At 70.8% G+C, this 113474-nt stretch carries 106 protein-coding genes (1 of these 106 running past the window's edge); 51 read left to right on the top strand and 55 right to left on the bottom strand.

The annotated features are described in order from the left end of the window. The 6 genes from ODJ79_RS17595 to ODJ79_RS17570 form a co-directional block, all read right to left on the bottom strand. Positions 1-3271: the 5' portion of a discoidin domain-containing protein gene (locus ODJ79_RS17595; protein WP_263024555.1), read on the bottom strand. Its footprint begins 281 nt before the window's first position; the window shows 3271 of its 3552 coding nt (coding positions 1-3271); it begins with the start codon at positions 3269-3271; the stop codon falls past the left edge of the window. 95 nt (positions 3272-3366) lie between these two features. Next, positions 3367-4953, bottom strand: coding sequence for a glycoside hydrolase family 13 protein (locus ODJ79_RS17590; RefSeq protein ID WP_263024554.1), 1587 nt, complete (start codon positions 4951-4953; stop codon positions 3367-3369). Between the two features lie 94 nt (positions 4954-5047). Beyond that, entirely contained in the window at positions 5048-5935 is an 888-nt protein-coding gene (locus ODJ79_RS17585) for a carbohydrate ABC transporter permease (protein WP_263024553.1), read from the bottom strand. A gap of 3 nt (positions 5936-5938) precedes the next feature. Continuing rightward, positions 5939-6880: a carbohydrate ABC transporter permease gene (locus ODJ79_RS17580; RefSeq protein WP_411267330.1), complete on the bottom strand. Its 942-nt coding sequence runs from the start codon at positions 6878-6880 to the stop codon at positions 5939-5941. A gap of 67 nt (positions 6881-6947) precedes the next feature. Next, entirely contained in the window at positions 6948-8330 is a 1383-nt protein-coding gene (locus ODJ79_RS17575) for an ABC transporter substrate-binding protein (RefSeq protein WP_263024551.1), read from the bottom strand. 183 nt (positions 8331-8513) lie between these two features. After that, positions 8514-9500, bottom strand: a complete 987-nt coding sequence (locus ODJ79_RS17570) for a LacI family DNA-binding transcriptional regulator (protein WP_263024550.1) — start codon at positions 9498-9500, stop codon at positions 8514-8516. Positions 9501-9735: 235 nt separating this feature from the next. On the opposite strand from ODJ79_RS17570, the gene ODJ79_RS17565 reads away from it, so the two are divergent. From ODJ79_RS17565 to ODJ79_RS17545, 5 genes are all read left to right on the top strand, one after another. Further along, positions 9736-10152 (top strand): YchJ family protein, encoded by a 417-nt coding sequence (locus tag ODJ79_RS17565; protein WP_263024549.1) that lies wholly within the window; start codon positions 9736-9738, stop codon positions 10150-10152. A 40-nt stretch (positions 10153-10192) separates the two neighbouring features. Beyond that, complete coding sequence (kynA, locus tag ODJ79_RS17560; protein ID WP_263024548.1) at positions 10193-11047, top strand: tryptophan 2,3-dioxygenase; 855 nt, start codon at positions 10193-10195, stop codon at positions 11045-11047. After that, positions 11044-12267 carry a kynureninase gene (gene kynU, locus ODJ79_RS17555; RefSeq protein WP_263024547.1) on the top strand — a complete coding sequence of 408 codons (1224 nt, stop codon included), beginning with the start codon at positions 11044-11046 and terminating at the stop codon, positions 12265-12267. The genes kynA and kynU overlap by 4 nt, the downstream gene beginning before the upstream one ends. Then, on the top strand, positions 12264-13316 hold the full coding sequence (locus ODJ79_RS17550; RefSeq protein WP_263024546.1) for an amidohydrolase family protein: 1053 nt from the start codon (positions 12264-12266) through the stop codon (positions 13314-13316). Before kynU ends, ODJ79_RS17550 begins: the two co-directional genes overlap by 4 nt. A gap of 97 nt (positions 13317-13413) precedes the next feature. Continuing rightward, positions 13414-15729, top strand: coding sequence for an ATP-binding protein (locus tag ODJ79_RS17545; RefSeq protein ID WP_263024545.1), 2316 nt, complete (start codon positions 13414-13416; stop codon positions 15727-15729). A gap of 2 nt (positions 15730-15731) precedes the next feature. On the opposite strand, the gene ODJ79_RS17540 is transcribed toward ODJ79_RS17545, so the two are convergent. From ODJ79_RS17540 to ODJ79_RS17515, 6 genes are all read right to left on the bottom strand, one after another. After that, complete coding sequence (locus tag ODJ79_RS17540; protein ID WP_263024544.1) at positions 15732-16067, bottom strand: STAS domain-containing protein; 336 nt, start codon at positions 16065-16067, stop codon at positions 15732-15734. An 84-nt stretch (positions 16068-16151) separates the two neighbouring features. Continuing rightward, positions 16152-17222 (bottom strand): NAD-dependent epimerase/dehydratase family protein, encoded by a 1071-nt coding sequence (locus ODJ79_RS17535; protein ID WP_263024543.1) that lies wholly within the window; start codon positions 17220-17222, stop codon positions 16152-16154. An 87-nt stretch (positions 17223-17309) separates the two neighbouring features. Beyond that, the gene (locus ODJ79_RS17530) at positions 17310-17810 is read right to left on the bottom strand and encodes a mycothiol transferase (RefSeq protein WP_263024542.1); all 501 of its coding nucleotides are present in this window, start codon (positions 17808-17810) and stop codon (positions 17310-17312) included. 81 nt (positions 17811-17891) lie between these two features. Further along, positions 17892-18635, bottom strand: a complete 744-nt coding sequence (locus tag ODJ79_RS17525; RefSeq protein ID WP_263024541.1) for a hypothetical protein — start codon at positions 18633-18635, stop codon at positions 17892-17894. Positions 18636-18649: 14 nt separating this feature from the next. Then, positions 18650-20014 carry an MFS transporter gene (locus tag ODJ79_RS17520; RefSeq protein ID WP_263024540.1) on the bottom strand — a complete coding sequence of 455 codons (1365 nt, stop codon included), beginning with the start codon at positions 20012-20014 and terminating at the stop codon, positions 18650-18652. Between the two features lie 112 nt (positions 20015-20126). Further along, positions 20127-20729, bottom strand: coding sequence for a hypothetical protein (locus ODJ79_RS17515; protein ID WP_263024539.1), 603 nt, complete (start codon positions 20727-20729; stop codon positions 20127-20129). Between the two features lie 71 nt (positions 20730-20800). Between ODJ79_RS17515 and ODJ79_RS17510 the strand changes: the two genes are divergently transcribed. Further along, positions 20801-21655 carry a class I SAM-dependent methyltransferase gene (locus ODJ79_RS17510; protein WP_263024538.1) on the top strand — a complete coding sequence of 285 codons (855 nt, stop codon included), beginning with the start codon at positions 20801-20803 and terminating at the stop codon, positions 21653-21655. 9 nt (positions 21656-21664) lie between these two features. Here ODJ79_RS17510 and ODJ79_RS17505 read toward each other — a convergent pair whose 3' ends face one another. Next, on the bottom strand, positions 21665-22426 hold the full coding sequence (locus ODJ79_RS17505; RefSeq protein WP_263024537.1) for a methyltransferase domain-containing protein: 762 nt from the start codon (positions 22424-22426) through the stop codon (positions 21665-21667). A gap of 53 nt (positions 22427-22479) precedes the next feature. On the opposite strand from ODJ79_RS17505, the gene ODJ79_RS17500 reads away from it, so the two are divergent. The 3 genes from ODJ79_RS17500 to ODJ79_RS17490 are packed head-to-tail and all read left to right on the top strand — an operon-like array spanning position 22480 to position 24621. Continuing rightward, complete coding sequence (locus tag ODJ79_RS17500; protein WP_263024536.1) at positions 22480-22896, top strand: MerR family transcriptional regulator; 417 nt, start codon at positions 22480-22482, stop codon at positions 22894-22896. Positions 22897-22933: 37 nt separating this feature from the next. Further along, positions 22934-23779: an alpha/beta hydrolase fold domain-containing protein gene (locus tag ODJ79_RS17495; RefSeq protein ID WP_263024535.1), complete on the top strand. Its 846-nt coding sequence runs from the start codon at positions 22934-22936 to the stop codon at positions 23777-23779. Then, positions 23752-24621 carry an RNA polymerase subunit sigma-70 gene (locus tag ODJ79_RS17490; protein ID WP_263024534.1) on the top strand — a complete coding sequence of 290 codons (870 nt, stop codon included), beginning with the start codon at positions 23752-23754 and terminating at the stop codon, positions 24619-24621. The genes ODJ79_RS17495 and ODJ79_RS17490 overlap by 28 nt, the downstream gene beginning before the upstream one ends. Before the next feature lie 66 nt (positions 24622-24687). Here the strand turns inward: ODJ79_RS17490 and ODJ79_RS17485 are convergent, their stop codons facing one another. Next, complete coding sequence (locus ODJ79_RS17485; RefSeq protein WP_263024533.1) at positions 24688-25389, bottom strand: SDR family oxidoreductase; 702 nt, start codon at positions 25387-25389, stop codon at positions 24688-24690. Positions 25390-25449: 60 nt separating this feature from the next. On the opposite strand from ODJ79_RS17485, the gene ODJ79_RS17480 reads away from it, so the two are divergent. Then, complete coding sequence (locus ODJ79_RS17480; RefSeq protein WP_263024532.1) at positions 25450-26019, top strand: TetR/AcrR family transcriptional regulator; 570 nt, start codon at positions 25450-25452, stop codon at positions 26017-26019. Here the strand turns inward: ODJ79_RS17480 and ODJ79_RS17475 are convergent, their stop codons facing one another. From ODJ79_RS17475 to ODJ79_RS17460, 4 genes are all read right to left on the bottom strand, one after another. Further along, positions 26020-26742, bottom strand: coding sequence for a CPBP family intramembrane glutamic endopeptidase (locus tag ODJ79_RS17475; protein WP_263024531.1), 723 nt, complete (start codon positions 26740-26742; stop codon positions 26020-26022). It abuts the gene before it with no gap. A gap of 63 nt (positions 26743-26805) precedes the next feature. Continuing rightward, positions 26806-28269 (bottom strand): ATP-binding protein, encoded by a 1464-nt coding sequence (locus tag ODJ79_RS17470; RefSeq protein WP_263024530.1) that lies wholly within the window; start codon positions 28267-28269, stop codon positions 26806-26808. Continuing rightward, a complete protein-coding gene (locus ODJ79_RS17465; protein WP_263024529.1) occupies positions 28269-29927 on the bottom strand; it encodes an FAD-dependent oxidoreductase in 1659 nt (552 codons plus the stop codon). Before ODJ79_RS17465 ends, ODJ79_RS17470 begins: the two co-directional genes overlap by 1 nt. A 3-nt stretch (positions 29928-29930) precedes the next feature. Then, positions 29931-31088, bottom strand: a complete 1158-nt coding sequence (locus ODJ79_RS17460) for an NAD(+)/NADH kinase (RefSeq protein ID WP_263024528.1) — start codon at positions 31086-31088, stop codon at positions 29931-29933. Positions 31089-31303: 215 nt separating this feature from the next. On the opposite strand from ODJ79_RS17460, the gene ODJ79_RS17455 reads away from it, so the two are divergent. The 3 genes from ODJ79_RS17455 (at position 31304) to ODJ79_RS17445 (ending at position 34906) form a co-directional block, all read left to right on the top strand. After that, complete coding sequence (locus ODJ79_RS17455) at positions 31304-32797, top strand: ricin-type beta-trefoil lectin domain protein (protein ID WP_263024527.1); 1494 nt, start codon at positions 31304-31306, stop codon at positions 32795-32797. Positions 32798-32913: 116 nt separating this feature from the next. Next, positions 32914-34515, top strand: coding sequence for a beta-1,3-glucanase family protein (locus tag ODJ79_RS17450; RefSeq protein ID WP_263024526.1), 1602 nt, complete (start codon positions 32914-32916; stop codon positions 34513-34515). A gap of 109 nt (positions 34516-34624) precedes the next feature. Beyond that, entirely contained in the window at positions 34625-34906 is a 282-nt protein-coding gene (locus ODJ79_RS17445; protein WP_263024525.1) for a hypothetical protein, read from the top strand. 67 nt (positions 34907-34973) lie between these two features. Here the strand turns inward: ODJ79_RS17445 and ODJ79_RS17440 are convergent, their stop codons facing one another. Then, positions 34974-35543 (bottom strand): TetR/AcrR family transcriptional regulator, encoded by a 570-nt coding sequence (locus ODJ79_RS17440; RefSeq protein WP_263024524.1) that lies wholly within the window; start codon positions 35541-35543, stop codon positions 34974-34976. 56 nt (positions 35544-35599) lie between these two features. On the opposite strand from ODJ79_RS17440, the gene ODJ79_RS17435 reads away from it, so the two are divergent. From ODJ79_RS17435 to ODJ79_RS17425, 3 genes are all read left to right on the top strand, one after another. After that, entirely contained in the window at positions 35600-36976 is a 1377-nt protein-coding gene (locus tag ODJ79_RS17435; protein ID WP_263024523.1) for an MFS transporter, read from the top strand. A 66-nt stretch (positions 36977-37042) separates the two neighbouring features. Further along, positions 37043-38182, top strand: coding sequence for a hypothetical protein (locus tag ODJ79_RS17430; RefSeq protein ID WP_263024522.1), 1140 nt, complete (start codon positions 37043-37045; stop codon positions 38180-38182). A 19-nt stretch (positions 38183-38201) separates the two neighbouring features. Then, positions 38202-39131, top strand: a complete 930-nt coding sequence (locus tag ODJ79_RS17425) for a phosphotransferase family protein (protein WP_263024521.1) — start codon at positions 38202-38204, stop codon at positions 39129-39131. Positions 39132-39159: 28 nt separating this feature from the next. On the opposite strand, the gene ODJ79_RS17420 is transcribed toward ODJ79_RS17425, so the two are convergent. From ODJ79_RS17420 to ODJ79_RS17410, 3 genes are all read right to left on the bottom strand, one after another. Then, positions 39160-39783, bottom strand: coding sequence for a vitamin K epoxide reductase family protein (locus tag ODJ79_RS17420; RefSeq protein WP_263024520.1), 624 nt, complete (start codon positions 39781-39783; stop codon positions 39160-39162). Continuing rightward, complete coding sequence (locus ODJ79_RS17415) at positions 39783-40541, bottom strand: DsbA family protein (protein ID WP_263024519.1); 759 nt, start codon at positions 40539-40541, stop codon at positions 39783-39785. Before ODJ79_RS17415 ends, ODJ79_RS17420 begins: the two co-directional genes overlap by 1 nt. Positions 40542-40635: 94 nt before the next feature. Beyond that, positions 40636-41607: a methyltransferase domain-containing protein gene (locus ODJ79_RS17410; RefSeq protein WP_263024518.1), complete on the bottom strand. Its 972-nt coding sequence runs from the start codon at positions 41605-41607 to the stop codon at positions 40636-40638. A 101-nt stretch (positions 41608-41708) separates the two neighbouring features. On the opposite strand from ODJ79_RS17410, the gene ODJ79_RS17405 reads away from it, so the two are divergent. From ODJ79_RS17405 to ODJ79_RS17385, 5 genes are all read left to right on the top strand, one after another. Then, on the top strand, positions 41709-42107 hold the full coding sequence (locus ODJ79_RS17405; protein WP_263024517.1) for a molybdopterin-binding protein: 399 nt from the start codon (positions 41709-41711) through the stop codon (positions 42105-42107). Further along, positions 42104-42901: a molybdate ABC transporter substrate-binding protein gene (gene modA / locus ODJ79_RS17400; RefSeq protein ID WP_263024516.1), complete on the top strand. Its 798-nt coding sequence runs from the start codon at positions 42104-42106 to the stop codon at positions 42899-42901. Before ODJ79_RS17405 ends, modA begins: the two co-directional genes overlap by 4 nt. Then, on the top strand, positions 42898-43686 hold the full coding sequence (locus tag ODJ79_RS17395; protein ID WP_263024634.1) for an ABC transporter permease: 789 nt from the start codon (positions 42898-42900) through the stop codon (positions 43684-43686). Before modA ends, ODJ79_RS17395 begins: the two co-directional genes overlap by 4 nt. Before the next feature lie 84 nt (positions 43687-43770). Beyond that, complete coding sequence (locus ODJ79_RS17390; protein WP_263024515.1) at positions 43771-44805, top strand: ABC transporter ATP-binding protein; 1035 nt, start codon at positions 43771-43773, stop codon at positions 44803-44805. 17 nt (positions 44806-44822) lie between these two features. Continuing rightward, complete coding sequence (locus ODJ79_RS17385) at positions 44823-45419, top strand: DUF1684 domain-containing protein (protein ID WP_263024514.1); 597 nt, start codon at positions 44823-44825, stop codon at positions 45417-45419. Here ODJ79_RS17385 and ODJ79_RS17380 read toward each other — a convergent pair. Then, positions 45406-46083: a TetR/AcrR family transcriptional regulator gene (locus tag ODJ79_RS17380; RefSeq protein WP_263024513.1), complete on the bottom strand. Its 678-nt coding sequence runs from the start codon at positions 46081-46083 to the stop codon at positions 45406-45408. The two genes, ODJ79_RS17385 and ODJ79_RS17380, sit on opposite strands and share 14 nt — an antisense overlap. A 74-nt stretch (positions 46084-46157) precedes the next feature. Here ODJ79_RS17380 and ODJ79_RS17375 point away from each other — a divergent pair, with 74 nt between their 5' ends. Continuing rightward, positions 46158-46601, top strand: coding sequence for a nitroreductase/quinone reductase family protein (locus tag ODJ79_RS17375; protein ID WP_263024512.1), 444 nt, complete (start codon positions 46158-46160; stop codon positions 46599-46601). 274 nt (positions 46602-46875) lie between these two features. Here ODJ79_RS17375 and ODJ79_RS17370 read toward each other — a convergent pair whose 3' ends face one another. The 5 genes from ODJ79_RS17370 to ODJ79_RS17350 form a co-directional block, all read right to left on the bottom strand. Continuing rightward, positions 46876-47700: an adenosylcobinamide amidohydrolase gene (locus ODJ79_RS17370; protein ID WP_263024511.1), complete on the bottom strand. Its 825-nt coding sequence runs from the start codon at positions 47698-47700 to the stop codon at positions 46876-46878. A 9-nt stretch (positions 47701-47709) separates the two neighbouring features. Then, positions 47710-48999 carry an MFS transporter gene (locus tag ODJ79_RS17365; protein ID WP_263024510.1) on the bottom strand — a complete coding sequence of 430 codons (1290 nt, stop codon included), beginning with the start codon at positions 48997-48999 and terminating at the stop codon, positions 47710-47712. A 90-nt stretch (positions 49000-49089) separates the two neighbouring features. Continuing rightward, positions 49090-49725 (bottom strand): GNAT family N-acetyltransferase, encoded by a 636-nt coding sequence (locus tag ODJ79_RS17360; RefSeq protein ID WP_263024509.1) that lies wholly within the window; start codon positions 49723-49725, stop codon positions 49090-49092. Positions 49726-50747: 1022 nt separating this feature from the next. Continuing rightward, a complete protein-coding gene (locus ODJ79_RS17355) occupies positions 50748-52406 on the bottom strand; it encodes a sulfatase-like hydrolase/transferase (protein ID WP_263024508.1) in 1659 nt (552 codons plus the stop codon). A 137-nt stretch (positions 52407-52543) separates the two neighbouring features. Continuing rightward, complete coding sequence (locus ODJ79_RS17350; protein ID WP_263024507.1) at positions 52544-54784, bottom strand: putative bifunctional diguanylate cyclase/phosphodiesterase; 2241 nt, start codon at positions 54782-54784, stop codon at positions 52544-52546. A gap of 115 nt (positions 54785-54899) precedes the next feature. On the opposite strand from ODJ79_RS17350, the gene ODJ79_RS17345 reads away from it, so the two are divergent. The 3 genes from ODJ79_RS17345 to ODJ79_RS17335 are packed head-to-tail and all read left to right on the top strand — an operon-like array spanning position 54900 to position 59223. Further along, the gene (locus tag ODJ79_RS17345; protein WP_263024506.1) at positions 54900-55517 is read left to right on the top strand and encodes a TetR/AcrR family transcriptional regulator; all 618 of its coding nucleotides are present in this window, start codon (positions 54900-54902) and stop codon (positions 55515-55517) included. Further along, positions 55517-57253, top strand: coding sequence for an ABC transporter ATP-binding protein (locus ODJ79_RS17340; RefSeq protein ID WP_263024505.1), 1737 nt, complete (start codon positions 55517-55519; stop codon positions 57251-57253). The genes ODJ79_RS17345 and ODJ79_RS17340 overlap by 1 nt, the downstream gene beginning before the upstream one ends. Beyond that, complete coding sequence (locus ODJ79_RS17335) at positions 57253-59223, top strand: ABC transporter ATP-binding protein (RefSeq protein WP_263024504.1); 1971 nt, start codon at positions 57253-57255, stop codon at positions 59221-59223. The genes ODJ79_RS17340 and ODJ79_RS17335 overlap by 1 nt, the downstream gene beginning before the upstream one ends. A 63-nt stretch (positions 59224-59286) precedes the next feature. Here ODJ79_RS17335 and ODJ79_RS17330 read toward each other — a convergent pair whose 3' ends face one another. The 3 genes from ODJ79_RS17330 to ODJ79_RS17320 form a co-directional block, all read right to left on the bottom strand. After that, complete coding sequence (locus tag ODJ79_RS17330) at positions 59287-60810, bottom strand: protein kinase domain-containing protein (protein ID WP_263024503.1); 1524 nt, start codon at positions 60808-60810, stop codon at positions 59287-59289. Positions 60811-61133: 323 nt separating this feature from the next. After that, positions 61134-63899, bottom strand: coding sequence for a Calx-beta domain-containing protein (locus tag ODJ79_RS17325; RefSeq protein ID WP_263024502.1), 2766 nt, complete (start codon positions 63897-63899; stop codon positions 61134-61136). 360 nt (positions 63900-64259) lie between these two features. Next, entirely contained in the window at positions 64260-65474 is a 1215-nt protein-coding gene (locus tag ODJ79_RS17320) for a hypothetical protein (RefSeq protein ID WP_263024501.1), read from the bottom strand. Positions 65475-65677: 203 nt separating this feature from the next. Between ODJ79_RS17320 and ODJ79_RS17315 the strand changes: the two genes are divergently transcribed. Both ODJ79_RS17315 and ODJ79_RS17310 read left to right on the top strand, forming a co-directional pair. Next, entirely contained in the window at positions 65678-66526 is an 849-nt protein-coding gene (locus ODJ79_RS17315; protein WP_263024500.1) for an alpha/beta hydrolase, read from the top strand. 153 nt (positions 66527-66679) lie between these two features. Beyond that, positions 66680-67342 (top strand): hypothetical protein, encoded by a 663-nt coding sequence (locus ODJ79_RS17310; protein ID WP_263024499.1) that lies wholly within the window; start codon positions 66680-66682, stop codon positions 67340-67342. 12 nt (positions 67343-67354) lie between these two features. On the opposite strand, the gene ODJ79_RS17305 is transcribed toward ODJ79_RS17310, so the two are convergent. The 6 genes from ODJ79_RS17305 to ODJ79_RS17280 all read right to left on the bottom strand — a co-directional run bounded on the left by ODJ79_RS17305 (position 67355) and on the right by ODJ79_RS17280 (position 72525). Beyond that, complete coding sequence (locus ODJ79_RS17305; RefSeq protein ID WP_263024498.1) at positions 67355-67972, bottom strand: response regulator; 618 nt, start codon at positions 67970-67972, stop codon at positions 67355-67357. Next, the gene (locus tag ODJ79_RS17300) at positions 67969-69102 is read right to left on the bottom strand and encodes a sensor histidine kinase (RefSeq protein WP_263024497.1); all 1134 of its coding nucleotides are present in this window, start codon (positions 69100-69102) and stop codon (positions 67969-67971) included. The genes ODJ79_RS17305 and ODJ79_RS17300 overlap by 4 nt, the downstream gene beginning before the upstream one ends. Continuing rightward, positions 69099-69914 (bottom strand): ABC transporter permease, encoded by an 816-nt coding sequence (locus ODJ79_RS17295; protein ID WP_263024496.1) that lies wholly within the window; start codon positions 69912-69914, stop codon positions 69099-69101. The genes ODJ79_RS17300 and ODJ79_RS17295 overlap by 4 nt, the downstream gene beginning before the upstream one ends. Then, a complete protein-coding gene (locus tag ODJ79_RS17290) occupies positions 69911-70747 on the bottom strand; it encodes an ABC transporter ATP-binding protein (protein ID WP_263024495.1) in 837 nt (278 codons plus the stop codon). The genes ODJ79_RS17295 and ODJ79_RS17290 overlap by 4 nt, the downstream gene beginning before the upstream one ends. A 126-nt stretch (positions 70748-70873) precedes the next feature. After that, a complete protein-coding gene (locus tag ODJ79_RS17285) occupies positions 70874-71620 on the bottom strand; it encodes an ABC transporter permease (RefSeq protein ID WP_263024494.1) in 747 nt (248 codons plus the stop codon). Further along, on the bottom strand, positions 71617-72525 hold the full coding sequence (locus ODJ79_RS17280; protein WP_263024493.1) for an ABC transporter ATP-binding protein: 909 nt from the start codon (positions 72523-72525) through the stop codon (positions 71617-71619). The genes ODJ79_RS17285 and ODJ79_RS17280 overlap by 4 nt, the downstream gene beginning before the upstream one ends. A 107-nt stretch (positions 72526-72632) precedes the next feature. On the opposite strand from ODJ79_RS17280, the gene rnhA reads away from it, so the two are divergent. Continuing rightward, positions 72633-73088: a ribonuclease HI gene (gene rnhA / locus ODJ79_RS17275; protein ID WP_263024492.1), complete on the top strand. Its 456-nt coding sequence runs from the start codon at positions 72633-72635 to the stop codon at positions 73086-73088. Here rnhA and ODJ79_RS17270 read toward each other — a convergent pair. Beyond that, on the bottom strand, positions 73068-73478 hold the full coding sequence (locus tag ODJ79_RS17270) for a MarR family winged helix-turn-helix transcriptional regulator (protein ID WP_263024491.1): 411 nt from the start codon (positions 73476-73478) through the stop codon (positions 73068-73070). The two genes, rnhA and ODJ79_RS17270, sit on opposite strands and share 21 nt — an antisense overlap. A 53-nt stretch (positions 73479-73531) precedes the next feature. On the opposite strand from ODJ79_RS17270, the gene ODJ79_RS17265 reads away from it, so the two are divergent. The 3 genes from ODJ79_RS17265 (at position 73532) to ODJ79_RS17255 (ending at position 76428) form a co-directional block, all read left to right on the top strand. After that, the gene (locus ODJ79_RS17265; protein ID WP_263024490.1) at positions 73532-74149 is read left to right on the top strand and encodes a TIGR03086 family metal-binding protein; all 618 of its coding nucleotides are present in this window, start codon (positions 73532-73534) and stop codon (positions 74147-74149) included. Beyond that, entirely contained in the window at positions 74146-74958 is an 813-nt protein-coding gene (locus ODJ79_RS17260) for an LLM class flavin-dependent oxidoreductase (RefSeq protein WP_263024489.1), read from the top strand. The genes ODJ79_RS17265 and ODJ79_RS17260 overlap by 4 nt, the downstream gene beginning before the upstream one ends. Before the next feature lie 462 nt (positions 74959-75420). Next, complete coding sequence (locus ODJ79_RS17255; RefSeq protein ID WP_263024488.1) at positions 75421-76428, top strand: epoxide hydrolase family protein; 1008 nt, start codon at positions 75421-75423, stop codon at positions 76426-76428. Here ODJ79_RS17255 and ODJ79_RS17250 read toward each other — a convergent pair. From ODJ79_RS17250 to sigJ, 3 genes are all read right to left on the bottom strand, one after another. Beyond that, on the bottom strand, positions 76412-78352 hold the full coding sequence (locus ODJ79_RS17250) for a hypothetical protein (RefSeq protein WP_263024487.1): 1941 nt from the start codon (positions 78350-78352) through the stop codon (positions 76412-76414). The genes ODJ79_RS17255 and ODJ79_RS17250 overlap by 17 nt on opposite strands. A gap of 158 nt (positions 78353-78510) precedes the next feature. Further along, complete coding sequence (locus ODJ79_RS17245; protein WP_263024486.1) at positions 78511-78774, bottom strand: hypothetical protein; 264 nt, start codon at positions 78772-78774, stop codon at positions 78511-78513. Between the two features lie 84 nt (positions 78775-78858). Continuing rightward, positions 78859-79728 (bottom strand): RNA polymerase sigma factor SigJ, encoded by an 870-nt coding sequence (gene sigJ, locus ODJ79_RS17240; RefSeq protein ID WP_263024485.1) that lies wholly within the window; start codon positions 79726-79728, stop codon positions 78859-78861. A 93-nt stretch (positions 79729-79821) separates the two neighbouring features. Between sigJ and ODJ79_RS17235 the strand changes: the two genes are divergently transcribed. Continuing rightward, entirely contained in the window at positions 79822-80199 is a 378-nt protein-coding gene (locus ODJ79_RS17235) for a DoxX family protein (RefSeq protein WP_263024484.1), read from the top strand. A 116-nt stretch (positions 80200-80315) separates the two neighbouring features. Here the strand turns inward: ODJ79_RS17235 and ODJ79_RS17230 are convergent, their stop codons facing one another. Together ODJ79_RS17230 and ODJ79_RS17225 are read right to left on the bottom strand one after the other, a co-directional pair. Continuing rightward, positions 80316-80663, bottom strand: a complete 348-nt coding sequence (locus tag ODJ79_RS17230; RefSeq protein WP_263024483.1) for an MmcQ/YjbR family DNA-binding protein — start codon at positions 80661-80663, stop codon at positions 80316-80318. Positions 80664-80708: 45 nt separating this feature from the next. Beyond that, positions 80709-81914, bottom strand: a complete 1206-nt coding sequence (locus ODJ79_RS17225; RefSeq protein ID WP_263024482.1) for a hypothetical protein — start codon at positions 81912-81914, stop codon at positions 80709-80711. A 169-nt stretch (positions 81915-82083) separates the two neighbouring features. On the opposite strand from ODJ79_RS17225, the gene ODJ79_RS17220 reads away from it, so the two are divergent. From ODJ79_RS17220 to ODJ79_RS17200, 5 genes are all read left to right on the top strand, one after another. Next, a complete protein-coding gene (locus tag ODJ79_RS17220; protein WP_263024481.1) occupies positions 82084-83124 on the top strand; it encodes a LacI family DNA-binding transcriptional regulator in 1041 nt (346 codons plus the stop codon). Positions 83125-83241: 117 nt separating this feature from the next. Further along, positions 83242-84510 (top strand): ABC transporter substrate-binding protein, encoded by a 1269-nt coding sequence (locus ODJ79_RS17215; RefSeq protein WP_263024480.1) that lies wholly within the window; start codon positions 83242-83244, stop codon positions 84508-84510. A 90-nt stretch (positions 84511-84600) separates the two neighbouring features. Further along, on the top strand, positions 84601-85494 hold the full coding sequence (locus ODJ79_RS17210) for a carbohydrate ABC transporter permease (RefSeq protein ID WP_411267329.1): 894 nt from the start codon (positions 84601-84603) through the stop codon (positions 85492-85494). Between the two features lie 125 nt (positions 85495-85619). Next, positions 85620-86375: a carbohydrate ABC transporter permease gene (locus ODJ79_RS17205; protein WP_411267337.1), complete on the top strand. Its 756-nt coding sequence runs from the start codon at positions 85620-85622 to the stop codon at positions 86373-86375. A 98-nt stretch (positions 86376-86473) separates the two neighbouring features. After that, positions 86474-86812: a hypothetical protein gene (locus ODJ79_RS17200; RefSeq protein WP_263024478.1), complete on the top strand. Its 339-nt coding sequence runs from the start codon at positions 86474-86476 to the stop codon at positions 86810-86812. A 50-nt stretch (positions 86813-86862) separates the two neighbouring features. On the opposite strand, the gene ODJ79_RS17195 is transcribed toward ODJ79_RS17200, so the two are convergent. Both ODJ79_RS17195 and ODJ79_RS17190 read right to left on the bottom strand, forming a co-directional pair. Further along, positions 86863-87798: a phosphotransferase gene (locus tag ODJ79_RS17195; RefSeq protein WP_263024477.1), complete on the bottom strand. Its 936-nt coding sequence runs from the start codon at positions 87796-87798 to the stop codon at positions 86863-86865. A gap of 65 nt (positions 87799-87863) precedes the next feature. Next, a complete protein-coding gene (locus ODJ79_RS17190; RefSeq protein ID WP_263024476.1) occupies positions 87864-88427 on the bottom strand; it encodes an AAA family ATPase in 564 nt (187 codons plus the stop codon). Positions 88428-88478: 51 nt separating this feature from the next. Here ODJ79_RS17190 and ligD point away from each other — a divergent pair, with 51 nt between their 5' ends. Further along, complete coding sequence (ligD, locus tag ODJ79_RS17185; RefSeq protein ID WP_263024475.1) at positions 88479-89468, top strand: non-homologous end-joining DNA ligase; 990 nt, start codon at positions 88479-88481, stop codon at positions 89466-89468. On the opposite strand, the gene ODJ79_RS17180 is transcribed toward ligD, so the two are convergent. Next, positions 89424-89951, bottom strand: a complete 528-nt coding sequence (locus ODJ79_RS17180) for a hypothetical protein (protein WP_263024474.1) — start codon at positions 89949-89951, stop codon at positions 89424-89426. The two genes, ligD and ODJ79_RS17180, sit on opposite strands and share 45 nt — an antisense overlap. Positions 89952-90072: 121 nt before the next feature. On the opposite strand from ODJ79_RS17180, the gene ODJ79_RS17175 reads away from it, so the two are divergent. Together ODJ79_RS17175 and ODJ79_RS17170 are read left to right on the top strand one after the other, a co-directional pair. After that, positions 90073-91164 carry a sensor histidine kinase gene (locus tag ODJ79_RS17175; RefSeq protein ID WP_263024473.1) on the top strand — a complete coding sequence of 364 codons (1092 nt, stop codon included), beginning with the start codon at positions 90073-90075 and terminating at the stop codon, positions 91162-91164. A gap of 38 nt (positions 91165-91202) precedes the next feature. Further along, positions 91203-91859, top strand: a complete 657-nt coding sequence (locus ODJ79_RS17170) for a response regulator transcription factor (RefSeq protein ID WP_263024472.1) — start codon at positions 91203-91205, stop codon at positions 91857-91859. On the opposite strand, the gene ODJ79_RS17165 is transcribed toward ODJ79_RS17170, so the two are convergent. Beyond that, positions 91849-92646, bottom strand: coding sequence for a PhzF family phenazine biosynthesis protein (locus tag ODJ79_RS17165; protein ID WP_263024471.1), 798 nt, complete (start codon positions 92644-92646; stop codon positions 91849-91851). The two genes, ODJ79_RS17170 and ODJ79_RS17165, sit on opposite strands and share 11 nt — an antisense overlap. 22 nt (positions 92647-92668) lie before the next feature. Here ODJ79_RS17165 and ODJ79_RS17160 point away from each other — a divergent pair, with 22 nt between their 5' ends. From ODJ79_RS17160 to ODJ79_RS17150, 3 genes are all read left to right on the top strand, one after another. Beyond that, positions 92669-93214 (top strand): AAA family ATPase, encoded by a 546-nt coding sequence (locus ODJ79_RS17160; protein ID WP_263024470.1) that lies wholly within the window; start codon positions 92669-92671, stop codon positions 93212-93214. Positions 93215-93324: 110 nt separating this feature from the next. Beyond that, positions 93325-95052: a DUF389 domain-containing protein gene (locus ODJ79_RS17155; protein WP_263024469.1), complete on the top strand. Its 1728-nt coding sequence runs from the start codon at positions 93325-93327 to the stop codon at positions 95050-95052. Then, entirely contained in the window at positions 95049-95399 is a 351-nt protein-coding gene (locus ODJ79_RS17150; protein ID WP_263024468.1) for a hypothetical protein, read from the top strand. Before ODJ79_RS17155 ends, ODJ79_RS17150 begins: the two co-directional genes overlap by 4 nt. Here ODJ79_RS17150 and ODJ79_RS17145 read toward each other — a convergent pair. Continuing rightward, positions 95396-96232: a hypothetical protein gene (locus tag ODJ79_RS17145; protein ID WP_263024467.1), complete on the bottom strand. Its 837-nt coding sequence runs from the start codon at positions 96230-96232 to the stop codon at positions 95396-95398. The genes ODJ79_RS17150 and ODJ79_RS17145 overlap by 4 nt on opposite strands. 87 nt (positions 96233-96319) lie before the next feature. Continuing rightward, positions 96320-96694 carry a VOC family protein gene (locus tag ODJ79_RS17140; protein WP_263024466.1) on the bottom strand — a complete coding sequence of 125 codons (375 nt, stop codon included), beginning with the start codon at positions 96692-96694 and terminating at the stop codon, positions 96320-96322. Positions 96695-96927: 233 nt separating this feature from the next. On the opposite strand from ODJ79_RS17140, the gene ODJ79_RS17135 reads away from it, so the two are divergent. Further along, entirely contained in the window at positions 96928-98169 is a 1242-nt protein-coding gene (locus ODJ79_RS17135; protein WP_263024465.1) for a vanadium-dependent haloperoxidase, read from the top strand. Here the strand turns inward: ODJ79_RS17135 and ODJ79_RS17130 are convergent. Continuing rightward, positions 98145-98315, bottom strand: a complete 171-nt coding sequence (locus ODJ79_RS17130) for a hypothetical protein (RefSeq protein WP_263024464.1) — start codon at positions 98313-98315, stop codon at positions 98145-98147. The genes ODJ79_RS17135 and ODJ79_RS17130 overlap by 25 nt on opposite strands. 26 nt (positions 98316-98341) lie before the next feature. Between ODJ79_RS17130 and ODJ79_RS17125 the strand changes: the two genes are divergently transcribed. The 4 genes from ODJ79_RS17125 to ODJ79_RS17110 all read left to right on the top strand — a co-directional run bounded on the left by ODJ79_RS17125 (position 98342) and on the right by ODJ79_RS17110 (position 103606). Continuing rightward, positions 98342-99061: a class I SAM-dependent methyltransferase gene (locus ODJ79_RS17125; RefSeq protein ID WP_263024463.1), complete on the top strand. Its 720-nt coding sequence runs from the start codon at positions 98342-98344 to the stop codon at positions 99059-99061. A 60-nt stretch (positions 99062-99121) separates the two neighbouring features. Continuing rightward, a complete protein-coding gene (locus ODJ79_RS17120) occupies positions 99122-99541 on the top strand; it encodes a PPOX class F420-dependent oxidoreductase (protein ID WP_263024462.1) in 420 nt (139 codons plus the stop codon). 127 nt (positions 99542-99668) lie between these two features. Then, positions 99669-102425, top strand: a complete 2757-nt coding sequence (locus ODJ79_RS17115; protein WP_263024461.1) for a putative bifunctional diguanylate cyclase/phosphodiesterase — start codon at positions 99669-99671, stop codon at positions 102423-102425. Beyond that, the gene (locus tag ODJ79_RS17110; protein WP_263024460.1) at positions 102422-103606 is read left to right on the top strand and encodes a type III PLP-dependent enzyme; all 1185 of its coding nucleotides are present in this window, start codon (positions 102422-102424) and stop codon (positions 103604-103606) included. Before ODJ79_RS17115 ends, ODJ79_RS17110 begins: the two co-directional genes overlap by 4 nt. Positions 103607-103851: 245 nt before the next feature. Here ODJ79_RS17110 and ODJ79_RS17105 read toward each other — a convergent pair whose 3' ends face one another. Then, the gene (locus tag ODJ79_RS17105) at positions 103852-104484 is read right to left on the bottom strand and encodes a DUF2461 domain-containing protein (RefSeq protein WP_263024459.1); all 633 of its coding nucleotides are present in this window, start codon (positions 104482-104484) and stop codon (positions 103852-103854) included. A gap of 60 nt (positions 104485-104544) precedes the next feature. After that, complete coding sequence (locus ODJ79_RS17100) at positions 104545-106047, bottom strand: S8 family serine peptidase (RefSeq protein WP_263024458.1); 1503 nt, start codon at positions 106045-106047, stop codon at positions 104545-104547. A gap of 138 nt (positions 106048-106185) precedes the next feature. Between ODJ79_RS17100 and ODJ79_RS17095 the strand changes: the two genes are divergently transcribed. Together ODJ79_RS17095 and ODJ79_RS17090 are read left to right on the top strand one after the other, a co-directional pair. After that, entirely contained in the window at positions 106186-107712 is a 1527-nt protein-coding gene (locus ODJ79_RS17095) for a sensor domain-containing diguanylate cyclase (RefSeq protein ID WP_263024457.1), read from the top strand. Positions 107713-107747: 35 nt separating this feature from the next. Continuing rightward, positions 107748-108122, top strand: coding sequence for a CU044_2847 family protein (locus ODJ79_RS17090; RefSeq protein WP_263024456.1), 375 nt, complete (start codon positions 107748-107750; stop codon positions 108120-108122). Here ODJ79_RS17090 and ODJ79_RS17085 read toward each other — a convergent pair. Beyond that, a complete protein-coding gene (locus ODJ79_RS17085; RefSeq protein WP_263024455.1) occupies positions 108100-109146 on the bottom strand; it encodes a LacI family DNA-binding transcriptional regulator in 1047 nt (348 codons plus the stop codon). The genes ODJ79_RS17090 and ODJ79_RS17085 overlap by 23 nt on opposite strands. Before the next feature lie 92 nt (positions 109147-109238). Next, the gene (locus tag ODJ79_RS17080; protein WP_263024454.1) at positions 109239-111005 is read right to left on the bottom strand and encodes a discoidin domain-containing protein; all 1767 of its coding nucleotides are present in this window, start codon (positions 111003-111005) and stop codon (positions 109239-109241) included. A gap of 316 nt (positions 111006-111321) precedes the next feature. Here ODJ79_RS17080 and ODJ79_RS17075 point away from each other — a divergent pair, with 316 nt between their 5' ends. Then, positions 111322-112281 (top strand): hypothetical protein, encoded by a 960-nt coding sequence (locus tag ODJ79_RS17075; RefSeq protein ID WP_263024453.1) that lies wholly within the window; start codon positions 111322-111324, stop codon positions 112279-112281. Here the strand turns inward: ODJ79_RS17075 and dinB are convergent. Further along, complete coding sequence (dinB, locus tag ODJ79_RS17070; protein WP_263024452.1) at positions 112278-113462, bottom strand: DNA polymerase IV; 1185 nt, start codon at positions 113460-113462, stop codon at positions 112278-112280. The genes ODJ79_RS17075 and dinB overlap by 4 nt on opposite strands. Between the last annotated feature and the right edge of the window lie 12 nt (positions 113463-113474).

Raw genomic sequence — 113474 nt, 5'->3', positions numbered from 1 at the left:
TGATGTCCACATTGCTCACCCGGATGCCCTGGAACACCTTCGACGCGCTGAAGCACCAGATCGCCGGGAAGGTCTGCGCGCCCCAGAAGTGGCCGCCGGCCCGGACGATCGAGATGTTGTCGAAGACGGTCGGCGGCGAGGCGCCGAAGCCGTTCATCGGGTAGCCGAAGTCCAGCGAGCTGATGGTGATGCCCGAGTAGACCAGGGTGTCCGCGATGTAGATGTTCTTGAACGTGTTGGCGTACCCGCCGTAGACCGCGACACCGGCCGCCCGCCACGTCAGGATCGAGGTGAGGTTGGAGTAGGTGTTGTTGATCTCGTCGGAGCCGCCCGCGTCGATCGCCGAGAACAGCGCGAAGCTGTCGTCGCCGGTCGCCCGGGCCTCGTTGTTGTCGACCAGGTTGCCGGTGCTGCCGTTGGTCATGTTGATGCCGTCGGCGAACGTGTCCCGGATGCGCGAGTTCTTGATCACCATGTTGTCGGTGTTCGCGCCCCAGTACAGGCAGACCACGTGCTCGGCCCAGATGTTGTCGATGGTGATGCCGCTGACGTTGGCGAGGTCGAAGACCTTGCCGGGGCCGTCGATCCGGATGTTGTAGTTGCCGAAGTACGCGAAGTTCGCGAACGTCGACCCGTTGGCGGTGCCGTCGGCCCGGAACCCGGCGTCGGTGTTGCTCTGGCTGTCGGGCGTGAAGAACCGGGTGTACCAGGGGCCCGCGCCGATGACCTGGATGGCCCGGCCGTACACCTGCAGCTTGCTGGAGACCTGGTAGTCGCCGGCCGGCAGGTAGACGCCCGCCTTGCTGGTGTCCTGCCGGGCGGCGTCCAGCGCGTTCTGCACCGACTGCTGGTCGAAGCCGGTCGGCACGACGTACTTGGACGTGTCCGGGTTGGCGATCGGGGCAACCTGCTCGAGGTTGATGAAGTCGATCGCGATGGTGCCGGAGTTGGCCACGTCCTTCTGCAGCTTGATCGTGCTGCCGGCCGGGAACGAGCCGCTCAGCAGGATGTTCGCCTCGTCGTAGATGTGCCGCGGGTTGCTGCCGGAGTTCTGCGGCGCCGTCTCGTCGCCGTAGAGCCACGCGTACTTCGAGGTGAGCGGGAGCGTCTTGTTGAGCGTGCCGTTCACGTACACGTTGATCGAGCTGGTCGTGCCGTCCGGGATGGAGAACCGGGCGACGATCGTGTTGGTGGGGTTCCGGGTCGTCCACTGCACCGACGCGCCGGTCTGGTTGAGCGTGACGGCCTTGCGCCCGGACGCCTCGCCGGCCAGGTCGCCGATGGTCCGGTTGGGGCCGACGATTGCCGCGCCGCCGCCGAGCGTGCCGTCCTCGGCCTCGTAGGCGTCGAAGGGCATGTTGGCGCCCCGACCGACAAAGAATGATTTGTCCGAAGTGTTGTTCGCCTGCTTCACGGACAGCTCGTTGGCGTCAACCGCGATAACGGTGTGAACCGTATATTTCCCATTTACGGCGGTCCACGTGCCCAGCGAGAGCGCGGGCGAGGAGGCGCCGGCCGCCAAAACTCCTGTATACGAGCCGGTCAGCGTCTTGATCACGGTCGAACCGGACAAAACGGTCAAGGTGACGCCGTGTGCACCGGACGCCGAGGCCGCCGAGCCCTGGTTCTTGATGGTGACCGTGAAGGTGACCGTGTTGCCGGCCGACGGGTTGCCCGGCGACCAGGCGACCGACGAGGCCACCAGGTCCGACGACGACACCGGCGTGACGACGAGGTTGGCCGAGGACGTGAACGAGTTGTTCGCCTCGTTCAGCTCGATCACCGTGTTCGACTCGTCCACCTGCGCGGAGAGCGCATAGGTGCCGGCGTCGCGAGCGCCGATGTTGGCCGAGACGGTGGTCGACGCGCCCGCGGCGAGCGCGCCTACCGCGGCGGTGCCGACCTTGGTCGTACCCAGGTAGAAGTTGACGTCCGAGGCGGCCGAGGCCGCCGTGCCGCCGTTCTTGACGGTGGCCGACAGCGTCACCGCGTCGGTCTCGACCGGCGCGGCCGGCGACGAGGACAGCCCGGTGATCGTCAGGTCCGGGTTCGGCGCGGCGACGCCGATCACCTGCAACTCCGCCACCTGGCCGCTGGGCGCGCCGGTGTTCGCGGTGAAGGAGAGTCGGAGGTCCGCGGCGGTTCCGCTCACCGGGATGGTCACCGTGTTGCCCGAGGCCGGGTTGAAGGTGTACGCCGCCGAGCCGACCAGCGTGGTGAACGTCGACGAGCTCTGCTCCCGGCCGAGGACCGAGAACGTCTGCTGCCGGGTCGCCCAGGCGCTGTCCGGGTTCAGCTTGACCACGACCTGCTGGACGGTGGCGTTGGCGCCCAGCTTCACGGTCAGGTTCGCCGGGTACGCACTGCCCTCCCAGTAGGTGGCCACGTTGTCGTCGTTGGCGTTGGTCGCCACGAACGTGTAGACGGTCGAGGACGCCTCGATCGGCTTGTTGAGCGCGAGGTTGCTTCCGGTGACCGGCGTGCCGGTCCGGGTGACCGTGTTGCTGGCCGCCGACACGTTGCCGGCCGCATCCTTCGCCTTCACGTAGTAGGCGACGGTCGCCGAGTCCGGCTGGCTGTCGGTGTAGGTGAGCACGCCCGCGCCGACGCTGGTGCGCAGCACACCGTTGGCGTACACGTCGTACCCGGTGACACCGACGTTGTCGGTCGAGGCCGACCAGGTCAGCTTGATCTGGCCACTGGCCGGCTGGGTGTAGGCGAGGTTCCCGGGCGCGCTGGGCGCCTGGGTGTCGCCGGTGGCCGGCCCGTACACCTCGAGCTCGGAGAGCTGCCCGGCCGGCCAGCCGGTGTTCGCGGTGAAGGTCAGCCGGACGAACCGGGTGGTCGCCGTGGTCAGGTCCACGGTGACCGCGTTGCTCGAGGCCGGGTTGAACGTGTAGCCGGCGCTGGCCTTGAGCGTGCTGAACGTCGAGCCGTCGCTGGACCCGGAGACAGTCAGCGTCTCGGTGCGGGTGGCCCACGAGGTGGACGGCGGCAGCTTGAGGACGAGCTGGTTGACCGAGACGGCCGAGCCGAGGTCGACCTGCAGCCACTGCGGGAACGCGTTGTTCTGGCTTTCCCAGTAGGTGTTGGCGTTGCCGTCACCGGCGTTGCCGGCCGGGTAGACGTCGGTGTAGCTGCTGGCGCTGAAGGTCTTGCCGGCGGCCAGGTTGGTGCCGGCGGCGGAGGCGGCGGTCGGTGCGGAGAGGATCGCGGCCACGACCCCTACGGCCGCGGCAGCGGCCAGGAATCGTCTTCTGAATCGAGGCATGGCGGGAGCGGTGCCTTTCTTCCGTGAAAAGCCCCCGGGGATGTAGCTCCTCCTGCTCTGAAGGCGCCGGCGGTGGATCCGGCGCCCGTTCAAGGTCAGCTCAGGCGCAGCCAGACGGCGGTGTCCGGGGGGAGGCGGTCACCGTCGAGAGGGCCACTGGCGAGCAGGGAGGTCTCGTGGTCCGGCAGGGGGATCGAGGCGCCGGACATGTTGACGACGCAGGCGAAATTCGCGCCGCGGCAGTACGCGAGCACTTGCGGGTGCAGGTCGAGCCAGGCCATCTCAGCCCGGTGCAGGCCGGGCTCTTCCCGGCGCAGCGCGATCGCCGACCGGTACAGCGACAGCATCGAGTTGGGGTCGCCGGTCTGCGCCTCGACGGTCAGCCCCTTCCACTCCGGCGGCTGCGGCAGCCACGGCGAGGCGGTGCTGAAGCCGAACGGCGGCTCGTCGCCGCTCCACGGCAGCGGCACCCGGCAGCCGTCCCGGCTGTGCCCACGCCGCGCCCACATCGGATCTTGAAAGGACGAGGGCGGGATGTTCTCGTTCTCCCAGAGGCCGAGCTCGTCGCCCTGGTAGAGGTAGGTGGCGCCGGGCAGCGACAACGACAGCAGCGCGGCGGCCCGGGCGCGGCGGGTGCCGAGCTCGAGGTCGACCGGGGTGCCGTCCAGGTTGTTGTCGAAGCTGAAGGTGGTGTCCTCGCGGCCGTACCGGGTGACGTGCCGGGTGACGTCGTGGTTGGAGAGCACCCAGGTGGCCGGCGCACCGACCGCGGCGTGCGCGTCGAGGGTGCGGTCGATGGAGGCACGCATCAGCGCCGGGTCCCAGGCGCAGCCGAGGAGGTCGAAGTTGAACGCCGCGTGCAGCTCGTCCGGGCGCAGGTAGTTGGCGAACCGCTCGACGTCGGGCATCCAGACCTCGCCGATCAGGGCGCGATCACCGTCGTACGAGTCGGCCACCCGGCGCCAGGCCCGGTACACGTCGTGCACCTCGTCCAGGTCGTGGAACGGATGCGGTGCCCCGTCCCGTACCTCGGGCAGGTCTTTGTCCTTGAAGAGCAGCGCCGCGGAGTCGATCCGGATGCCGTCGACCCCGCGGTCGAACCAGAACCGCAGGATGCTCTCGAACTCGGCGCGCACGTCCGGGTGGTCCCAGTTGAGGTCGGGCTGCTCGGGCGTGAACAGATGCAGATACCAAAGGCCATCGGGGGTACGGGTCCAGGTCGTGCCGCCGAACTCCCCTCGCCAGTCCGTCGGCATCTCGTCGCCGTTCGCGCCCCGCCCCGGCCGGAACCAGAAGTAGTCGCGTTCCTTCGCCGAGGGTGCGGCCAGCGCCGCCTTGAACCACGGGTGCTCGCTGGAGATATGGTTCGGAACGATGTCGACGATCATGCGGATACCGACCGCGTGCGCCTCCTCGACCAGCGCCTCGGCCCCGGCGAGGGTGCCGAAGACCGGGTCGATGTCGCGGAAGTCGGCCACGTCGTAGCCGGCGTCGGCCATCGGCGACGGGTACCACGGGCTCATCCAGATCGCGTCGATGCCGAGGTCGCGCAGGTGCCCCAGGTGCGCGCGGATGCCGTCGATGTCCCCGATGCCGTCGCCGTTCGCGTCGGCGAAGCTTCTCGGGTACACCTGGTAGATCACCGCGCTCCTCCACCACGGACCACCGTCTGTTGTGGACACAAGCACCTGCTTTCTGCATGGTCAGCTAGGCCCGGGTGACCCGGACCGAAGATTTCTGCGGATATTTCGGGGGTTTAACGACCGAGGCAGCGGCCTAGCCTTTGACGCTGCCCGCCGTCAGACCCGACATGATGTTTCGCTGGAAGATCAGGAAGATGACCACGGTCGGGATCGCCGCGATGACCGAGGCCGCGACCACCACGTTCATCGGGGTGCCGCCGGAGAAGGCGTAGATGCCGACGCTCAGAGTGCGGGTCTCGGGCGAGGGCATCACCAGCTTCGGCCAGAGGAAGTCTTTCCACACGTAGGTGACCGCGAAGATCGAGACCACGCCGAGGATCGGGCGCGACATCGGCAGGATGATCGACCAGAGGGTGCGCAGCGGCGACGCCCCGTCCACCATGGCGGCCGCGATCAGATCCTCCGGGATCGAGTCGAAGAACCGCTTGAGCAGGAAGATGTTGAACGCGTTGGCGACCAGCGGCAGCCAGATCGCCCACGGCGAGTCGAGCAGACTGGCGTGCACGAACGGCAGGTCGATCGCGGTCACGTACTGCGGCACGATGACGACCATCGCCGGGATCATCAGGGTGGCCAGCATCAGCGCGAGGACCACGTTGCCGAAGATCGGGCGCAGCTTGGAGAGCGCGTACGCCGCGGCGGTGTCGAAGACCAGCTGGAAGAAGACCGCCCCGACCGCGTAGTAGAAGGTGTTGAACATCAGCTTCGCGAGGTTGAGGTTGCTCCACGCGTCGGCGTAGTTCTTCGTCTCGGGGTGCTGCGGGAACAGCGAGGGCGGGGTCTGCGCAATTTCCTGGCCCGACTTCAGCGCGCCGGTGACCATCCAGTACAGCGGGCCGATGAAGACCAGCGTGAAGATCAGCACGGTGAGCCCGAGCAGCGTCCAGTAGACGAACTTGCCCTTGCCGCGCTGGAGCTGTGCTTGGGAGATGAGCGTGCGGGTGCCGGAGTCAGAGGCCATCGGTCAGTCCTGCTTCGTGGTCAGCCGCACGTAGACGGCGGAGAAGGCGGCGAGAACCAGGAGCATGATCACGCCGAGCGCGGCGGCGCCGTTCAGGTCGTTCTGGAAGAAGCCGTGCTGATAGATGAGGTACGCCACCGACGTCGCCGAGTCCTGCGTGCCGGCGCCGTTGGCCAGGATCAGCGGCTCGATGAAGACCTGCATGGTGGCGACGATCTGGAGCATCGCCAGCAGCGCCAGGATCAGCCGGGTCTGCGGGATCGTCACGTTCCAGATGCGGCGCAGCAGGCCCGCGCCGTCCAGCTCGGCCGCCTCGTACAGCTCGCCGGGGATGTTCTGCAGGGCGGCCAGGTAGATCAGCACCGCGGCGCCCATGTTCATCCAGGTCGAGGCGATCACCATGGCCGGCATCGTCATCGACGGCGACTGCATCCACTGCGAGCTCGGCAGGTGGAAGAAGTGCAGAACCGCGTTGAACAGGCCGGCGTCGCTCGGGTCGTACGCGTAGTACTTGAACAGGAACAGCGCCGAGGCCGGCGGCAGCATCACCGGCAGGTAGACCAGGATGCGCAGGTAGCCCTTGAAGTGCCGGAACTCGTTGAGCAGGATCGCCACCACGAACGGGACGGCGTAGCCGAGGATGAGCGCGAGGACCGTGAAGTAGAAGGTGTTCTTCCAGGCGGTCCAGAAGCTCGGGTCCTGCACGATGCGCACGAAGTTGTCGAAGCCTACCCAGGTGGTCACGCCCCGCTTGGTGTGCTGGAAGCTCATCACGATGCCGCGGATCATCGGGAACCACTGGAACAGGGCGAAGCAGAAGATCGCCCCGATCAGGAACGCGTACCCGGTGAGGTTGTCCCGCAGCTTGCGCCCGCGGCGCGTGCGGGCCGTCCCGGTTCGCGCGTAGACCCGTGGCCGGCGGCTCGTCTCCGGGGCGCTGGTCATCGTTGCCAACGAAAACTCCTGCGATCGAGAAGGAGTGCGGGGGCTTGCCGGCCCCCGCACTCGTTGGTCACTTGTCGGCGGTCAGGAGCTGGTTCGTCTTGGTCTCGGCGGTCTTGAGCAGCTCGTCGATGTTCGCGTTCGGGTTGGTCAGCACGCCGGACATCGCGCTGTCGAGCACCGCGTAGATGGCCTGGGCGTTGACCGGCTCACCCTTGATCGCCACCGGGCTCGCCTCGAAGAGGCCGAAGTTCTCGCTCGGCACGTTCTGGTTCGCCTTGCGCAGGTCGGCCTCCTGCTTCTGGGCGTCGCTGCCGTTGGTGAACAGCAGCGGCTGGGGCAGGCCGACCGGCTGGTTCTGCGGCTTGGCCCGGGCGTAGTCGAACTGGCCCTTGCCCGGGGTCAGCTTCTCGAAGGCGATCCACTTGAGGCCGGCCTTGACCTGGTCGGGGGTGAGGTCCTTGCGGAAGAAGTAGCCCTCGCCGCCGCCGAGCGTGCCCTTGGCCGCGCCGTCCTGGCCGGGCATCGGGGCCATCGCCCAGTCCTGGTACTTGCCCTGGAACTGCTGGACGATCGCGGTGGTGGCGTCCGGCGCGCCGATGAACATGCCGACCTTGCCGGCCGCGGCGTTGGTCAGCAGGTCGGCCCACTGCAGCAGCTGCCGCGAGCCCATGCTGTTGTCGCCGTACCGCATGTCCTTGAGGTTCTGCAGGACCTGCTTGCCCTGGGCGTTGTTGAAGTCGGCCTTCTTGTTGTCGGCGCTCAGGATCTGGCCGCCCTGCGAGTAGAGCTCGGCGGTGAAGTGCCAGCCGCCGGTGTTACCCGCGCTGTAGTCGGCGTAGCCGGCCACCCCGCCGCCCAGCGCGGCGATCTTCTTGGCCGCGGCGCGCACGTCGGCCCAGGTCTTCGGCGGGTTGCTGACGTCCAGCCCGGCCTTCTGGAAGAGGGTCTTGTTGTAGAGCAGACCCATCGAGTAGTTCTTCGTCGGGATGGCGTAGATCTTGCCGTTGTCGGTGAAGACCGCCTTGAGCGCCGGGTCGACGCTGTCCCAGGTCGCGATGTTGTCCTTGGTCGCGTACTGGGTGATGTCCATCGCCTGGCCGGAGTCCAGCACCTGCTGGAGGTCGGTCATGTAGCCGTAGAAGACGTCGGTCATCGTGCCGCCGGTGAGCCGGGCGGTGAAGTCCGGCGGGTTGTTGCACTGCTGGCCGACGCTGACGCTCTTGATGGTGACGGTCGGGTTCTGCTTCTCGAACTCCGCGACGTCGGCGTTCCAGTTCGCCAGCAGGTCCTTCTGGGAGCCGTCCGGCTGGCAGTCGACGGTGATGACCGTCTTGCCGCCGGCGTCCTTCCCCGAGTCGTCACTGCCCTTCGTGGAACACGCCGCGATGCTGAGGCCCAAGCCGGCCGCGACGGCGAGCGCCGCAACCCGTCGGTACTGCGGTACGGACATCTATTCATCCCTTCGGGAAGAAGTTCGTCGTCATGTTTCGTGGAGGTGACGATACAAAGACAAACGATGTCCCGCAAGAAGCCGACTGGATGAAGAAAAAACTCGACGCGACCGCGGAAACCCGGAAACGGCGAAGGGCGGGCCATCGGCCCGCCCTTCGTTAGGAATATTGCCTGGTCAGCCTTAGGGAGCCGGTGCCGTCGACCCGCGCACGACCAGCTCCGGTTCGAACAGCAACTCGTCGGGGGCGACGCCGCTGCCCTCGATCTGGTTGACCAGCAGGTCGACCGCCGCCTGGCCCATCATCTCGATCGGCTGACGCACCGTGGTCAGCGGCGGATCGGTGCAGGTCATCAGCGCGGAGTCGTCGAAACCGACGACCGACACGTCGCGCGGCACCTCCAGCCCGAGCCGGCGGGCGGCCCGGATCGAGCCGAGCGCGAGCACGTCGGAAGCGCAGATCATGCCGGTCACGCCCCGCTCGATCAGGCGGGCCGCGGCCAGCCGGGCGCTCTCCATCGAGAAGTTCGTGCGCTCGACGAACCAGTCGCCGGCCGCGATCTTCTCCAGCCCGGCGAGCTTGCGGCGGGACGGCACGTGGTCCTCCGGGCCCATCACCATGCCGACCCGCTGGTGGCCGAGGGACTTGAGATGGCCGTACGCCTGCTCCACGGCGACCGCGTCATCGGTCGAGATGTGCGGGAAGCCCAGGTCGTCGACGCCGGCGTTGACCATGACGACCGGCATCCGGCGGTCGGTCAGCGCCCGGTAGTGGCTGTGCTCGGCGTCGGCCAGCGCATATGACCCGCCGGCGAAGACCACACCGGACACCTGATGGTCGAGCAGCATCTCGATGTAGTCGCGCTCGGGGACGCCGCCGATCGTGCGGGCGGCCAGCAGCGGGGTGAAGCCACGCTGGGCGAGCGAGGCGGTCACCACCTCGGCGAGCGCCGGGAAGATCGGGTTCTGCAGCTCGGGCAGGACGAGGCCGACCAGCCGGCCGCGCTCGCCGCGCAGCTTGGTGGGTCGCTCGTACCCCAGGACATCGAGCGCGGTGAGCACGGACGCGCGGGTGGCCTCGGAGACGCCGCTGCGCCCGTTGAGCACTCGGCTGACCGTGGCCTCGCTGACGCCCGCCTTCTTGGCCACCTCGGCCAGACGTTTGGTCACGGCGGAATCCTACGTCAGTTTGTTGCAAAAACCGAACCCAACCTTGCAGCCGGATCGGATCCGGGTGGCTGCGCTTGCAGCCGCCGTCCCCGCGCTCGGCTCGGCCTTTCCCCAACGTTGCACGCCGTATCCGGCCACCGGCGGTAGATCCACGCTGAAGCGATTAAGTCGTCGCGCTGCGCGACGACAGCACTTACGCCACGGTTACATAACGTCCGGTGGGAGAATCGACCGCATGGCTCGACGAACCAAGACCGTGACGGCCTGCCCGTGCGGCCGCGGCCTGGCCTACGCCGAATGCTGCGGCCCCGCGCACGAGGGCCACGCGCCGGCCAGCGCCGAGGCGCTGATGCGCTCGCGGTACTCCGCGTTCGCCCTGGACGACGACGCGTACGTGCTGGCCTCCTGGCACCCGGACACCCGGCCGGAGGCGATCGTGCCCGATGAGCACCTGCGCTGGGTCGGGCTGGAGATCATCGACTCGACCGGCGGCGGCCTGTTCGACGCGGAGGGCGTCGTCGAGTTCCGGGCGCACTACCGCGACCACGGCAAGCCCGGCGACATGGTCGAGCGCAGCCGTTTCGTCCGCCATGACGGTCAGTGGGTGTACTGGGGTCCGATCCTTACCGACGGCTCCCTCGCCAATGTCTGATCAGGTGTGCCAATTTTCCGCGGATGACTAGCCTGCAAGGGTGGCTAGCGAACAACGACACCTCGAGGACGGCATCGTCCGGGACTTCAAGGTCAACCTCTCGTACGGGAAGTATCTGCACCTGAACGAGATCCTCAACGCGCAGCACCCGGTCAGCATGCCCGAGCACCACGACGAGCTGCTGTTCATCCTCCAGCACCAGACCTCCGAGCTGTGGCTGAAGCTGGTGTTGCACGAGCTGCGCGCGGTGCAGCGGCAGCTGGCCGCCGACGAGCTGCGGCCGGCGCTCAAGGGGCTCGCCCGGGTCAAACACATCCAGCGCACGCTCACCGAGCAGTGGTCGGTGCTGGCCACGCTGACCCCGAGCGAGTACGCCGAGTTCCGCAGCTTCCTCGGCACGTCCTCGGGCTTCCAGTCGTACCAGTACCGCGCGGTCGAGTTCACGCTCGGCAACAAGGATCGCCGGATGCTGTCGATCTTCAACGACGACCCGGCCGCGCAGGCGATGCTGACCGAGGCGCTCGAGGCGCCCAGCGTCTACGACCAGTTCCTGCGCTACCTCGCGCGGCACGGCTACGAGGTGCCGGCCGAGCTGCTGCAGCGGGACGTGACAATGCCGTACTCGTTCAACGAGGACCTGGTCCCGGTGTTTGTAGAGATCTATAACGACCCGGAGAAGCACTGGGCCGCGTACGAGACCTGCGAGGAACTGGTCGACCTGGAGGAGAACTTCCAGCTCTGGCGGTTCCGGCACCTCAAGACCGTGGAACGGACGATCGGCTTCAAACGCGGCACCGGCGGCTCCAGCGGCGTCGCCTTCCTCAAGGCCGCCCTCGACCTGACCTTCTTCCCCGAGCTGTACGCCGTCCGCACGGAGATCGGAGTACCCCGGTGACCGACGACCTGATCGCCCGCGCCGCCGACCTCGACGCGGCCGACCCGCTCGCCGGGTGCCGCGACCAGTTCCTCGCGCCGGCCGACTTCGACGTGGTCTCGTACCTCGACGGCAACTCGCTGGGCCGGCCGCTCAGGGCGACCGCGGAGCTGATGGAGCGCTTCATCCGGGAGCAGTGGGCCGGTCGGCTCATCCGCGGCTGGACCGACGAGTGGATGGAGTGGCCGCTGCGGCTCGGCGACCGGCTCGGCCGGGTGGCGCTGGGCGCGGCGGCCGGGCAGACGGTGATCGCCGACTCCACGACGGTGCTGATCTACAAGCTGGCGCGGGCGGCGGTCGCGGCCCGGCCCGGGCGCTCCCGCGTGGTGCTCGACACCGACAACTTCCCCACCGATCGGTACGTGTTGGAGGGGATCGCGGCCGAGCGCGGGCTGGAACTCGTCTGGATTTCCACCGATCCCGCTACCGGTGTCCACCCGGCGCAGGTCGCGGAGGTCGTGGACGACCGGACGGCGCTCGTGCTGTTCAGCCATGTCGCCTATCGATCAGGCTGGCTGGCCGACGTCCCGGAGATCACCAGGATTGCGCACTCGGCCGGCGCTCTGGCCATGTGGGACTTGTGCCATTCCGCGGGATCGGTCCCGATTTATCTGGACGAATGGGATGTCGATCTCGCGGTGGGCTGCACGTACAAGTATCTGAACGGCGGACCGGGGGCGCCGGCCTTCGCGTACGCGAAGAAGGATCTTTTGCCGGTTCTGCGGCAGCCGATCCAGGGCTGGATGGGGCACCGGGCGTCCTTCGAGATGGGGCCGGGGTACGAGCCGGCCGAGGGCAGCCGGGCGCTGCTGAGCGGGACGCCGCCGATCCTCGCGATGGTGCCGCTGCACGCCAACCTCGACATGCTGGAGGCGGCCGGGATCGAGGCGGTGCGGGTGAAGTCGCTGCTGCTCACCGGGTACGCGCTGGACGTCGCCGACGAGCTGCTCGCGCCGTACGACGTCGAGGTGGTCAGCCCGCGCGACCCGCAGCGGCGGGGCGGGCACGTGACGCTGCGCAAGCCCGGGTTCGAGGAGCTGCTCGCGCCGCTCTGGGACGGCGGGGTGATCCCGGACTACCGGCGGCCGGACGGGCTGCGGATCGGGCCGGCCCCGCTGAGCACCAGCTTCGGGGAGGTGTATCGGGGGCTGTCGGTGCTGCGGTCGCTGCTCGAGAGGTGACCTCGTACGCGGCCGACTCGGTGTGGCGGGTCCCCTCGTCCGACCTTTCCGGTAAATCGGTTGTGCGGCTCCCGGGCACCCTGCTGCCCGGACTGATCGACGCCCACGTCCACTCCGGTCTCGTCGATCTCGCCACGGTCCGCGCCGGCGGCATCGCCGAGGTCTGGGATCTCGGCAGCGTCCCCGCCACCGTGGCGGCGCTGGCCTCCGCCCCGGCCGACCGGAAACTGCCCACGATCAGATATGCCGGACCGTTTCTGATCGCCCCCGGCGGCTACCCGAGCGACCGCTCCTGGGCCGCACCCGGCAGCTGGCGCGCCGTCGCCTCGCCGGCCGAGGGCGCCGAGGCCGTCCTGGCCGCGCACGCGATCGGCGCCACCCTCATCAAGATCACGGCGCACGCCGGTGGCCCGCAACTGGGCCCGCCGACGATGACCGCGATCGCCGACGCCGCCCACCGGCTCGGCCTCGACGTGGTCGTGCACGCCGAGGGCCCGGGCACCGTCCGGGCCGCCTACGAGGCGGGCGCCGACCTGCTCGCGCACACGCCGTGGACCGAGCCGCTCGACCCCGGGCTGGCCCGCGCCTGCGCCGCGCGGATGCGCTGGATCAGCACGCTCGACATCCACGGCTGGGGCCGGGACACCCCGGAGCGGGCCACGGCCATCGCCAACCTGCGGCTCTTCCTGCAGCACGGCGGGCGCGTCCGGTACGGCACCGACCTGGGCAACGGGCCGCTGATCCCGGGCGTGAACCCGCGCGAGATCCGTGCCCTGCAGGAGGCCGGCCTCTCCCCCGCCGACATCCTCACCGCGATGACCGCCGACGCCCCCGCCGCGATGACCGCCGAAAACCCTGCCGCCGTGACCGCCGACGCCCCGGCCGCGCCCACCGACGACGCCCCGGCCACGCCGATCGGCTACGTCCCGGCTGGGGCGGCCGGCCCGAGCCTGACCTGGGTTCCGGGCGGCCTCGACCTCGATCCGGCGCGATTCGCCGATTCGCTGGCCACGGCCCGGGTGCTGGACGACTCGGTCCGGCCCCGGTAGTCGTTCGTCGTACCACGGTCGGGTGGACTTCCGCCGACCGCCCGACAGCCCGCATATGCTGCCGAAATCGTGCAACAAGGCATCGAGCGAGGCTGATGTGACGGAGTCTGCGAGACCGGGCAACCTACCCGCGGAGCTGTCCAGCTTCGTGGACCGGGTCGGCGAGCGGCAGGAGCTCAAACGGCTGCTGACCGCGGCCCGGCTGGTCACGGTCACCGGGGTCGGCGGGGTGGGCAAGACGCGGACGGTGCTGCGGGTCGCGGCCGAGGTGCGGCGGGCGTTCGCCGACGGCGCGTGGCTGGTCGACCTGTCCGCGCTCGGGCAGGCCGACCTGGTGCCCGAGGCGGTCGCCGGCGCGCTCGGGCTGCGCGACCAGTCGACCCGGTCGCTGGTCAAGATCCTCGCCGAGTTCCTCGAGGCCCGCCGGCTGCTGCTGGTGCTGGACAACTGCGAGCACCTGGCCCAGCCGTGCGCGCAACTGGTCGACGCGCTGCTGCGCTCGGCGCCCGGGCTGCGGGTGCTGGCGACCAGTCGGCAGCCGCTTGCGGTGCAGGGCGAGCACCTCTTTCCCCTGCTGCCGCTCCCGATCTCCCCGGACGGATCGCGCGCGTCCGGCGACCGGGACGCCGCGGTGGTGCTCTTCGCCGAGCGCGCGCGGGCCGCCTCGCCGACCTTCCGGCTGACCGAACACAACCAGGACGCGGTGGCCCGGCTCTGCCGCGACCTGGACGGCATCCCGCTCGCCATCGAGCTGGCCGCGGTACGCACCCGGGCGCTGCCCGTGCAGCAGATCGCCGCGCTGCTGGAGGGCCGGCTCGCCGACCGGTTCGCGCTGCTCGGCGGTGGCGGCGCGGTGGCCGGCCGGCACGAGTCGCTGCGCACCGCGATCGACTGGAGTCACGGCCTGTGCACCCGGGAGGAGAGCCTGCTGTGGGCCCGGGTCTCGGTGTTCGCCGGCGACTTCGACCTCACCGCGGCGCAGGAGGTGTGCGCCGACGATCGGCTCGCCGACGAGGGCGTGCTGCACCTGGTGACCAGCCTGGTCGACAAGTCGATCCTGCTCGCCGAGGAACAGCCGTCCGGGATCCGGTTCCGGCTGCTCGAAACCATCCGCGAGTACGGACTGGGCCTGCTGCGCGCGACCGGCGACGAGCGGCTGCTGCGGCGCCGCCATCGCGACTACTACCTGGGGATGGCCCGCCGCTTCGACGACCAGTGGTGCGGGCCCGAGCAGGTCGTCTGGTACCAGCGGCTCAGCCGGGAGCACGCCAACCTGCGCGCCGCGCTGGAGTTCAGCCTGTCCGACCCGGCCGAGCACGAGGCCGGGCTGAACCTGGTCGCGGCGCTGCTGTTCTTCTGGGTGGCCTGCGGGCATCCGCGCGAGGGCCGGCACTACCTGGATCGGGTGCTGGCGCTGAAGCACCCGTCCGGCCCGACGCTGGCCAAGGCGTGGTGGGTCTGCGGATGGATCTGCGCGATGCAGGGCGACATGACGGCCTCGGAGCGCCGGCTGGCCGAGAGCCGGCAGCACGCGGACACACCCGCCCTGGCCTGGATCTCATACGTATCCGGCATGATCGCCCTGCTCCAGGGCAACCCGATCCGGGCGTTGGTGCTGTCCGAGGAGTCCGAGCGCCTGCATCGGGCGAGCGGCGATTCCGGCATCGGCCTGCTCGTGGCGCTCACCGCGCAGTGCTGGGCGTTGGCCTTCGCCGGCGAGTTCGACCGGGAGTTCGCCGCCATCGAGCAGACCTGGGCGCTCAGCGACGACCATCAGGAACGCTGGATGCGCTCCTATGCCGACTACATGCGCGCCCTCGCCGAGATGGGCCGCGGCAACCCCGGTGTGGCGGTCAGCTACTGCCGGGACGCGCTGCGCTTCAAGCGTCAGCTCGGCGACAGCACCGGCTGTGCGATGGCGGTCGACGTGCTGGCCACCGCTGCGGCCGCGCTCGGGGAGGCCGAGCGGGCGGCCGGCCTGCTCGGCATCGCACACCGCGCCTGGGAGACGGTCGGCCTGCCGCAGCTCGGCTCGCCCGACCTGGTCGCGGCCCGAGCGGCGGTGGAGAAGCAGGCCCGGGACAAGGCCGGCGACCGCGCTTTCGACGCCGCGTACGCCGCCGGGCTCGACCTCGACCTCGGGGCGGGTATCGAGTACGCCCTCGGTGAGCCCGACCGGACGGGGCCGCCGGAAGTGACGCAGCGGGCCGGGAACTGGGCGCCGCTGACCCGACGTGAGCGCGAGGTCGCCGCGCTCGTCGCCGAGGGCCTCACCAACCAGCAGATCGCCGGCCGGCTGCTGATCGGCCGGCGCACCGCGAACACCCACATCGAACACATTCTCACCAAGCTCGACTTCACGTCCCGCGCCCAGATTGCCGCGTGGGTCGCGGCCCAGCAGCGCGAGACGTGAAGTCAACTGCCCGGCTCGGCAAGCAGGCGGCGTTCAGGGGACAGCGCGAACACATCCTGGAAGCCGAGCACGGCGACAATCCGGCGGGTCTGCAGCGGCGCGTTGCTGACCGTGAGCGCGCAGTCCGCGGCGGCCGCATCGAAGTGCAGGTCGTAGAGGGTACGGACGCCGGTCACGTCGATGAAGTCCAGCCGATGCAGGTCGAGCTGGAGGGTGGCCGGGTGCGCGCCGAGCAGCATCGCGCGCACCCGGCCGGCCAGCACACCGGCGTTGTTGACGTCCAGCTCACCCGAGACGGCGAGCCCGGTCGGGGTCTCCTCCACCCGCAGGAATGTCATGCCCCCGATCCTTGTCGACCGGCGGCCGGTCCGAATCGGTCACCTGACCGATACGGGAGCGAAATTCACGCCGCCGGCCCCCGGTCAGGCCTTCCAGACGTCCTGGTTCGCCTCGTACATCTCGCGCAGGATGGCCGGGACGTCGTAGGTGAGCTTCCACTGCGGGTAGTGCGCCTGGAAGCGGGACAGGCCGCTGATCCACCACTGGTGGTCGCCGATCCGGTTGTCCTCGACGTAGTCGGTCCGCGCCTCGAGGCCGGTGATCTCGGAGGCCAGCTGGAAGGCCTCGAGCACCGAGCAGTTCGAGTACCGGCCGCCACCCATGTTGTAGACCTCCGCGACCCGGGGAGCACGGTAGAACGCCTCGAAGGCGGACACCAGGTCACTGGAGTGGATCGCGTCGCGGACCTGCTTCCCCTTGTAGCCGTAGATGTGGTATTGCCGTTGCTCCATCACGCAGCGCATCACGTACGCCAGGAAGCCGTGCAGCTCGGCGGCCGAGTGGCCGGGGCCGGTGAGGGTGCCGCCGCGGAACACGGCGGTCGGCATGTCGAAGTAGCGGCCGTACTCCTGGACCATCACGTCGGCGGCCACCTTGCTGGCGCCGAAGACCGAGTGCAGGCACTGGTCGATCGACATCGTCTCGTCGATGCCGCCGTACCACTGGTGGTCCTCGGGGAGCTCCCAGCGGGTCTCCTGCTCGATCAGCGGCAGCGAGTTGGGCAGATCGCCGTAGACCTTGTTGGTCGAGGTGAAGATGAACGGCGCCGTCGGGCAGTGCCGGCGAACCGCCTCGAGCATGTTGAGGGTGCCGGTGGCGTTGACGTCGAAGTCGGTGAACGGCTCGCGGGCGGCCCAGTCGTGCGAGGGCTGGGCGGCGCAGTGGATGACCAGGCCGACCTCCTTGCCCAGAGCGGCGAAGAGGTTGAGCAGCCCGTCGCGGTCGCGGATGTCGACGTCGTGGTGGGTGTACCGCTCGCCGACCTCCTTCCGCAGCCGGTCGAGGTTCCACTTGGTGGAGCCGTCCTTGCCGAAGAAGTAGCCGCGCATGTCGTTGTCGACGCCGACGACGTCCATGCCGAGACCGGCGAAGTGCCGGACCGACTCGGAGCCGATCAGGCCGGCCGAACCGGTGACGACGACCACACTGCTCATCAAAGACCTCCGCGAAATCTGCATCGGAACGGGCCCGAGGCTACCCGGTGTCCGCACGCTGGGTGACGGCCGGGCACGTGTTCGGCGTCAGAGGAGTCCGCGGACGTACGCGGCCTGGCCCACGTGCTGGGCGTCGTCGTCGGCGACGCTGACCAGCCGGACACCGAGGGTGACCGGCGGATCCCAGGCGGTGTCGACGACCCGGTCGAGGTCGTCGTCGGTGAGGCCGGCCAGGTAGGCCATCGTGCGGTCGTGCACGGCGCGGAAGTAGTCCTCCAGCGCCTGCGCGTTTTCCGGCGCGACCATGGCGACCTGGCTCGCCGTGTGCCCGTACCCGGTGTCGGCCGGGTCGTTCTTCAGGCCGAAGCGGGCGGCCCAGTCGCCGCTGCCGTAGAGCTGGTCCTCGCCCATCGCGTCGGCGAGGTGGTCGTCCTGCACCCGGGTGAGGTGCCAGATCAGCCAGCCGATCGAGTTCGCGCCGGGCGCGGGGGCCCAGCGCAGCTGCTCGGGGGTGAGCCCGTGCACGGCGCTGTGCACGAGGCCGGGAAGTCGCCCGAAGGCGTCGGTCAGGATGTCCTTGGCGTCCATGTGCTGCTCCGTCCCGTTGGCTCCGGGTACCGAGTATTCCCCCGCGCTCTCGGCCGCGTCGGGCTTCCCGCCGGACCGGCCCTACGGTTGCGCGCTGCCGATGGGCGCCGGGGTGCCGCCGCCGGTACCGGCTTCGCCTTCGTTGGTACCGCCCGTGGCGCCACCGGTGCTGCCCGGATCGCCGGTGCTGCCGGGGTCGCCGGTGCCGCCGGTGGCCGGCGCCGGTGACGAGCCGCCGGTCGGCGCGTCGGTGGGCTGCCCGGTCGGGGCCTGCGTGGTCGGGGACTGTGTCGCGGCCGGCCCGGTGGTCGGCGACTCGCTCGGCGTACCACGGGGTGATTTTTCGGTTTTTCCGCTCTTGTCGCCGAAAAGCGATGAAACCGTCGACCGGTCGCCGTTGCCGCCCCGGGTCGCGTCGGCGATCGACCGGCCGGCGAACAGCTCGGCGGCGGTCAGCGTGCCGACGGCGATCACGAACACCGCCCCGGCCACCACGGCGACCCGCTTCCAGCGGACCTTCCGCGGCGAGGCGTCCATCGCCGGCAACGCCATCGTCGTGGCGGCGGCCGCCACCGGAGGCGTGCCGATCGCGGCCGGCGCCGCCGTGAACGTCCCCTGCAGTTTCCTCCTGCCCTTGTGGATCGACCGGGTGTAGACCTCGGTGCCGACCGATCCGATCACGCTGGCGACCGCGGCCCCGGCGAGCGTGCCCGCCACGCCGAGATACGAGCCGACGACCGCCGCGGAAAGTGCCGCCAGCACGCCGGCAATGGTCTTCGGGATGTCGATGCCGGACCAGATGCGGTCCGGTTGGTGCTCAGTCATGTCCTCCTCGGTCCCTACTCGTGTCCGCCACCTCTGTCGCCGGTCAGCGTCTTCGCCTTTACCGCTCGTCCCGCGGCTAAACCCCGCCGCTCGGCGAGCACCTCGCGCAGCGGGCGGACCACCACGCCCTCGGCGGCCAGGTGCCGCCGAGCCAGCCTGCGGTTACGCAAGATCGCCACGAGCCCGATGGCGAAGATGAGGTATTGCACACTCATAGCGATCTTGAAGTCGTCGATGCCGTAGTCGTTGTGGCCGCCGGTCCGGGCGTCCAGGATCAGCCCGATGAACTCGATGGTCACCAGCGACGCGACGAAGCCACCGACATTGACCACCCCGGTTGCGGTGCCCAGCCGGCTGGGCGGGTTGAACGTCCGCGCGTAGTCGAAGCCGATCATCGAGCCCGGCCCGCCGGTGCCCAGCGCGACCACCAGCAGCACCAGCACCGGCAGCGGCGCGCGGCCCGGCCAGCACAGCACCAGCCCCCAGGCGCCCGCGTTGACCGCGATGATCCCGAGCACCAGCCAGGACCGGCGCAGCGGGTGGCGCTGCACCAGCCACCCGACCATCGGCCCGGCCGTCATGCCGGCCAGCACGAACAGGGTGAGCAGCGAGCTCGCCGTCTCCCGGTCCAGGCCCTCGCCGGCGATCAGGAACGGGAAGCCCCACATCAGCGCGAAGACCGTGCCGGTGAACTGGGTGGTGAAGTGCGACCAGAGCCCGAGCCGGGTGCCCGGGTGCCGCCACGCGCCGGCCAGGTCGGTGCCCAGCTGCCGCATCGTGATCGGCGCGCCGCTGGAGATCTTCCGGTGCGGCGTGTCCCGCAGCGCGGCCAGCGCCACCACGGCGACCAGGAGGCCGGCGCCGGCCGCGCCGACGAACGCGGTGGTCCAGCCCGGCCCGGCGAGCAGGGCCGCCAGCGGTACGGCGGAGAGCACCTGCCCGGCCTGCCCGACGAGCCCGGTCAGCTGCGTGACGATCGGCACCCGCCGGGGCGGGAACCAGTGCGGCACCAGCCGCAGCACGCTGATGAAGGTCATCGCGTCGCCGGCGCCGACCAGCACCCGGGCCGGCACCGCGCCGCCCACGCCGTCCGCGGTGGCCATCAGCACCTGCCCGACAGCCATGATCAGGCCGCCGCTGACCACCAGGCGCAGCGAGCCGAACCGGTCGAGGAGCAGCCCCACCGGCACCTGCAGTCCCGCGTAGACGAGAAGCTGAAGCACCGCGAAGGAAGCGAGCGTGCCCGCGCCGATGTGGAAGCGGTCCTGCGCGTCGAGGCCCGCTACGCCCAGCGAGGTGCGGTGCAGCACGGCCATGATGTACGCGGCGAGGCCGACGGCCCATACCGCCCATGCCCGCCGGCCGGGTCGCAGGGGCATGGGCCGCCTTTCCGTTCGCTTCGCACACGTACGGAAACAAGCCTTCTACGCGGGCCTGGCCCGGACAACGCATCGGGACCTGGACCACACGTGCCGCTGGTCACCCCGCCGGTCAGAACTGAGGAAAGTCGCCCTGGTGGTGGCCGAAGAGGGTGTCCATGATCAGCATGCCGCCGATGGTGCCGGCGCCGGCCGCGAGCGCCGTCTTCCACCACGGCGTGGCGTAGTAGCCGGCCGGCACCGGGCGGCCGTTCACGTATCCGCCGGCGTAGTAGTACGGCGTCTGCGCGGTCGCCCGCGGGCCAACCCGATAGCCGTTGATCTCCTGCTCCTGGTCGATCACGCCGGCCCGGGCCGAGGCGAGCGGGGGCAACTCCGGGCCCGGTTCGATGCCGAGGGCGAGGCGCGCCGCCCGCACGTAGGCCAGGCCCTCCAGCGTGGTCTCCCGGGCCAGCTGGTACTGCATGACCGTGCGGGCCCGGGAGATCTGCGCCCCCGCGGCCTGATACCGCTCGGCCGCGTCGGTCAGCGCCTGGCGGGCGGCCCCGCCGTCGTCGCGCAGGTCGAGCAACTGGCCGCCGAGCCGCTCGTACCAGCGGAGCGCCTCGGCCCGGGTGTCCGCGAGCACCCGTTCGTTGACGGTGCCGCGACGCCCGCCGGCCAGGAACACCGACGCCCCGACCCCGATCAGCAGGAGAAGCAGCAGAATCACCATGGTTGGACGGTAGGTCGGCGGCCTGGAGCGTCGCCGTGCATCGGCTGTGCGGCTGCTGTAAGACTGGGCGGATGACCGAGCGTCGCGCGAGTCGCACCGCGGTGACGGTCTGCCAGGCCCGGGCGGTGGCGGACGGCCGGATCGCGCCGGGCCGCTTCGCGGACCCGACGGCGATGCCGCTGCTGCGGGCGGAGGAGCAGGCCGAGGTTCATCGCGTACGCGAGGGGCGGCCCCCGAAAGGCATGGCCGAGCGTTTCCCGTACGAGATGGTGCGCGGAGCCGCCGACATCATCGTGCCCCGGACGGTGGCGATCGACGACGCCGCACGAGCGGGCGCGGCGACCCAGGTGGTGATCCTCGGGGCGGGCCTGGACGGGCGGGCCTGGCGCCTCGACGTGCCGGGCGCCACCTTCTTCGAGGTCGACCACCCGGCGTCCCAGCAGGAGAAGCGCGATCGCGCGACGAACCTGACCGGCGCGCCACCCATCTATGTGCCGGTCGACTTCGCGCACGACGTGCTCACCGACGCGCTGGAGGCGGCCGGCCACCACGCCGACCAGCCGACCACCTGGATCTGGGAGGGCGTGGTGCCCTACCTGACCCGGGACGAGGTGGCCGCCACGGTCGCCGCGATCGCCGCGCGCTCCGCCTCCGGCAGCCGCCTGATCGTCAATTACCAGCTGCCGTCCTGGATCGGCGAGGTCGTCCGCAAAATCATCGGCCGGGTCGCCGGCCGGCAGAACCCGTGGGCCGCCGAGCCGTGGCTCTCCACCTGGTCGGTCGACGAGATGTCCCGCCTGCTGGCCCTGCACGGCTTCGTCGTGCGCTCCGACCAGGACCTGCTGGAGATCACCCAGGATTTGGGCGTACGCCTGGGCCGGCGCAACTCGATGCGCAGCGGTCGGGTCGCCGTCGCCGAGCGCTGACCACCGCGGTCAGCGGGTCGCGGCGGCCAGGAACATCGGGATGGCCAGGGTCAGCCGGCCCGCGGCGGCCCGCTCCCGCTGCTCGTCGAGCCACCCCTTCAGCTCGGCGTCGGTGATCGCGCCGGCGTCGCGGGCGGTGGTCGCGTGCTTCTCCAGCAGCGACACCGTCGGCGGGTCGGTGAAGACCGCGGTGTGTACCTCGAGCGTGGCCTCCCGGAAGCCGGCGTCGAGCAGCAGCGTGCGGTAGGAGCGGGCGATCCGCGGGCGCGGGATGGTGTCGGCGCGCGCGGCCACGATCCGGCGGGTCAGCTCGCCCTGGTCGGAGTCGACGAGCATGGTGTCCCAGTCCTGTCCGACCAGCACGATCCGGCCACCGGGGGCGAGCACCCGCCGCGCCTCGGCCAGCGCCGCCGCCGGCTCTTGCAGCATGTGGTAGACCTTGTCGGCCCGGTAGCCCAGGGCCGCGCCGTCGTCGAGCGGCAGCGCGGTCACATCGGCGGAGCGCAGGTCCAGCTCGGGAAATCTCGCCCGCGCGGCGGCCAGCATGCCCGGGTCGAGGTCCACCCCGATGGCCCGGCAGCCGCGCTCGGCCAGGTCGGCCACCGCCCGGCCGGCCCCGCAACCGACGTCCACCACGGTCGCGCCCGGCGGGGGCCGCAACAGCTCGTAGCCGCGCTCACGCAGGGCGACCGCGCCGGGCAGGCGCTCGGCCACGTCGAGCAGGCGGATCAACGACTCGGTATCGGTGTATGCGCTGTGCGTCTCGGCCATGCGCCCATCGTGCGACTTAAGGTCGACCTGAAGTCAACCGTTGGGGGTGCCCGGTGGAGTACACGATCGGCGAGCTGGCGGCCCGGGCCGGCGTCGCCACCCACGTGCTGCGCCACTGGGAGGACGTGGGCCTGCTCGCGCCCGCCCGCCGGGTGGCCGGCCGCCGCGTCTACGGGCCGGCCGACCTGAGCCGGGTGGCCGAGATCCAGATCTGCAAGGACGCCGGGTTCAGCCTGGCGGAGCTGCGTGAGCTGTTCGACGCGGCCGACCCGGCCGACCGGCGGGCGCTGCTGCTCGCCCAGCTGGAACGGGTACGGGAGCGGATCGAGCGGCTGACGCTGTCGGCGACCCTGCTGGAGCACGGCCTTCGCTGCCGCCACGACGACTACCAGAGCTGCCCGCAGTTCCGGTCGATGGTGCTCTCCCGCCTGGACGGGGTGCCGCTCGCGAAGGCCCTCGACCACCCCTGACCGATTCCTTTGGGCCGGGTGCCGGGTCTGTACCGGCATGGATGCCATCGAAGAGCTGTATGCGGAATGGACCGCCGGCACCGGCCGCGGCGGGGGCGACCACTGGGGTGACGTGACCGGCGAGCCGGGCGGCGTGGACTACCTCGAGGTCTCGGCCGGCGGGGTGCCCGCGATGTGGCTGCGGCCGCACGACGCCGCGCCGGGGCGGGCGATCATGGCGGTGCACGGCGGCGGGTTCGTCGGCGGGTCGCTCTACTCGCACCGCAAGATGTACGGGCACCTGGCCAAGGCGGTCGGCGTGCCGGTGCTGCTGACCACCTACCGGCACACGCCCGAGTTCCGGTATCCGGCGCAGCTCGACGACGTGGTCACGGCGTATCGGTGGCTGCGCGCCCAGGGGCTGCGCACGGTGCTGGCCGCCGACTCGGCCGGTGCCCAGCTGGTGGTGTACACCGCGTTGCGGGTGCCGGGGGCCGAGGCGCTGCTGCTGATCTCGCCCTGGCTGGACACGGATCGGGCGCTCGCCGCGGCCAGCTACGACACGAACGCCGCCACCGACACGTTCTTCACCCGGCCGATGATCCGGGCGCTGATCGACGCGTACCTGCCGGACGGGGTGAGCGGCACCGACCCGGCGGTGAACGCGTTCCACGCCGACCTGAGCGGGCTGCCGCCGGTCTTCGTCCAGGCGGGCGGGGCCGAGGGGCCGCTCGGCGAGGGCGAGCGGCTGGCCGAACGGGTCGCCGACGCGGGCGTGGAGGCGCGGCTCGACGTCTTCCCGGGGCGGCTGCACTCGTTCCAGATGGCGGCCGGATACTCGACGGAGGCCGACGAGGCGATCGGGAGGTTCGCGGCGTGGACACGGCCGAAGCTGGGACTCTGACCGAGGCCTTCGACCGGGAGCGGCGGGGGCTGCTCGCGCACGCGTACCGGATGCTCGGGGCGCGGGACGACGCCGAGGACGCGGTGCAGGAGACCTACCTGCGGGCGCTGCGCGGGTGGAACGGCTTCCGGCAGCAGTCCTCGGTGCGGACCTGGCTGTACCGGATCGCCACGAACGCGTGCCTGACCGCGTTGGACGGACGTGGGCGGCGGGCGTTGCCGAGCGGCGCGGACGGGGCCCAGGGGTGGATCGGGCCGTTCCCCACCGACCCGGCCGACTCGGTGACCGAGCGGGAGAGCGTACGGCTGGCCTTCGTCGCCGGTTTGCAGTACCTGCCGGCCCGGCAGCGGGCCGTCCTGCTGCTGCGCGACGTGCTGGCGTTCTCGGCGGCCGAGACCGGGGAGATCCTCGGTCTGTCGGTGCCGGCCGTGAAGAGCGCGCTGCAGCGGGCCCGGCAGCGGATCGACGAGGTGGCGCCGCGCCGCGACGAGGTGCTCGAGCCGGACGACCCGCGGGCCCGGGAGCTGCTCGCGAAGTACATGGCGGCGTGGGAGGCGGCCGACCCGGTGGCGTTCCGCGAGGTGCTGCGGGCCGACGCCTCGATCCAGCAGAGCGGCTCGGCGACCTGGGCGTCCGGGCGGGACGCATGCCTGGACCTCGCGGTGCCGGCGATGGGCGCGCCGGGCGATTGGCGGATGACGCCGGCGATCGTGAACGGGCAGCCGGGGGTCTCGGTGTGGTGGCGTGGCGACGCGTACGGGATGGCGGTCCTGACCCCGACGCCGAGCGGAATCCTGGCGATCACGCTGTTCCCCGATGCCGCCCTGGTCCTACCGTCCTGAGGTGGACTTCGACTGCCAGGCCCTCTTCGACGCGCTCGACGCGCCGGAGAGGGCCTGACCGGTGACTCAGGTCAGGGCGGCGATCCGGGCGCCGCCGTCGGCCTCGACCACGGTGCCGGTGAGGTTGGGGTTGGTCGCGGCCAGCGCCACCACCTCGGCCACCTCCTCGGCCGTCGCCACCCGGCGGGTCGGCAGCTGCCGGGCCACCTGCTCGAAGTAGAACCGGCGCTGCTCCGCCGGCATCCCGCTCCACCAGGGCGTGTCGACCACACCGGGCGAGACGCCGTTGACCCGGATCGGGGCCAGCTCGTTGGCGAGCGGCCTGACCATCGCCTCGACCGCGCCGTTGATCGCGGCGAGGCCCGCGGTGCCGGGCATCGCGGCCCGGGCCGAGATCGCGCCGATCAGCGTGATCGAGCCGGTCGGGGCGAGGCGCGGCAGGACGGCGCGAATGGTGGTCAGGTGCGCCCAGAACTTGCCGTCGAAGGCCCGGCGCAGGGTGGCCACGTCGAGGTCGGCGATCGGGCCGGCGCCCTCGGCGCCGCTGAGCGCGACGACCAGCCAGTCGATCGGCCCGATCTTGTCGACCACGGCGGCCATCTGCTCGGGGTCGCCGCCGTCGGCCCGGTGCGGGATCAGCTCGGGGTCGATCGGCCGCTCGGTGCGGCCGACGACGTGCACGGTGGCGCCGCGCTGCCGGAGCAGGCGGGCGGTCGCCAGCCCGATGCCGGAGGTCCCCCCGACGACCAGACTCGTGTGCTCGGTCATGTCCGTCCTCCAATTTCGAACCGGTCCGTCTCGGTTCGTTTCAACGCTAGCATGATCCCCGTGACGCGCCCAGGCCGTAAGAGAAGCGAGGAGAGCCGGCAGGCGATCCTGACCGCCGCCGCCGAGTTGGTGGCCGAGGTCGGGTATGCCGGGCTCAGCATCGAGGGCATGGCGGCGCGGTCCGGCACCGGCAAGCAGACGATCTACCGGTGGTGGCCGTCCAAGGCGGACGTGCTGCTGGAGGCCCTCGCCGAGAAGGCCGACCTGCACATACCGATCCCGGACGAGGGCAGTTACGCCGCCGACCTGCGGGCCTTCCTGACGGCCAGCTTCGCGCTCGGGCGGACGCCGCAGGTGATCGCGGTGCTGCGGGCGCTGATGGCCGAGGCGCAGATCAACCCCGAGTTCGGCGTACGGTTCCGGGCCGGGTTCCTGCACCGGCGGCGGGACGCGCTCGGCGTACTCGTGGATCGCGCCCGGGCCCGCGGCGACCTGCCACCGGTACCCCGGCCCGCCACCGTCGCCGACCTGGTCTTCGGTCTGATCTGGTACCGGGTCCTGGCCACCCGCGACCCGATCGACGACGACCAGATCGACGAGTTGGTCACGCTGCTGACGGGCGCCGACTGATCAGGCGAAGCGGACCGTGGTCAGCGCGGCGGCGATCAGCAGGCCCATGCCGTTGGTGGCCCAGTGCAGGGCGGCCGACGCCAGCAGGCTCCCGCTGCGCCGGCGCAACTCGCAGAGCAGCGCGCCGGCCAGCGCGGTGAAGGCGACCACGCCGAGCACGGTGAGCACCCGGCCGGCCGCGTCGGTGCCGAGGACCGCGCCGACCGCCTGGTTGGCGTGGTTGAGGCGCAGCGACGGGAGGACGTGCCAGAGTCCGAACAGGACCGAGGACGTGATGCTCGCCCAGGTGGCGCCGCGATGCCGGTTGACCAGGCCGAGCAGTACCCCGCGGAAGGCGACCTCCTCCAGCAGGACTGTGCCGAGCGGCACGACGATGAAGGCGGTCATCAGCGCGGCGCTCAGGTGCAGGTGGTACCGCACGTCGTGGAACGCCGGGCGGGTCCACGGCAGCGCGACGCCGACCGCGTAAACGATGCCGACCGCGACGATCGCGCCGATCGCGTACTTGAGGCCGGGCAGCAGGGTGCGTTTCGACAGGCCCAGGTCGTGCCAGGTGAGTCCGGCCCGGCGGGCGAGCAGCACCAGCGCCAGGGCCACGACGGGACCGGCGATCAGTCCGGTGTGGGGCGGGCCGTACTTGTCGGCGACGTTGACGGCGGCCAGCACGATGAGCACGGCGCCGAGGACGAGCAGTAGTCGCCTGCGCGACGGGTGGGAAGACATCCCCGACGAAGCTACCCGCGCGCGGCCCGCTTCAACCATGCGGGCCGCGCCACAAACGGGTGATCAGGTCGACGCCGGCTCGGCCAGCGGCAGCCGCACCTTGAACTTCGTATCGCCCGGCTTCGAGTCGAGCACGATGTCGCCGCCGTGGCCGTTGACCACGATCCGGTACGAGATGTCCAGGCCGAGGCCGGTGCCCTGGCCGACCGGCTTGGTGGTGAAGAACGGCTCGAAGACCCGCTTCTTGATCTCGTCGGGCACGCCCGGGCCGGTGTCGCCGACCGAGACGATCACGTTGTCGCCCTCCCGATACGTCTTGATCGTCAGGGTGCCCACGCCGTTCATCGCCTGGACCGCGTTGTCGATCAGGTTGGTCCACACCTGGTTGAGCTCGGCCGGGTGGGCCGGGATCTGCGGCAGCGTCCGGTCGAAGTCCTTGACCACCTTGATCCCGCTGCCGATCTTGTGGGTGAGCATGACCAGGGTGCTCTTGAGGCCGCTGTGCACGTCGATCCACTGATGCGCGGCCCGATCCATCTGTGAGTACTGCTTGGCGGCGTTGACCAGCGTCGACACCCGGCTCGTGGCGTCCTCGATGTCGGTCATCAGCTGCTCGGTCTCCAGCGCGTAGCCGAGCCAGTGGATCGCCTGGTCGAGCAGGTCGGGCGCGCCGACCCGGGTCTCGATCTCGTTGAGGCAGTCGGTGTCGAGGCCGCCCTGGGCGAAGACGGCCGCGAGGTCCCAGCCGCCGGTGATGGTGCGCTCCTCCATCCACTCGCCGAGCTCGTCCTCCAGGTCGGAGGTCTGCATGGCGGTGAGCGTGGGCGCCTTGGCGGCCCGCTCGATCACGTCCTCCTGCAGCTCGACGAGCGCCTCGAGCCGGTCGGTCGGCACCTTGCCGGAGGCGAGCATGCCGAGCTTGTGCCGCATGCCGGCGACCCGCTGGCGCAGCGAGCCGGCGGCTCTGGAGGCGGCCGCGGCCGGGTTGTTCAGCTCGTGCATGAGCCCGGCGGAGAGCGCGCCGAGGGCGGTCAGCCGCTGCCGTTCGCTGATCGCCGCGGCCGTGTTGCGCATGCCCAGGGTCAGGCCCTCGAGCAGGTGGATCGCCATCGGGAACCACTCGCGCATCATGTGGCTGAAGTCGGCGGCCGACAGCACGAAGAAGTCGCTGTCGTCCAGCGCCCGCATCGATGCCATGTACTTGCGGGGTACGCCGTCGTCGCGCAGGTACGACTGGGTCGCGCCCATGTAGACGCCGCGCTGCTCGGTGCGGCTCGTCTCGACCTCGTCCTGCCCGACCTTGCGGCTGAGCGCGATGGTGCCGCTGAGCAGCACGAAGAACTGGTCGGCGGGGTCACCCTCGCGGATCACCACGCCGCCGGCCGGCATGTGCATGGTGCAGCCGTGCGCGGCGATCCAGCCGAGCTGCTCGTCGGTCAGCTTCTCGAACAGGAAGAGCGTGCGCAGCTCGTCCGGGGTGAGGACGCCCGGCGCGCACGGGACCAGGGTGGGAGCGTCATCGGCCATTACTGCGCCTCCAGGTAACGATGGACCAGCGTGACGGCCATCGCGCCCTCGCCGACCGCCGAGGCCACCCGTTTGACCGAGTTGGCCCGGACGTCGCCGGCGGCGAAGATGCCGGGAACACTGCACTCCAGATAGAACGGATCGCGGTCGCGATCCCATCCCTTCGGACGGGATCCGTTCGCCAGCAGATCGGGGCCGGTGAAGACGAAGCCCTTGTCGTCGCGGGCGACGGTCGTGCCCAGCCAGTCGGTACGCGGCTCGGCGCCGATGAAGATGAACAGCGCGCCGCACTCGACCGTGGTCTCCAGCGTGCCCTTGCTCTCACAGATGGTGATGGCCTGCAGGTGGCCCTCGCCGTGCGCGCTGAGCACCTCGCAGTTGGTGCGCACCTCGACATTCTCGGTCTGGTTGATCTGCTGGATCAGGTAGTACGACATCGACGACTCGAGCGAGTCGCCGCGGACCAGCAGGGTGACCTTCTTGGCGTACCGGGAGAAGAACAGCGCCGCCTGGCCGGCCGAGTTGGCGCCGCCGACGATGAAGACATCGGCGCCCGCGCAGGCCGGCCCCTCGGTCGAGGCGGAGCCGTAGTACACGCCGGAGCCGGTGAGCCGGGCGATGCCGTCCGCCGACAGCGGCCGGTACGCGACGCCGGTGGCCAGCAGGATCGCGTGCGCCGAGATCTCGCCGCCGTCGGCGAAGGTCAGTGTCCGGGCCGAGCCGTCCAGCCGCAGGCCGGTCACCTCGCGGGTGTTGAGCACCTCGGCCTCGAACTTGCCGGCCTGCCGGCGGGCCCGGTCGGTCAGCTGGGTGCCGGAGATCCCGTCCGGGAAGCCGAGGTAGTTTTCGATCCGGGAGCTCTGTCCGGCCTGGCCGCCCATCGCCGAGCGCTCGACCAGCAGCGTCTTGAGCCCCTCGGAGGCGCCGTAGACGGCCGCGCCGAGCCCGGCCGGCCCGCCGCCCACGATGACCAGGTCGTAGAAGTCGCGTCCGGGCGTGGTGCTGAGCCCGGCCGCCTCGGCCACCTCGACGGTGCTGGGCTGCGACATCGCCCGTCCGTCGGCGGTGACCACCAGCGGCACCGCCTCGGGGCCCACCCCGGCCGCCTCCAGCAGGCGGCGGCCCTCCGGCTCGTCGGCGCCGAACCACCGGTACGGGACCAGGTTGCGGGCCAGGAAGTCGCGGATCTGATAGGACGGCTCGGACCAGCGGTGCCCGACCACCCGGATGTCCTCGAGCTCCCGGTCGCCGGTGGCCGCCCACGCGTCGAGCAGCGCGTCGATCACCGGGTAGAGCTTCTCCTCCGGCGGGTCCCACGGCTTGAGCAGGTAGTGGTCGACATCGACCACGTTGATCGCCTGGATCGCCGCGTCGGTGTCCGCGTACGCGGTCAGCAGCGCCCGGCGGGCGTTGGGGAACAGGTCCATCGCCTGCTCCAGGAACTCGATGCCGTTGATCTGCGGCATCCGGTAGTCGGCCAGCATGACGGCGACCCGGCCGCCGCGCAGCTTGAGCTCCCGCAACGCGTCCAGCGCCTCGGCGGCGGAGGAGGCACGCAGGATGCGGTACTCCTCGCCGTACTTCCGGCGCAGGTCGCGAGCGATCGCCCGGGAGACCGAGGGATCGTCGTCGACGGTCAGGATGGCGGGATGGCCCATGTGTCAAACCCCATCTGATAGCAGGTCGGAGTATTCCGGGTGGCGTTCGAGATAGCCGATGACGAAGGGACAGCTGGGTGTGACCGGGGTGGCGCGGGACCGGGCGTCGTCGAGGGCGGCCGCGGCGAGACGGCCGGCCAGGCCCTGACCGGAGAACGACTGCTCGATCTCGGTGTGCAGCAGCTCGACCCGGTCGCCGTGCCGGCGGTAGTGCAGGACCCCGGCCACCTCGCCGCCGAGCAGGATCTCGTAGCGCTGCCGCTCGAACGCGTCGACCACGACCGCGCTCTCCACCGAGTCGCGGACGCCGACCTGGGCGCTGCCCTCGACCCGCAGCTTGCGCCGGGCCCGCTCGTAGAAGGAGGTGTTGCCGAGGCGCACCACCTGGGCTGCGGTCGGCACCGGCTCGATCTCCAGCTTTTCGTCGGCGCCGACGTAGCCCTCGATGATGCCGTCCACCTCGACGGCGAGCCGGCCGCTGGTGGGCAGCACGTCCAGTTCGAGCCGCTCGTCGGCCGCGAGCACCAGCGAGCGGTTGAACGAGGAGTGCGCGGCGGCGGCGCTGACGATCAGCCCCTCGACGTTCGGCGAGACGATCGGGCCGCCGGCCGAGAACGAGTACGCCGTGGAACCGGTCGGGGTGGCCACGATGACCGCATCGGCCGCGTAGTTCACGAAGTTTTTGCCCTCGACCGCGATACCGACCGCGGCGAGGCCGTCGCCCGGCACGCGGACCAGGGCGATGTCGTTGAAGGCGGACACCTGTTTGCCGTCGGGCAGCACGGTGCGCACGGCGGTGCGGCTCTCCACGGTGAACCGGTGCTCGTCGATCGCGGAGAGCGCGTCGGGCAGGTCGGGCAGGTCGACCTCGGCGAGGAAGCCGAGCCGGCCGACGTTGACCCCGAGCACCGGCGTCTTGCGGCCCTCGACCAGCCGCATCGTGCGCAGCATGGTGCCGTCGCCGCCGAGGCTGACCAGCAGGCCGGCCCGCTCGACCATCTCCTCGGCGCCGACCGCCACGGCGTCGCAGTCGATCCGGTTGATCTCGTCGTGCAGGCCGAGGACGGTGACCTCACGCCGAATGGCCCAGGCGACGATCGCGTCGATCGCCGAGCCGCAGTCGCGCCGGGGGTGCAGCACCAGCCCGACGACCTTGATCATGCCCATTGCCCGTCCCGCTCCCGGCATCGAAAGAACCAGCCTCCCACGCGCGTCCGGGCAGCGGCGAGGGCACGCGATCCACGACACGTGGGTTCACTCGGGCAACTTTCTTAACAACTCCTTGACAGCGTTGTCACAAATAGACAGACTCCGATTTAGAGAGCGCTCTCCTTCCCAGCTCATCCCCGCTTTTCCGGTTCGGAAGGAACTCCCCCATGCGCCGAAGAATGCTCGTGCTCGCCGCCGCGGCCCTCATGGCGGCAACTCTGACCCCGCAGCCGGCCCAGGCCGCTCCGATCCATTTCGACCTGTCGCCCGGGATGCTCGCCGCGATGCGCCGCGACCTCAAGCTCGACGACGGTCAGATCGCCGCGCGGCTGCGTACCGAGGCGGCGGCACCGGTGATCGAGAAGCGGTTGCGCGCCCGGCTCGGCTCCGCCTTCGCGGGCGCCTGGATCCCCCCGGGGGCATCGAAACTCACGGTCGCGGTGACTTCCGCAAATGCCGAGGCTGCCGTACGAGCGGAAGGCGCGAACCCGGCACTGGTCCGGGTCGGCAGCGCCACGCTGGCCGGCACGCAGGCGACATTGGACCGCAACGCGTCGCACGCGGCCGCGGCCGGTGTCCGCGGCTGGTATGTCGACGTGCCCGGAAACCGGGTCGTGGTCCTCGCGAAGCCCGGCTCGGAACCCGCGGCCCGGCAGTTCGCGCCGGCCGGCGTGACCGTGCTCCCGCTGGCCGAGCAGCCGCGCACGATGTACGACATCCGCGGCGGCGACCAGTACGTGATCAACGGCAACACGCTCTGCTCGATCGGGTTCGCGGTGGCCGGCGGGTTCGTCAGCGCCGGGCACTGCGGCGGCGTCGGCAGCCCCACGCTCGGGTACAACAACGTCAGCCAGGGTACGTTCGCCGGCTCGTCGTTCCCGGGCAACGACTACTCCTGGATCCGCACCAACGGCAACTGGACCCCGCAACCCTGGGTGAACAACTACGCCGGCGGGAACGTGCTGGTGGCCGGCTCGGCCGACGCCGCGATCGGCAGCTCGATCTGCCGCTCCGGGCGCACCTCCGGCTGGCGCTGCGGCACCCTGCTCGGCCGGAACGAGACCGTGGTGTACGCCCAGGGCGCCGTCTCCGGCCTGTCCCGCAGCAACGCCTGCGCCGAGCCGGGCGACTCGGGCGGCTCCTGGATCTCCGGCAACCAGGCGCAGGGCGTCACCTCCGGCGGCACCGGCAACTGCACCTCCGGCGGCACGATGTGGTTCCAGCCGGTGAACGAGATCCTCGGCGCCTACGGTCTGTCGCTGACCACCAGCGGCGGCAGCACCAGCTCGCTGATCAGCGACTGGAACGGGTTGTGCATCGACGTGCCCAACTCCAACTTCGCCGACGGCGTACCGCTGCAGACGTGGCAGTGCAACGGGACCGGCGCGCAGAAGTGGACGTTTGTGAACGGCACCCTGCAGACGTCCAACAACATGTGCATGGACGTCGCGTGGGGCTCGACCGCCAACGGCGCGGTCATCCAGATCGCCACCTGCAGCGGCAACCCGGCCCAGCAGTTCGTCCTGTCGGCGGCCGGTGACCTGGTGAATCCACAGGCCAACAAGTGCGTCGACATCAAGGACTGGAACGGCAACTGGGGTGCCGCCCTGCAGACGTGGGACTGCGCCGGCACCGCCAACCAGAAGTGGCACCGCGGGTAACCGGCACCCGATGAACGGGCAGAAGGACCTTAAACCAATGTTAAAGACCTGTTGACGACTCGTCGCAAATTCGCAGGATGGCCCGGTCCCCATCCATCCCTCGGAGGCAAGCGACGATGCGAAAACGAACTCTCCTCTTCACCGTCGTCACCGCGGTGGCGGCCGCGGCGACGGCGTGGATCGCCCTGCCGGCCTCGGCGGCGGCACCGACCGCAGCACTGCGCACGGTGTCCGACTGGGGCAGCGGCTGGCAGGACGAGGTGACCGTCAGCAACACCGGTGCGGCCGCCATGTCCTCGTGGAAGGTGGAGTTCGACCTGCCTTCGGGCGCGTCGATCGGCAGCTTCTGGGACGCGCAGATGACGATGTCCGGGCAACACGTCACCTTCGCGAACCAGGGGTGGAACGGGTCGGTGGCCGTCGGAGCCACGACGACCTTCGGGTTCGTCGGCTCCGGCGGCCAGCCGGCCAACTGCAAAATCAACTCGGTGCCGTGCAGTGGGGTGGTCACCACTCCGACCACAGTCACCACCACGCCCACCACCGCGGCGCCGACCAAGACGACACCCACTACCGCACCCACTACCGCGGCGCCCACGCCGACCGCCACGAAAACTGACATTCCCCCCGCTTCCAACGTCCTGCCGGTCACGGTGAGCAACAAGACCGCGCGGAACGAGACCGTTTACCTGTACGTGCTGGGTACGAACCTGGCCACCGGCAAGCTCGGCTACGTGAACGCGGCCGGCGCCTTCACGGCCTGGACCGGGGGCGCGGCCGTGCCGGTGCCGGCGCCGGACGTGTCCATCCCGCTGACCGGGACCAGCACCACCATCAAGATCCCGCGGGGTCTCTCCGGCCGGCTCTACATGTCGTTCGGCAAGAAGCTGGACTTCCGGCTCACCACCGACGGGCTGGTGCAGCCGGCGCCGTGGGCCGGCGGCGACCCGAACCACGACATCCTCTTCGACTGGAGCGAGTTCACCCTCGACGCCGGCGGCCTCTTCCTGAACAGCTCGCAGGTCGACATGTTCGCGGTGCCGCACATCGTCAGCGTCACCGGCGGCAGCGGCACGGTCAGCTCGACCGGCGAGCTCAAGGCCGGCGGCCGGCAGCGGGTGATCGACACGATCAAGGCGTCGCCGGACTTCGCGAAGAGCGTGGTCACCCGCTCCGACGGAACCGTGCTGCGGGTGCTGGCGCCGGGCAAGGCCGCCGACGCCGGGCTGATGAGTCCGACCTTCCTCGACTCGTACATCGCCGCCGCGTGGAACGCATACGCGAGCCGGACGCTCACGGTCGTGCCGTTCAGCGATCAGCCGAACACCAAGTTCCTGGGCCGGACCAGTGGAAACGTCATGAGCTTCACCGACTCGACCGGCAAGGTGGTCGCGTCCTTCACCAGGCCGTCCACGGCCAACGTGTGGGGCTGCGACGGCGCGCTCGGCGCCCCGAACGACCAGGTGGTCGGCCCGATCGCTCGGACGCTGTGCGCGGCGTTGCAGCGCGGGACGCTCGGCAAGCTGGACACCCAGCCGAGCGGCACGGCCGCCGACTTCTACCAGGGCAGCCCGGCCAACCTGTACGCGAAGGCCATCCACGCCAACATGATCGACGGCAAGGCGTACGCGTTCGCCTTCGACGACGTGCTCCACCAGGAGTCTCTGGTGCACGACGGCGACCCGCGCCAGGCGTCCATCACGATGACGCCGTTCTGACCGTTTTTCCGGGGGGAGATTCGGCCCGGGCGGTAGCGATACCGCCCGGGCCGGAGTAATGATTGCAGTGTGCAATGAATCGGGCGGAGGAGGAGGAGGAGGAGGAATCATGAGCGTGACACGTCCCGACATTCCCTGCATCGACGAGACCTGCACCGCGGACAACGTGCACGAACGCGCCGAGCAGATCGCCGTGCCGACGGTCGACTGGATCAGCATGCCGATCGTCGCGGTCCTCGACGGCCTCATGCACATCGACCCGGACGAGGCCGAGCCACCGGTCGCCGAACCCACGGCCGCGCAGCGCGCGGCCGCGGCCAACAGGCACGCCTACTATGCGGAGGCCCTCCGCGGCGCCGCCTCCCCGGTGAACGCCGACCCGAAGCGCTGAGCCCGGGCGCTCGATCCGCCGGCCGCCCGCGCGACCGGCGATGATCCCTCCTACCCCGTCACCCCCGTCACGCAGGCGGGCGGTCGCCCAGGAGCAGGGCGGCCGTCGCCTTGGCGGCCCGCGCCGGGTGCGCGTCGGCCCGGGTGACCGCGTGCGCCAACACCCCGTCGACCAGCACCAGCAACTGGTCCGCGGCAAAGCCCGGATCGGGATGGCCCAGCGCGACCAGCTCGGCGGCGAACAGCTCGTGCAGCCGCTCCTTGTACTGCCGGATCTCGGCGTGCGCGGGATGCCGGTCGTCCGGCAGCGACAACTCGGCCGCGGTGAACCGGCAGCCGCGGAACTCCGGCCGCGACACCACCCGGTCCAACTCGTCGAAGACGGCCAGCAGCCGCTCCCGCGGATCGTCGCCGGCCGCGTCCATCGTCTCGCGGTACCGGTGATCGTTCCGGGTCTCGTGCAGCATCGCGGCGATCAGCCCGTCCTTGCCGCCGAAGTGCTGGTAGAGCGAGCGGCGGGCGACGTCGGCGCGCTGCAGGATCGCGTCGACGCCCACGTTCACCCCGTGGGCGTAGGTCACCTCGCGGGCGGCCTCGAGCAGTCGCTCGCGGGGGCCGGGCCGGGTCGTCTGGGACATGCCCCCATCCTGACAGAGGGTTGACAGTAGATCAATCGTTCTATCTAATCGGCCACATGAGTAGACCGAACGTTCTATCCACTTCGCCGGTCGTCCCCGCCGTCTCGCCCCTGCTCCTGCCGACCGTGCTGACCGGCGTCTTCATCACGATCCTCGACTTCTTCATCGTCAACGTGGCCATCCCGACCATCCACGCCGACCTGCGAGCCGGGCCGGCCGCGATCGAGTGGATCGTCGCGGGCTATGGCCTCGCGTACGGCTGCGGCCTGGTCCTCGGCGGTCGCCTCGGCGACGTGTTCGGCCGCCGTCGCGTCTATGCCACCGGCCTCGCCCTGTTCACCGCCGCCTCGCTCGCCTGCGGCCTGGCCGGCAGCCCGGGTGCGCTGATCACCGCCCGGATCGCGCAGGGCCTGGCCGCCGCGCTGCTCGCCCCGCAGGTGCTCGCGGTGATCCGCACCGCCTACGCCGGCGCGCGACAGGCCGCAGCGATCGGCCGGTACGCGCTGACGGCGGGCATCGCGGCCGTCCTCGGCCAGCTGGTCGGCGGCGTCCTGATCGAGGCGACCGGCGACTGGCGCGCCTGCTTCCTGATCAACGTCCCGGTCGGGATCGCCGCGTTCGCGCTCACCCTGCGGCACGTCCCGGAGAGCCGGGCCAGCGCCGGTGTCCGGCTCGACCTCGGCGGGGCCGGACTGATCACGCTCGGGCTGGCCGCCCTGCTGCTCCCGCTGATCGAGGGCCGCGAGCGGGGATGGCCGGCCTGGACCTGGGTTTCGCTGGGCGCGGCGGTCGCGCTGCTGCTCGCGTACGCCCGCAGGTCGCACCCGCACCCGTTGATCGCCCCGGCCGTCTTCCGCGAGCGGGCGGTCACCGTCGGACTCGTCGCGCAGCTCACCTTCACGATGACCATGGCCGCGTACTTCCTGATCTTCGCACTCTGGGCGCAGCAGGGCCGCGGGCTGGACGCGCTCGAGGCCGGCCTGCTGTTCACCCCGATCGGCGTCGGATACGTGGCCGCCTCGCTGCGGGCGCCCTGGTTCACCGCCCGGTTCGGCCGGCAGACGATCGCGCTCGGCGGCCTGACCCGGGCGGCCGCGCTGCTCCTGCTGCTGGCCCTGGTCGCGGCCGGGGCACCGCTCGGTGCGCTCGCCCCGGTGCTGGCGGTGGACGGCTTCGGGATGGGCCTGGCCTTCGCGCCGATCGTGGGAACCGTGCTGGCCCGGGTCGCCCCGCAGCACGCCGGCCAGGTCGCCGGGGTGCTCACCACGACCCAGCAGGTGGGCGGCGCGCTCGGCGTCGGCATCATCGGGGTGGTCTATTTCCAGGCGCTGGACAGCGGTCCGGCCCACGCCTTCGAACACGGACTGCTCTACCTGGTGCCGGTGTCGTTGTTGCTGGCCGCGGTCGTCCAGCTACTGCCCGGAAAGCGCTGACCGGAGATCGCCGAGATTGGATATAGTGCCGATCCTCCACCACCGCTACACCACGGGGACAGCACGATGGAAGAAATGGGGGCGCCGGCCGACCAGCCGGCGCAGTCTTCGGCCACCCACCAGCCCACGCCCACGCCGCCCGAGCCCACGGCCCCGGACGCCGCAACACCACCGGCCAGCGCAACGCCACCGGCCAGCGCGACGCCGCCGACGACCGCAACGCCGCCTGCCGCCGCAACGCCGCCCGCCGCCGCAACGCCGCCCGCCGCCGCAACGCCGCCGGTGGCCCCGGCCGTCGAGTCACCGCCCGTCGGCGGCGCGGAGGTTCCGGCCGATCACGTGCCATGGCAACGACCGGGCCCGGACGCCGTGCCGCCCGGTGCGATGCCCGCCGGTGCCTGGTCAACCCCCGGCTACCCGGCGCCGGGAGAGGTGCCGCAGCCGTATGGAACGCCGCCCTGGCCGAGCACGCCGGTATGGGACCAGACCCCTCCCCCGCCGCCGAAGTTTCCGCGCTGGGCGGTGGTGGTGGCGGCGGTCGTGGTCGTGCTCGCCCTGTGCGGGTTCGGCATCAACTACGCCGTCACCAGCGTGCGCGAGGCCGAGGACCGGTACAACGCCACCCGGCCCGCCACGCCGGCGCCGACGCGCGGCGCCGATCCGTCGGAGAGCGTCCCGCCGTCGCCGACCGGGCCGCGGGCGGCCACCTACCCGGTACGCGAGAACGACGACCTGGCCCGGGTCTGCGACGGCTGGTACTACCCGCAGTCGCCCAAGTTCACCGGCAAGGCGCCGCACCAGATCGCGGTCGGCGTCGTCGACTCGGTGATGTTGCCGAGCCGGCACATCCAGTCCGCGGTGACCGTGCCCGACCTGCGCGAGTCGGTCTGGCGGGCGTGGATGCCGGAGAACCCGGCCAAGACCCAGCTCGTCGCCTGCGTCGACCTCACCCGGTCCGGGTCCAAGCTCAAGAGCTGCAAGTACGACGACCCCAAGCCGGAGACCATCGCGATGAAGCAGGGCTTCTACCGCCTGCGGCTGTACGAGGCCGCGACCGGCCGGAAGCTGCTCGACCGAGCGGTCACCGGCGAGGATGAGGAGTGCCCGAGCGTCGTCTTCCTGGCCCAGGGCGAGAACCTGAACAGCGAGGTGGACGACCGTCAGCTCTACGAACTGCTCAAGGGGTTCGTGATGAAGAAGGGCTGACGCCACCTACAGTCGGCGTATGACGAGCAGCCCCACCCAGCCCTCGGTGTCCGAAGAGGACATCAAACGGATCGTCGCCGAAGGGCTCGGCGCCGGACTGGTGACGGCCGAGCCGCTGACCGGGGGCACGTTCGCCGTGGTCTGGCGGGCGGCCCTCGACGACGGCCGGTCGGTGGTGGTCAAGGTGGGTCCGCCGGCGTCGGCTCGCCTTCTCCGGTACGAGAAGGACGTGATCCCGGCCGAGGCGGAGTACTACACGACGGTCCGTGCGCAGACCCCGGACGTGCCGGTGCCCACGGTGCTCGCCGTCTCGGCCGACCCGCCGTGGATCATCGCCACGATGCTCGCCGGCACGCCGCTCGCGGAGAAGGACTCGCCCCGGGCCCGCGCGGAGTTGGGCGCCGCGCTGGCCAGGGTGCACACGATCACCGGACCGTTCTTCGGGTACACCGGCGACCGCCCGTCCGCGTCCGACTGGCCCACGGCGTTCGCGGCGATCATCGACGACATCCGGGCCGACGCCGCCGACTGGAACGTTCCGCTGCCTCCGCTCGAACCGGTGGTGGCGCGCTACCGCGACGTGCTGGCCACGGTGACCCGGCCGGCGCTGCTGCACTTCGACCTGTGGGACGGCAACGTTCTGGCCGGCCCGGACGGGTCGCTCACCGGTCTGGTCGACGGTGAGCGGTTCCTGTACGGCGACCCGCTGGTCGACTTCGTGTCGCCGGCGCTGGGCCGCCGGATCGAGGAGATGCCCGACCACCCGCTCCTGGCCGGGTACCGGGCCGGCCCGTTCGACGAGTCCGCCCGGATCCGGCTGGGGCTCTACCGCATCTTCCTGTACGCGATCATGATTGCCGAGGGCCCGAGCCGGGGCATCGCGATCGCCGACGGCCGGCACGACCACCTGACCGGCCTGCTCACCCGGGAGGTGGCCGACCTGCCCTGAGCGGATCAGCCGACCTGCCCTGAGCGGATCACCCGCCGAACAGGGCGGCGCCGTACTTGCTGACGATGATCAGGGCGAGGACGAGCAGCCAGATCGTGACGACCACGACGTCGTAGTCGGCGTCGATGAAGCGGGCCGCGGCCCGTTGCACCCCTGCGGGCAGGTACAGGTTGTCGTCCCGGATGTTGACGTGGGTGAGCGTGGCGAAGACCAGGGTGGTGGAGACCGTGATCACCAGGCACCACGGGCAGAGCGCCCCGATGTTGACGACCGCCTGGTAGAACAGCCAGTACGCGAAGATCACGCCGAGCGTGTAGACGAGTTGGGCGGCGAACATGAAGCCGCGCGGGAAGCGCACGCCGCAGAGTCCCGCCACCGCGATGGTGATCACGACGGGTTCGGCGATCAGGCCGAGAAACGCGTTCGGGAAGCCGAACAGCTGAGCCTGCCAGCTCTCCGCGACGGTGCCGCAGCTGATCACGGCGTTGATGTTGCAGGACAGCTCGAGGTTCGGGTTCTTGGCGAGGCGGATCGCGTCGACGGACAGGACGAACGAGGCGAGCAGGCTCAGACTCGCGGAGAACAGCATGGTGCCGAAGATCCACGCGTCGGCGTGGCGCAGCCGGCGGAACCAGGCCAGCGGGTTGGTCATTACTTGGCCGCGGCGGTGATGGCCTGGGTCAGCGGGCCGGCGGTGTACAGATCGCCCTGGAAGAGCTGACCGTTGATCTTGACGGTCGGGGTGCCCTGCAGCCCGGCGGCGAACGCCGCCTCGGTCCAGGTGCCGACCCACGGCTCGAAGGTGCCCTTGGTGAACGTGTCGATGACCGGCTGCGGCACCCCGGCCTGGCCGGCCAGCTGGGCGATCTTGTCGTCGGACAGGCCGTCGCTGCCCTCGGCGGGCTGGTTGGCGAAGAGCGCGCTGTTGAACGCGAGCAGTTTGTCCGGTGCCTTGTCGTAGACGGTCGCGGCGGCGTTGGCGGCGCGGCTGGAGTAGCGGGTCCCGTTCGACTGCGCGTCGAGGAAGTTCAGCGGGTGCAGGTACTGGCGGGTGGTGCCGTCGCCGATCAGCCGGGCGATCTCGGCGCCGTTGGCGCGCTCGAACCGGCCGCAGTACGGGCACATGTAGTCCGCGTACACCTCCAGCTTGACCGGCGCCGACGCCTGGCCGGTGACCAGCGCCCCGCCGTCGGCGCCCTGCGGCGGCACCACCGCCCCGGACGCCGCGGGCCGGGCCACCGAGTGGGTCTTGGTGGCCTTCACGATCATGATCGTGATCGCGACCAGCAGGACCAGGATGATCGTCGCGCCCACGATGAGCGGCCAGCCCGCCTTCCGGCCACTCTCCGCGGCGACGGCCGCCCGTCCCTTGCGCATCTCGCGGGACTGTTCGCGTACCTGCTTGCCCACCGCGCGCCCCCGCTCGCCGGACCGGACATTTCCTTCCAGACTAGGAGCGTGGGATAGGCCTGTCAGCGCGATCGCCGAACGGGGCCGGGCGGCCTCAGCAGCGGACGGCGAGGGCGAGGAAGTGATCCTCCGGGTCCTCGTAGCGCACCAGCCGCCAGCCCGTCGCGGCGAGCTGGGCGCCGAGATTGTCCTCGTTCAGCGGCTCGTCCGGGCGCAGCGTGTGGCCGTGCCGGGCGGCCAGCGCCGCCCGGCCCGAGGGGTGGAAGATCATCAGGCGGCCGCCGGGACGGGTCACCCGGGCCAGCTCCGTCAGGCCGGCCGCGGGGTTCGGCAGGTGGTGCACCAGGCCGGCGGCGAAGACCACACCCGCCACCGCGTCCGGGAGGGGCAGCCGGCGCGCGTCGGCCAGCACCAGGCCGGCGCAGCCGTGCCGGCCGGCGGCGCGGGCCGCGTCGAGCATCGCCGGGGTCAGGTCGAAGCCCAGCACCCGGCCGGCCGGGCCGACCGCGGCGGCCAGGGCCGGCAGCGCCCGGCCGGTGCCGCAGCCCACGTCGATGGCCAGATCGCCCAGGCTCGGCCCGGCGGTTTCCACGGCTCTCGCGTACGCGGGCAGGTCGTCGCCGAACTTCGCGTCCCAGCCGGCCGCCCGGACGCCGAAGAAGGCCCGGCTCTCGGTCAGATACCACCGCTCGGGGTCGGCCAGCCGCGGATGCACGTGGCGGATCACCGGCCACTCCGGATCGTAGTGGTCGATCACCACCTGGGCCCGGCGCTCGCCCTCGCCCCGGCGGCCGGGCGGGCCGCTGCGCAGGTAGACGATCACTCGGTCGGCGGCCGGCTCCAGCGCGTTGAGCGCCGAGTCGATCCGCCCGCCGGCCGGGCCGCTCAGCCCGAGCACCGCGTCGACCGTCCACGCTCGCGCCGAGGGCGGAAACGCGGCCGCGAGCCGGGCCGCGAACGCCGCGGCGGCCCCGTGATCCCCGCCGTCGACGATCACGGTGAGCGGGGCCCGCGGGGCGAGCACCTCGGCGAGAAAGGCGGTGACCTCGCGCATCCGTTCCGGCACGCCGTCCAGCATGCCGCCGCGGGAGTGAGCTGCGCAACGGTTGCGCATCTGCGGCCATTCGGGCCTGTATCCCCTCGCATGTGCGGCCCTATGGTGATCTCGTGACGACCTACCGCATCGGCGAGGCGGCCGAGTTGCTCGGCGTCAGCGTGGACACCGTGCGCCGCTGGGTCGACTCGGGCCGGCTGACCGCCGACCGGGACGACCATGGGCATCGCACGATCGCGGGCGTCGATCTGGCCGGGTTCGCCCGCTCGCTGGGCGACGACCCCGATCCGGGGGCACGCCGCTCGTCGGCTCGCAACCGGCTGCCCGGCATCATCACCGCGATCACCCGCGATGCGGTGATGGCCCAGGTCGACATCCAGGCCGGCCCGTTCCGGGTGGTCTCGCTGATGAGCCGCGAGGCGGTCGACGAGCTCGCGCTGGAGGTCGGTTCGACGGCGGTCGCCGTGATCAAGTCGACCACGGTGGTCGTGGAGCGAGGAGATGACAAGTGAAGAGAATATTGGCCGTGCTGGCGCTGACCGCCACGCTTGCCGCCTGCGGCGGCAACTCCCCTGACACGTCGTCCACCACATCCCCCGCGAGCGCCGGCCCCGCCGGGTTCGCGCCCGTCAAAGGCAACCTCACCGTCCTGGCCGCGGCGTCGCTGACCGAGAGCTTCAACCAGATCGGCAAGGACTTCGAGGCCGCCAACCCCGGCGTCAAGGTCACTTTCTCGTACGGGGGAAGCTCCGGCCTGGCTCAGCAGATCACCTCGGGCGCGCCCGCCGACGTGTTCGCCTCGGCCAGCCCGGCCACCATGAAGACGGTGACCGACGCCGGGGACGCGTCCGGTACCCCGGTCACGTTCGTGAAGAATCAGCTCGTGATCGCGGTGCCGAAGGGCAATCCGAAGGGGATCAAGGGGCTGACGGACCTCGAGAACCCGAAGATCAAGGTGGCGCTCTGCGCCAAGGAGGTGCCCTGCGGCGCGGCCGCACACAAGGCGATGGACGCGGCCGGCGTGAAGATCACCCCGGTGACCGAGGAGCAGGACGTCAAGGCGGCCCTGTCCAAGGTGAAGCTCGGCGAGGTGGACGCGGCGCTGGTCTACCGCACCGACGCCAAGGCGTCCTCGTCGGACATCGACGCCGTCGAGTTCCCCGAGTCGTCCGAGGCGATCAACGCGTATCCGATCGTGACGCTGAAGAGCTCCGGCAGCCCGGCGGCGGCCGCCGCGTTCGTCGCGTACGTGCAGACCGAGCCCGCGATGAAGGTGCTCACCGACGCAGGGTTCCAGAAGCCCTGAGCAAGCAGCGTACGAAGGTTCCGCCGGCCCTCGCGATCCCCGCGGTCGCGGGGCTGGCGTTCCTGGTCCTTCCCCTGTTCGGGCTGCTCTGGCGGGCGCCCTGGTCCACCCTGCCGTCCCGGCTGGCGGAGCCGGGCATCCTCGCCGCGCTCCGGCTGTCGCTGCTGACCGCCTCGCTGGCCACCGCGGTCAGTCTGGTCCTCGGGGTGCCGCTGGCCTGGGTGCTGGCCCGCGCCGAGTTCCCCGGCCGCCGCCTGGTGCGTGCGCTGGTGACCGTGCCGCTGGTGCTGCCGCCGGTGGTCGGCGGCGTGGCGCTGCTGCTGGTCTTCGGCCGGCGCGGCCTGGTCGGCAGCTGGCTCGACTCGACGTTCGGGATCAGCCTGCCGTTCACCACCGCCGGCGTGGTGGTGGCCGAGGCGTTCGTGGCGATGCCGTTCCTGGTGATCAGCGTGGAGGGGGCGCTGCGCGGGGCGGACGCCCGCTACGAGGAGGCCGCGGCGACGCTCGGCGCGGGCCGGTGGACGGCGTTCCGGCGGGTCACCCTGCCGTTGATCGCGCCGGGGGTCGCGGCCGGGGCGGTGCTCTGCTGGGCGCGGGCGCTCGGCGAGTTCGGCGCGACGATCACCTTCGCCGGTAACTTCCCCGGGCGTACCCAAACCATGCCTTTAGCAGTTTATTTGGCCCTCGAACAGGACCTCGACTCGGCCATCGTGCTCAGTCTCCTGCTGCTGGTCGTGTCGGTCGGCATCCTCGCGGCGCTGCGCGACAAATGGGTGGCGGCATGACCGCCTGCACCGAGCGGCACTGCCGCGAGTTGCCCGCCCAGGCCGAAGGCGAGGGCCAGAAGGCATGCCAAAGGAAGGCACAGCATGACGCTTGATGCTCGGCTCGTGGTGCGGCGCGCGGGGTTCACACTGGACATCGAGCTGGCGGTGGCGGCGGGCGAGGTGGTGGCGCTGCTCGGGCCGAACGGCGCGGGAAAAACCACGGCGCTGCGGGCGCTGGCCGGGCTCACCGGGCTGGACGACGGGCACGTCACGCTGGACGGCGCGCGCCTGGACGACGAACCGCCCGAGCGGCGCCGGATCGGCGTCGTGTTCCAGGACTACCTGCTGTTCCCGCACCTCAGCGCGCTGGACAACGTCGCCTTCGGACCGCGCTGCCGCCGGGTGCCGCGGCGGGCGGCACGGGCGGCCGCGCGGGACTGGCTGCTGCGGGTGGACCTGGCCGAGCACGTACGCAAGAAGCCTCGTCAGCTGTCCGGGGGCCAGGCGCAGCGGGTCGCCCTCGCCCGCGCCCTCGCCGCCGAGCCCAAGCTGCTGCTGCTGGACGAGCCGCTCGCCGCCCTCGACGCGCGCACCCGGCTGGAGACCCGGGCCCAGTTGCGCGGCCACCTCGCGTCGTTCCCGGGCGCGACGGTGCTGGTCACGCACGATCCGCTGGATGCGCTGATGCTCGCCGACCGGCTGGTCATCGTGGAGGACGGCGCGATCGTGCAGTCCGGCGACGCCGCCACGATCACCGCCCAGCCACGCACCGACTACGTGGCCCGGCTGGTCGGGCTCAACCTGTACCGCGGGCACGCCTCGGGCACCTCGGTGCGGCTGCCCGACGGGTTCACGCTGGTCACCGCCGAGCCGCTGGCGGGGGACGCGTTCGTCGCCTTCCCGCCGTCCGCGGTGTCGCTGTTCTCCGCCCGGCCCGAGGGCAGCCCCCGCAACACCTGGCCGGCCACGGTGACCGCCATGGCCCGGCACGGCGACGCGCTGCGGATCGAGCTGGCCGGGCCGATCCCGGTGGCGGCGGACGTCACGCCGGCGGCCGCGGTGCAGCTCGACCTCGCCCCCGGACGTGCGGTGTGGGCCACGGTGAAGGCCACGGAGACGGCCGCCTACCCGGCCTGACGGATAGGTTCACGGTCATGGAGACACTCTTCACGGTCCGGGAGGCACTCGAGCTGACCGACTATCGCGCCGCGGTGGCCCGGATGTACCTGGAGGCGACCGGTCTCGAAGACTTTCGCCGGCGGCGGGACGAGCTGTTCGCCACCCATCCGCAGTCGCCGATCCCGGCCGCTTCGTTCACCGGCCTCAGGTACTTCGAGCCGAACCCGGCGGCGATCGTCGAGGCGACCGTCCGGCCTTCGCCGGGTGAGATCGACATCGACACCGGCGGGCCGGACGGGATCGTGCACTACCGGCGGGCCGGGGTGCTGGAGACGCCGCTCGGCGAGCTGTCGCTCTGGTGGATTTCGGCGTACGGCGGCGGTTTGTTCCTGCCGGTGCGCGACGGCACCTGCGGGCACGACACCTACGGCGGCGGGCGCTACCTGACCGACACCGTGAAGGGCACCCACAGCCGCGGTCTCGAGGTGCTGCCGGGCGACCGGGTCCGGCTCGACTTCAACTACCTTTACAACCCCTCTTGCGCGTACGACGACGCGTGGCTCTGCCCCCTCGCCCCACCGGAGAACCGGGTGCCGGCCCGGATCGAGGCGGGCGAGCTCAGCTACCGCTGACCCGTCGCCGCTCCAGGCCCTCCAGCAGCAGATCGAGGGCGAAGGCGAACTCGCCGTCGTCGTCGCAGCCGCCCAGCGCGCCGTCGTGGGTGACGGCGGTGGCCAGTTCGACGATGTGCGGCATCGTTTCGGCCCAGGCGGCCATGGCCTCGGGCGGCGGGGCGGCATCCGGGTCATCGTCGAAGAGGTCCTGGCTGAAGCCGAGGATGCGGCTGCCGAGCAGGTGGATAGCGTGGTGGCCGAGGTCGACGCTACAGCCGCCGGCCCGCATGATGGCGAGCACCCGTTCCAGGTGCAGCAGCACGGCCGGGGTCGGCTGATCGCGGCCCTCCAGAACCCGGGCCGCCCAGGGGTGGCTCAGCATGGTCTGCCGCGCCGCCATGATCAGCCCTTTTAGCTGCTCATGCCATTTATAGTCTTTTATTTCTTCATAGGATATTTGTGCCACTACGGCATCGGCCATCGCCGCCAGCAGCGCGTCCTTGTCGCGTACGTGGTAGTAGATCGACATCGCGTCGACGCCCAGGTGCTGGGCCAGCCGGCGCATGCTCGTCGCGGCCAGCCCGTCCCGGTCGGCCAGCTCGATGGCCGCCGCGACGATCCCCTCCCGGCTCAGGCGCGTGCTCGCGCGGGTCGCGGAGGTGTCGGAAGCACGTCTTGGCACATCCCGGATCCTACTTGTTCCCCTACACCGTAGGGCTTACTCTACGGTGTAGGTCTACACTGTAGGAGGATCCGATGTCGCCCTACCTTCCGCCGAGATGGTTCGTCCGCAGCGCCTGGCGGACCCACAAGCTGGTGCTACGCGCCACCAACGACCGCGGGCTGCGCCCACCCGCCCCCGGCCGCTGCGGCATCCTGCGGCTCACCACGACCGGCCGGCGCTCGGGCGAGCCGCGCGCCGTCGTGCTCTGCTACATCGAGGACGGCGACCGCCTGGTCACCCTCGCCATGAACGGCTGGGACCCGGCCGACCCGGCCTGGTGGCTCAACCTGCGATCCCGCCCCGAGGCGACGGTCGACCTGGCCGGCGGCACGAGCCGCCCGGTGACCGCCGCCCAGGCGACCGGCGCCGAGCGCGACCGGCTGTGGACCGCCTTGCACGACTACTCGGGGTACGGCGATCTCGACGCCTTCGCCGAGCGGCGGGGCAGGGAGACGGCCGTCGTGCTGCTCAGCTAGCCTCGCCGGCGGCCGTCGTGCTGCTCAGCTGGCCTCGCCGGCCGTCGTGCTGCTCAGCTGGCCTCGCCGGCCGTCGTGCTGCTCAGCTGGCCTCGCCGGCCGTCGTGCTGCTCAGCTGGCCTCGCCGGCCATCGTGCTGCTCAACTGGAGTCGCCGGCCGTCGCTCTCAGCTAGCCTCGCCGGCCGTCGCTCTCAGCTAGCCTCGCCGGCCAGCCCGCTGAGGCTGTGTCCCAGCGCAGGCACGCTCGGTCCGCCGCAGTTACCAGACTCTGCGTCACCCGCCCGATCGCTCGGACCAGGATTGTGGGCCGGTCAGGTTGACCCGGCCGCCGGTCAGGACGGCGCGGTAGGCGGCCCGGGCCAGCGGCTCGCCCCAGCGGGAACGCGGGCCGCCATACTCGGCCGCGTCGCCGCCGGGCGGGCAAAGAATGCAGACGGCGTCCGTGGCGGTGCCGGTGGCGGAGAGGCCCAGGTCGCGGATCGCCTGGGTCTTCGCCTCGGTGACGGTGGCTACGGCGTTGACCAGGGCGGAGTCGCTTAGGCGCTGCGGTATCCAGGCCACCACGTTGACGGTGCCCGGCTTCGGCGGGGCCTCGACGGTGCCCGGCGTCATGCCCGGCGTCGCGGTGCCCGGCGTCGCGGTGCCCGGCGTCGCGGTGCCCGGCGTCGCGGTGCCTGGCGTCGCGGTGCCCGGCGTCGTGCCTGGCGCCGCGGTGCCCAGCGTCGGCAGGGTGGGGTCGTAGGCCTGGATCGGAGCGCCCAGGCCGACCGTTGCCCAGAGGCGGATGCCGGCGTCCGATTCGGGGACCACGTCGGCGACGTCCACGCCGGTGAGCAGGCCCACGCCGGGGCCGGTCAGGCCCAGGTCCCGGGCGAGCTCGTCCAGGTGTGCGGCGGGGTCGTTCCGGTCGTAGGACATCGGCACGCTGGCGTTGATCACCCACCGGCACTCCCCCAAGCCGCCGCCCACGACGGCCGACGAGATCGCCCGAACCGGCGCGGGGAGGCGCCAGACCAGCAGCGGAATGTCGTAGCCGCCCTCACGGCGGTGGGTCAGCGTCGGTTCCTCGGCGTTGCCGTCGGCGATGTCGGTAGGCACCGGACGACACTAGCCAGCGTTCGGCCTCCCCTCGGCGAACACGGCCAACGCGACCGCAGCAAGGGTCGCGCCGGCGATCAGGAAAGCCGCCGATGGGCCAAGATGGTCGATGACGAGGCCGGCGGTCGCGGCGCCGAGGGCGTTGCCGGCGTTGGAGGAGACGTTGACCCAGGTGCCGGCCTCGGTTTGCCGACCGGGCGGGGCAAGGTCGTCGGCGGCCAGGTAGGCAACCACGTAGAGCGGGGCGATCGCCAGGCCGGCAACGCCCATGATGAGACCCAGGGCCAGGAGGCTGGGTCCGGCCGAACCAGCCCAACCAGCCCAACCGGCCAAACCGGCCAAACCGGTCAAACCGGCCAAACCGGCCGAATCATCTGAACCAGCCCAATCAGCCGAACCAGTCAAGGCGGCCGAAGCGGCCGAAGCGGCCAGGAGGCCCGCGGCCAGCAGGACGAGGAGGCCCGCGAAGTGCTGAGATCTGCTGCGAGAATGGTGCCGGCAGGACCAGAGGAGGCCGCCGAGGACGCTGCCCGCGCCGACCGCGGCCTCGAGCAGTCCGGCCGCGCCGGGGCGGCCCTGGGACTGGGCGACGGCGGCCAACCCGGTGTAGGCGACGCTGGTGCCGGCGCCGACAACGAGCAGAACGGCCAGAACGCCGAGCAGGCCACGCGACCGCAGCGGTCCCGGGTCGAGAAGCCTCGTCCGGGTGACCGCATCGGACCTGCTGCCGGGAGCGGACAGCACCATGCCGATCGTGCCGGTGAGCAGCAGCGCGGCGGTGGCGAGCAGGCACCAGCGGGCGGGCGCCACGGCGATCAGCAGACCGGCCAGCAGGGGGCCGACCAGGTAGAGCGTCTCCTCGGCGATGGCGTCCAGTGCGTACGCCCGCTCCTTGAATGATGTGCCCGCGGTGAGAGACCGCCAGGCCGACCGCATGGCCGGACCCAGTGGCGGCGCGGCCAGGCCGGCCAGCGCGACGAACGGGACCGGCCACCGGGTCACGGCTGCGCCGACCAGCGCGAGTGAGCAGGTCAGGGCCAGCCACGGCAGCACCCGGCCGGGGCCGTGGGCGTCAGCCAGGCGAGCCTTGGCGGGTAGGAAAATCGACGCGAGGCCGAACAGGGCGAGGGACAGGCCGGCGGCAGCATACGAGCCGGTGGCCTGCTGGACGGTGAACAAGGTGGCGAGCGGGAGAAGACCGTACGCGAGCCGGCCGCCAAGCGCGGGCACGAACGTGCGCAGCGCATGCGGCAGCGATAGGACGGCACGATAACTCCCCGCCGCGACGGGGCGGGGCATGGCAAGGCTCCTGAGAATGCGCAGACGGACAGGGACTCGGCGGTCGAACGCGAGCCCTGCCTATGGGGGTGTCTGCGACATGCTGGGATGTTACCGCGATCCGCGAGATGCTTCCCCGGGCCAGTCGGGTGCCAAAACGGCCCAGATCTCGGTGTCGTGCCGGACGCCCTTCCACGGGTAGTTCTCCCGCAGCGTGGCCTCCAGCTTCAGGCCGAGCCGGCGGGCCACGTTCGAGCTGGCGGTGTTGTCGGTGCTGCAGTGCCATTCGACCCGATGCAGGCCACGCACCCGGAACGCCCAGTCGATCAGCTGCCGGCACGCGGCGGTGACCAGGCCACGACCGGTCGCGGCCGGTTCCAGCCAGCAGCCGACCTCGGCCACGCCCGAGTCGGCGTCGAAGGAGACGAACATGCAGCCGCCTACGAGGGTGTCCACCGGCGCCGCCGCCGGTGTGTCGGCCAGCGTCGCCGCCGGCGCGTCAGCAGGCGTTTCCGCCGGCGTTTCCGCCTGCCAGATGCCGTAGATCCGGCCGGCGTCTCGGGCCTGCAGGTCGGCGTAGCGCTGGAGGGTGGTGCGGGCGCTGTCCAGGTCGAAGCTGCGGGCCGCCCAGGGGATCCACGGGTCTACGGTGGCGCGGGCGCGGTTCATGTGGGTCAGGAACTCTTCCGCCTGCCAAGGCTCCAGCGGGCGGAGCGTGGCGCCGTCGCCGAGATCGATTCGGAACATCCGGGTAGCCTACTTTTCGGGTTGGGCGCTTTGCCCGGTCGCCGTCCGGTTGCGGTCTGTGCGGCCCGTCGCGGCAATCGGTGGTCAAGCTGCTCGCCATGGCCCGGTCCGCTGCATGCTCGCTGTGGGTGCCGCCGGTTGCGATAGACATTTCGATAATCAATTCCGGAGTTTCTCCATGATCTAATAGCGGCTGGCGAAGATTGGCATGATCGAACGAATGTTCGGGCTTACCGGTGCGTTCTTGGGGGTGCGATAATTTTGAGGTGCGACAGCTGGAGTTCTTCACCAAGGCGCAATTAGCCGGAATGCGCGACCGCACAAAGTCGCGCCGTTATTCTCCGGCGGCTGAGGAGTTCCGTCGAGAGCATGCCCGCCACCGCGACTGGGGTCTCGCGCAACGCCATGGCATGAAACTGTGGCGCCTGCGCCGCGAGCGTGCCGCCGCCGAGGCCACAGTCACCGAGACCACAGTCAGCGAGACCACAGTCAGCGTTGCAGCAGCCATCGAGGCCGCAGGCACCAGTGCAGCAGCCGTCGAGGCCGCAGGCACCAGTGCAGCAGCCGTCGAGGCCACAGCCACCGCCGCGGCAGCCATCAGCGCGGCAGCCATCAGCGCGGCAGCCATCAGCGCGGCAGCCACCAGCGCGGCAGCTGCCGAGGCGGCAGTTGCGGAGACCGCCGCGGCCGAGACCACCGAGGCCACCGGGGCAGTCACCGTCGCCGAGGCCGCCGAGACCTCGGGGTCATCACTGTCGCCGACGCCGCCGGGGCCGCAGCCGTCACCGAGACCGTCGCCGAGGTCGCAGCCGCAGTCTCCGAGGCCGCGGCCGCACCACCGACTGCGGTCGCGCCGACGAGGGCACCTCGCGTGGAAACGGGCGCAATCGGGAGAAGGCTATTCGCGACGACGCAGTTTCATGGCGGGGCGCCGCAATTGTTGGCGCCATTCTTCGGTCGGCCCCGGCTGCCTGCGATCGCGCATTTTTGTGGGCTCGGAAAGCGACCGCCCTGAGCGATATCTAGTGTGCCTCGCCCTCGGGGCTGAAGGCTGTCAGGAACTTGTCGCGGAATTGGTTCATCGGCCAGACCGGGGCGTTCGGGGCGGGGGTGAGACCATCCGTCCAACCCCAGCTTGCTATGCGGTCGAAGACCTTTGGGTCCTTGGCGACGATGGAGATGGGGACGTCCTTGCTCGCGTTCTGGCCTACTACTACCGAGGCCGGCTGGTGGTCGCCCAAGAAGATCAGGACCAGGTTGTCGTCGGCGTAGTTCTGCACGTACGAGATCAGGGTGTCTACCGAGTAGGCGATGGACGTGGCGTAGGCCTGGCGGACCTTGTGGTTGTCCTTCCAGACGCTGCCGGCGCCCTCGGCCGACTTGATGATCGGGCCGTAGACCGAGCCGTCGCCCAGTTGGTCCCAGGGGAGGGTGACCGGGAGGGGGGCCCAGGGGGTGTGGCTGGAGGTCAGGGTGATCTCGCCGAGCAGGGGGCCGCGGTGGGGCTTGCCGTACTCGAAGTTCGCGAACTGGCGGACGGCGTACTGGTCCGGCATCGTCGACCAGCTCAGCATCGGGCCGTGGTAGTCCAGCGAGTGGACGTCGTAGACCTGGTCGTAGCCGTAGAACTGGCCCTCCGGCCACGCGTACGTGACGCCGGGCTCGACGCCGACCGTGCGGTAGCCCGCCCGTTTGAAGGCTTTGGTCAGCGTCAAGCGGTCCGAGTTGACCAGGCTGCGGTAACGCTGCTGGTTGTCGATCCACAGGCCGGACAGGAACGTGGAGTGGGCCAGCCAGCTGCCGCCGCCGGCGGTGGACGAGGTGAGGAAGCCGGTGCGGGCGGCGAAGCCCTTCGAGGCCAGCTTGGCGTCGTCGGCCTTGAGCTGGGCGAGCACCTTGCCGTCGAACTCGGGGTTCTCCACGGCCGAGCGGCCGTAGCTCTCCACGAAGCCGATCACCACGTCCTTGCCGCGCAGCGCGGTGAGCAGCTGGTCGTCCGGGAGGGCGCGGAACGCGTCGACCTGGACCTCGCGCTCGAACGCCTTCTGGTCGGCGATGTCCTGCGGCACCTTCAGGGCGGTGTCGTGGGCCAGGTCGGCGGCGGCCTGCGCGGCGACCGGGATGCCACCCACGATCTGCACGCCGAGCACGGCGAGGATCACCCAGGCGCTGGCGAAGGCGAAGACCGCGTGCCGGGTCGGGCGGGCGTGCGCGGCCAGCAGACGCGTCACCCGGCGTACGGCCAAGGTGGTGAACGTCAGCAGCGACGCGGCCAGCAGGACCGCGGCGACGGCGACGCCGAACGCGCCGGCCTTGCCGATCGAGTCCTCCAGGAAGTGGTAGCCGTCGCTGAACAACACCCAGTCGAGGACCGGGTCGAACTCTCGGGCGAGCACCGCGAAGAAGCCGATGTCGACGATCTTCACGATGGTCAGCAGGCCCAGCGTGAAACCGAGGATCGTGGCCAGGATCCGCCGGCCGCGCTCCGGCAGGGCGAGCAGCACGGCGATCGCGACAATTGCCTCGATCGGGATGCGGACCAGGGCGTTCAGCCAGAAGTTGCCGGGCGCGAGCCTCGTGATCTGGTCGGGCATGACCAGGGAAACAAAGACGAGGAGCACGGCGAGCGTGGTGACCACCGCGCCGCCGACACGGCGCAGGTGGGGCTTGATCTGGGACAACTCGGGGTTCCTAACCGCTGTGAGGACCTGCCTCCAGGTACACGGCGAGCACCCGGGTTCGGTTCAAGCCGAGGCTACTGTCCCCACCACCTTGCCCCGCGGCCGCCCGGTGCCGAGGAACCCGAACGAGCGGATTCCTACGCGTGCTGCCGGTCCGCCAGATGATCGGCCGCCAGCAACGCGAGGATGGCGTCCGGCTCGATCGGCTTGCTGAAGAGGTAGCCCTGGCCCTGATTGATGCCGATCCGGCGCAGCGTCTCCCACTGCGCGTTGGTCTCGATGCCCTCGGCCACGGTCTGCATCTTCAGCGCCTGACTCAGGCCGGCCACCGCGTCCACCAGCGCCACGTCGTCCTCGTCGACGTCCACCTCGTCGACGAAGGTCTTGTCAATCTTGATGACGTCGACCGGGAGCTGCTTGAGGTAGCTCAGCGACGAGTAGCCGGTGCCGAAGTCGTCGATCGCCAGCCGTACGCCGAGGCGGCGCAGCGCGTGCAGGGTCTCCTTGGCCGCCTCGATGTCGACCATCAGCATCGACTCGGTGATCTCCAGGGTGAGCGAGGCCGGGTCCAGGCCCGCGTCGGCGAGCGCCGCGGCCACGTCGTCGACCAGGCCGGCGTACTGGAACTGGCGGGCCGAGAGGTTGACGTTGACCTTGATCTCGGCGGCGTCCGGCGACTCGGCGCGCCAGCGCGCCAGCTGCGCGCAGGCCTCCCGCAGCACCCAGCGGCCGAGCGGGACGATCAGGCCGTTCGCCTCGGCGCCGGCGATGAAGTGGTACGGGCCGAGCAACCCGTCGCGCGGATGCTGCCAGCGCACCAGCGCCTCGACCGCGGTGAGCCGCTGGGTGTGCATGTCGACCACCGGCTGGTAGTGCACGCGGAACTCCTCGTGCTCCAGCGCGTGCTCGAGGTCGGCGCGCTGCTGGGCCTCCTCGAGGACCGAGATGGTCATGGTCGGGTCGAAGACGGCGTACGTGTTGCGGCCGGCCCGCTTCGCCGCGTACATCGCCAGGTCGGCGTTGCCCAGCAGCTGGTCGGCGCAGACCAGGCCGGAGACGCCCGGCTCGCAGACGGAGGTGGCGATACCGATGCTCAGCGAGCAGGTGATGTCGCGGCTGGCCAGCCGGACCGGCTCGTAGGCGGCCTCGAGCAGGCGCTCGGCGAGGCTGGACGCGTCGGCCGGGTCGAGATCCCGGATCAGGATCGCGAACTCGTCGCCGCCGAGGCGGGCCAGCACGTCGCCGGGGCGCACCTGGGCGCGCAGCCGGTCGGCGATCGTGGTGAGCAGCTCGTCACCGGCGCTGTGCCCGAGGTTGTCGTTGACCAGCTTGAAGTCGTCCAGGTCGAGCAGCAGCACGGTGGCGGGCAGGTCGTCGTGGGCCGCGACGGCCTCCTTCAGCCGGTTGCGGAACATCGCCCGGTTCGGCAGCCCGGTCAGCGAGTCGGTGTAGGCCTGCCGCTTCAGCTTCCGCTCGAGCTCACGCCGCTCGCTGATGTCGCGGAGGCTCACCACGACCGCCTGGAGGTCGGGGTCGTTGATCCAGTTCGTGCCGATCACGTCGACGTAGACCCACTCGCCGTTGACGTCGCGCAGCTTGGTCACGTTCCGCTCGCTGCGCCCCATCGGCAGGGCCAGCATGCCGTGCAGGAAGTCGTGCACCTCGGCGGCCCGGTCGGGCAGCATCACGTCGGACAGCGGGCGGCCGATGAGGGCGGCCGGGTCGAAGCCGAGCAGGTCGCGGATCGACGGGCTGACGTACTTGAGCTCGCCGTCGCGGCCGAGCGCGAGCACGGCGTCGGCCGACGCCTCGAGCAGGGTCTCGGAGCGCTGTTCGACGACGCGACGGCGCTCGTCGAGACGGGTGCGGCTCTGCGCGTTGAGCGTGGTGATGACGACCACGCACGCGTACATCACGATGATCACGCAGGTCGCGGCCGGGCCGAGGTTGCCCTGCAGGGGCAGCACGACGGCGTACCCGACGCCGGCGACCGCGCCGAACACGGCGACGATCCGCGGCGGCCAGAGCGACGAGGCCGTGATCAGCAGCAGGACCGCGGCCGGCAGGTAGAGCATCGCGCCGAGCGGGTCACCGACCCCGAACAGCAGCAGGACGGGCAGCTGGGCGAACCGCCAGAACAACACCCGGCGGCGGAAAATGTCGTTGCGGACCAGCCGGTTCCACGGCAGTCTGAGCGCCGCCGCCTGGGAGACGACCACCAGCGTGACCGGGATCAGCCACCACCGGCTCGACGCGGGCCAGCTCATGGCTATCCGCAGGCCGCCGATGGCCGTGACCAGCGCGGCGAGGGTCGAGGCAATGCGGATCTGGCGGGCCCAGTAGTCCGCCGTGTGATCGTCCAACTCGAATCGCCGCACGAGCGCCTCATCGACCGGGCGTTTCCCGACCTGAGCAGTTCCTGAGGCGGGGGCCCGGCGCCCATGACAAATGTCAGTGGCTGAGTGAGCGCTCGCTCAGTTAGGGTGGTTCCTCGTGGAGAACAGGCGAAGAAGGGTTCCGGCGCTCGCGCCGGAGGAACGCCGGCAGGCCCTCATCGCGGCGACCATCCCGCTGCTGCACGAGCACGGTCTCGACGTCAGCACGCGGCAGATCGCCACCGCCGCCGGCGTTGCCGAGGGCACCATCTTCGGCGTCTTCGAAAGCAAGAACTCGCTGGTCGTGTGCTCGGTCATCCAGGCGCTCGACCCGCAGGTCACCCTCGACGGGCTCACCGCGATCGACCCCGCCCTGCCGCTGCGCGAGCGGATGACGATCGCCGCCGACCTGGTGCACGACCGGTTCGCGGAGAACGCGCAACTGCTCAACGCGGCCCGCAAGCTGATCTTCGCGGGTCACGGCGACCCGGACGCGCAGAGCCGGATGGCGATCAGCCGCGAGCGGCTCAAGAACGCCCTGACCATGGTGATCGAGCCGGACGCGGCGGCGCTGCGGCGCTCGCCGGAGGCGGTGGCCCAGATGCTGCTGTTGTTCTGCGGGGCGAACGCGTACGGACCGTTCGGCGATCCGGACACCTTCCGCGGGGCCGAGTTGGTCTCGCTGCTACTAGACGGATTTCTCATTCGAGACGAGGACAAGCGGGGGGCTCAGTAGTGCTCATTCAACTGCTCCGCGGCCATCTCCGGCCGTACAAGGGTGCGATCGCCCTGGTCGTGCTCTTCCAATTCCTCCAGACACTGGCCACGCTCTACCTGCCCACGCTGAACGCCGACATCATCGACAACGGTGTGATCAAGGGCGACACCGACTACGTCCTCCGGGTCGGCGCGGGCATGCTCGGCATCACCCTGCTGCAGATCGCGGCGCAGATCGTCGCGGTGTACTTCGGGGCCCGCACCGCGATGGCGGTCGGCCGCGACGTCCGCAAGTCGATCTTCTCCCGGGTGCAGACCTTCTCGGCCCGCGAGGTCGGCCAGTTCGGCGCGCCCTCGCTGATCACCCGCACCACCAATGACGTGCAGCAGGTGCAGATGCTGGTGCTGCTCACCTTCACCCTGATGGTCTCGGCGCCGATCATGTGCGTCGGCGGCGTGGTGCTCGCGCTGCGCCAGGACGTGCCGCTGTCCGCGATGCTGCTGGTGATCGTGCCGGTCCTGATCACCACGGTCGGCCTGATCATCGTTCGGATGCGCCCGCTGTTCCGGAAGATGCAGGTGCGCATCGACCGGGTCAACCAGGTGATGCGCGAGCAGATCTCCGGCATCCGGGTGATCCGCGCGTTCGTCCGCGACGACCGGGAAGCGGCCCGCTTCACCGTCGCCAACGAGGATCTCACCGACGTCTCACTGCGCGCCGGCAAGCTGATGGCGCTGATGTTCCCGACCGTGATGCTGATCGTGAACCTCTCCAGCGTCGCGGTGCTGTGGTTCGGCGGCCACCGGATCGACGGCGGGCAGATGCAGATCGGCGCGCTCACCGCGTTCCTCAGCTACCTCATGCAGATCCTCATGTCGATCATGATGGCCACCTTCATGTTCGTGATGATCCCGCGGGCCGAGGTCTGCGCCGAGCGCATCCGGGAGGTGCTCGGCACCGACTCCAGCGTCGAGCCGCCGCTCGCGCCGGTCACCACGCTGAGCCGGCACGGCTTCCTGGAGATGCGCGGGGTGGGCTTCAAATACCCCGGCGCCGAGGAGCCGGTGATCTGCGACATCGACCTCACCGCCCGGCCGCGCGAGGTGACCGCCATCATCGGCAGCACCGGCAGCGGCAAGACGACGCTGCTCAACCTGGTGCCGCGGCTGTTCGACGCGACCGAGGGCCAGGTGCTGGTCGACGGCGTCGACGTGCGCGAACTGGACGAAAAACTTCTTTCCCGTACGGTCGGGCTGGTACCGCAGAAGCCGTACCTGTTCAGTGGCACGGTCGCCACCAACCTGCGGTACGGCAACCCGGACGCCACCGACGAGGCGCTCTGGGAGGCCCTGGAGATCGCCCAGGCCCGGGAGTTCGTCGAGCGGATGGACGGCGGCCTGGACGCGTCGATCGCCCAGGGCGGCACCAACGTCTCGGGCGGCCAGCGGCAGCGGCTCGCGATCGCCCGGCTGCTGGTGGCCCGGCCGGAGATCTACCTCTTCGACGACTCGTTCTCGGCGCTCGACTACGCCACCGACGCGGCGCTGCGGGCCGCGCTGACCGCGCACATCGCGGACGCGACCGTGGTCGTGGTGGCCCAGCGGGTGAGCACCATCCGCGACGCCGACCGGATCATCGTGCTCGACGACGGCCGGGTGGTCGGCGTCGGCACGCACTCCGAACTCATGGACACCAACCCGACGTACCGCGAAATCGTTCTTTCCCAGCTCACCGAGCAGGAGGCGGCAGCCTAATGACCGCGCCCAACCGTGCCGCAGCCGGCCCACGGCCGATGGGGCCACCGGCCGCCCGGATGATGATGGGCGGGGCTCCGCCCGAGAAGCTGAACGACTTCAAGGGCTCCACCAAGCGCCTGCTCGGCCTGCTCAAGCCGCAGCGCGCGCTGGTCGGCCTGGTGCTGCTGTTCGGCGTGTGCAGCGTCGCGCTGTCCGTCTCCGGCCCGCGCCTGCTCGGCCACGCCACCGACATCATCTTCTCCGGCTTCGTCGGCAAGTCGCTGTCGTCGCTGCCGCCCGGCACCACGAAGCAGCAGGTCATCGACCAGTTGCGGGCCCACGGCGAGAACACCCGCGCCGACCTGCTCTCCTCGATCAACTTCGTACCGGGGCAGGGCATCGACTTCGACAAGCTGCTGCACCTGCTCGGCTGGGTGGCGGTCGTCTACCTGTGCGCCTGGCTGTTCGGGGTCTTCCAGGGCCGGCTCACCGCGACCGTGGTGCAGAGGGCGGTCTACAAGCTGCGGGAGGACGTCGAGGCGAAGCTGTCCCGGCTGCCCCTGTCCTACTTCGACAAGCAGCCGCGCGGCGAGGTGCTGAGCCGGGCCACCAACGACACCGACAACATCGCGCAGACCCTGCAGCAGACGTTCGCCCAGCTGATCACGGCCCTGCTGATGATCGTCGGGGTGCTCGGGTTCATGTTCTGGATCTCCTGGCTGCTCGCCCTGATCGCGCTGGTCACGGTGCCGGTGTCGATCTTCGTGACCACCTTCATCGGCAAGCGCTCGCAGCCGAACTTCGTGGCCCAGTGGAAGACGACCGGCAAGCTCAACGGGCACATCGAGGAGATGTTCACCGGGCACTCGCTGGTCAAGGTCTTCGGCCGGCAGCAGGAGGCCCAGGCCACCTTCGAGGAGCACAACGACAAGCTGTACGCGTCGAGCTTCAAGGCACAGTTCGTCTCCGGCCTGATCCAGCCGGCCATGATGTTCATCGGCAACCTGAACTACGTGCTGGTGGCGGTGGTCGGCGGTCTGCAGGTGGCCTCCGGCAGCCTGTCGCTCGGCGAGGTGCAGGCCTTCATCCAGTACTCGCGCCAGTTCAGCCAGCCGCTGACCCAGGTGGCCTCGATGGCCAACCTGATCCAGTCCGGCGTGGCCTCGGCCGAGCGGGTGTTCGCCCTGCTGGACGCGGACGAGCAGTCGCCCGAGCCGGCGTCGAAGGGCATCCGCCAGGCCGAGGGCCGGGTCGCCTTCGACGACGTGTCGTTCCGGTACCTGCCGGAGAAGCCGCTGATCGACGACCTGTCGCTGGCGGTGGAGCCCGGCCAGACGGTGGCAATCGTCGGGCCGACCGGCGCCGGCAAGACCACGCTGGTCAACCTGATCATGCGGTTCTACGACGTCGACTCCGGCCGGATCACCCTGGACGGCGTGGACATCAACGACATGCCGCGCGAGGAACTGCGCGAGCAGATCGGCATGGTGCTGCAGGACACCTGGCTGTTCGGCGGGACCATCGCGGAGAACATCGCGTACGGCGCCGACTCCTTCGACATGGTGAAGGTGCAGGCCGCGGCCGAGGCGGCGCACGTCGACCACTTCGTCCGGGCGCTGCCGGACGGCTACGAGACGGTGATCGACGAGGAGGGCTCGAACGTCAGCGCCGGGCAGAAGCAGCTGATCACCATCGCCCGGGCGTTCCTGGCCGAGCCGAGCATCCTGATCCTGGACGAGGCGACCAGCTCGGTCGACACCCGCACCGAGGTGCTGATCCAGCGGGCGATGAACACGCTGCGCGCGGGCCGCACCAGCTTCGTGATCGCCCACCGGCTCTCCACGATCCGGGACGCCGACGTGATCCTGGTGATGGAGCACGGCCAGATCGTCGAGCAGGGCACCCACGACGAGCTGATCGCGGCCGACGGGGCTTATGCGCGGCTGTATTCGGCGCAGTTCGCCCAGGCGGTCGCCGAGGTCGACTGAGCCGTTGGGGTGGGTGCGGCTTTCCCGCCGCACCCGCCCCCCTCGTGATCGGCAGGGCAGGCCTTAGACGGCCGGGACGGGCTTGCGCTTGCTGGTGGCCGGTGACAGCGGCTCGGGCCGTGCAGCCGGCGGTGGCGGCGCGGCCGGGTGCCGCGGCTCCGCGGATGACGGGCTCGTGCTCGCCGGGGTGCTCGGCGGGGTGCTCGCGCTCGTCGGGCTGCTCGTGCTCGCCGGGGTGGTGGAGGTGGCGGCGGGTTCGGCGGTCGAGGTCTGTGCCTCGCAGACCGTGCCGTTGACCCGGAAGACGGCGGGCAGGGCCGCGAAATCGCGGAAGCTCGCCTCGAAGCCGCTGCTCGCCGAGGCACCGCTGCCGCTGAGCCGGACGGAGTTTCCCTCCTGGGTCCAGCCCGCGCTCCAGCCCTTCACGAGTCGCTGGCCGTCCGGCAGATCGAAGGAGAGACGCCAGGCGTTGGTCGGGCCGGTCCGCGCGATCAGGACCGCGGCGAAGAACCGGCCGCCGACAGCCTCGCGGATCGCATAGGCGACCGTACAACTCGCCGCCGGCAGAGGCTCCGGCGCCGCGGCTGTCCCCGCCGGCAGAGGCGCCCGCGCCACAGGTGTCCCCGCCGGCGAGCCCATGAGGGCGAGGCACCAACTCGTGCCGACCAGGACGCCGGCGGTCGCGGCCACCCCGGCGACCACCGCGGTACGCCGGGGCCGCCGGCGCGCGAACCGCCTCCGTACCGTGCGCCGCCGCGTTGCGCCCGGACGTGCCACCGAATGTGCCAGCGGACCCGGTGCTGCCACGCTCGTCGCCGCGGGTCCCGGTGCTACCACGCTCGTCGCCGCTGGGCCTGCCGCGGTCAGTTCCGGGCCCGGTGCTGCCGGGCTCGTCGCCGCGGAGCCCGCCGCGGTCAGTTGCAGCGGAACCGGCGGGAAGAGGCCGGCCGCCGCGGTCAAGATGCCGGACGCCTCGGCGGCGGTGGGCCGGGCGTCGGGCTGCTCGGACAGGCAGCGGTCGACCAGGTCGGCCACCCCGGCCGTCAGCTCGGCGGTGTCCGCCAACATCTGCCGCAGCAATAGTCCGAAGGCGCGCATATCGGTGGCCGGGCCACCATCCGCGGCCTCCGCCGAGATGCCGAAGTCGGCCAGCTTCACGCCGTCCGGGGTGACCAGCACGTTGCTGGCCTTCACACCACGGTGCACGATCCCGCGGGTATGCGCCGCGAACAGCGCGGCCGCGACCTGCGCGCCGACGGCCATTGCAGTGCGACACGGCAACGGGCGGCCATTCATCAGCTCGGCCATCGACCGGCCCTCGACCAGCTCCACCACGACGAACGGCAGCCCGCTCTCCGTCTCGCCGACGTCGTACACCTCGACCACGTGCTTGTCGCGCAACTGGATGGTCGCCCGCGCCTCGATCCGGATCTGCTCCCGCAGCTGTGGCCGATCCGCCGTCTCGGGCGAGAGAACCTTGACCGCCACCTCACGGTCGAGCACCTCATCGTGCGCACGCCACACGACTGACATGGCGCCGACGCCGAGCATGCCGAGCAGCCGATATCGATTCGCCACGCTGGTCATCGCATCATTGTTGATCCTTTGCCGAAATCACCCGGAAACTTGAGGCTTTCTTAAAGCCGTCCTGCCCGCGGATGCGGAACCTAGGCAACCGTGCTGCCCGCGCGAACAAAGCCCGTGGCCCGCTCGAGGTGGCCGTGGGTGCCCGGGCAGCGTGACCAGGGTGCGAGCCGCGGCGGAAGCGGCAAGCGTCGACCAATTAGTCCCGGGCACTGCCGCACGGCCGGACCGTCATCGTCATCGTCATCGTCATCGTCATCGACGCAAAGCGGCGGGGGCGACCATATGGCCGCCCCCGCCTTCGTTAGGTCAGATGGTGCTGGTGTCTACTTGATCGTGAACCGCTTGATGTCCGAGTAGCCACCGTAGATACCGATGGTCGTATCACCGACGACGAACGCCCGAGTCGCGACCGAGGTACCCGAAGCAATCTTCACGGTGCCCCGCCACTGGTTGGTGCTACCGGTGACGCCCTGTGCGATCTTGACCCACTTGCCGCTCAGGTACCGCTGGACTACGACCGTCTGGCCGGCCGCCCGCGGGTTGCCCTGGACCGCGAAGCTCGCGACGCCCGCCGTAGTGGAGGAAGCCACGAAGACCGGCTTCTGGGTGACCTTGACCGACATCTCCGGCGAGACGTAGTCGCCAACCTTGATCCCGAACCGGTAGCCCTGGCCGATCCAACGCTCGAAGGAGTACACGCCGGCGTCACTTGCCGTCATGCTCTGCAGCATCGTCAGCGCAGGGTTGGCCGGCGAAGTCGGCGCGCCCCACAATTCGACGGTCGAGCCCGCGGCCGCCGTGCCGGCGACCCGGACGACGCTCGCCCCGACCACGCCGGTCGGCACGTTGATCGTCGGAGTGCCCGGCGTAGGCGTGGAGCCGCTGTCGGCCGCGATCGTGATCGCGCCCGGCTTCACGGTGCCGACGTCACCGACCCCGGTGCCCTCAACGGCGATTGTTCGGGCCGGGTCTGCCGTGGTGTTGGTGTTGACCTTCACGGTCCCGAGGTCGAGCGACGAGCCGACCAGCGTGCCGGGCAACAGGTCGACGACCTGGGCACCCGGGTTGACAAAGTCACTCGCCGACGCGGCCTTCGACCCGCCCACAGCCTTGCCGGTGTAGGTGATGTTGAAGGTGACCTTCGCCTGGGACTGGCCTGCGACTAGGCCCTTGACTGCAACGGAGTCGCCCTCCTTGGCAGTCGCGGAGACCACGCTGAGGGTCGGCGCCACGTCGTCGTTCTTCAGCATAAGCTGACCGATCACCGTGGTTCCGCTGACATCAGTGGAGGCCGTGGTGAACTTGATCGACGCGGACTCATCGGATTCATAGATCGAGTCGCCGTTTACCAGCACGAAGGCATATCCGTTCGTCTGCCCAGCCGGGATACTGATCGGCGTCGCCGCCAGCGAGTAGTCGTCGGTGCCGAATGCGGTCGACGGGTTGCCAGTCGGGTTGCTCTTAGCGGTGTCAGGCTGGTCCGTAGCAGTGAAGGTCACGGGCGCCGAGGTCGGGTTGGACAGGTGAACCGTGTAGAGCACCACCGAGGCGGAGTTGCCCTCCGGCATCGACACATCGTTGACCGTAAAGGTCGGCAGCGCGTCGTCGTCCGTGATGGTGACCAAGTTTGCCTTCAGATCGCCAGCCAGGTTCACTAGCGAGCCTTCAGCGCCGGGGCTCAGCGTGATAGTGAACGTCTTGTTACCTTCATGGGTTTTGTCACCCATGACGTCCACAGTGAAGGACTTAGAGAGATCACCCGGAGCAAAGGTGACGTCGCCACTTGCAGCATTGAAATCGGTGGCCGCCGCTGTACCGGCGCCAAGAGTGGCTGCCCAGTGCACAATCTGAGTTCTACCCGATGCCTTAGACAGCGTGACGGTGAATGTCTGAGGGTTGAAGAGGCCGTTGCTGCCCTCGGTCACGGATGTCGGCGAGAGGGCGACAGTCGGCACCGTCACGGTTCCCGGATCCGCGATCTTTCCGATTGCCGTAGTGGTGTTTCCCAGAGTCGCGTTGGTAGGCGCGGACAAGGTCGCCCTGAACTCCTCGGGCGAAATCTCGTCCAGATCGTCCACGGTCGTGTGAACCACAGCCGCCTTCGTCGTCGGATCTCCCGGCGCGAAGGTGACCGTCCCGCCACTCACTGCGGTGTAGTCCTTGCCCGCAGTCGCGAGCCCATCGGTGCTGGTCAGCAGTTGACCGGCGGTCAAATCGCTGGTGTCGTACTTGACCGTGACAGTCTTTTCCGACGCCGGGGAAATGGTCACCGGGAAGGAGACGTCCGACCCCTCGGTGGACGGCGAGGCGGGGTTGGCGATTGTCACCGTCGGCGGTAGATCGTTGTCCACGATGGTGATCGTGATCGGAGCCGCGACGCCAGTCACGTTGGTCCCGGCGTCGGCTCTGATCTGGAAGGTCTGGTCGTCCTCGTCAACTGTGTCGTTGACGATCGGGATCGTGAACTGCTTTGACGTCTGCAGAGAACTGAGGGTGAGCGGCCCTGTGTACGCCGTGTAGTCGCCGGGACTCTTGGCCGTCCCGTCATACGTGGCGATCGGGATGCTGACCGCCTGCTCCGACGGAGCGATCAGGGTGACCGTCACGGTGACGAGGGTGTCAGTCCCTTCAACAACGGTCGTCTTGTCCGCTGTCATCGTGTAAGTCGGCGGATTGTCGTTGTCGAGGATGGTGACCGTCGTCGAAACACCGACCGTGTTGGTAGTGTCGCCGGTGGCCGTGACGCTGAACTGCTCAGGACCTTCGTAGACGTTGTCGTCAATCGTGTTGATCGTAATCGTCTGCGTGGTTCCAGCCGTCGCGAACGTGAGTGTCTTTGGCGAGGGAGTCAGAGCGGTGTAGTCGGTGCCGGACACCGCCCCTGCCGTACCGCCTGCCACCGGCGCCGTGGTAATGGTGTACGTCTCGGCAGTGTCGGAGGTGATCGTGATCGTGACGGGAGCACCTTCGACGACTGGTCCGTTGTTGGTGACTACTTGGTTTCCGACTCCGACTGCAAACGCCGGCGTCGCAACGAAGGCGGCCGGGATGAGCCCAATGGCGCCGGCGGTTGCGACCGCCAGCACCATCCGCAAGGGCTTGGGGCCACGCAGCGGGACTGGCGCGGAGCCGTCCCCTGCCGCGGGTGATCGATAGCGCATGTCCTTCTTTCTCCTTCGGCGGCTGGGGCTGCCTCCGTTTCGGGGAGGCCCCTAGCGATGCGCGCCCGCATGACGCGGGTTTGCCTGATCGGGTACCGCACCTGAGGGCGGTTCGGGGCGCCGGAAAAGTCCGACTCCGACGGCGCGCACAGCTCACATAGGTCAGCCATGAGGCCGCGCCTTCCGTAATCTAACCGGCGAATGTGAGCGTTACTGGCGGAACGCATTTTCCCGGCTTAAATCAGGGCAAGGTGCCTGCGCGACCGCCCGATACCGGGGAAAAGCGCCTCAGACGGAGCGGCGGCGACGGATAATCGCGGGCACCCAGGGCGCCGCAGTCAGCAGGCGAAGCACCCAGGGCGCCACCGCCAGCAGCAGAAGCACGGTGAGCAGCGGGAGCCGCCACCATCGACTCAGGACGCTCGGCGGTGGTGACGCGGCGAGCGGGCGGGCCGACTTCGACCAGGCCAGGAAGGCGTCGCCGATGGGTACGGCGCCGAACGCGTAGCGGCGGGTGTGCCATGTGTCCAGCGGGACGCCGGCCAGGTCGCCGAAGTTGGCCAGGCCGGCGGCCAGCGACTCGTCGCGTTGCACGCGGGCCGCGCCCAGGGTCACTACCGTCGCGGAGAGGGAGATGCCCAGTGGGAGCGGGCCGGAGTCCACGTCGGCCGGGCCGGTCGTGCCGTGTGGGTACTCGCGGATGGCCGGGCCCAGGCCGAGGGGGCGGGCCAGGAAGCGGGAGCGGAACGTCAGGTACTGCGATCGGGCGAAATCCGGATCGATCTCCGGCAGGAAGCGCTGGATGATGCTCTGCGACGAGCCGCGCGCCCCAGCGGTCGGTGCGCCGGTCTCGAGGTCGGCGGTGTGCGGGAGCAGGCCGGTCGCGGGGTCCAGGCGTACGCGCACACCGGACAGCCACCGGGCGATCGTCGGGCCGTAGCGCGGGGTCGTGAGCTTGTCGTGCAGGGCCAGCGAGGCGATCGCGACCGTCGAGTCGACCGGCCACGCCCGGCTCGGGTAGGCCGGCAGGAACGGGGTGGGGGATGCGTCGAACGCCGCGGCCAGCGCGGCCGAGTCGCGGTCGAAGGCCGGGTCGGTGGTCCCGGGTGGAGACAGCGAGAGGATGCCGCCGCGCAGCCGGTTGAGCCAGCCGACGTAGAAGTTGAGCCAGCCGACGTAGAAGACGCCGTACGGCGGGGTGAGATCGGCCGAGAAGGGCTCGCGCCCCTCGGCCGAGTCGAGGTGCGCCAGCGCCCAGCGAGCCTCGCCCGCGTCGCCGAGGTCGACCGCGGTCAGGCCGTAGAGGACGTACAGGAAGAAGTAGCCCTCGGGGAATTGTCCTTGGGCGGTGGTGGCGGCGCCGTCCGTGAGCTCGGAACGCAGGAACGTCATCTGGCGGCGTACGGACGGAATGTCTTGCGCGGGGCCGACCAGCCGGACCACGCCGCCCAGCGCGACCACGCTGATCACCACAGCCGCGACCAACCGCACCAATCTCCCCACGGGTGGATCTTAAAAACCCGTGTCACGTGGCCGAGTTTTCCCTTGCTTCGGCGTCGGTCTACCTTGAAGAAATCTGTGAATGGTGACGTGGGGATTTGCTGACCGAAGCGGCATCGGGGGCGGCGGTCGAACGGTGGTATCGGTGGGGTCGCCGCCTCTCTAATGTGGAGATCGACAACAGGCCGACAGAGGAGCTGCCGCTCATGCCCGACATTCCGCAGCACACACTGGACGACATTGACCGGGTCAACGCGAGCGGGCGCACGCCCGTCGTCTTCATTCACGGACTGTGGCTGCTGCCGAGCAGTTGGGACCGCTGGGCCGAGGTGTTCGACGCCGCCGGGTACGCTCCGATCTCCCCCGGCTGGCCGGACGACCCGACAACGGTCGCCGAGGCCAAGGAGCACCCTGAGGTGTTCGCCGGCAAGACGGTCGGCCAGGTCGCCGACCACTACGACGCGGTGATCGGCAAGCTCGACAAGCAGCCGGCGGTCGTCGGGCACTCGTTCGGCGGCCTGCTCGCCCAGATCCTCGCCGGCCGCGGACTGTCCAACGTGACGGTGGCCATCGACGCGGCGCCCTACCAGGGTGTGCTGCCGCTGCCGATCTCGGCCCTGCGGGCCGCCTCCCCGGTGCTGTCCAACCCGGCGAACTACAAGAAGGCGATCCCGCTGACCTTCGAGCAGTTCCGGTACGCGTTCGCCAACGCGGTCACCGAGGACGAGGCGCGGGCGCTCTACGATGAGTTCGCGGTGCCCGCGCCGGGGAAGCCGCTGTTCCAGGCCGCGGTGGCCAACTTCAACCCGTGGAGCGAGGTCAAGGTCGACCACGAGAACGCGTACCGCGGGCCGATGCTGATCATCTCCGGAGAGAAGGACCACACGGTGCCGCCGGCGATCTCGGAGTACGCCTACAAGCTGCAGCAGAAGAACAGCGGGGTGACGGAGTTCGCGTCGATCCCGGGGCGGGGGCATTCGCTGACCATCGACAGTGGATGGTTGGAGGTCGCGAATACGGCGCTGGCGTTCGTGCAGCGCTTCGCCGAGCGGTAAACCGCGTGCTGGGTGCCGCCGCTGCCCGTCGGACGTCGGCGGCGCTCACCGGCAATATTCAGTTACTTTGGCAGCCTTTTGGCTAATTTCCCAAGATCGTGGCGAGTTGTCCCGATATGCTGGTCCGGGTTGCGGATCTTTGGGAGGGCGGCCATGACCACGGGCGATTCATCCGGGCACCCGCATGCGCGTCGGTCGCGCTTGGCGGGACTCCGGCCCGGACCCATCTACGTGACGGCCGCGGTTGTCGGCCTTGCGGTCGTCGCAGGCGGCGCTTTCCTGCTCCTTGGCAATAGACATCAGGACGTCACCACCGGGGCGCTGGAACCGTCCGCTTCGCCGACGGCCCATGCGTCCGCAGCGGCTGTCAGCGACGGTCCGCAGCCGGGTGGCAAGTCGGCGGCGGCGCCGCGGGCCGCAGGTACGGCATCCAGAACCACCGGATCGCCGGCTAAGCCGCCGTCAGCGGAGTCCCGTTCCTCGCGTACGCCGGACACCGCCTCCGCGGAAGGCGTGAGCAGCCGGACCGTACTGCTTCCCACCGGGAATGTCCATCTCACCTGGGCGAAGGCCAACCTGCTGGGTCAGCAGGAGCAGAACCTGGCGGCCGACAACGGCAAACCGGTCGGGGGAGCGCGGTGCACCCAGAAGCTGAAGGTCGTCGGGGGCACGCCGAAGGATATCCCGAACATGATTCTGTGCTGGCGCACGTCCGCGGCTCGCAGCGTACTGGCTTTTCAGGTCGTCACCAGCGGGGCGCCGTCCGCCGCGACGAACGTGAAGATCCTCAACGAGCAATGGGCGAAGCTCGGCTGACCCGGGGTGGCGTCAGAGCAGGCCGTGCCGCATCGCCGTGGTCACTGCGGCGGTGCGGTCGGTCACGTCCAGCTTGTTGAAGACTCGTAGCAGGTGGGTCTTCACGGTCGCCTCGGAGATGAAGAGCTGTTTGCCTATCTCGGCGTTGGTCAGGCCGCTCGCCACCAGCCGCAGCACCTCCGACTCGCGGGCCGACAGGGCCGGCGGCGCCGGCTGCCGCACCTGGCGCACCAGCGTGGAGGCGACGCTCGGGGCCAGCACCGTTTCGCCTCGGGCCGCGGCTCGGACGGCGTCGGCCAGTTCGGCCGGGGAGGCGTCCTTGAGCAGGTAGCCGCACGCACCGGCCTCGATGGCGCGCAGGATGTCGCGGTCCGACTCGTACGTGGTCAGCACCATCACGCGCGTGCCGGGGACCGTCTTCAGGATGCGTTCGGTGGCCGATACCCCGTCGCCGTCCGGCATGCGCAGGTCCATCAGGACGATGTCGGGGCGCTCCGCGGCGGCCAGCGTGACGCCCGCGTCGCCGGAGCCGGCCTCGCCGACCACCGACAGATCCGGCTCGGCGTCCAGCATGCCGCGCAGGCCGTGTCGCACCACGGGGTGATCGTCGACCAGCAGGATGCGAATCACGCGGGCACCTCCAACTCGATGGTCGTGCCGGTATCCGGGTCACTGCGAACGGTCAGCGTGCCCTGCACCTGCTCCGCTCGCGCACGCATGCCGTTCAGGCCGAAACCGTCCGCCGTGGCCGGGTCGAAGCCACGGCCGTCGTCGCGGACCACCAGGCGCACCGAGGACGGGGCGTAGGCGATCAACACCGCCGTCTCCCGGGCGCAGGCGTGCCGGCGTACGTTGGTCAGCGCCTCCTGGGCCGCCCGCAGCAGGACCACCTCGACCTTCGTCGGCAGCGCGCGCTCCTCGCCGGTGACCCGGACCGTGGCCGGCGTGCCGGTCTCCTCCGCGAAGCGGGCAGCTTGACGGCGTACCGAATCAGGCAGTGAGCCCTCGGACAACGCGGCCGGCGCCAGCGCGGCGACCAGGGCCCGCGATTCGGCCAGGTTTTCCTTCGCCGTGCGGACGGCCAGCGCCAGCCGCTCGTCCCGCAGCGCCGGGTCGGCCGCCTGCAGCAGGGTGATGATGCTGGTGAAGCCCTGCGCGAGGGTGTCATGGATCTCGCCGGCCAGCCGGGCCCGCTCGGCCGCCGCCCCGGCCTCGTGGGACAGCCGCGCCACCTCGGCCCGGCTCGCCTCCAGCTCGGCGATCAACTCGCCGCGCTCGACGTTCTGCTCGATCACCCGGACGATCCAGAAGCCGAGCCAGACGCCGGAGGCCGCCGAGATGACCGCGATGACCAGGTCGGCTCGCATGTCCTGCGGGGAGAGGAACAGGTCGCGGGCCGGCGCCACCAGGTTGACCACGAGGACCAGCACGATGGCGGGCCACAGCGCCACCAGTTGGAAGATCATCGGGATCATCGCGAAGAGCAGCCAGGTCGCGAAGGGCATCAGCGTGACCGCGACCGCGAACAAGGCGATCTGCGCAACCGCCAGGACGACCGACGAGGCGTTCCGCCGGATCACCCGCCGGCCGAACGCCAGGTGCAGCACCACCATCGCGGCGATGGCGCCGGCCGTGAGCAGCCGGCGCCACCACGGGTGCGTGTCCGCGGCGAGGATCGCGGCGGCAACGGCCACCGCGACCACTCCGAAGTACACCTCCCACCACTGCGAGTAGCGCTGGTGAGCCTCGATACGGGTCACCGGTCTTTTTCGGTCCAGCGGAACGTGACCAGGCACAGCACCAATCCGATCACACACCAGGCTGCCAGCACCAAGGCGGTGCGACCCAGCTCCCACTGCCCGGCCGCCTCGTACTGCTTCATGCTGTCCGGCAGGAACACGTACCGGAAGCCCTGGCTCATCCATTTGACCGGGAAGAACGACGCCACCGTGATCAGCCAGGTCGGCAGCACGGTGATCGGGTGGATGAAGACACCCGAGATGAACTGCAGGAACACCACCGGCACGTTGAGGATCGCGCCGGCCGTGCGGGCATGCTTGACGATCGCGCTGACCGCGATGCCGCAGGCCGTGCAGGCGAAGGTGGACAGCAGGAACAGCCAGGCGAACGTCAGCCAGTGCGCCGCGTCCGGCACCGGCATGTCGAAGATCAGGATGCCGACCAGGATCAGCAGCGCCGCCTCGGCCACGCTCAGGACCAAGACCAAAATCAACTTCCCCAGCACGTACGCCGTGGGCGTGATCGGCGTGCCGTGCAGGCGCTTCAGCGTTCCGTCCTCCCGGTCGAGCGCCACCCCGGAACCCATGGTCACGAAGGCGGTGGAGAGGATCCCGTACGCGATCATGCTGGCCGAGTAGACCTGGCTCGCGCTGACGCCGGTGTTGTCGTACGAGTCCTTGAAGATCGTGCCGAAGAGCAGGAGCAGCATCGCCGGGAACGCGAAGGTGAAGATCATCGCGGTGCGGTCGCGGAGGAACTGGAGGATCTCGACCCAGCCGCGGGCCAGTCCGTTGGCCGCCGTCGAGGGCAGGGTCATCGTCGCGGCGGTCATCGGGTGGCTCCGATCAGGTTGAGGTAGATGTCCTCGAGGGTCGGCCGGGTGATGGTCAGCGTGGAGAGGTCGGCGCCCTCCTTGACGAGGCGCCGGATGAGATCGCTGGGATCCCGCAGCGTCTCGGTCCGCATCCCGTCGTCGGACAGCCAGCTGACCTTCGCGCCGGCGTTCGCCCGGCCGCCGAGCGTGGCCGGCGTGCCCTCGGCGACGATCTGCCCGTCGGCCAGCACCGCGAGGCGATCGGCGAGCGCCTCGGCCTCCTCCAGGTAATGCGTGGTGAGCAGGATCGTGGTGCCCTCGGCGGCGAGCGCCCGGATCAGGTCCCAGAACTGGCGGCGGGCGGCCGGGTCGAAGCCGGTGGTCGGCTCGTCCAGGAAGAGCAGCTCGGGGCGCCCGACGATGCCGAGCGCCACATCCACCCGGCGGCGCTGGCCGCCGGACAACGCGCGGATCTTGCTGCCCTTCTTCTCGGCGAGGCCGACCAGGTCGATCACCTCGGCGACCGGCCGCGGGTCGGCGTAGAGCCCGGCCACGTGCTTGACCATCTCGGTGACGGTCAGGTCGGCGGCGTCGTCCGCGTCCTGCAGCACCACGCCGATGCGGCCCCGCCAGGCGCGGCCCGCCGTGCCCGGGTCGTCGCCGAGCACGCTCACCTCGCCGCCGGTGCGCCGGCGGTGGCCCTCGAGGATCTCCACGGTCGTGGTCTTCCCGGCACCGTTCGGCCCGAGCAGCGCGAACACCTCGCCGCGCGTGACGGTGAGGTCGATACCGCGGACGGCTTCGTGCCCCCGGTAGGTCTTGCGAAGTCCCCTGACTTCAATGGCGTCCATGCCATTGATCGTGCTCGACGGCCGGGGCCGGCCGGGACGACCGCGAGGCTGTCACCGGTTGTCCACCGATCGATGGACAGCGCGACGCATTGCCCACCGATCGATGGACAGCACGGCGCGACTCGCTCACTCCCAGCGGAACTTGCGGGCCGCCGCCACCACGCAGACCGCGGCCCACACCGCGAGGCTCGCCCAGGAGCCGAGCGGCACCGGCTGGTCGTGCGAGAGCGTCGCGCGCAGCGCCTCGGCGTGCGCGGCCAGCGGCAGGAACTCGGACACCCCGCCGGGCGCGGCGAACATGATGCCGCCGGCCGCCAGCATCAGGACGTAGATCAGGGTCGCCAGCCCGGTCGTCGTCTCCGGCCTGAGCACGCTCGCCAAGAGCAGAGCCAGGCCGGTGTACGCCGCGGTCGCCAGCACGGTGATGCCCAGGGCGGGCAGCAACTCGCCCAGGTGCGGGCGCCACCCGACCGCCACGCCGACCGCGGCGAGCACCAGCAACTGCACCACGATCAGCGCCAGGATCGCGGCGGTCTTCGCGAACAGCAGGCCCGGCCGGGACAGTGGCGAGGCGCCGAGTCGCTTGAGGACGCCGTAGCTCCGCTCGTACCCGGTGGTGATCGCCTGCCCGGTGAACGCCGTCGACATCACGGTCAGCGCCAGCACGCCGGGCACCACCCAGGCCAGACGGTCGCCGCCCGGTACGTTGGTGGCGTGGGTCAGGCCCGCGCCGAGCAGCACCAGCAGCGGCACACCCATGGCCAGCACCACCGCCTCGCCGCGCCGGGCGGTGAGGATCAGCTCCATCCGGATCTGGCTGCGCAGGATCGCCTTGGTCGAGTTCCGCGCCGGGGCGGGGGCGAAGGTGGTCATCGGTCGGCTCCCGCCTTCTCCGCGGTCAACGCCAGGTAGACGTCCTCGAGCGTGCGCCGCCGGGTGTTCACGGCCGTGACCTGGGCGCCCGCCCGGGAGAACCAGGACAGCACCCCGGCGATCGCGGCCGCGTCCAGGTTGCCGGCGATCGCGTACTCCCCCGGGGTCGGCTCGGTGACCTGGAACGGCACGTCGGGCCGGAGACCGGCGTCGGCGCGTACCTCCAGAAGGTCTATGCCCGCCGCGGCGGTGAGCTCCGCGGGCGCCCCGGTCGCCGCGACCCTGCCCTCCCGCATGATCACCACGTCGTCGGCGAGCCGCTCGGCCTCGTCGAGCAGATGCGTGGTGAGCAGGACCGAGACGCCGTCGGCCCGCAACTGTTCGATCAGCTGCCAGGTGGTGTGCCGGGCCTCGGTGTCCATGCCGGCCGTCGGCTCGTCGAGGAAGACCAGCTCGGGGCGCCCGACGAGCGCCACGGCGAGCGAGAGACGCTGCTGCTCGCCGCCGGACAGACGACGGTAGCGGGTCTTGGCGATCTTGTGCAGCCCGAGCCGCTCGATCAGCATCTGCGGACTCAGCGGGTTGGCCGAGAAGGACGCGAACAGGTCGAGCAGCTCGCCGGCGGTCGCCCACGGATACATGCCGCCGGACTGCAACATGATGCCCAGGCGCGGCATCAGCGTGTCGTGCTCCTTGATCGGGTCGAGGCCGAGCACCCGGCACTCGCCGGCGTCGGCCGCCCGGAAGCCCTCGCACACCTGCAACAGGCTGGTCTTGCCGGCGCCGTTGTGCCCGAGCAGGGCCAGCACCCGGCCGCGCGGGACGGTCAGCGACACCCCGGCGACGGCGGTCGTGGCACCGTAGCGCACGACGACATCCCGCACCTCGACCGCGTGGTCGCTCACTCGAGACCCCTTCCGACCCGGCCACCTTACGTGCCGGTCTCTGTCACCTCGCTGAGGGCGGTCCCGGCATGGCCGACCTCACTCTGCCCCCTCGGTAGGGTGCTCGCATGAGCGTGGTGGAGATCTACACCGATGGGGCGTGTGTGCCCAACCCCGGGCCGGGCGGCTGGGGTGCCGTGCTGCGCTACGGCAGCAAGGAGAAGGACATGTGCGGCGGCACCGCCGACTCCACCACCAACAACCGGATGGAACTGCTCGCCCCGATCAGCGCGCTCGAGGCGCTGACCCGGGCGCCGATGACGGTCAAGCTCTACACCGACAGCATCTACGTGCGCGACGGCATCACGAAATGGCTGCCCAAGTGGAAGTCGAACGGCTGGCTGACCGCGGCGCGACAGCCGGTCAAGAACGTCGACCTGTGGCAGCGGCTGGACGCCGCCGTGCAGCGGCACGACGTGCAGTGGCACTGGGTGAAGGGGCACGCCGGCCACCCCGAGAACGAGCGCGCCGACCGGCTGGCCGCCCGCGGTCTGCAGGAGGCGTTAGGCCGACAGCTCGCCTAACGCCCGTACGAAAGCGGCCTGGTCTTTGATCTTGGCAAGGATGACCTCCTCGCCTTTTCTGATCTCGGCCTGCACCGCCTGCTGCAGCCGGCGCCCCTCGGGGGTGAGACCGAGCAGCCGCACGCGCCGGTCGGCCGGGTCGGGCTCGCGCTCGATCAGGCCGCGTCTCTGCAGGTCATCGAGGACCGGGATGAGGCGCGTCTTGTCCGCGTTGATCGCCGCGGCCAGCGACGCCTGGGCGCGCGCCGGCCCGTCACGCAACGCGGTCAGCACGACGTAGGCCCACATGGTCACGCCGTGCCGCTCGAGGATCGGCTGCTCCATCGCGAGCAGCCGGCGCCCCAGCCGCAGCACCATCGCTCCCAGATCGGCCCGTTCGGTCTCCGCCACATCGGCATCCTCCTACCCTTGCCATATCGTAAGCGCATGTAGATGATAAGCGTATGCCTACTGACCTGATCGCCGCGGATGCTTTTGCGGTGCGCGAGACCGTCCGGCTGGTCGCCGGGCTGACCTCGGAAGACTTCTCGCTACCCACCCCGTGCGCGGGATGGGACCTGGGCACGCTGCTCACGCACATGACGGTGCAACATCGCGGCTTTGCCGCGGCCGGCGCCGACCCGGGCCTCTGGGAGATGCCGGCGGACGGAAGAATTCCCGATCTCGTACGCGCGTACGCCGCCTCCGCCGAGCTGGTGCTGGCCGCCTTCGCCGCGCCGGGAGCGCTCGACCGCGCGTTCGCGCTGCCCGAGATCAGCCCGTCGCGCACCTTTCCGGGCCGGGTCGCCATCGGCTTCCACCTGGTCGACTACGTGGTGCACGGCTGGGACGTGGCGACCGCGGCCGGCTTGCCGTTCGCGCCGCCGCCGTTCGTCCTGGAGGCGACGCTGCCGCTCGCCCGGGCCGTGCCGGACGGACCGTCGCGCCTCGCGCCGGGCGCGGCCTTTGCTCCCGCGCTGTCCGTTCCCGCGGATGCCGATCCGCTCACCGAGATCCTGCTGCGGCTCGGGCGCGGCTCGGGCGCGAAAATGTCGGGGGGTCCTGATAGCAAGGATCCATGACACTTCGGTTCGGTGTGATCCTCCCCGGCGGCACCGCCCCCGAGCAGCTCGAGCTGGCCGTCCTCGCCGAGCAAGCGGGGTGGGACGGGGTGTATGTGTGGGAGGCCGGCTACGGCGTCGATCCGTGGACGCTGCTGGCCGCGATGGCCACCCGCACCACCCGGGTCCGCCTCGGCACGATGCTGACACCCCTGCCCTGGCGCCGCCCGTGGAAACTGGCGAGCCAGGTCGCGACCCTCGACCAGCTCTCCGGGGGCCGGGCCACGCTGGCGATCGGGATCGGCGCGGTCACCGACGAGCTGCCGGTCACCGGCGAGCAGACCGATCTGCGACTGCGGGCGTCGATGATGGACGAGGGCATCGACCTGATCCGCACGCTGTGGTCGGGCGGCCGGTCCTACCGAGGCGAGCATTATCACTACGAGGTCCGCAGCGACGGCCCGGCCACGGCGGCCCGCCCGGTGCAGGAGCGCATCCCGATCTGGGTGGTGGCCGTCTGGCCGCGGCAGAAATCGATGCGGCGGGTGCTGCGCTGCGACGGGGTGATCCCGGGCCACGAGCCGAGCACCGAGGCGGTCCGTGAGATGCGCGCGTGGCTGGCCGCCCGGGGCGCGCCCGAGACGGTCGACATCCTGTCCGAGGGCGAGACGCCGACCGACGACCCGGCCGAGGCGGCGGCGCTGGTCAAGCCGTGGGCCGAGGCCGGGTGCACCTGGTGGATGGAGACGCGCTGGGAGATGCCACACCACTCCGCCGACCGGCTGGCCGAGATCCGAGCCCGCATCACGGCCGGCCCACCGCGACTGTGATGGGGGTGCTCCGCTCGCCCAGCCTGGCGCCGCGTCCCGGCCTGGCAGCGCGTTCCGGCCCGGCAGCGTGTTCCCGCCCGGCGCCGCGTTCCCGCCCGGCGCCGCGTTCCCGCCCGGCGCCGCGTTCCCGCCCGGCAGCGCGTTCCTGCCCGGCGCCGTGTTCCTGCCCGGCGCCGTGTTCCCGCCCGGCGCCGCGTTCCTGCCCGGCAGCGCGTTCCCGCCCGGCGCCGCGTTCCCGCCCGGCAGCGCGGCCGATTTCGGTCTCGGCTCCCGGGCCGGGCACGGGGGCCACCACGGTCAGGCGGCCGCTTGTCGCGGGCGCTTTCGGTGCGGCGGGACGGCCGTGATCGACGGGTTTCGGGTGCGGGTCGGTGCTGACGCTGTGGCGGATCTGCGGGAGCGGCTGGGCGCACCCGATGGCCGGAGGAGGCGACCACGGGCGGCTGGGAGCAGGGAACTCCCTTGGCGTACGCGCGAGAGCTTTGCTCCTATTGGGCCGACGGATATGACTTTGCGGCGGCCGAGGCGCGGCTGAACAGGCATCCGCAGTTCCGAACGGTGATCGACGGGCTGGGCATCCACTTTGTCCACGTGCGCTCGGCGCGGGCTGACGCGACGCCGCTGGTGCTCACGCACGGGTGGCCGGGGTCGGTGGCCGAGTTCGCCGAGGTGGTGGGGCCGCTCGCCGATCCGCCGCCGGGCCTGCCGGCCTCTCACGTGGTGTGCCCGTCGCTGCCGGGGTACGGCTTCAGCGACAAGCCGGCCGGTCCCGGCTGGACGGTGCATCGCATCGCCGACGCGTGGGCCGAGTTGATGACCCGCCTGGGATATGTGCGGTTCATCGCGCAGGGCCACGACTGGGGGACGAGCGTCAGCACCGCCCTCGCGACCCGTCACCCCGAGCGGCTGGTCGGCATCCACCTCATGCCGCCGCTGGTCGCCCCCGACCCGGCCACGCTCAACGACCTGACCGACGCCGAGCGCACCGCGATCGCCGACCTGCGAGCGGCCGCCGACGGGGACGGCTACTCGTTCGTGCAGGCCACCCGGCCACAGACGATCGGCTACGGCCTGGTCGACTCGCCGGCCGCGCTGTGCACGTGGATCGCCGAGAAGTTCCGCGCCTGGGCCGACGGCGAGGTCGACCGTGACCGCTTCCTCGACAACCTGATGCTCTACTGGCTCCCGGCGACCGGCGCGTCCGCGGCCCGGCTCTATCGGGAAAGCTTCGCCGAGGTGCAGGCGCTGTTCCGGGACGGCACGACCGACGTCATCGGGGTGCCGACCGCCTGCTCGATCTTTCCGAGGGAGAACCCGCGACCGTCCCGCCGCTGGGCCGCCCGCCGCTTCCCGAACATTCGCTACTGGAACGAGCCACCCCGGGGTGGACATTTCGCCGCGTTTGAGCAGCCCGCGCTGTTTCTCGCGGAGATGCGGGCGGCCTGGCCCGTTCCTAGGCCTGCGTCCTGATCCAGCCGGCGCAGAACTGGTCGACCTTGGCGAACGGCTGGTGGTACGCCTCCTTGGCCGCCGCGTCCCACTCCTCGCCGCGCACCAGCACGAGCTGCACGAAGCGGAACATGGTGGCCAGCCCGTACTTCTGGGCCATGCAGTCCACCGCGAAGTGGCTGAGGCCGTAGTAGGCGTCGCCCTCGCGCAGCGACGCTTTCGCCCCCGGCGCGGCGGGGACCATCGAGGTGAGCCGCTTGCGTTGGATCGCCCACTCGACGCTGTCCCGCCGGTAGCTCTGGTTCGCGTGCTTCGGCGACCAGCCGATGTACTCGGCGACGCCCTCGCTCAGCCACTGGTTGGACATGCGGTACGTCGTCGAGCCGGTCAGGGTGATCACGTGGCCGAACTCGTGCTGGAGTGTGACCCGCAGCTCGACGGGGGACTTCAGCTCGCGTACCCGCAGCACCACGTCATAGCCGGACCGGCTGATCGGCATGGCCACGCCGACCGCCCACGACGCCAGCCCGCCGAACCAGGCCTTCCACTGCTTCTCGCCGGCCAGGTAGATCCGGTACCGGTTCTGCTTGGCGTGCAGCATCGTGGCGAACAGCTCGTCCGCGGCCGCGGCCCGCTCGGCGGCCGGCAGCACGGTCTTGACGTAGCCCGCCTCGCTCGGGTCGGCGCCGACAACCACCTGCCGGCCCGCCGTGAAGACCATCTTGCCGTCCTCCCAGGGGGTGGGCTCGGCGTAGTCCGAGTCGGGGTCGGCCACGGCTGCGGTGATCACGTACCGGCCGCCGATCTCCTTCATGGTCAGCGACTGGTTGATTCCGGCCGGTGACCCGGTCGCGCAGGTGTCCGCCCCGAAGCAGTAGTCGGCCCGGACCGGAAAGGTGATCGCGGCCGGATCCTTCGCATCGGGCACGCTGATCCCGGGCGCGTAGGAGAACTCGGTGATCCCCAGCGCCCGCATCGTCCGATAGAGCGCCCGGTAGCGGGTGGTCAGCTCGGCGTTGCCCGGGTCGACCGCCGCCATCCAGCCGGTCTCGTCGCCGGCGAGCAGGGCGTCCGCGTGCCGTTGGAGCGCGAGGACCGCGTTGTCGAACGGGGTGTCGCCGGGGGGCGGCTCGTCGGACTCCGACGTGGACGGGGTCGGCGTCGGCGTGCCCATCACCTGGACGGTGTTGCCGGACCCGCGGCGGGCCTCCTCGCCGCTTTCGCCGACCACGACGAGCAGCGCGGCAAAGGCGACCAACAGGACCGCGACGACGGCCAGGAGCCATCGGCCCAGCTGCCGGGCGGCGTCGGCTTCGGGAGTACGGGCGGGCGGTGCCCAACCGAGCGGCCCGTAGCCGGCGGGCGGCCCGTAGCCCGGGGGCGGCCCAAAGCTTGCGGGCGGCCCATAGCTTGCGGGCGGCCCATAGCTTGCGGGCGGCCCGCCGTACGCGAAGCCCCACCGGGCGGGCACGACATATCCGGGCGCCCCCTGCCCCGGCCAGATCGGCGCCGGGGCAATCGGCCCGGCCGGCGGCGCGACGCTCGGGGCGGCCGGCAGCGGGCGACCCCCGACAGCGGGCAGCGTGCCACCCGCGCCAGCAGGCAGCGCGACCTCGATGTCAGCCGGCAGCGCGACCTCGTTGACGGCCGGTAGCGCGACCTCGTTGTCAGCTCGCAGCGCGACGTCGTTATCAGCCGGCGGCCCGACTCTCGGCTCGGCCGATGACGTGGCGCCCTCGACAGCCGGCAGCACAACGTCCTCGACGGCCGGCGGGGCGATGCTCCGGTCCGCCGGCAGCACGACGCCCTCGACGGCCGGTGGGGCGATGCTCCGGTTGGTCGGCGGTGCGACGCTCTCATCGGTCGGTGGCGCGATGCTTTCGTCGGCCGGCGTGCGTGGCGCGGGAATCGCCGAGGCGGTGGAAACGTCTTCTTCGTCCCGCAACGATTCTCCCGAGGTCGCCGTGCCGGGTCGCCCTCGGGCGACCGCCGGTTTGCGACACCGGCGACGGCACGCTACACGCGAATCAGGCGCGGCGAATCACCGCGCCGGTTACTTTCCGCTTCCCGCGTGCCGGGCGGCCATCCAAGGGCGCCATCCGCTCACCCACCGACGGCCGGGCATCGGCTCACCCGCCAACGGCCCGGGCATCCGCTCCCCCGCGGCGCCCGCTCACCCCGCGGCGCCCGCTCACCCCGCGGCGCCCGCTCACCCCGCAGCGCCCGCTCACCCCGCAGCGCCCGCTCACCCCGCAGCGCCCGCTCACCCCGCAGCACCCGCTCACCCCGCAGCACCCGCTCACCCCGCAGCACCCGCTCACCCCGCAGCACCCGCTCACCCCGCAGCACCCGCTCACCCCGCAGCACCCGCTCACCCCGCGGCGCCCGCCCACCCCGCGGCGCCCGAGCACCCGCCCACCCGCCGACTCGGGACGGCGATCGGCTGGGCGGTCAGAGATGCGTCCAGGGGCGCAGCTTCTCCGGGTTGCGCACCGCCCAGATTCGGAGGATGCGATCGTCGGCGATCTCGAACGCCATGACCGTGCCGGTGACGCCGCCCTGTTGCAGGACCAGGCCGGGCTGGCCGTTCACCGTCCGCTCCAGCATGACCAGGCCGGGGGTCGCGTTGACCACCTCGAGCAACCCGCGGGCGACCGCCTCGGCGCCCTCGATCGGCTCGAGTCTCGCCCGCACCAGCCCGCCGCCGTCGGCGACCGCCCGCGCGTTCGGGTCGAGCACCGCGATCAGGCCATCGATGTCACGGGCCTCCCACGCCCGCTTGAAGTCGCGGACGATCGCGCCGTTGCGCCCGGCCGGCGGGACGGGCGGCGGCGACCCACCGACCCGGCGGCGCGCCGACGACGCGAGTTGCCGGCACGCTGCCGGGCTGCGCCCGACAATCTCGGCGACTTCCGCGAACGAGTACCGGAAGACGTCGTGCAGGATGAACGCGACCCGCTCCGCCGAGGTCATCGACTCGAGCACGACGAGAAACGCCATGTTGACCGACTCGTCCAGGGTGATCCGGTCGGCCGGGTCGGCGGGCGTGCCGGTCGTGCTCCACTCCGACGCCTGCGGCACCGGCTCGGGCAGCCACTCGCCGACGTAGCGCTCGCGACGCATCCGGGCCGAGCCCAGCAGGTCGAGGCAGACCCGGCTGGCGACCGTCGTCATCCAGGCGATCGGGTTCTCGATGACGTCCCGCTGCGCCGGGGTCAGGGCATACCAGCGGGCGTACGTCTCCTGCACCACGTCCTCGGCGTCGGCGAGGGACCCGAGTAACCGGTACGCCACGTTGATCAGCTGCCGTCGTTCGCTCATGACCTCTTCCACACCACTTCGACGAAACACCGCCCCGAACCGTGAGGTCGTCACTCCCCCTCACAATCCAAGCCCCCCGTTCGTCGAACCCGCATGAACATCGCTCTCTGGATCGTCGCCGCGGTCCTCGCTGTCCTGTTTCTGGCCAGCGGCGTGCAAAAGCTGGCCACCTCCCGCGCGAACCTGGCCAGGACGATGCGCTGGGCCGACCACTTCAGCACCCCCGGCGTGAAGGCGATCGGCGTGGCCGAAGTGCTGGCCGCGATCGGCCTGATCGTCCCCGCCGCCCTGGGCATCGCCCCGATCCTCGTCCCGCTGGCCGCCACCGGCCTGGTGCTGCTCATGACCGGCGCGATCGTCACCCACCTGCGCCTGCACGAACGGCAACCGCTCGCGATCAACCTCACCCTGCTGGCTCTCGCCGCCCTGGTCGCATGGGCCCGCTTCGGCCCGCACGGCTTCCCCTCGTGACCGCCCGCGTGCGCCGGCTTTCTGACCGCCGCCCAACTGCGGCGCCCGCCGGCCCAACGTTGCGATGACAGGCCGTCCACGATGGCCCCGCATCACGACGACGCCCGCCACGATGGCTAAGCCAGCCGTGGGAGGTAGGCCGACCACACCTTTTTCGGCACGACCATGCGCCACGCGTCGAGGACCAGCTCGGTCATCTGGTCTTCGTCCAGCTCGGACATCCACGCCTGCACCCAGTTGAACCGGAGGTCGGACTGGCGCGGCAGATGGAACGTGCCCGGGTCGGCCGCGACCAGGGCCATGCGTTCCTCTTTGGAGAACCCGAAGCCCATGACCGTCTCGTCGCGGGAGAACGCGACATAGACAATCTTTCCCACCCGGAACTTGACGCGGTCGCGGATCAGATGTTCCTCGCTGCGCGGCAGGTCGCGACAGACCTTGCGCACGTCGTCGACGGTGACCATGCGGGAAAGCTACGCCGGAGGTACGACACTTTTCGGCCGGCTTGATCAGGACTGACGCGGCTTGGGCACCCAGATCGCGGTGGTCGGCTCCTCGGCCAGCGCAGGCCGGTCGGTGGACTCCGGGACCTTGGCGCGAAACACCCGATCGGGCGGCAGTCGGTAGGTGGCGGAACGCACCAGTTCGTCGGGCACGGTGTGCCGCCCGGTCGACTCCGGTTCGGCCTCCTCCGCCGTGGCCGCAGGTTCCGGTGCCGGCCCCAACGGAACCGTCGGCTCGGCCGAAGCCGATATTTCGGAGATACCGGGCGGTGACGCCGACATCGAGGAAGAGGTCGAAGAGGAGACCTGGGAGGAAGGAACGCGCACGGCGGGCGAGGACGAGGCCTGCGAGCCGGCCGAGGACGAGACGTGCGAGGTGGGCGGCACCGGGGCGGACGGGATCGAGGAAGGTCGCCGCGGGGAGGGCTTGCGGGCGGACGGCGCTGCGGGCCTGGCGGCGCGGTCGGCGGAGAACGGCTGGGAGTTGCCGGTCAGGCGCGGGTCGGGGAACGGGCGGTAGACGACACCGCCGAACGCGGCCGGCTCGCCGACGATCTGGGGTGGCGCGGGCGGCGGGACGGGGAAGCCGAGTGACGTCGCGTTCTGCTCCGAGGGCGGCAACGAATGGCGGGCCGGCGGCCACGGCGCCACTCCGGGCGCGGCCGACGCCTGCAACGGACCGGCCGACGCCTGCGACGGACCGCCCGACGCCTGCAACGGCCCAGCCGGCGCCTGGAACGGGCCTGCCGACGCCTCCAACGGCCCAGCCGACCCCTGCAACGGCCCGGCCGACCCCTCAGACGGCCCGGCCAACGCCTGACGCTGCGCCGGCGCGGGAAACCGCACCTCACCCGCGGCCATGCCCAGACGTGAGCCCGACGACGCCGGGTCGGCCTGCGCCGCCGGCGGCCCGGCCGGATTTCCGGGCGTGGGCGAAGCGACAGACGGCGCGGATGCGGCCGGCTCAGCGGTCGGCGCTTCCGGTGCGGCCGCGGGATCCGCCGTCGGCCGACCGGCCCGGCGGCGGGCTACCAGGTGCGCGGCCAGGCTGAACGTGCTGCGGGCGGCGTTGTCGTACCCCTCCCGGTACGCGTCCTCGCGGTCCCCGTCCATCTGGCGCCTCTGGTGCAGGCGACCGATGGCGTAGGCCGCGCAGGCTACGAAGACGGCCATCAGGCTGATGACCAGAGCTGAGTTGCCGGGGGCGGTCATGGGCACGATTGTGGCCACGTTGATCGACAAACAGCTATGGCCCGTTTGACGTACCCCGATCGAAGGACCCGACGACAAACGCACAAAGTCGAACAACCGACCTGGTAGGCAAAGGCGACATCGATGTCATACTGTGAGCCGATCCCACCGCACTAGCCCTCGGAGCGCCATGCCCGCCGACGATGCCAACGTCCGCCGGCCGACATTGACCGAGGTGGCCGCTCTCGCGGGGGTCAGCCTCAAGACCGCCTCCCGTGCGCTCAACCGCGAGCCGAACGTCGCGCCCTCGACCGGCCGCCGGGTGCGCGACGCCGCCGACACGCTCGGCTACCGCCTCAACGGTATCGCCCGGGAGCTGCGCCGGGGTGCCACCAGTTCGCTGGTCGGGTTGGTCAGCGGCGATCTGGCGAACCCGTTCTACTCGGCGGTGGCCAGCGGGATCGAGCGCGAGCTGCGCCAGCACGGCCTGCTGCTGATCACCGCGAACAACGACGAGGACGCCGAGCTGGAGCGCAGCCTGGTGGACGCCTTCCTGGAGCGGCGGGTCCGCGCGCTGCTGGTCATCCCGAGCGCCGACGACCACGGGTACCTCGCGATCGAGGGCAACCGCGGCGTGCCGTTCGTGTTCCTGGACCGGCCGCCGGACGGTCTCTCGGCCGACGCGGTGCTGATCGACAACGCCGGCGGCGCGCGCTCGGCCGGCGAGCATCTGCTGGCCGGCGGCCACCGGCGGATCGCCCTGGTGTCCGATCTGCGGCATATGGCTCCGCAGAAGGGCCGGATCGACGGGTTCGTCGGCGCGATGCGGGCCGCCGGCAACGACGCCTGGGAGCCGTATTTGCGCACGGATGTGCACGATGTGCGGCACGCGGAACGAACCGTACGGGAACTTCTGGCGCTGGACCCACCACCCACCGCGATCTTCACGACCAACAACCGGCTCACCACCGGCGCCCTGCGCGCCCTGCGTGACCAGCAAAGAAACCAGGAAAGTGACCGGGCAACACCCCCGGCGCTGGTCGGATTCGACGACTTCGATCTCGCGGACGTCCTCGGCATCACCGTGGTCGCGCACGACATGAGCGCAATCGGACGAGAGGCCGCACGGCTCGCGTACGAGAGGATCTCCGGGCATACTGGCCCAGCTCGAACGATCGTCATCTCGACATCGATCATCGCCCGCGGCTCAGGTGAACGTTCACCACACTGAACACAAAGGTCCGCACGTAACGACACGGAAACAGCCGTTGACATGTGTGCGGTTCAGGCGGCACGGTACTCCCCGACGTATTTGACAACGATGTCAATCTCTCGATGGGAGATTCCTATGCGCTTCACTCGACGGGCCGCAGTGGCCGTTGTCGGAGTCGCCGCGCTGCTGACGGTCGCGGCCTGTGGGTCGAGCGACGACAAGGGCGGCAGCGGCTCCGGCTCCAAGAAGGTGGAAGTCTTCACGTGGTGGGCCGACGGCGGCGAGAAGGCCGGCCTCGACGGCCTCGTCGCGCAGTTCGGCAAGGACTGCGCCGGCCAGGAGTTCGTGAACGGCGCCGTCGCGGGTGGCGCGGGCGCGAACGCCAAGCAGGTGCTCGCCTCCCGCCTGCAGACGAACGACCCGCCGGACACCTTCCAGGCGCACGCCGGCGCCGAGCTGAAGGACTACATCAAGGCCGGCCAGATCGAGGACATCAGCGCCGACTACGCGACGTGGGGCCTCAAGTCCGCGTTCCCGCAGGGCCTGATCGACAACCTGACGATCGACGGCAAGATCTACTCGGTCCCGGCGAACATCCACCGGGCCAACGTCGTCTGGACGAACAAGAAGGTCGTCGCGGACGCCGGCATCACCGCGGACCCGAAGGACATGGCGACCTTCCTCGCCGACCTGGACAAGCTGAAGGCCAAGGGCATCAAGACCCCGCTGGCCCTCGGCAAGGACTGGACCCAGCTGATGCTGCTCGAGTCGGTGCTGATCACCGACCTGGGCCCGGACAAGTTCACCGGTCTGTGGAACGGCACCACCGACTGGAAGGGCGCCGACGTCACCAAGGGCATCAACGACTTCAAGACGCTGCTGACCTACACCAACACCGACCGCGACGCCCTGGACTGGACCGACGCGGAGAAGCTGGTCATGGACGGCAAGGCCGCGTACCAGCTGATGGGTGACTGGGAAGCCGCCGACATGGACGCGAAGAAGTTCGCCGACTACGGGTACTTCACCTTCCCCGGCAACGGCGACACCTACCAGTGGCTGGCCGACTCGTTCGTGCTGCCGAAGGGCGCCAAGAACGTCGACGGCACCAAGTGCTGGCTGAAGACGGTCGGCTCGGCCGACGGCCAGAAGGCCTTCAACACCAAGAAGGGCTCGATCCCGGCGCGGACCGACGCGTCGCCGGCCGACTACCCGAAGTACCAGCAGGACGCCATGGCGGCCTGGAAGACCTTCAAGCAGGTTCCGTCCTGCGCCCACGGCTCGGGCTGTTCGCAGGGCTTCCAGGGCGCGGCGAACTCGGCGCTCGGCGCCTTCTCCACCAAGCAGGACGTCGCCGCCCTGCAGACGGCGATGGCCGCAGCAGCTGCGCAGTTCGGCAAGTAAGTGATGGCAAGTAAGTAATTCTTTGTTCCGGATCCCGGGCGGGGCGGCGAACAGCCGTCCCGCCCGGGGTGCATTGAAAAAGGAGCCCTGATGCGCCGCCTGAGGCACTGGGGACCGGGTTTGCTCCTGCTCTCCCCCTCGCTCATCCTGCTCGCCGTCTTCGTGTACGGCCTGATCGCCTGGACCACGAAGCTGTCCGTCTCGGACCAGCACGACGCGCTGGGGTCGAAGGGCTTCGTCGGGCTCGAGAACTACAAGAACCTGTTCACCAACGACATCCAGGACCGGTTCACCCACTCGCTGAAGAACCTGCTGATCTTCACGGTGGTCTTCCTGATCGGGACCATGTTCTTCGGCCTGCTCTGGGCCTTCCTCCTGGAACGCGGGGTACGCGCCGAAGGCTTCTTCCGCACGGTTTACCTGTTCCCGATGGCGGTCAGCTTCGTCGCCTCCGGCGTGGTATGGCGCTGGCTGATGAACCCCGTCGTGGGTGAGGGCGCCGGCGGCATCAACGCGCTGTTCGCCGCGATGCACCTCGACTTCCTGCAGAACAAATGGTGGACCAACCCGACCTGGGGCATGGCGGCGATGGCCATGCCGGCCATCTGGCAGCTCTCCGGGTACGTGATGGCGCTGTTCCTCGCCGGGTTCCGCGGCATTCCGCAGGAGCTCAAGGAGGCCGCCGCGGTCGACGGCGCGAGCACCTACCGGCTCTACCGGAACGTGATCTTCCCGCAGCTCACCCCGGTGGCGCTGTCCGCGCTGATCATCATCGGCCACATGTCGATGAAGATGTTCGACCTGATCATGAGCGTCTCGGGCCCGCAGTGGCTCACCGAGGTGCCCGCGATCTACGTCTGGCAGACGCTGCTCACCAGCGACTACGCCAAGGCTGCGGCGATCTCGATCGTGTTGCTGGTGCTGGTCGCGCTGGTCATCGTGCCCTACCTGATCTACACGAACCGGGCGGAGAAGAACTCATGACCACGGTTGCCGCACCGCCCGCCGCGGTCGAGTCGCTCGTCCCCAAACGAAAGACCCGCCGCCCGTTCGGCCCGGGTTCGATCGTCAAGTACGCGCTGGCGATCCTGTTCCTGCTGATCGTGCTGATGCCGATGTACGTGCTGATCGTGACCAGCTTCAAGGGCGGCAGCGACATCGGCGTCACCAGCCAATGGAATCTGCCCGAGCACTGGACCACGGTGTCCTGGGCCAAGGCCTGGACGTCGCTGAGCGACTCGTTCTTCCGGACCTTCCAGCTGGCCATCCCGGTCGCCGTCATCTCGTCGCTGATCGGCGCGGCCAACGGCTTCGTGCTCTCCCGGTGGCGCTTCCCCGGCGCCGACGTGGTGTTCACGCTGATCCTGTTCGGCATGTTCATCCCGTACCAGGCCGTCATGATCCCGCTGCGGGACATCGTCACCACCCTCGGGATCCCGCCGGGCATCCCCACCCTGGTGTTCGTGCACTGCATCTACGGCATCCCGATCTGCACGCTGATCTTCCGGAACTACTACGCCACCACGGTGCCGGAGGAACTGGTCGAGGCGGCCCGGGTGGACGGCGCGGGCCTGCTGCGCACGTTCGGCTGGATCATCCTGCCGATCTCGATCCCCGGCTTCGTCGTGACGATCATCTGGCAGTTCACCTCGGCGTGGAACGACTACCTGTTCGCGATCTTCCTGTCCAACACGCGGAACGGGCCGATCACGATCGCGCTCAACGCCCTGGCCGGCGCGCAGTCCCCCGACTACGCCGCCTCGATGGCCGGCGCGCTGATCACGTCGCTGCCCACCCTGGTCGTGTACGTGCTGCTCGGGCGCTGGTTCATCGGCGGCCTGATGGCGGGCTCGGTAAAGAGCTGAGCACGGTTGTCCCGGCGCGCCGTGCGCGGCGCGCCGGGGCGGGTGAATTGTCCATAACGAAGGAGGCGCGGACCGCCCCGGACCCATAGGGTCGAACCGTGACCACCGAGGACCAGCCGGCCGAGGGCTTCGCCGCACGGATGGCCTTCGCGCTGCAGAAAGATCCGCTCGAGGCCCCGCGCCGCACCCACCTGCACCTGCGGCTGATCGCGATCACGCTGGCCTGGCTGGTGACCGTGCCGCTGCTGCTCATCTACGGCCTGACCGGTCCCGGTCACACCGACAACGTGCTCGACCTCGCGGCCTTCCTCACCCTGCTCGGCCCGTTCGCGGCCGCGGTCCTCGCCACCAAGAACCGCCGCTTCGGCCTCGGCGGCGGCTACATCGTGCTGACCCTGCTCATGGTGCTGCCGGCCGCGGCGATCACCCGGCTGTGAGCGGGCTACCGCCGGCCATCACCCGGCCGTGAGCGGGCTACCGCCGGCGATCACCCGGCTGTGAGCGCCTCCGTCATCTCCCCGCGGTGGGCGGTCCACCAGCGCAGATAGTCGCCGCGCCGGGCGAGCAGATGGTCGCAGCTGCGATCGTCGTGCTCGTAGTGGCGTTCCAGTTGCCAGGTCTCGGTGAGCAGCGTCCACCATCGACGGTCGGCGGCGTCGACCAACTGAGCGTCGGTGATCGGGACATGCGCGCGGTAGGCCCGGACGAACGCGGCGATCCGATCGAGCGAATGGCCGTACACGATCGTCGCCGTGCGGACCACCTCGAGGCCGTAGGGGCGCACGCCGAGCCGGTCCCAGTCGAGAATGCCGCAGACTCGCCCGTCCGCGTCCACCAGCAGGTTGAACGGCTGCAGGTCGCCGTGGGTCCAGCCGCACGGTGCCAGCTCCGCGTCGGCCGGCCGCTGATCGGCCAGCTCGGCCAGCATCGCCCGACGCCACTCGATCTCCCTGGCCGCGGAACGGTCGAAATCGTCGGCCGGCGGCCGGTCGGCGTACACACCAAGGGTTTTTATGGCTTTGAAGGCACTTTCCGGGACGTCCGCCAGGCGCCGCGGCGCCGGCGGGCAGAGCGTCGCCAAGGCGACATGCAGGCGTCCGACCAGCTCACCGAGATCGTCGCGCAGGGTGGCGTCTTCCGGGTGTACGCCGTGCAGCCAGGCCGTCGCGGCGTACCAGCTGCCGTCGACCTGCACCGGATCGCCGCGCGGCGTGGGCACCGGAAAACCCGCGCCGGCCAGCCTCGGCAGCAGGTCGTTGACCACCCGGATCTCGTCGGGCGTGCGATCGCGCAGCTGCTTGACCGCGAAGGTCCCGGCGTCGGTGGTCAGCCGCCAGCTCAGATTCATCACGCCGCTGGTCACCGCTTGACAGTCATGCACGCGGCCGAGCCCCAGCGCGCCGGCGATCCGCACCCACTCCACCGGGCCAGCGTCGCACACGGGCCAACGACGCCGCGCCAACGACGCAGACAGGTCGAGGGACCCCGTCAAGCTCGCCGCAGCGGCCCGCGCAGCCAACGGTCCGCGGCGGCGTGGCCTCGCAGCCGCACGATGGGCAGCTCCGGGCGACGCTGCCGCAGTTCCTCGACCCGCGTCGCCGTCTTGGCGCGGGTCCGCCACGCCCACCGCACGATGTGGTCGCGGTCGGTCAGCACGGTCCACAGCGGCGGCTCGACGTTGCCGTTCCACAGCTGCCGGCGGCGCAGCCGGCGCACGACGGTCCGCCGGACGACCTGCCGCATCACCGTGGCGGTCGGCGGGTCGAGCCAGACCAGCAGGTCGGCCTGGTCGGCGAGGTGGGCCCGCACGCTTGTGTACTGCCACTCGGTCACCCAGGCCGGGGCGGCGCTGAACCGGTGGACGTCGTCCTCGAAGGTGGGGCGCCTGGTCCAGCCCGGTCCGTGGAAGAGGCCGTCGATCTCGACGTGCGGCGCGCCGAGCGCGTCGGCGATCCGGGCGGCGAGCGTGGTCTTCCCCGACCCGGAGGGGCCGGCCACCAGCACCCGTCGCGGGACGATCGGCAGCGGATCGGCGGCACCCAGCAGCGGCATGGAACGAGCGTAGAGCTACGACCCGGGGTGGAAATCCGCGAGGATGGTGCCATGGCGGACAAGGAGGAGCGGGACGGCGTCTCGCTGACCAACCTCGACCAGGAGCTGTTCGACGGCGCCCAGGCGACCAAGCGCGACCTCATCGACTACCTCGACGCGGTCAGCGGGCGCATCCTGCCGGTGCTGCGCGATCGGCCGCTGTCGGTGATCCGGCTGCTGCGCGGGCAGGACGCCTTCATGCAGAAGAATCTGCCGAAGTACACCCCGGACTGGGTGCCGCGCGCCGAGATGTGGGCCGAGGCGTCGCACCGGAACGTCAGCTACGCGCTGTGCAACGACCGGCGGACGCTGCTCTGGTTCGGCAACCAGCGGGCGATCGAGTACCACCCGGCGCTGATGCACGCCGGCGACCACCACCCGACCCACCTCATCATGGATCTGGATCCGCCGGAGGGTGGCGACTTCGGCACGGTGGTCGCGGCGGCCCGGCTGATCAAGCAGGTGCTCGACGACATCGGCATGGCCGGCGCGGTGAAGACCAGCGGCTCCAAGGGCGTGCACGTGTTCGTGCCGCTCGACGGCAAGTCGGCGGCCGACGACGTGGCCGCGGCGACCCGGGCGGTGGCGGCCCGCGCCGAGCGGCTCGACCCGGCGCTGGCGACCACCGCGTTCATCCGGGAGGACCGGCACGGCAAGGTGTTCCTCGATGCGACCCGCTCCGGCGGCGCGACCGTGGTGGCCGCGTACAGCCCGCGGATCCGGCCGAGGTTGCGCGTCTCGTTCCCGCTCGCCTGGGACCAGTTGGACGACGTGACGCCGGAGGACTTCACCATCCACAGTGCACCCGGCCTGCTCGGCGAGCGCGATCCGTGGTCGGAGAACATGCCGGCGCCGCAGGCGCTGGACGCCGGGCTGGTCGAGGAGGGGCACACCATCCCGGTCGCCCGCGTGCAGGCCATGCACGAGGGCAAGCGGCGGGCCCGAGCCAAGCGGGCCTCAGAGCAGGTCGCGCCAGAAGGCGACGCTGGGGCGGACGGCTGAGGCGGCCGGTGAGCCCAGGCCGAACTCCCGGTTGAGCCAGTCGAGCAGGTCGTTGCCGTACGTGATCACGTCGGTCTGATAGATCGACAACACCGGATGGCCGGCCAGACCGGCCGGCAGATAGCGGTGCGCGTAGACCGGGATCACCCGGGGGACGGTCACCAGGTAGCGGCGGGCCGCGGCGACCGCGTCCGCGGACGACGGCGGGCGGGGGCCCCACCCCTCGTACCAGAAAGAATTTTGCCCGACGTCGTAGAGCACGCCCTCGATCGGCCGCGCCAGAAGCGATCGCAACGCGGCCCGGTCGGCGGTGCGCCAATCGGGCCAGCCGCGGCCGAACGGGACGCCGGCGGCGAGGAACCCGCGATGGTCGGCGGCGAACGAGAACCCGAACTCCTTCTCGATGGCCGCCAACTCCTCGTCGGTGAGGCCGGGCGCGAGCGTAAAGCGTCGGGAAGCGGCGAGTAGTTCCGCGGCGGTCACCCGGTTACCTTATCGATGTCGCCTACACCGAAAGGTGTACGCGAGTAGTCGGGAGGCGTCGATGACAGTGACGGCCGTGGGACGACGCGGGCCGGCCGCGGCCGAAATTAGCGTCCGGGGCATGACGAAAATCGCTGTTGCCCTCACCCTGGTCGGGGTTCCGGCCGGACTCGCGATCACCGGCGGAAACCTGCAGACCGTGATGACCATGTCGCTGGCCGTCTGGCTGGCGGTGCTCGCCCTGTTCGTCCGGCGTTGGCCGCTCACGGTGCTGATCGTGTCGATCCTGAGCATCGTCGCCATGCGCGGCGCCGAACTGATCGGATCGGGCTGGGTCTGGCCGGCCAGCGCAGCGGCTGCCGTGCTCGCGCTTCAGGGCCGGCTGCGCGCGGCCACCATCACCGCCGGCCTGGCGCTGCTCTACGGCTTCGCCTGGGACGGCTTCGTCGACCTCGAGCACGGCGGGAGCACCTTTGCGCTCGCGCACGTCGGCGGCGAGACATTGTGGATGGCCGCGCTGCTGGCCGCCGCCACGGCGTACCGGAACACGGCGCGCTGGCGCGAGGAGGTCGCCCACCGGCTCGCGCAGGACGAGCACGAGCGGGAGATCGACGCCCGGCGCCGCCAGGCGGAGGAGCGGGTCGAGATCGCCCGCGACCTGCACGACGTCGTCTCGCACACCCTCGCCGTGGTGGGCGTGCACCTGAACGTCGCGCTCGACGCGTTCGACGCCGACCCGGACGAGGCGAAGGAGTCGCTGCGTCTCGCCCAGCAGGTGCGCGGCCGGGCGATGACCGACCTGAAATCGCTGGTCGGCGTGCTGCGCGAGGGCGCGCCGATCGACGACCTGGACGGTTTGGAGCGGCTGGCCGAGCAGGTGCGGGCGGCCGGCGTCGAGGTGTCGCTCAACGAGTTCGGCGACCGGGCCGAGGTGCCCGCGCCGGTGGCGACCGCGGTCTACCGCGTCGTGCAGGAGTCACTGACCAACACCGTGCGGCACGCGCGGGCGAGCCGGGTCGTGGTGACCGTGCGCTACGCGCCGGCCAGCGTGGTGGTGGACGTGCAGGACAACGGGGCCGGCGCGGGGACGATGGCCGACGGCCACGGCATCTCCGGCATGCGTGAGCGGGTGGCCGCGCTCGGCGGCGCGCTCACGGCCGGTCCGGGCAAGACCGGTTTCGCCGTACGGGCAACCATCCCCATCGCGGCGTGACCGCATCCACACCCGGCCGCCGACGAAAGGGCACCACGATGACCATCTCCGTCCTCCTCGCCGACGACCAGCACCTCGTGCGCGCCGGGTTCCGCAGCCTGCTGCGGCGCGACCGGGACATCGCGGTGGCCGGCGAGGCGTCCACCGGCGACGAGGCGGTCCGCGCGGCGCGGCAGCTGCGACCGGACGTGATCCTGATGGACATCCGGATGCCCGGCATGGACGGCATCACGGCGACCAAACTGATCCTGACCGAACTGCCGGAGACCCGGATCGTCATCCTGACCACGTTCGAGACCGACGAGTACGTGTTCGCCGCGCTCGCGGCCGGGGCGAGCGGCTTCCTCACCAAGGAGATCGGCCCCGACCGCCTGCGCGAGGCGGTCCGCGTGGTGGCTGGCGGGGACGCGCTGCTCTCGCCGAGCGTGACCCGCCGGGTGGTCGGTCAGTTCGCGCACCGGCCGGTGCCGGCGGCCGCCGCCGGGGGCGATCGCCTGGCGGTGCTGACCGACCGCGAGCGCGAGGTGGTCAGGCTGGTCGCGTCCGGGCTGTCCAACGACGAGATCGCCCGGGAGCTGGTGATCAGCCCGCTGACCGCGAAGACGCACATCACCCGGGCGATCGCGAAGCTCGGCGTCCGCGACCGGGTCCAGCTGGTGATCATCGCCTTCGAGGACGGCCTGGTCAGCTCGTGACCGCGGCGATCCCGCCGACCAGGACACTGCCGCCGACCACAACACTGCCGCCCGGCTGGGCCGAGGCCGTCACCGTGGCCGGGCTGCCGAGGCTGTCGCCCATGTCGACGCGCAGGTCGGCGCCGAGGTGGGCGGCCAGGCAGGCGGTGCTGTTGGCATTGGCGATGTCCTCGGGGACGCCGATCGACGGCGCGAACATGCGAGCGGCCGCCCGGCCGTCGGCGTCCGGGACCGTGTAGACGTAGCAGCCGAGGAACCCGCATCGATCGGTGGCCGCACGCAATCGATCGAGATCGGGCCGCAGATCGGCAAGTTCGTCGCGATCGGCGATCGGCAGCAGCATTCTTGGGCGGCCGAGCGTCGCGACGCGGGCACCGGCGCGATCCCCCGCTCCCACCGCCGCGAGGATTGCGGATATCTCCGAGTCATCGGGCGAGCGGGTGGTGACGGCCCCGGGATCGAAAGCGGCGTCGAAAAGGCCACCGCCGATCGGCATCGCCCGGCCCCGGAAGGTGCGGCCGGAAACCCGCAGCAGGTGCTCGGACCGGCCGGTCCGCTCGGTGAGCACCGCCAGCACCGCCACGGTCCCGTGGCCGCAGGCGGGCAACTCACCCTCGGACGTGAAGAACCGGACGGCCCCGTCCGGTGCGACGAAGGCCGCATGGGACGCGCCGGCCCGCCCGGGCACCGACCGGCGCTCCTCGTCGGCCATCGGCGACTCGTCGAGCACGGCGGTCGGGCTGCCGCCGGCCCCGTCCCGCAAACAGGCACGGACAACGGTGAACACCAAAGAATCGTAAGGTGATCGGGTGCGACGCATTCTGGTGTACGGCGTCACCGGCTCCGGCAAGACCACGCTGGCGCGAGCGCTCGGCACCCGCCTCGGCCTGCCGTACCACTCCATCGACGACCTGACCTGGGAACCCGGCTGGGTCGCCGTGAGCGAACAACGGCAACGCGATCGCGTACGGGACATCTGCGCCACCGACGAGTGGGTGATCGATTCGGCGTACGGGATCTGGCGCGACATCCCACTCGCGCGCGCCGATCTGATCGTCGGCCTCGACCTGCCGCGCTGGCTCTCGTTCGGCCGGCTGCTGCGTCGCACCGTCCGGAACATCGTCGGCCACCGCCCGCTGTGCAACGGCAACCACGAGACCTGGCGGGAGGCCTTCCTCTCGTACGAATCGATCCTGGTCTGGCATTTCAAGTCGTTCAAGCGCAAGCGCCGCCGGATGCGCGCCTGGCAGGCCGACCCGGAGTTTCCGATCGCGATCGTCCTGCTGCGCTCACCGCGCGAGGTCCGGCGCTGGTTCGCGGCGTTGCCCGATCGCTCCGGCGCCGGCCACGCGTAGCCCGACCGTTCGCCCACGGCGCGGTTGTTCGCCTCAACAGCCGCGCGGATGAGTGAGGTTGCCTTTACGGACAGTGCCGTTCCAGCGATCATCGCTAATACAGTCACGGCGTGACCACTTCGGACCCGACGCTCACCACCTCCAGCTACGCGCCCGCGCAGCAGCTCAGCGACACCACCCGCGGGCTCTGCAGCGGCGCGTACGTCGACGTCACGTACGCCAATGAGGTGATCGCCGAGATCGTGGAGTCGGAGCGCAAGGCGGTGCCGCCGTCGTTCGGCTTCGACCTCGACCCGGTGGTGCGGCACTGCCTGCGCGCGCGGCGGCTGCTCATCATCCGGTACGCGATGGCCACCGGCGTGCTGCTGCTCAGCTTCTGCCTCACCGGCTGGCTGCCGGTCTTCTGGCTGACCCTGTGCATGCTGATCGAGGTGGTGCGGGGCGGCCCGAGGGCGCGGGTGCGGGCGCTGGGCGTCGGCGTCTCCACCATCGCCGTGCTCGGCTTCATCGCCGTGGCCGCCTTGGTGACCACCGTCCTGGTGCTGGCCAGGCTCAGCCCGGACTGGCTCGACGAGCACCTGGCGAGCCTGGCCGCGCGGGCGCACGGGTCGAGCCTGGCCGACGCTCTCGGCACCGGCCTGCTCGGGGTCGCCGGCGTGACGGCGCTCCTGCCGACCGTGGCGATGGTGGTGTTGCTGTTCGCGTCGCGCTGGCACGCGTACGGAATCCTCTTCGGGGAACTGGCTCCCGGCGCCGACGCGACCGCACCGCCGACCCGCAGCGTCCGGGTCGAACGCCGGCTGGCCACGGTCGCCCGGATGCAGCGCGGGAACATCGCGGTGCACGACGTGAACCCGTTCGCGGGCGCGGGCATCCTCAAGCGCGGCTGGTCCTTTGTGGTCACACTGCGGCCGAGCGGCGCCGCGGAGAACGGCAACCGGGTGGCCATCGACCCGCACGAGCTGAACAAGCGGGTCAACGACGCGGTGCTGGCCATGCGGGACACCAAGCTGAGCGGTGGGGAGCGCATCCCGAACCTCTACACCGTCGCGTACGTCGCGGCCGACGGGTACCGCCGGCACGACGATCCGCTGATCGACCAGGAGACGCACACGCCGTTCACGACGGCGTCACCGGAGACGATCACCGCGATCGAGTCGTGTCCGCAGGGCGGCCTGCGGCACTACCTGCGGGTGGTGATCCCGGCCAACGGCAAGGAGATCCGGACCGCGGACGACCGGCCGGTCCTGGGCGCGCAGGACTCCGGCATCTCGGTGACCGCCTTCGTGCACCTGGCGGTCGAGGGCGGCCTGCTGTACACCGAGTTCGCCGCGCATGTGCTGCCGCCGCTGCGGCCCGACTTCCGGATCGCCGACACGCTGCGCGCCGACCGGGTGCCGGCCCGCGCGTGGCGCGACACCCTGCGGGAGTACGTCCGGGACAACCTGTACGCGCCGTGGTGGCTGGTCCGCAACGGCTGGGACGCGCTGCGGCTCACCGCGCGGATGTCCCGTTCCACGTCCGAGGCCGAGCAGCTGCGCTTCTACGACTACGGCGCCCGGTTCAGCGTGCGCGACCGGGCCGGCCGGGAGACGACGAAGTTCATGCAGAAGCTGGACGGCGCGAAGTACATCAAGCTCGTCGACAAGACCGTGACCGAGGCCGTCCTGGGCTTCCTGCGGGACAACGGCGTGGACACGTCCGAGTTCGAGAACCAGGTCGTCAACAACACCTACGGCGACCTGACCTTCCACGGCGGCGTGCAGAACTTCGGCGGCACGAACACCGTCCGGCAGAAGACCACCGTCACCACCTCCACGAACGGAGCGTCCGCATGACCGAGCCGCGCATGACCTTCGGCAACCTGAACTTCCAGGGCGGCATCCAGAACTTCGGCGGGACGAACGAGAACGAGCAGACCACCGTGTTCGTCGAGCTACCCGCGAAGCAGCTCGAGAAGATCGAGGCCCAGCTGGCGGTGCTGCGCGAGACGTACCCCGATCCGGACCTGCTGGAGCGGGAGCGGCCGGCCATCGAGGAGGCGATCCGTCAGCCGACCGCGGCGAACCGCAAGGGTCTCGACCGGGCCCTGGAGCGCCTGTCCGCCAACGCCGGCAACGCGAGCCGGGCGGCCGAGGCGATCGCGGCGATCGTCGCCCTGGTCGCCAAGCATTGGCCGTTCTAGATGAACTGTGTGGTGCGCTGCTTGAGGCCGAACTGTGCGGCCACCGGGTTCCAGGCGTCGACCAGTTTCTGCTTCGCCGCCTGGGCCTGCTGCGAGGATGCCAGCCCGGCGGCCCAGGCGGCCTGACGGGCGGCGGTGTCGGCGCAGCCGCCGGCGACGGCGGGCTGCGCCCAGGCCACGAAGTGCTGGTCGGCCGCGAGCGCGAAGCCGAGCGCGGACTTCAAAGTGGACCGGATCTTCTCGCCGCCGGCGAGACCGGAGACGTCGGCCGCGTCGGCGGCGGCGATTTCCCGCGTACGCTCGACGCCCACCCGCTGCATGTCGGCGAGGGCCTGGGACAGATCCGTGCAGCGGTTCACCTTGTCGATCGCCTTGTTGAGCTTGGTGCGGCTCGCGACGCTCCGGTCGAGCAGCTTGTCGATCACCGCGGCCTGCTCGTTGGCCGAGCTCGCCGCGGCCTTCGTGGTCGGATCCGGGCCGGGATCCGCCGAGGACGTCACGGCGGTCGGCAGGGCGATGGTGCCGTGGTCGGCGGTCGGGCTGGTCTTCGGCTTCCCGGTCAGCACGATGATCACGACCGAGCCGGCGATGCCGACCAGCAGGACGAGGACGGCCGCGACGATGACCAGCCGCCACGGGACCGGCGCCGGGCTCGGGCTCGACGGCACCGGTGTCTGCACGATCGTGGGCTGCAGGTCCGGCGCCTGCGTCGACGGGTGTGGAACCGGCGGGTAGTCGCCCGGCGGCGGGTTCCCGAGCGCGAGCGAGGTGTTGCAGCGCGCACACAGGACCGCCGCCGGGTCGTTGTCGAGTCCACACACAGGGCACAACATGCCGCAAGATTATCGACGCATGTCGACGGTTGGTTCCCCCGTAGGTGCGATGCGTGATGTCTACATAGCGACGAATTCCGGGTCCGGCTACAGGTACGGCCGGGTGATCACTTCGATCGCGTGGCCGGCGGGGTCCTTGAAGTAGACCCCGCGGCCGCCGTGCTCGTTGTTGATCTCGCCGGGCCGGCGCATCTGCGGATCGGCCCAGTGCACGACGCCCCAGTCGCGCAGGCGCGCGTACGCCCGGTCGAAGAGATCGTCGTCGACCAGGAACGCGTAGTGCTGCATCTGGATCTCGACCGGTGGCTCGGCGAACTGAAGAAGCACGCCGTCGCCGAGCTGGATGTTGGTGAACACGCCCCACGACGGCGCGGCCGGAACCTCGAGAAGCTCGCGGTAGAACCGGGCCGATTCCTCGCGGTCCTTGCTGGCGACGATGGTGTGGTTGAAGGTGACTGTCATGCGGTGAACCTTTCGGGTGGATGGGACACGACTGCGCGGGGACTCCGATCGTTCGGAGGTCCGCGTGCCCCATCGGCGACCCGCGGGCGGCTCAGCCGTCCACCGGGTCACCCATCCGTGCGTGGCTCGACGCCGGTCCGGTGTTCACGACGACGACCCTACCGCGTCTCCAGATCTCTATTGAACCGATAGGAGATAGATATTATGGTCACGGGGTGATCTCATCGATTCCCGTGACTCGCCGTGCCGTGCTGGCGACCGCCCTCGGCGCGGGCGCCGCCACCGTCCTGATCCCGTCGTCCGCCGACGCCGCCGCGGCACCGGCCGACACGCTGCTCGAGTGGTACGACCTCACCGCGGCCACCATCGGGGTCATCACCGGGCCCCAGCAGGTGACCAACAGCCGCACCTGGGCCGTCGCCTGGATCGCCGCCGGGCGCGCCGTGTCCGCCGTCCGCCCGGGCGCCGACGCCGAACTGGCGCTGGCCGCCGCCGTCCATGAGACCCTCCTCGGCACCAACCCGGCGGCCGCGCCGGCGCTGGACGCCGCGCTCGCGGCGACCGCGGCCAGGCTCAGTGCCCGGCACCCGGACCGGGCCGTCGCGGCCGGCATCGAGGCCGCCCGCGCGGTGCTCGCCGAGCGGGCCGGCGACGGGCTCGACCCGGCCTCGGTCAACCGGCCGTTCACGCCGCCACCGGCCGCGCCCGGCGTCTGGCAGCCGACGCCGCCCGCCTTCGCCGCGGCGGTCCAGGCCGGGCAGGGCGACGGGCGGCCGTTCCTGGTGCGCAGCGTGCGGCCGCTGCAACCGGGCCCGCCGCCGGCCCTCGACAGCGACGTCTTCCGGCGCGACCTCGCCGAGTCACGGGCGGTCGGAGCCGTGGACAGTGCCGTACGCACCGCACCGCAGACGGCGGTCGCCCGGTTCTGGTCGCAGACCTCGCTCAACGGCTTCACCGGGGCGCTGCGCACCACCGTCGCGCCGGACGGCTCACACGCCGCGACCCGGCGCCCGCTCGCGCAGCGGATCGCGCTCATCGCCCTGTTCCACGCCGCGACGATCGACGCGCAGATCACTACCTACCGGGCGAAGTACCGATACCTGTTCTGGCGGCCGGTCACCGCGATCCGCACCGGCGCCGTCGCACCGGATCCGTCGTGGACGCCGCTGATCGGCACGCCCGCCCACCCGGAGTATCCCTCGGGGCACACCACCTACGCGGGCGCGGCGCAGGCGGTGCTGGAGACCCTCGCCGGGCCGCCGCGGGTCCCGTTCTCGCTGACCAGCGCGGTGGCGACCGACGTGACCCTGCGGTACTCGCAGTGGTCGCAACTGACCCGCGACAACATCGACGCACGCGTCTGGGAAGGCGTGCACTTCCGCCACACGGACGAGGTGGGAGCGGCCGTCGGGCGGCGGGTGGCCCTGGCCGCGCTCGCCCACCGCGCCGGTCAGGGCAGCGGGTCGGTGGCCTGAAAGATGCGGTCCGCGAGGCGGTGGGTCTCCTCGTCGAAGAGTACGAGGCGGGCCACCTCCACCGTGGTCGGCTCGGCGCGCAGCCCGGTCAATGCCTGCACGACCGCGTCATCCTTGGGCCGGAGGACGGAACCATTCTCGGCCATCGCGCCGTCGTGGTAGACAGGGCGGCGTGTTCTCGGCTCAAGGTCCGACGTTCGGCGAGCTCTGCGTTCAGGCCCTCTCCTCGGTCGAGCGCGGCTACGACCTGCTGGCGCCCAAGTTCGACCACACCCCGTTCCGCACCCCGCGCGGCATCCTCGACGCGACGGCCGAGGCGCTCGCCGGGCTCGGGCCGTTCACGGACGGGCTCGACGTCTGCTGCGGGACCGGCGCGGGGATGCACACGCTCCGGCCGGTGTGCGACGGGCGGATCACCGGGGTCGACTTCAGCGCCGGGATGCTTGCGCGGGCGCAGGATGCCCATCCGGATGCGACGTGGGTACGGGCCGACGCGCGGGCCCTGCCGTTCGTCGAGGGGTTCGACCTGGCGGTCAGCTTCGGGGCGTTCGGGCATTTCCTGCCCCGCGAGCGGCCGGCCGTCCTCGCGGGGATCCACCGCGCGCTGCGGCCGGGCGGGCTGTTCGCCCTCGCGGTCGGGGCGCCGGCGCCGCTGACGTCGCCCGCGTACTGGGTCGAGGTCGGGTTCGATCTGGTCATGCGGGTGCGCAACGCGGTGTGGCGCCCACCGTTCGTCATGTATTACCGGACCACTCCGCTGCGGGCGCTCCGCGACGACCTCGCGGCGGCCGGCTTCGAGGTGCGGGTCGAGCCGCTGAGCACGCTGGGCGCGGGCCGCGACGGCACCCCGCGCTGCGGCCTGGTGCTGGCCCGCAAGGCGGGCGCCCGGTAAGCCGACAAATCGGGCGTCAGCCGATTGGGGGGCCGAAACGCGGCTGGGTAGGTTCGGGGCATGCCTGAAGAGCATCTCTGGAATGTCATCACGGCCGGGAACCTGGGGACCGTGGCGACGATCAAGAAGGACGGGCGGCCGCAGCTGTCGGACGTCAGCTATCACGCGGCCGGGCGGCTCGTTCGCTTCTCCACCCGCACGGCCCTGGCGAAGGTGCACAACCTGCGCCGCGACCCCCGGGTGAGCATGAAGGTCACCGCCCCGGCCGGGTACGGCTACGCGGTCGTGGAGGGCACCGCCGACCTCAGCCCGGTCGCCGGGGCACGGGACGACGCGACGGTCGAGGAGCTGATCGAGATCTACCGGTCGATCCGCGGCGCGGAGCACCCCGATTGGGACGACTTCCGGCGGGCCATGGTCGCCGACGGCCGGCTCGTCGTCCGGATCCGGGTCGAGCGCGTCTACGGCTGGCTGGGCTGACCTCGCACCCGTTTTGCACCCGACGGCACAGACTCCGCTCAGGGAAACCCTCAAGGCCGCCGCTGTGAGCCCGATCTCCGGTAGGTCCAGCCCATCCCGGGGCTGACCGCACGGAGCCGGAGAGTTGATGGCAGGCAGGGTCGCACGGAGCCGCTGGGCGCGGCTGTGCCTCGTGGTGGCTGCCGTCTTCGCCGCATACGCTGCGGTGCTCAGCAGCGGGCTCGGCGGCCCGCGTGCCGCCCAGACGATCTCCAACTTCGGCCAGTGCTTCGCCTCGATCGCCGCGGCCGTCGCCTGCCTGCTGCGCGGCCGCCGGTTCGCCGGGCGGCAGCGCTGGGGTTGGGCGTTCATCGGGCTGGGCGTGCTCAGCTGGGGGCTCGGCCAGTGCGCCTGGGTCTACCTCGAGATGTTCCGCGGCCAGGAGACGCCGTTCCCGTCGGTCGCCGACATCGGCTACCTCGGCATGGTGCTGTTCACGCCGATCGGCCTGCTGGTCCTGCCGAACAGCGCGCAGGCACTCGTCAACCGGATGCGCAGCGCGCTGGACGGGCTGATGATCGCCGCGTCGCTGATGCTGATCGCCTGGGTTCTCGTGCTCTCGCCGCTGCTGCACTCCGGGCAGGGCTCGGCGACCGCGCTCTACGTGAGCCTCGCCTATCCGCTCGGCGACGTGGTCATCGTGACCATCGTGATCTACATGCTCGCCCAGCAGCGGCGCGACGGTCACACCTTCGGCCACCTCGCGCTGGTCGGCGGCGGCATCGTCGGGTTCGCCGTCTCCGACATCTGCTACGCGTACCAGAACCTGGTCGGCTCGTACTTTTCCGGTGGGATCATCGACATCGGCTGGTTCGCCGGCTTCTCGCTGATCCTGCTGGCCGCCACCAAACCGGTCTCCGTCCGCGACCACGAGTCCGGGCCGGCCGAGGGCAGCCGGCCGATCGGCGTGCTGCTCCCCTACGTGGCCGTGCTCGCCGCGCTGGTGACCAACGTCTTCTGGTACGCCGACACCGGCTACAGCAACCTGTTCATCGCGTACACCCGATCGGCTTTGATCTTGCTGATCGTCGCGCGCCAGCTGCTCACGCTGCGCGAGAACCGGCACCTCACGCGCACCCTCGAGGCACGCGTCGCCGACCGCACCGCCGAGCTGTTCGCCAGCGAGCAGCGCTTCCACGCGCTCGTCCAGCACAGCTCGGACGTGGTCACCGTGGTCTCCCCCGAGGCCGACGTGCTCTACCAGAGCGAGTCGCTGCAGCGCGTCTTCGGCTACCCGGCGCACGTGCTCACCGGTAGCCGGCTCACCAAGCTGCTCGACGCCGAGTCGGGCGTCCGCCTGGCCCAGGCACTGCGCCAGGTCGCCGGCCGGCCGTACGCGACGACCGTGCTCGAGCTGTCCGTGCAGCACCAGGACGGGCGGATCCGCCAGGCCGAGATGACCATCACGAACCTGCTCACCGACCCCAGCGTGGCCGGGCTGGTGCTGAACACCCGCGACATCAGCGAGCGCAAGGAGCTGCAGGACCAGCTCGTGCACGAGGCGTACCACGACGCGCTCACCCAGCTCGCCAACCGGGCGCTGTTCCGCGAGCGGGTCGCCGAGGCGCTGCGCAAGCGCGGCCCGGGCGACGACGTCACCGTGCTCTTCCTGGACCTCGACGGGTTCAAGGAGGTCAACGACAGCCTCGGCCACCTGGCCGGCGACCAGCTGCTCGTGCAGGTCGCCGACCGGCTGCGACTCTCGGTACGCGAGGGCGACGTGGTGGCCCGCTTCGGCGGCGACGAGTTCGCCGTGCTGATCGAGGCGGCCCAGGCGCAGTTCTCGCCGGACGGCATCGCCGGCGACGCCGAGCAGGTGGCCCGCCGGATCGTCGAGGTGCTCGAGCAGCCGTTCAGCAGCAGCACCCGGGACATCCACGTGCAGGCCAGCATCGGCCTCGCGTCGGCGAGCAGGCTGGGCGAGCCCGAGGGCGACGGCGCCGAGCAGCTGATGCGCAACGCCGACCTGGCCATGTACAAGGCGAAGTCGGCCGGCGGCGGCCACTTCGCCGCGTACCACCCGGACATGCTGGCCGGGCTCGTCGCCCGGCTCGAGCTGGAGGCGGACCTGCGGGTCGCCCTCGAACGTGGCCAGCTGCACCTGCACTACCAGCCCACGGTCGACCTGGCGACCAGCGAGGTGATCGGCTTCGAGGCGCTCGCCCGCTGGCAGCACCCCCAGCGCGGGATGATCCCGCCGGCCGAGTTCATCCCGATCGCCGAGGCGACCGGCCTGATCGTCCCGCTGGGCCGGTGGGTACTGCGCGAGGCGTGCCGGCAGGCCGTCGAGTGGTCCCGCGAGTCGGAGCGGCCGGTGAAGATGTCGGTCAACGTCTCGGTTCGCCAGTTCGACCGGGCCGACCTCGTCGAGGTGGTCGCCGGGATCCTCGCCGAGACCGGCATGCCGGCCGACCAGCTCTGCCTCGAGATGACCGAGAGCGTGCTGATGACCGACACCGACGACAACCTCGAGCAGTTGCTGCGACTCAAGGCCCTCGGCGTGACGCTGGCGATCGACGACTTCGGCACCGGCTACTCGTCGCTGGCCTACCTGCGCCGGTTCCCGGTGGACACCCTGAAGATCGACCGCTCATTCGTGGAGCGGCTCGGCGCGCTCACCGACGACACCGCGCTCGCCGACACGATCGTCCAGCTCGGCAAGAGCCTCGGCATGGCGACCGTGGCCGAAGGCATCGAGGAGTTCGGCCAACTGACCGCGCTGCGCGAGATGGGCTGCCACTTCGCGCAGGGCTACTACTTCTCCCGCCCGGTCCCCGCCGAGGAGGCGGGCCGCCTGTTCCTCGACGCCATCGACGCCGCACGCCTCACCGAAGGAGCTTCATGAGCACGGGCACCATCGCATCCAGCACGGCGTGGCCGGACTCCCTCACGCCGGACCTGCTGCGGCTGGTGGACATGCCGACGCCGTACCTGGTCACCGACCTGGACACGGTCGCCGCCCGGTACCGCGCCTTCACGGCGGCGATGCCGTGGGCCACCGCGTTCTACGCGATGAAGTGCAACCCGGCGCCGGAGATCCTGCGGACCCTCGCGGCGGAGGGCTCGAGCTTCGAGGTCGCCTCGCTCGGCGAGCTGCGGGCGCTGCAGGCGCTCGGCGTCGACCCGGCGACCGTGCTCTACAGCAACCCGATCAAGCCGCCGGCCCACATCGCGAAGGCGGCCGGTACGGGTCTGTGGCGGTTCGCCTTCGACTCACCCGGCGAGCTTGCCAAGATCTCCATGCGGGCGCCCGGTGCGGCCGTCTACGTGCGCCTGCTGGTGGACGACAGCACCAGCGTGTTCCCGCTCGCCGGCAAATTCGGCGCCGACGTCGAGGACGCGTACGACCTGATGCTGCTGGCCCGCCGGCTCGGGCTGCGGCCGTACGGGGTTGCCTTCCACGTGGGCTCGCAGTGCGAGAGCACCGGGGCGTGGCGCTCGGCGGTCCGCACCGCGGGCGAGCTGATGGCGCGGCTGCGGCCGGAGGGCATCGAGCTGGAGATGCTCAACCTCGGCGGCGGGTTCCCGGCCCGCTACCTGGCGGCCGAGCCGTCGATCGAACAGATCGGCGAGGTGATCGGGAGCGAGCTCGACGTGCTGCCGTACCGGCCGGGGCTGATCGCGGCCGGGACCGGGCGGCACCTCGTGGCCGAGTCGTCGGTGCTCGCGGCGACGGTCATCGGACGCGAGACGCGCGGCGCCGAGAACTGGCTGTACCTCGAGGTCGGCGCCCACCACGGCCTGGCCGAATCGGGGCAGGCGCCGGGCGGCTGGGACTACCCGACGCTGACCTCGCTCGAGGACCACGCCGAGGTTCCCCGGCTGCCGTTCATCCTTTCCGGTCCGACGTGCGACAGCTCCGACACCTTCGCGTACGGGGTCGAGCTGCCCGCGACGGTGACGGTCGGGGACGTGCTCTACTTCGGGTCGGCCGGTGCCTACACCCTCCCGTACGCGACGTCGTTCAACGGGTTCCCGCCGCCCACGCCGATCTTCGTCGGCACCGTTCCGCCGGCTCGCCATTAATCCTGGCACGAGGACCTCGCGCGGCATCGTCCATTCCTCCGCTGCTGTGCGCGGCCTGCCGGGCCGATGACCCGCTAAAGGCGGCGTGCACCGGCCCTCCACACCAGGCGGACGCGCTCGGCCAGATCGCCGGCGGTCCACCCGTCGGCGTGGTGGCCCAGCGCCGCTCGCTCGGCGCCGGGCTCTCGGTGGCCGGGCTGGTCCTGGTGCCGGCCGTGGCCCTCTTCGCCCTGGCCGCGCGCCGGTCAGAGCCGGTGCGGGCCGACGTGGTCATCGAACCACTCGCGTAGCGGGCGGCTCGTCCGCAGGAACTCGACGAGCCGGGTCTGCGCCTTCGCGGTGCCGAGCCAGGCCGCGGGCTCCCACTCCTGCCAGGTGGTGAGTCCCTTGTGGCGCAGGAGGTCGACCCGCGGATGATCCTTCGGATAGCCCCGGGGTGCGGTCTTCAGACTGCCGTGCCCGTGTACGCCGATGCCGGCCCGCTCGATCGTGGCGATCAGGTCGGTGAGCTGTTTGCCGGTGCGGTCCGCGGCGACCGCCTTGCGGTAGCGGTCCAGCTGGTCGGACTCCATCTGGTACATGCCGCAGCCGGCCGCCAGCCCGTCCGCCGACAGCTGGAGATAGCCGCCGGCCTCGAGCCAGGCGCCCAGGTGCGTCTTGTAGGGCGACTTGTCATTGCTGAACCGCACGTCACGGTACGGCCGGAAGATCTTCCCCGGCCCGAACTCGGGCTCCAGCGCCGCGAGCAGCTCCCGCATCGGCTCGCGCACCTGCTCCTCGTAGAAGCTCTGATGCGCGGTCCAGTACGTCTTCGAGTTGTCGGCGGCGAGCCCCTCGTAGAACTCGAGCGCTTCGCTCTGCCAGCCACGGAAAGTCACTCCGCCACCGTAACGCCAGCGGCGGCGGACGCTCCGTTGCGCCCGCCGCCGCTTCTACCCTCATCCCCAGGTCGAGGTGGCCCAGTCCACGCCCGCGGTGTACCGGGCGCCGCTCCAGTCGGTGGTCGACCAGCGCGCGCTCGACCAGCGCCGGATGCTCCAGCTCGGGTCGGACCAGGTCGGCGTGCCGCCCCACGGGCCGCCGGCCCAGGCGGCCGCGCCCCACGTCTTCGAGGCCCACGACGCGCCGGTCCAACCGGTGCCCGCGATCGTCGAGCCCATCCAGGTCCCGCGGACCCAGGAGCGTTTCTGAGCCGCGAAGGCCGCCCAGTTCGCGCTGCGGAACGGGCCCCAGACGCTGTTCTCGCCGCTGAGCGGGATGTTGTTGCTGAGCACCCGGCTGTCGCCGCGAGCGTCGTCGAGCTTGCCGTTGCCGGTCGAGGCCCGGAACTTCTGGGTGCTGCTCGGGTCCGCGATCAGGCCCAGCGCCTTGCCGACGTTGAGCTCGGTGGTCCTGCTCCCGGTCAGGCTCGTGCCTCGCTTGAGCAGGTTCTTCACCTGGTCCGGGGTGAGCCACGGCCGGGCCTGCAGCAGCAGAGCAACCGCGGCCGAGGTGATCGCGGTGGCCTGCGAGGTGCCGCTCCCACGGAAGAGAGTGTCGCCGACGCGGGCCGCCGGGTAGTCGACGTCGATGCTCGATCCTGGGTCACGCAGCGAGATGATCGACTCGCCGGGCGCGAGCACGTCGACCGGCCGGGCGGCCGAGCCGCTGCTGCTGAACTCGGCGACCTCATCGTCGGCCGTGCTCACCGTGCCGTTGGTGTCGGCGGCGCCGACCGAGAGAACGAACGGGTCGGTGGCCGGGTCGTCCAGCGTCCCGGCCGCGGCGCCGTCGTTGCCGGCCGCCGCGACGACCACGATCCCGGCCTTCCACGCCTGTTCGACCGCGAACTGCAGCGGGTCGGTCGTGGAGGACGGGTTGCCGCCGGAGCCGTACGAGAGGTTGATGACCCGGATCGGGTTGGCGGGGTCGGCGTCCTTGTTGGCGACGACCCAGTCGATCGCGGCGATCACCTGGGAGACGTCGACCGCACCGTTCGCCGTGCCCAGCTTGACCGAGGTCAGCTTGGCCCCGGGCGCGAGGCCCTTGCTGCCGCTCGCCGTGTCGTTGCCGACGATGATGCCGGCCATGTGGGTGCCGTGCCCGTACGAGTCGAGGTAGCGCAGGCCGTCCGCCTGCGACTCGAAGGACAGGTCGGGCCCGTTGACGATCTGCTTGGCCGGCAGCCCGCTCACCGGCACCACGCCGGTGTCCAGCAGCGCCACGCCGACGCCCGCTCCGGTCAGCAAGGACGCGACGCCGGTGTCCGCCCCGATGATCGACCGGACGTCCTTGAGCGAGGTGGGCCCCGTCGTGCCGGTCGCCGAGTTCTGCCAGCCGCCCGGCCGGTTGCTGCCGGAAGCCGCGGCCGGCGCCGCGGTCACGACCGTCCCGACCCCTGCCAGGCTCAGCGGCAGCACCGCCGCTATCGCTGCCCTCATCATCGTTCTGGTCAGCACCACGCCGCATCCCTCCGTAGCTTCTCGGTTGCGATCGCGTTGACCGTCGGCTGCGTCCCGCCGCACTTGAGCCGAATCGATGTGATCAAGCTCACTCGGCATCGGCCCGCAACTCGTCGCCTTCCGGCCGATAGCTCGGGGGTGACCGCTCTCGCCCAGGCTGACCTCGCGACCGACGTCGACGAGCTGGAGAACCATGCCGGCTACGACGTCGAGGCCATCCTGGCCCGGGCGACGGCGGTCGCGGAGGCGGCGGAGCGAGCCGGCGAGGTGGTGCTCGCCCATCGGGCCCGCCTGGTGCAGGCCGACATGCGCCAGCGGGCCGGCGACGTGGACGCCGCGGCCACCGTCTTTCTCGCCGTCCACGACTGGGCCGGACGGCACGGCTGCCGGCCGCTTCTCGCCCGCACCCACTACCACCTGGCGCTGACCCATCACTACCTGGGCGACCAGGCCGCGAGCCTGGAGCACATGCTGTCCGCCGTCGAGCTGCTGGACGACGATGCCTTGCCCGGCCTCCGCATCCTGTGCCTGCTGCGGCTGTCCAACGCGCTTGCCGAGACGGGGTCCCCGGACGCGGCGCGGCAGCGCAACCTCCAGGCCGAACGGATCGCCGTGGAGCACGGCGACGAGGCGCGGCGGATGATTGTGCTCAACAACCTGGCCTACCAGGAGTTTGAACTCGGCGACATCGAGGTCGCCTGGGCCGTGGTCGAGCGGATGCACGAATCGGCCGCGGCGCTCGGCCGGGACTTCCTGATCGCCGAGCGGGACACCATCGCGAACGTGCAGATCGCCCTGGGCCGGTACGCCGACGCGGAGCGAACCCTTCGCGACGTGTACGACGGGCCGCCCTGGTTCGAGGTGCACGACGCGGCCTACGCGGCGCTCACCCTGGCGCGGGCGCAACGGCATCTCGGCGCGCTCGACCGGGCCCGCGACAGCCTCGACCGATGCCGCCGGCTCTGCGACGAGAACGAGCTGGCCGCCGTACGCGTGCTGGTGCTGGCCGAGCAGGCGGAGCTGTTCGCGGCGACCGGCGACTTCCAGGACGCCTTCGAGCACTACAAACAGTTCCATATCGCGAGCGAGGAGCAGCGCAACTCGCAGCAGGAGGCCCGGGCCCGCACCCGGCAGGCGATGCTGGAGACGGCCGAGGCCCGCCGCGACGCCGAGCGCTACCGCGAGCAGGCCCGCCGCGACCCGCTCACCGGCCTTTACAACCGGCGCTACGTCAACGAGCGGCTGCCGCAGGCGATCGCCGAGGCGGAGGCGGCCGGCCGCCGGCTCACCGTGGCGCTGCTCGACCTCGACCACTTCAAGCGGATCAACGACACCGTGTCGCACGACGCCGGGGACAAGGTGCTGGTCGCGGTGGCCAGGCTGCTCGCGACCGCGCCGGAATGCTGGGTGGCCCGCCTGGGTGGCGAGGAGTTCCTCATGGTGCTGCCGGCCGTCGGAGCCGCCGCCCGGCTCGAGGCGATCCGGCAACGGATCAAGGCGCACGCCTGGTCATCGATCACCGGCGAGCTGCCGGTCACGGTCAGCATCGGGGCGGCGAGCACCGTGCCCGGCGACGGCAGCGATCAGAGCGACCTGCTGGCCGAGGCGGATCGGCGGCTGTATCAGGCCAAGAACGCCGGCCGCGATCGCGTGGTCTACGCCTGACATCGCGCCGTATCGGCGGCGTGACCATCCGTGGCTTGTACGCTGACGCCAAGTCGGACGGGGTGGTGGTCATGACGTCACAGGTCGTCACGTACGCGGTGGACGATGTCGCGGTCTCGTTCGAGATCGAGCCGGTCGACGGGTTCACCCCCGCCACCTCCGCCGACGAGGTGATCGGCCGAGTGCGCGTCGCGATGGAGCCGGCCGTGGCGGCCGCCCGCGCGGTGCTCGACCAGGTGAAGGAGATGGCACCGGACCGGGTCGAGGTGAAGTTCGGCGTCAAGGTCACCGGCACGATGACCTGGCTGGTCGCGAAGGCGGCGACCGAGGGCAACTTCGAGGTGACCCTGGCCTGGGACCCGACGGGCGCGGCAGCCGGCCCGTCGGTCAGGCCGATTCCCGAACGATGAGGGTCGGCTGGAAGGTCACCGAGCGCGGCAACCGCCCCGGACTGGCGATGTGAGCCAGCAGCACCTCGGCCATCTCCGCCGCCATCTCCTCGACCGGCTGGCGAACCGTGGTCAGCAACGGCCGGCAGTCCAGCGCCGCGGTGCTGTCGTCGAACCCCACCACCGCGATGTCGTCCGGCACCCGGCGCCCGAGATCCTGCACCGCCCGCAACGCGCCCTCGGCCATCAGGTCGTTGGCGACGAACAGGCCGTCGATGTCGGGATGGTCCCCAAGCAGCGAGCGGGCCGCCGACTCCCCGCCCGAGCGGGTGAAGTCGCCCTCGACCGACGGCACCGAGGCGAACCCGCGGGCGGCCAGGTAGTCGCGGTAGCCGGACAGGCGGTCGAGCCCCGACGGAATGTCCAGCGGACCGCTGATGGTCGCCAGCCGGCGGCAGCCGCGGGCCAGCAGGTGATCGGCCGCGAGCCGGGCGCCCAGCCGCTGGTCGACGTCGACGAAGCTGACCGCGATCGGGGAGGTCGGGCGGGCCGAGACCACGGCCGGAATGCCCAGGTCGTGCACCTGCCGGGGCAACGTGTCCTGTTCGTGGCTGCTGATCAGCAGCACCCCGTCGACGTGCCCCTGCCGCAGATAGCGGATCACCTGATGATGGTCGGTCGAGTCGGTAGGGATGACGACCAGGTGGATGTCGTGCGGGCGTAGGGCGCTGGTCGCGCCGGCGGTGATGCGGCCGAAGTAGGGGTCGGTGAAGATGCGGTTCAGGAACGAGTTGTTGTCGGGGCGGTCCGGCTCGCTGATGACCAGGGCCACCGAGTTCGACCGGCGGGTGACCAGGCTGCGCGCGGCGACGTTCGGGACGTAGCCGGTCTCGGCGATCGCCCGCTGGACCATTTCGCGGATCTTCGCGTCCACGCTGGGGGCGCCGTTGATCACGCGGGACACGGTGGCCCGGGAGACGCCGGCCGCCTCGGCCACCTGGTCCATCGTCGGGTGCTGACCACCGCGCGCGGTCCGGGAATTCATGCGGTCTGTTATAGCACCGGGCCGGGAGCCGCGGAGAGCGCTCTCATGGGGTGCGGCGGGGGTGCCGCCGCCGGCGGCGGCACCCTTGCCTCTCACTGGTAGACGCGAACGTAGTCGACCAGCATCTGCGACGGGAACGGCGTGGTGGCGTCGACCGCGCCCGGCCAGTCACCGCCGACCGCCAGGTTGAGAATGATGTAGAACGGGTGGTCGTAGATCCACGCGCCCCTGGTGTTCTCCACGGTGTCCTTGTTCGCGTTGAAGACCAGCGTGCCATCCAGGAAGAACCGGATGCCCTTGCTGTCCCATTCGGCAGCATAAGTGTGGAAATCAGCGGACAGATCGGCGTTCCCGGCGGCCTTGTACGACTGGCCGTACCCGCCGCCGCCGTTGTACATCGGCGCGTGCAGCGTCGAGTAGCAGGTGAACGTGTCCTTGCCGAGGATCTCCATGATGTCGACCTCGCCGTTGTACGGCCACGGCCGCCCGGTGAGGAAGTCGGCGCCCATCATCCAGAACGCCGGCCAGAAACCCTGGCCCTTCGGCACCTTGATGCGGGCCTCGACCCGGCCGTACTGGAAGGTGAACTTGCCGCCCGTGTTCATCCGGTGTGACGTGTAGTCGCGGCCGCCCACGGTCTCCTTACGGGCGGTCATCACCAGATGTCCCTGTCCGTCCATCGCGGCGTTGTTGCCGTTGGTGTAGTACTCCTGCTCGCCGTTCTGTCCCGTACCCGGGTCGATCGTCCACTTCGAGGTGTCCACGCCGGATCCGGACCCGCCGTTGAACTCGTCGTCGAAGACCAGCCGGGTGGCCGGGAACGTCGGGTCGGCCGGCTTGGCCGGCGGAGCCTGCGGGTTGCCGCCGGTTCCGTAGACGCTGAACTCCCACAGCGAGTAGCCGTACGGCCCGCCCCGAGCCGTGCCGTACATCCGCACGTAGCGCCCCGATCCGGTGGCGTTGATGACATCCTTGAGGCCGTCACCGGTGGTGGTCGAGTAGATCGTCGTCCAGTTCGCCGCGTCGCCGGAGACCTGGATCTGGTACGCCTTGCCGTAGGCCGGATCCCATTGCAGGACGACCTGGCTGACCTGGGCGGTGGCGCCGAGGTCGACGTAGATCCAGCCCGGGTCGACCCAGCCGGTCGTCGGGTTGGTGGCCCAGCGGCTCGCCGGGTCGTTGTCGAAGGCCTTGTCCGCGGTGCACGGCTGGCACTGCGCGTCGTTCTGCTCCGTGGAGGCCCTCGCCGGCTTGTTGTAGGAGAGCAGTTTCGCCCCGCCGGACGAGGTGGGCGGGGTCGTGGGCGGGGTCGTGGGCGGGGTGGTGGTCGTGCCGCCTGAGTAGACCTGGAACTCCCAGAAGGAGTACCCGTAGTTCGAAAGCGCCCGAGTGGTCAGGTTGATCCGGACGTACCGGGCGTTACCGCTCGCCGTGATGCTCTGCTGGCCACCGGTTCCGGTAGTCGTCGCGTACGCCTGAGAGTAGTTGGCGCCGTCGGTCGAGAACTGAATGGTGAAGGCGGTCGCATACGCGGCCTCCCAGTTGATCGCGATCCGGCTCACCGACGTGGTGGCGCCGAGGTCGACCTGCCACCACTGCGCGGCCGACCACGAGCTGGCCCACCGGGTGCCGTTGTTGCCGTCCACCGCCTCCGACGGCAGGTAGGCGCCGGCCACCTCGGTCGACGACGCGGTGGCCGTCTTGCCCTGCGAGACGATCACCTCGGCCGCTTCCGCCGTGGGGGAATTGGCGATCAGGAAGGTCGCCAACAGGCCGGCCAATCCGGCGGTGAAGGCGAGGAATCGAGCAGGTGACGGCCGTCTGCGGCGCGTCGCGAGCCCGTCCAGGGGGGATGTCATGGACGACTCCTATGGGGAATGACCATTGGGGATGAGCGGCGTCCCGTCGGGGAACGGGCTGTGAAAGCGCTCTTATGACGACACTCTGAACTGCCCTGATTGCGGCTGTCAATGCCTGGTAGCAGCGCGGGAAGCGCTTTCTGCGACTCGGTGCAGCTCAGCGTTTGGTTCCGGAACTTCCCGAGAACGTACGGTGGGGCACGAGTCCCCGATGAGCCCCGCGAGCTGAGCGGGGAGTCCGGGCCGTAGCGCGACCGCCGGGCTGAAGTGGGTGGCACAGCCCCCGGCCGTGGCGGGTGGGGCTTAGTCTCGGGCGGTGACCGTTCTGGAGTGGCTGCTCGAGTCGGACCCGGCCATTCGGTGGCAGGTGCTGCGCGATCTCGCGGGCGCGACCGACGAGGTGGTGGCGACCGAGCGCGCGCGGGTCGCCGGCGAGGGCTGGGGCGCCCGGCTCCTCGACCGGCAGGATCCGGACGGCCAGTGGGACGGCGGCTCGCTCTTCCCGGCGGGCAGCAGTGGCCCCGGCCCCGACGGCCAGCCCTGGACCGCCACCGAACCGACCCTGATGCTGCTTTACCTGTTCGGGGCCGATCCGGCCGACGAACGCGTCCGGGCTGCCGTGGCACGGGCCGCCGAGGGCAGCCGGTGGGACTACAACGGCGAGCCGCTCTTTTACGGCGAGGGCGAGCCGTGCATCAACGGCCGCACCGTGAGCTTGGGTGTCTATTTCGGACATGACGTGCGCGGGATCGTCGAGCGTCTCCTGACCGGGCAGCTGGCGGACGGCGGGTGGAACTGCGAGGCCGAGTTCGGCTCGACCCGCTCGTCGTTCGACTCGACGATCAACGTCCTGGAGGGGCTGCTGGCGTACGAGCGAGCGAACGGCAACCCGGCCGAGGTGACGAAGGCGCGGCGGCGCGGCGAGGAGTACCTGCTCGAACGGAACCTCTTCCGGCGCCGGAGCACCGGTGCGCCCGCCCGCGACGACTACCTGCGGCTCTCGTTCCCGCCGCGCTGGCACTACGACGTGCTGCGCGGGCTGGAGCATTTCCGCGCGGCCGGCGACCCGCCCGACCCGCGGGTGACCGAGGCCGTCGAGGTGGTCCGCTCGAAGCGGCAGCCCGACGGCGCCTGGCCGCTGGAGAACACGCACCGCGGCAAGGTGCACTTCGCGCTGGAGGACGGCGACGGCCGGCCCAGCCGGTGGAACACGCTGCGCGCCCTGCGGGTCCTCACCTGGCACGACGCCAACGGCCGGAGCCGGGTCGGCGCCTAATCGGGCAGGATCGGGACGGACGGGTTGAGGTCGCGGCCGAGGGTCGCGGCCCGGGTCAGCAGCTTGGCGCCGAACCGGTCGCGAACCGCGTCCATCGCCACATCCAGGCTGTCGTCGGCCAGCTCGTCGAAGAGCGACGGCTGCACGTTGCCGTCGCTGTCCAGGTTGCTGACCGCGACGCCGACCAGCGTCAGTCCGCGAGTCTCGATCAGCGGGCGGGCCTCCTCCAGCAGGGCGCGCGCCGTCTCGAGGATGGCCCGGGTCTGCATGGTGGCCTTGAGCATGCTGCGGGAGCGGGTGGCCCGCCCGAAGTCGTCGAAGCGCAGCCGCAGGGTCACCGTCCGGCCCGCCCGGCGGGCACCACGCATGCGGCGGGTCACCCGGTCGACCAGGGCGGCGAGGGTGGCATCGATCTCGGCGAACGGGCGGGGTCGCCGCCCGAGGGCGCACTGCGAGCCGATCGAGCCGCGGCGGTGGCCGACCCGTACCCGTCTGGGGTCGCGGTTGTGCGCGAGCGCGTGCAGATGCCGGCCGTGGTGCGCGCCGAGCAGGGCGACCAGCGCCGCCTCGCCGACCCGGGCCACATGGCCGACCGTGGTGATCTGGTGTTTGCGGAGCTTGCCCGAGGTGACCGGCCCGACGCCCCAGAGCCGCTCGATCGGCAGCGGGTGCAGGAACTCCAGCTCCTTGCCAGGCGGCACCTCGAGCAGGCCGTCCGGCTTGCCGACGCCGCTGGCGACCTTCGCCAGGAACTTCGTGCCGGCGATACCGACCGTGATCGGCAGACCGACCTTCTCCCGGACGTCGGAGCGCAGGCGGGCCGCGATCTCCCGGGCCGGCCCCCGAATCTTGTACAGCCCCGACACGTCCAGAAACGCCTCGTCGATCGAGATCCCCTCGACGACCGGGGTGGTATCCCGGAAGATCTCGAAGACCGCCTTGCTGGCCGCGGCATACGCCTGCATGCGCGGCGGCACCACGACCGCGCGCGGGCACAGCGCCCGAGCCTGGGTCAGCCCCATCGGCGTGCTGACCCCACACGCCTTGGCCTCATAGCTGGCGGCGAGCACAACGCCCATGCCGACCAGCACCGGACGCCCACGCAGCGCAGGATCGTCACGCTGCTCGACGGACGCATAGAACGCGTCCAGATCGGCGTGCAGGATGGCCACGCCGAGCATCTTAGAACATAT

The sequence above is a fragment of the Actinoplanes sp. KI2 genome, from assembly GCF_025630775.1.
Classification (GTDB): domain Bacteria; phylum Actinomycetota; class Actinomycetes; order Mycobacteriales; family Micromonosporaceae; genus Actinoplanes.
The sequence above is the reverse complement of the archived record's forward strand: the minus strand, read 5'-3'. Positions and strand labels throughout refer to the sequence as shown.

Coding starts and splice junctions, on each gene's coding strand:
- ODJ79_RS17585 (WP_263024553.1), bottom strand. CDS start 5,935: ATGGCCTCTGACTCCGGCACCCGCACGCTCATCTCCCAAGCACAGCTC.
- ODJ79_RS17580 (WP_411267330.1), bottom strand. CDS start 6,880: ATGACCAGCGCCCCGGAGACGAGCCGCCGGCCACGGGTCTACGCGCGA.
- ODJ79_RS17575 (WP_263024551.1), bottom strand. CDS start 8,330: ATGTCCGTACCGCAGTACCGACGGGTTGCGGCGCTCGCCGTCGCGGCC.
- ODJ79_RS17565 (WP_263024549.1), top strand. CDS start 9,736: ATGGCTCGACGAACCAAGACCGTGACGGCCTGCCCGTGCGGCCGCGGC.
- ODJ79_RS17540 (WP_263024544.1), bottom strand. CDS start 16,067: ATGACATTCCTGCGGGTGGAGGAGACCCCGACCGGGCTCGCCGTCTCG.
- ODJ79_RS17535 (WP_263024543.1), bottom strand. CDS start 17,222: ATGAGCAGTGTGGTCGTCGTCACCGGTTCGGCCGGCCTGATCGGCTCC.
- ODJ79_RS17530 (WP_263024542.1), bottom strand. CDS start 17,810: ATGGACGCCAAGGACATCCTGACCGACGCCTTCGGGCGACTTCCCGGC.
- ODJ79_RS17525 (WP_263024541.1), bottom strand. CDS start 18,635: ATGACTGAGCACCAACCGGACCGCATCTGGTCCGGCATCGACATCCCG.
- ODJ79_RS17520 (WP_263024540.1), bottom strand. CDS start 20,014: ATGCCCCTGCGACCCGGCCGGCGGGCATGGGCGGTATGGGCCGTCGGC.
- ODJ79_RS17515 (WP_263024539.1), bottom strand. CDS start 20,729: ATGGTGATTCTGCTGCTTCTCCTGCTGATCGGGGTCGGGGCGTCGGTG.
- ODJ79_RS17510 (WP_263024538.1), top strand. CDS start 20,801: ATGACCGAGCGTCGCGCGAGTCGCACCGCGGTGACGGTCTGCCAGGCC.
- ODJ79_RS17505 (WP_263024537.1), bottom strand. CDS start 22,426: ATGGCCGAGACGCACAGCGCATACACCGATACCGAGTCGTTGATCCGC.
- ODJ79_RS17495 (WP_263024535.1), top strand. CDS start 22,934: ATGGATGCCATCGAAGAGCTGTATGCGGAATGGACCGCCGGCACCGGC.
- ODJ79_RS17485 (WP_263024533.1), bottom strand. CDS start 25,389: ATGACCGAGCACACGAGTCTGGTCGTCGGGGGGACCTCCGGCATCGGG.
- ODJ79_RS17475 (WP_263024531.1), bottom strand. CDS start 26,742: ATGTCTTCCCACCCGTCGCGCAGGCGACTACTGCTCGTCCTCGGCGCC.
- ODJ79_RS17470 (WP_263024530.1), bottom strand. CDS start 28,269: ATGGCCGATGACGCTCCCACCCTGGTCCCGTGCGCGCCGGGCGTCCTC.
- ODJ79_RS17465 (WP_263024529.1), bottom strand. CDS start 29,927: ATGGGCCATCCCGCCATCCTGACCGTCGACGACGATCCCTCGGTCTCC.
- ODJ79_RS17460 (WP_263024528.1), bottom strand. CDS start 31,088: ATGATCAAGGTCGTCGGGCTGGTGCTGCACCCCCGGCGCGACTGCGGC.
- ODJ79_RS17455 (WP_263024527.1), top strand. CDS start 31,304: ATGCGCCGAAGAATGCTCGTGCTCGCCGCCGCGGCCCTCATGGCGGCA.
- ODJ79_RS17450 (WP_263024526.1), top strand. CDS start 32,914: ATGCGAAAACGAACTCTCCTCTTCACCGTCGTCACCGCGGTGGCGGCC.
- ODJ79_RS17445 (WP_263024525.1), top strand. CDS start 34,625: ATGAGCGTGACACGTCCCGACATTCCCTGCATCGACGAGACCTGCACC.
- ODJ79_RS17440 (WP_263024524.1), bottom strand. CDS start 35,543: ATGTCCCAGACGACCCGGCCCGGCCCCCGCGAGCGACTGCTCGAGGCC.
- ODJ79_RS17435 (WP_263024523.1), top strand. CDS start 35,600: ATGAGTAGACCGAACGTTCTATCCACTTCGCCGGTCGTCCCCGCCGTC.
- ODJ79_RS17430 (WP_263024522.1), top strand. CDS start 37,043: ATGGAAGAAATGGGGGCGCCGGCCGACCAGCCGGCGCAGTCTTCGGCC.
- ODJ79_RS17425 (WP_263024521.1), top strand. CDS start 38,202: ATGACGAGCAGCCCCACCCAGCCCTCGGTGTCCGAAGAGGACATCAAA.
- ODJ79_RS17420 (WP_263024520.1), bottom strand. CDS start 39,783: ATGACCAACCCGCTGGCCTGGTTCCGCCGGCTGCGCCACGCCGACGCG.
- ODJ79_RS17390 (WP_263024515.1), top strand. CDS start 43,771: ATGACGCTTGATGCTCGGCTCGTGGTGCGGCGCGCGGGGTTCACACTG.
- ODJ79_RS17385 (WP_263024514.1), top strand. CDS start 44,823: ATGGAGACACTCTTCACGGTCCGGGAGGCACTCGAGCTGACCGACTAT.
- ODJ79_RS17375 (WP_263024512.1), top strand. CDS start 46,158: ATGTCGCCCTACCTTCCGCCGAGATGGTTCGTCCGCAGCGCCTGGCGG.
- ODJ79_RS17365 (WP_263024510.1), bottom strand. CDS start 48,999: ATGCCCCGCCCCGTCGCGGCGGGGAGTTATCGTGCCGTCCTATCGCTG.
- ODJ79_RS17360 (WP_263024509.1), bottom strand. CDS start 49,725: ATGTTCCGAATCGATCTCGGCGACGGCGCCACGCTCCGCCCGCTGGAG.
- ODJ79_RS17335 (WP_263024504.1), top strand. CDS start 57,253: ATGACCGCGCCCAACCGTGCCGCAGCCGGCCCACGGCCGATGGGGCCA.
- ODJ79_RS17330 (WP_263024503.1), bottom strand. CDS start 60,810: ATGACCAGCGTGGCGAATCGATATCGGCTGCTCGGCATGCTCGGCGTC.
- ODJ79_RS17325 (WP_263024502.1), bottom strand. CDS start 63,899: ATGGTGCTGGCGGTCGCAACCGCCGGCGCCATTGGGCTCATCCCGGCC.
- ODJ79_RS17315 (WP_263024500.1), top strand. CDS start 65,678: ATGCCCGACATTCCGCAGCACACACTGGACGACATTGACCGGGTCAAC.
- ODJ79_RS17310 (WP_263024499.1), top strand. CDS start 66,680: ATGACCACGGGCGATTCATCCGGGCACCCGCATGCGCGTCGGTCGCGC.
- ODJ79_RS17295 (WP_263024496.1), bottom strand. CDS start 69,914: ATGACCGCCGCGACGATGACCCTGCCCTCGACGGCGGCCAACGGACTG.
- ODJ79_RS17290 (WP_263024495.1), bottom strand. CDS start 70,747: ATGGACGCCATTGAAGTCAGGGGACTTCGCAAGACCTACCGGGGGCAC.
- ODJ79_RS17285 (WP_263024494.1), bottom strand. CDS start 71,620: ATGACCACCTTCGCCCCCGCCCCGGCGCGGAACTCGACCAAGGCGATC.
- rnhA (WP_263024492.1), top strand. CDS start 72,633: ATGAGCGTGGTGGAGATCTACACCGATGGGGCGTGTGTGCCCAACCCC.
- ODJ79_RS17265 (WP_263024490.1), top strand. CDS start 73,532: ATGCCTACTGACCTGATCGCCGCGGATGCTTTTGCGGTGCGCGAGACC.
- ODJ79_RS17260 (WP_263024489.1), top strand. CDS start 74,146: ATGACACTTCGGTTCGGTGTGATCCTCCCCGGCGGCACCGCCCCCGAG.
- sigJ (WP_263024485.1), bottom strand. CDS start 79,728: ATGAGCGAACGACGGCAGCTGATCAACGTGGCGTACCGGTTACTCGGG.
- ODJ79_RS17235 (WP_263024484.1), top strand. CDS start 79,822: ATGAACATCGCTCTCTGGATCGTCGCCGCGGTCCTCGCTGTCCTGTTT.
- ODJ79_RS17230 (WP_263024483.1), bottom strand. CDS start 80,663: ATGGTCACCGTCGACGACGTGCGCAAGGTCTGTCGCGACCTGCCGCGC.
- ODJ79_RS17225 (WP_263024482.1), bottom strand. CDS start 81,914: ATGACCGCCCCCGGCAACTCAGCTCTGGTCATCAGCCTGATGGCCGTC.
- ODJ79_RS17220 (WP_263024481.1), top strand. CDS start 82,084: ATGCCCGCCGACGATGCCAACGTCCGCCGGCCGACATTGACCGAGGTG.
- ODJ79_RS17215 (WP_263024480.1), top strand. CDS start 83,242: ATGCGCTTCACTCGACGGGCCGCAGTGGCCGTTGTCGGAGTCGCCGCG.
- ODJ79_RS17210 (WP_411267329.1), top strand. CDS start 84,601: ATGCGCCGCCTGAGGCACTGGGGACCGGGTTTGCTCCTGCTCTCCCCC.
- ODJ79_RS17205 (WP_411267337.1), top strand. CDS start 85,620: ATGCCGATGTACGTGCTGATCGTGACCAGCTTCAAGGGCGGCAGCGAC.
- ODJ79_RS17190 (WP_263024476.1), bottom strand. CDS start 88,427: ATGCCGCTGCTGGGTGCCGCCGATCCGCTGCCGATCGTCCCGCGACGG.
- ligD (WP_263024475.1), top strand. CDS start 88,479: ATGGCGGACAAGGAGGAGCGGGACGGCGTCTCGCTGACCAACCTCGAC.
- ODJ79_RS17175 (WP_263024473.1), top strand. CDS start 90,073: ATGACGAAAATCGCTGTTGCCCTCACCCTGGTCGGGGTTCCGGCCGGA.
- ODJ79_RS17170 (WP_263024472.1), top strand. CDS start 91,203: ATGACCATCTCCGTCCTCCTCGCCGACGACCAGCACCTCGTGCGCGCC.
- ODJ79_RS17150 (WP_263024468.1), top strand. CDS start 95,049: ATGACCGAGCCGCGCATGACCTTCGGCAACCTGAACTTCCAGGGCGGC.
- ODJ79_RS17145 (WP_263024467.1), bottom strand. CDS start 96,232: ATGTTGTGCCCTGTGTGTGGACTCGACAACGACCCGGCGGCGGTCCTG.
- ODJ79_RS17140 (WP_263024466.1), bottom strand. CDS start 96,694: ATGACAGTCACCTTCAACCACACCATCGTCGCCAGCAAGGACCGCGAG.
- ODJ79_RS17130 (WP_263024464.1), bottom strand. CDS start 98,315: ATGGCCGAGAATGGTTCCGTCCTCCGGCCCAAGGATGACGCGGTCGTG.
- ODJ79_RS17120 (WP_263024462.1), top strand. CDS start 99,122: ATGCCTGAAGAGCATCTCTGGAATGTCATCACGGCCGGGAACCTGGGG.
- ODJ79_RS17115 (WP_263024461.1), top strand. CDS start 99,669: ATGGCAGGCAGGGTCGCACGGAGCCGCTGGGCGCGGCTGTGCCTCGTG.
- ODJ79_RS17110 (WP_263024460.1), top strand. CDS start 102,422: ATGAGCACGGGCACCATCGCATCCAGCACGGCGTGGCCGGACTCCCTC.
- ODJ79_RS17085 (WP_263024455.1), bottom strand. CDS start 109,146: ATGAATTCCCGGACCGCGCGCGGTGGTCAGCACCCGACGATGGACCAG.
- ODJ79_RS17080 (WP_263024454.1), bottom strand. CDS start 111,005: ATGACATCCCCCCTGGACGGGCTCGCGACGCGCCGCAGACGGCCGTCA.
- dinB (WP_263024452.1), bottom strand. CDS start 113,462: ATGCTCGGCGTGGCCATCCTGCACGCCGATCTGGACGCGTTCTATGCG.